Genomic DNA, 115,343 nt, shown 5'->3' with positions numbered 1-115,343 from the left:
AGAAGGTTTTGGAGGTTATGGTTTCCCTGAAAGTCATGCGGCAAGTTTTGCTTTGCTGGTGTATGTTTCTAGCTATATCAAATGTTTTTACCCTGATGTGTTTGCCGCTGCTTTGCTTAACAGTATGCCTATGGGCTTTTACCAGCCTGCACAAATTGTAATTGATGCTAAAAACCACGGCGTAACGGTTTTACCAATAGATATTAACTATTCTGAATGGGATAATACTTTAGAAGATAAAGTTGGAAAATTCCATGCGTTGAGATTAGGTTTCAGACAAGCAAAAAGTTTATCTGAAGAAGAAATGAATGTATTGGTGGCACATCGAACAACAAAATATAACAATTTATCCAGCTTACGCGATATAGGCATTGCCCAAAACACTTTAGAAAAACTGGCAGATGCAGATGCTTTTAGAAGTATGAACATGGATAGAAGAACCGCACTTTGGCAAATTAGCGCATTGCACGATAGGCCTATCGCATTATTTGAAGGCAAAGCCGATAACAGTCAGCACGAAACACAGATTGAACTGCCGCTAATGGCAAAATCAGAACACGTAGTACACGATTACGCCCATACCGGACTTTCTCTAAAAGCACATCCTGTAAGTTTTGTTCGCGAACAGTTAAGCTTAATGCGTATTTCTAGCACTAAAACAGCCAATGAGTTAACAGATGGTGCAAGTGTAAAAGTTGCAGGACTGATTTTAGTTCGCCAACGGCCGGGAACGGCTAGCGGAATTTGCTTCATCACCATTGAAGATGAAACAGGGGTTGCCAATTTAGTGGTTTATCAAAGCTTGTTCGATACTTTCAGAAAAGAAATTTTAGGTTCTAAATTATTGATGATAGAAGGCAAGGTACAACGCGAAGGACAAGTAGTGCACATTGTAATGCAACGATGTTATAACTACAACGGTTTGTTACAGCAATTACACGGCGCAAAAACAAGGAACATCCCTGCCACCATGGGCGAAAAAGCATTTCACGATGGAAGGAATTTTAAATAGAAACACAAAATTTTGTGTCTAAATCATAAAGATGCAAAATGATAGAGATTAAAAGTGTTTTTTAATCGTATCTAAAATTTCTTGCGTAATCAATCCATTGGTTGCAACAATTTCTCTAGCCTTTAAATATTCGTCTCCGCCAGAAAAGTTGAGCAACGTACCGCCAGCTTGCTGCACTAAAAACGCACCAGCCGCCACATCGTAAGAATTTAAATTATACTCAAAATAAGCATCGAACCTGCCACAAGCCACGTAAGCTAAATCTACCGCAGCCGAACCAATTCTGCGCAAGCCGTGGCATTTCTGCATCATTTCGGTAAACAGTTTAATGTATTGCGGCTGCTTATCAAACTGGTAATATGGAAATCCGGTAGCCAACAAACACTGCGATAAATCTGTAGCTCTAGACACCCTGATCTCCTTATTGTTCAAATAAGCTGGAGCACCTTTGTAAGAATAGAACATTTCTCCCCTATTGATTTCGTAAACCACGCCCAACACTGGTTCGGCACCTTCGTACAAAGCAATACTGATAGAAAAAGTTGGGATACCGTGAATAAAATTCGTAGTACCATCTAACGGATCAATAATCCAAGTAAAAGGCTTGTCGTAAGTATTTTCAGTTTCGTCTTCCTCGGTAATAAAGCCCGCTTCTGGCAATACTTTTTTTAAGTTTTTAACCAATTGGCGTTCAGCGGTCTTATCAACATAAGAAACCAAATCATTTAAACCTTTATATTCAATAGCACTGCTATCAAACCCTAAAGCTTCCTTTCTAATAAAATTACCTGTAAGCCGAGCAATGGCAATTACCTTACTGCATAACAATTCGTAGTTCATTGGCTAGTATTTTGCAAGCTTTTCTTTGTTTTTAGATGCGTACCAAACCATATAGGCTCCAGTAAGAAACAATATCGAAGAAATTAGCTCTGCTTGCGTAAAAGAAATTCCCGCAACAGTATATTTAGAATTCACCCTAATTAGTTCAACAAAGAAACGCTCTAAACCGTTAAACATTAAATAAATGCCAAACATCATTCCTGGAATTTTGATTTTCGTTCTAATTTTCCATAAGAACCAGAAAATCAGCAATGCGGCAATAACCTCGTAAATTGGCGTCGGATAAACTGGATTAGGCAATTCGTTACAATACCTACCCACACATCCTGCTATCGGATTTCCCTCTCCCGCAACGTTATTTGGATAAGTATATGCCCACAACCAATCTGGCAACCAAGCAAATGGTTTAGGGTTGGCGTTAACAATGCCCCAATCGCCATCGCCAGATAAATGACAGCCAATACGACCAACGCCGTAAGCCAACATCATACCCGGGCCACCAACATCTAACATGTGCAAAGGCTTAATACCATTTTTATGAGCAATGTAAAGCACCGCAGCACCACCGCAAATTAAACCACCATAAAAGGTTAGGCCACTAAATGAAAGCAAACCACCAATTGGATCCTGTATAAATGTATCCCAATGCTCTAAGTTGTCGAATATCTTAGCGCCTAAAAAGCCCCATACAGCAGCCCAAACTACCATGTTGCTCATTAGTTCATGCGGGCGAACGGTTACTTCTACTTTTTTGGGAGCAGGTAATTTTGCCTTCTCCTTTTCTTTGTAAGACCAGTACACAAAAAGTGCAGCTAAGCCTAAGCCGCCAAATATATTCCCTTTGGTAGATAATAAAACAGACTGGGAATCGGCTACAAAAAGTTTATAGTTTACCAAGGCATAAATTAGTTTATAGCCTATTAAAAAACCAAACAAAGCATTAGAAACCAATTCGCCTACAGATGCAGGCTCGCCAATAACAGTAGTATGCTTTACAGGTTTTAAAATACCCAGCGCTTCTTTACGTTTCAGTTCTTTGGTAAACGCCCAATAACCAGCCAAAAATGCCAAAGCCACAAATACGCCAAAGGTATTAAATGGAAGAGGCACCTCTATGCCAAATAAATATGATATAAAATGGGATACGGTTGGAAACATACATTAAAAGTTTAGGCGAATATATAAAATTTGCCACTTCTTTCGCTTTTTTAAAAGCTTTTTACGCTAACAACAGTACGATGAAAATTAGAAAAGCAAGGTTCTGTTCTCATGGCCTCGTATCGTCCCGCTATCCGCTTTACTTCTCCCGATGAAAAATCGGGATACGTGTTCGCTTCTATCGGGTTTAGGTGGCAATTGTATTGCACAGGTTTTCGTTAATTAAACCCGACTGGTGTGAAAATACTTTTTGTTTTTTTCCCATCCCGTCATACCGAAAAGAGGAACGATTGAGGTATCTGTTTGTATAGAGCAACCATCCCACAGATTTCTCTCTGCATTCGAAATGACGGAAAACAAAAAGATTGTAGCGAAGGCGGGACTAGCATTAATATATAAGCTGGAATTGCTTTTCTAAAAGATAATTATCACTTAATTACAACGCTTTGCAAAACAATCGTAATTCGTAAATCTAAAATCGTAAATTCTAGTGGTGTGCGTAAACAGTTTCAAGCTCGGCTACTTCCACTTCGCCATCTGCAGTAAGCTCAACTAACTTTACGTTCTTAAGCTCGTTCACCATCAAAGGATCGTACTTAGCTTTCACCTTCACATAGTTTTTAGTAAAACCGTGCATAAAGCCGTTTTTTTGATCGTCTTCGAAAAGTACTTGTCCTTCATTACCAATTTGAGATTGGTAGAAAGCCCTACGTTTTTTATCTGAAAGGATGTGGAGCATTTTATTACGTTCGAAACGAGTACTACCCGCCACTTTGCCTTTCATTACCGCAGCTTCCGTTTGCTCACGCTCCGAGTAGGTAAATACGTGCAGATAGGAAATATCTAAACCGTTCAAGAATTCGTAGGTATCTAAAAAATCTTCTTGTGTTTCGCCTGGAAAACCAACTATTACATCTACACCTATACAGCAATTAGGCATTAACTCTTTAATTTTCGCTACTCTATCTACGTATAATTCACGCTGATAGCGGCGTTTCATTAAGCCCAATATCTTGTTAGAACCTGATTGCAATGGAATATGAAAATGCGGTACAAAACGCTTAGATGTTGCTACAAACTCGATAATATCGTTACTCAACAAATTTGGTTCGATAGACGAAATACGAATTCTTTCGATACCTTCTACCTCATCTAAAGCCTTTACCAAATCGAAAAAGCGGTCTTCACGTTGCCCTTCTCTAATACCGAAATCGCCAAGATTTACACCAGTAAGTACAATCTCTTTAACGCCACTAGCTGCTATTTGTTGGGCTTTTTGTAATACATTTTCTATGGTATCGCTACGGCTACCCCCACGAGCTAGAGGAATAGTGCAATAAGTACATGGATAATCGCAGCCATCTTGCACTTTTAAGAAAGTACGGGTTCTATCGCCAATGGAATAGGCAGCGATAAAATTATGATTAACTTTCTCGATATCTTGCTGATGAACAACAGCTTTTGGTTGCTTTGTTAAATCGGTAATAAACTCTACAATTCGGAATTTCTCTGCGGCACCTAAAACCATATCCACGCCTTCAATATCTGCAATTTCTTGTGGTTTTAATTGTGCATAGCAACCAACAATGGTTACGTAAGCATTTGGAGAATATTTAAGTGCTTCTTTAACTACCTTTCGGCATTTCTTATCTGCGTGGTCGGTTACAGAACAGGTATTGATTACGTAAACGTCGGCCGCATCTGTAAATTCTACCACGCTGTAGCCAGCATCGGTAAATAACCTACCAATTGTTGAAGTTTCAGAAAAATTCAACTTACAGCCGAGGGTATAAAAAGCTACTTTCTTCATTAGAGGCTGCAAAGATAAGAATTAGATGCGAGTATTGTAATATCACATCCGAGGCAATGGCAATCATTACAAACAGTTTACAGAAAACTGATTATATCGCAACTGCAAGATGAAAACTGTCAACTGATCAATCGTTCCAACGATAACTTTCCTTCTCCAGTCCTGCTAGGTCAATTACTCGGTCTATTACTGTTTGTGCAACTTCTTCTATTGTTTTTGGTAAGCTGTAAAAAGATGGGTTGGCGGGGCATATGATACCACCCGCCTCTGTTACCGTCTTCATGTTATTTAAATGGATCAAGCTAAAAGGCGTGTCACGCACTACTGCAATTAGCTTTCTGCGTTCCTTTAAAATTACATCTGCAGCTCTAGAAATCAGATCGTTAGAAATACCATGAGCAATTCTACCCAGCGTACCCATAGAACAAGGTGCAATAATCATGGTGTCATACTTGGCAGAGCCCGATGCGAAAGGAGCATTGAAATCCATCTTTGCGTAAAAATCGAAATCGTAATTATTGTAGTCTTCGTTACCGAGTTCGTAACGCCAAACTTCTTTTGCGTTATCAGACATTACAACACCCACTTTTTCTATCTGCGCATTTAACAAGGCCAAGTTATCTAATAGCGACTTTGCATAAATAGAACCACTGGCTCCGGTAATGGCAATTACAATTTTTCTCTTTACTTGCATAACAGCAAAGATAACAATGCAAAACAATATAGGTTTACAATATGGAACATAGATTATTAAGCAAAGGCTGTTTTTAAGTGTAGATTCGGGTTTTCATTACTCATTACGCAAATAATTCAACTCAAAATCAACACACTACACATTTACACCAATTTTTATTTGGAGGTATTTATTCATGTTTCTATATTTGCACCTCCTTAGAACGAAGAACACTTCAAAACAAGGAAGATTCCGTAGCTCAGCTGGTAGAGCATTACACTTTTAATGTAGTGGTCCTGGGTTCGAATCCCAGCGGGATCACAGGGCTAGGCCCAATTAGAGATAAGCTCCTTGAATAAGGGGCTTTTTTTCGTTTAAAATCCCACTTTCTCAAAAATTTCAGTTTAAGCTAATCCAAGTAAATGCAAACTTCTGGTGTCCTTTTCGGTGTCCTATAGGTTTTGCATAAATTAGGACACCAGCCTGCCTGTTACTGTTTGTATCAGCTTGATTTTCAGTTTAAAAAACCATGTTTCACTTTAAAAAAAATGGTTATGAAAGTAAATGAAATGCTTTCGGTGCTCTTCTATCTGAACTGCGCCAAAAGAACAAGCGATGGCCTTGTTCCCCTTTACGTAAGGATCACTATCGATGGCGAACGCAGAGAATTTGCCTCGGGAAAAAGAATGCTGCCCGAACACTGGACAGCGCAGGAACGCGCCACCAGAGACTGTCCAGACCACCTGTCGATCAACAGCTACGTCACCAAAACAACAGCCGCACTGGAAAAGTGCTACAATGTACTGGAAGCAACAGAAACCAAAGTGACGGCAACAATGGTCAAGGACAAATACATGCCCAAATCCCCTCCCAAAAGGACATTGATGGATGCTTTTAAGCTCCACAACGACGAATTTTCCGATCGCGTTGGAAAGAAAAAAGGCAAGAAGGGTACGCTATTACGCTATGAAAGACTAGAAAAGAAGGTTAGAAATTTCCTCTACCAACAATACAAAATCAGAGATATAGAACTGGAGGCAATGAAAAAATCTTTCGCACCTAATTTTTACCATCACATGCTAATGGATGATATTGGGGCAAACACCGCAATGACGTATGTCAAGACATTGAAACAAGTCATCAACCGTGCGGTAAATGAGGGCTGGGCTACCCACAATCCCTGCGGTTACTTTAAATTTTCCTATGTACAACCGGAGCGTGAATATCTTGAGAAACATGAAATCATGCAGATCTATAACAAGGTACTGACCGTACCGAGATTAGAGGAAGTCAGGGATGTGTTTATCTTCTGCTGCTTTACGGGCTATGCCTACGAAACCACCTATAACCTCACTCAGGAAAACCTTTTCAAAGGCCTGGACAGCAAAATGTGGGTGACCAAGAATAGAGAAAAAACAGGCACGGAGGAAACGGTGCCGCTGATGCCAATCCCTCTGGCCATTATCGGAAAATACAAAAACCATCCCTACTGCGTCGCCAATAACAAACTGTTGCCAGTCAACAGCAACTACAGGTACAACGCCTACTTGAAGGAAATAGCCGATCTATGTGGCATCACCAAGAAATTGACCACCCACACCGCCAGGCACACCTTTGCCACCACGGTTACTTTGGAAAATGATGTTCCTATAGAAACCGTTGGCAAGATGCTCGGACATAGGAACCTACGTACTACGCAGATCTACGCCCAGATCACCAAACGGAAGATCAGCAACAACATGAAAGAACTGCAGGAGAAACTGTTCAACGAGGACGGCACCCTCAAAACAATATCCTAATCCCGAAATGATCTAAAAATTTAATTATTAAACTAACTTTAAGAAAATCATGGAAGAAAATCAAATCATTATATACCAGTCTCCCGATGGCCAAACCAATATTGAGGTAAAACTCGAAAACGATTCCGTGTGGCTCACCCAATCCCAAATGCAAGAATTATTTAACCAAACCAAGCAGAATATAAGCTTGCACATCAATAATATTTTCAAGGAAGGTGAATTAGTTCCTATTTCAGTTGTCAAGGAATCCTTGACAACTGCTTCAGACGGAAAAAAATATAAGACTAAATACTCCTCGTTAGATGTGATCATCTCCGTGGGCTACCGTGTCAAATCGCAACACGGGTACACAGTTCCGTATATGGGCCAACAAAACACTTAAAGACTATCTGATACAGGGCTACGCCATCAACGAACGTAGACTAAAAGAACAGAGCCAACAGCTCAAACAGCTAAAGCAGACCATCGACCTTCTGGGCAATGTCATCAAGCACAAGGAACTGACCAATGACGAGGCCACAGGGCTCTTACAGGTCGTTACAGACTACAGCTATGCCCTTGATATCCTAGACCGTTACGACCACCAACAGCTTACCCTAGAAGGAACCACTGACCAGCAGCTATTTAGAGCTATCTATGAAGAGGCTATGCTTGCCATAAGGGAATTAAAAGATAAATTTGGTGGGAGCTCGCTTTTCGCCAATGAGAAAGACGATTCCTTTAAAGGCTCTATAGGTGTGATCTATCAATCATTCGGAGGAATCGATTTTTATCCCACTATCGAAGAAAAGGCAGCACACCTGCTATATTTCGTAGTGAAAAATCATTCATTTTCTGATGGCAACAAGCGTATTGCAGCCTATCTATTTGTTTGGTTCATGGAAAAGAACAAAATCCTCTACCGGACAGATGGGAACAAACGGATTGCCGACAATGCCTTGGTTGCCCTTACCCTGATGATTGCCGAAAGCAGGCCCGAGGATAGGGACATGATGGTAAAGGTGGTCGTCAACCTGATCAATCCTAAGAACTAAAAAGGAGCTTGTCACAAATTGTGACAAGCTCCTTTTTAACCAACCCATATAAGGTAATCTGTTCAAACATCAACAACAAATTAGAGAAGAAAATTTCTAATTTTAGGTAATCTTTCTTTTATTCAAATAATACAATGGTATTCCCAATAAAGCAATGATTAACCCCGGCCAAGTAAAATAGGGCTTATAAATCATCAATAAAATACAGAAACTCAAACCTAAAACAATGTAGATAGCTGGTAAAACAGGATAACCAATAGCTTTGTAAGGCCTCTCTATATCAGGCTTTTTTATTCTCAAAATGTAGATACCAAAAATGGTAAGCACGTAGAACAGTACTGCAATAAAGGTAATCATATCCAATAAATCGCCATACTTGCCACTTAAACAAAGAATTGAAGCCACTACAAATTGTAGCCAAAGCGCAAATTCTGGTACAGCGTGTTTATTTAGCTTTGCCGTCTTCTTGAAAAATAAGCCATCTTTAGCCATGCTATAATACACCCTTGCTCCTGCTAAAATCAATCCGTTATTACAACCAAAAGTAGCCACCATAATTAGCAAAGCGATAATAACAGTTCCATCTGCGCCAAAAATAGCCTGCGATGCCGCAATGCCCACCCTATCCTTTTCGGTTGTTGCGATTTCAGTTAAGGGCAATACCATGGTAAACATCAAATTAAGTAATACATAAATGAGTGTCACCAACACAGTGCCCAACAACAAGCTTAAGCCTATATTCTTTTTTGGGTTATTGATTTCTCCCGCAACAAAAGTGACATTGTTCCAAGCTTCATAGCTCATAATGGCACCAACCAATGCAGAAGCTAAGGCACCGCCAAGCGCAGGCAAGTTTTCGTAGCTCAGGAAAGAACCATCTGGCAAGATTTTCTGTAGTTGAAAAGCATCACTCCAGTTAATGCTCACCGCTTCTGATTTGAAGTAGATGAACCCGAAAATAATCAGTCCTGCAATACTGGCAATTTTAGTTAAGGTAAAAATCAACTGTATCCATTTACCTCCCTTTACCCCTTTGGTATTGATATAGGTAAGGATAAAAATAAGTCCAATAGCCAATACTTGCGCAGGTGATACCTTAAAATCCCCGACACTGAACAGCACCAAATCTTCGCTTACTTCTGGAATGAAATAGGCCAAGAATTTATAAAAGGAAACGCCAACCGCAGCAATGGTTCCCGTTTGTATCACCGCAAACAAGCTCCAACCGTACAAAAAAGCTGTTAGCGGATTGTAGGCTTCTTTCAGATAAACATATTGACCACCTGCTTTGGGATACATCCCACTTAGTTCGCCATAACTTAAAGCTGCAGTCAAAGTCATAAAACCACCAATAATCCACACCAAAATGAGCCAACCTGCCGAACCTGTATGGCGGGCAATATCGGCACTTACAATAAAAATTCCAGAACCCACCATACTACCCACTACCAAAAGCGTGGCATCTAGCAAATTCAGTTCTCGCTTAAACTGTTTAGCATTTTCTTCTTGTTGCATTTGCATATTTTATTTTAGGGATGCAGTGGTTAATGGAGTACTTGGAGTTGATTTTGGAATTCGTCCATGCAGTTCGGACAAAGAAGCATTAGGAATTTGACTAAGGATATGCTTAGCAAAAATTTCGGACTCCTCTATCAAAGGGAAACCCGAAAAAATGAAAGCACGGATACCCATATCCATGTATCGGTTCAGTTTGTTGATAATTTGATCGGGATCGCCCACTAAGCCGCCGCCGCAACCAGAAAACACCTTTCCAATGGTAGTCCACAGATGAGGTTCTATGAAACCTTCGGCATCGGCGTGTTTACGCATTTCATCTTGTCTAATTACGCCAAGCGAACGGGAGTCTTCTCCCCTTGCCCTAATTTCCGCTGCACGCTGCTCGTTAAAAAAGCTCAATAATTTCTTCGCTTGTGCTTTGGCGGCATCTTCCGTGTCCCGAACAATCACGTGGATACGCAGACCAAAGTCTATCTTCCTGCCATATTTTGCCGCACGCTGGGTCATGTCTTGCATGGTTTCGTACATGGCTTCCTCAGTTTCTGGCCACATCAAGAAGGTATCACAGTATTTGGCGCAGATTTCCCTTGCACCATCAGAGGTGCCACCGAAATACAACATCGGACCACCATTCTGTTGGTAAGGTTTTACAGGATCGGCAGCCATCTTAAACTGATACAGTTCACCTTTAAAGTCAATTTCTTCCTGTGTCCAAGCTTGTTTTAAAACCTCGATGTTCTCTGCGCAACGCAGATACCTTAGTTCTGGATCTTCCCTCGTTCCCGGTAAATCAGAATTAATGATATTGATGGTGAGCCTGCCTTGCAGCATGTGGTCTAAGCCTGCTAAGGATCTTGCCAACATCGGTGGATGATACTCGCCAGTTCTAATGGCCGTGATTAAATTGATATTTTTGGTAAATGGCGCTACTCCGGAAGCGAAAGTAAGCACCTCTTGTCCGACTGTGTAAGCCGTTGGTAGTAATATTTTGTTGTAGCCCAACCGATCTGCAGTTAGCGTAATGTCTTTACAGTGTTCGAAACTACTTCTGCGTTGCTCGTCTAAAACACCTAGGTATTCGGTATCGCCACCTATGATATCATTAAACCAAGATATTTCTGCTATTCGTTGAGTGGTTTTGATGGGTACGGTTGTGATTTGATCTAACATATTTAGTCTTTCTTATAAATGCGCTTGCCTTCTTTAAATGTTTCCAATACGATAATATCCTTAATTTTAAGAGGATCTACCGTTAAAGGATTGTCGGATAGCACAACCAAATCCGCGAATTTTCCTTTTTCGATAGACCCCTTAAATTTCTCTTCTCCATACTGATAAGCTCCATTGATGGTAATCGCTCTTAAAGCTTCAGCAGGGCTGATTTTTTCCGTTTCGCCAATGGTTTGGCCGCTACGTGAAAGTCGGTTAACCGCACTCCACAACAAGAATAACTGGTCAATTGGCGTGACAGGATAATCGGTATGATTGGTAAATACAATGTCCTTATTAATAGCCGAGCGCAATGGACTTAAGCCAAATGCTCTTTCGTTGCCTAGGTTGGTTTGATGAACATCGCCCCAAAAGAAAGCATGGTTGGTAAAGAAGGATGGCAGTAAATCTAATTTCTTGTACTCGTCCAACTGATCTTGGCGTACAAACTGCGAATGGATGACGACCGTTCTACGCCCAACACTGCTTTTACCTAATTGCTGATTGGCATTTTTTACCGCAGCAATGTATAGATCAATTGCGCCGTCGCCATTGCAATGGGTATATAAATGGATGTTGTTCTTAAAAGTTTTCAGCACCACTTCATCGAAAATATTGGTACTGATGGTGGGCATACCAGTACAATGCTCGGCACAGCCCGGCACCAGCGTTAAATAAGGCTTGGTAAAGAAAGCCGTTTTTCCCTGTGGCGAACCATCAGCCGAAAGCTTAATGCCATCTATTTTCAAACGATCGTAATAACGTTTAAACTGATAATTCGCCGTATCTGCCAGTACTTCATCCAATATACGATAAGAAGCTAAACTCACCACATCCAGATATAATTGTTTGCGTTCGGCAGCTTCCTTCAACAAATCAAGTGTAGCTTTGTCTGTGAAACCATCTTGTGCGGTAGTTACACCATGGCTTGCATATAGTTTTTGTTGCGCATTTACCCTATCCAACTGTTGTTGTAAAGTAGGTTTAATCTTACCAAGCTGTAATAGTACCAAACCCTGCGCATGCTCCTGCAATAAACCAGCTGGCTCTGTACTGCCTGATTTTCTGATGATGACCCCACCGTCTGGGTCTTTTGTCGAAGCATCAATGCCCGCTAATTTTAACGCTGCAGAATTGGCCACCAACATGTGTCCCGAAATGTGTGCTACCACTACCGGGTTATCTGGAAAAGCGGCATCTAAATCTTCTTTGGTGGGATGTCTTTTATCGGTGAGCTGGTCTTGGTCGTAGCCATAAGCGGTTATCCAATCGCCTTTTTTGATTTTTCTATCGGCAGCAAACCTTACAATTTCATCTACCAATTGCTTAATGCTACTTACCTTACCCATTGGCGGTGCAGCTACATTGGCCAAATCATTTTGCCCTAAGCCTAGAAAATGGCTGTGCCCATCTACAAAACCAGGGCTTAAAGTTTTCCCTTTTAAGTTGATGATTTCGGTTTGCTTACCCTTCAACTTTAGAATTTCTGCATTGCTACCAACCGATAGTATTTTTCCATCCTTGATAGCTACTGCCTGTGCAACTTCATTCTTTGCATTTACGGTAAGCACTTTAGCGTTATGCCAAATTTTATCAGCTATGCTAATTTGTGCTTTTGCCGTAAACGCCAATAAACTGACAGCAACAAAGGCTGCGACGTTATATTTCATTTTCATTATTTTCTTTGATAGATGGTTTTACCCTCTTTAATGGTTTGCAACACCTTGATATCTTTGATTTTTGCCACTTCTACTTTCAAAGGATTTTCGGAAAGGATAACCAAATCTGCTTTCTTGCCTACTTCTATAGAACCTTTCTCCTTCTCTTCTCCGTACTGATAAGCACCGTTAATAGTGATGGCCCTTAAACCTTCCAAAACGGTCAAGCGCTCTGCTGGGCCAATTACCTGTCCCGAACGTGACTCACGGGCAACGGAAGTCCACCATAAGAAAAGCTGACTGATTGGTGTTACCCCGAAATCGGTATGGTTGGTAAAGGTGATTTGCTTCGTTTGTGCAGACTTTAACGGACTTAAAAACCAAGCTCTGTCTTTACCTAGGTTACGTACGTGTACATCGCCCCAAAAGAAAGCGTGGTTAGTGAAGAACGATGGAACCAGACCCAAAGTTTTATAATCCTCCAACTGGTCTGGCCTTACAAACTGCGAATGGATGATAACCGGACGTAAAGCGTTGCTTTTAGCTGCAAACTGTGCATTGGCTTTTTTGATCGCTTTGATATACATATCAATCGCCGCATCACCATTGCAATGGGTAAAAGGTTGGATGTTATTGGCAAAGCAATATTGCACCGCTTCATCTAATTTATCTTGTGTAATGGTCGGGATGCCGGTACAATTATCGTGGCAACCCGGTACATCTACCTGATAAGGTTTAGTGAAAAATGCAGTCTTTCCCTGCGGTGAACCATCGGTAAAAATCTTTGTACCTTTTAACTTTAAATGGTTATCGAACTGATTAAAAGCATATTTACCATCATTAACTAAACGTGATAAAATGGCGAACGATGGTAAAGCCTCAATATCAATGTAAAGACGTTTTCTCTTTGCCGCTTCCTTTAAAAGCTCGATAGATGGCAAACTACTAGCACCATCCTGAGCAGTGGTAACTCCCTCGCTTGCATACAATTGTTGTTGTTCATCTAACAGACCTAATTGTTCATCTATACTTGGTTTTATCCTATCTCCACTGGTTTTCAGTACCGAACGAGCTCTTTCTAGAAGTAACCCTGTAGGCTGTCCGTCTTTGCCTTTTACAATCTGTCCGCCTTCTGGATCTTTGGTATTGCCATCTACCCCAGAGATTTTTAAGGCGTAAGAATTTACTACCGACATGTGCCCAGAAGTATGTCCCAATGAAACTGGATTATCAGGAAAAGCGGCATCTAAATCTTCCTTAGTGGGGTGTCTTCCTTCTTTCAGCTGGTCTGCATCGTAGCCCCTGGCATTGATCCACTCGCCAGGTTTGATACCTTTTTCTTTCTGAAAGGCTTTCAGAACCGCCACGATATCGGCAATGGTTTTTACGGCACCCACCGGTGGCGGAGAAATATCTGCGGTTTTACCACGTCCCAAGCTCATAAAATGGCTATGCCCATCTATAAAACCTGGAATAAGTGTTTTTCCTTTTAAATCGATGACCTGTGTTTGCGTACCTTTCAATTGATTGATGGTTGCGCTGTTACCGACAGCTATTATTTTCCCACCCTTAACCGCTAAGGCTTCTGCAATGGAATTGTTAGCATCTACAGTTAGGATATTGCCGTTGATATAAATTTGGTCCGCTAAATCAGCTGGTTTCTTAAATGCATTGAAAGAAATGAGGGCGACAAAGGCAAAGGATGCGAGGGTAAATGCGATGTTCTTTTTCATTTTATTTTGTTTTAGCCACAAATGCACAGATATTTTCTTTTTTGATTAAATAAAATATCTGTGTATCTGTCGCAATTATAATTTTTAAATTCCTCCGTTGGTTCCTTGCTCATCTGCAGGAATTGGCCAGATATAATTGCCCCCTGTTGGCAAAACCTGCGCTACACTTCCAATACCTCCTGTCTTTGCAGGTAATGGCTGCAAACGGCGTTGCAAATCGGCTGTTCTAAAACCTTCACCTAATAATTCTATCCTGCGTTCGGTTAAAATGGTGTTGATTAAATCCGCTTTTATTGTAACGGCAGCTGCAGGAAAAGTATAACTTGGATCCGAACGTTTCCTTACCGCATCCAACAATGCCCTTGCCGTTACCAAATCATCTGTTTCGGCTGCTGCTTCGGCATAGTTCAACAATACTTCTGCATAGCGCAGTACAGGAATATAATCTGTAAATGGACTGGCAGATTTTGGAAACTTATTCAGCACGTTCAGACCATTTTTCACGGTGATCAGACCTTTTCTGGCATCGGTAGAGGTACCACCAGATAAAGCAGAATTGGCATAAATACCAGCACTATTCAAAGAAAGAATGACTGCACCAATGTAGTTATGAGCCAATGCACTTTGCGAATCTGGACCATCTTGAGCATTAAAGGGAATGAAGAAAATAGCTTCATTTCCAGTATAACTACCGCCAAATACCGTTGCAATATTGGTTTCCAACCTATGGGTAGTAGTGCCCGAAGTATAAACAAACGGAGCCGTAGCTGTTGGTACCAGCTTCTTTGCTTCCAATACCACTTTAGGGAACTCGCCCTTGGCCAAATATACCCTTGTTTTTAAGGCAATGGCCGATGCCTTGTGCGCCCTTGAAGTATTTAAGGCATTGCTGCTATATCCGGCAGGCAAACCAGCTTCGGCCTCATCTAAATCTTTAATGATTTGATTATAGATGACTGCAACAGTAGAACGGGGCAAATTATCATTACCTGCAGAGGTTTCGGGCGTTAGTCTTAAAGGTAAACCAGCACTGGCACCTTGGTCTGTTAAGTAAGGTTTGGCATAAACCTGTACCAGAGCGAAGTAAGAAAGTGCCCTTACAAATTTAGCTTCGGCCAAGTATTGGTCTTTTAAGGCTCCGCTAACCACGGTAGAACTCCCTACCCTATCTAAGAATATGTTCGAATTGTTGATGGCCTGATAAGCCAAGCTCCACAGATTGCCCACAAAGCTATCGGTTGATAAAGCGGTGTGCTGCCAAATTAAAGCTCCTTCGGCTGCATTACCAGAGTTCTGGCTAAACTCCTCGCCTCTTTGCTCGTTAAACAAAATGTAGCGCCCACCATAGAACTGTGCTCGCTGTATTCTATAGTAAAGGTTATTTACCTGGGCTAAAATCTTATCAGGTGTGCTGTAGGCGGATAGTTCTGAGATAGAAGTTTGCGGTTCTGTATCTAAAATATCTTTGGTGCAGGATGGTGCGAGTAGAGAAATTAATCCCCCAATTAAACCAACCGCTATATATTTTTTACGTTGATATATCGTTTTCATGTGAATGGATTAAAGTTAGAATTGGAGATTTAGGCCAAAAGCAAAGGTTCTTGCATTTACCACAGCATTATGGTCTTTACCCGAGGCAATTGAATTTCCGTTGATGGAAATCTCTGGATCTGAACCGGTGTAGTTGGTAATGGTAAATAGATTGGTTGCTTGTGCATAAATCCTTAAGCTCGAAATTTTGCCATTGAACAAGTTTTGTACTGGTAGCCTATAACCCAAGGCCACATTCTTCAATTTCAAGAAAGAACCATCTTCTACCATCGCAGCATTGGTTATCGAAAAACCAGTAGACACGTTGTCAGAGAAGTACAGCTTTGGAATATCGGTTACCTGCCCCGGTGTAGTCCATCTATCTAACACGAAAGTACCATTGTTGAAATAACGTTGGTCTAGCAAATTGGCCCTGGTTCCGTTGTACAATTTGTTTCCGCCAGAGAAGATAATCCCCAGGTCTAAATCAAATCTCTTATAGCTGAAATTATTGTTCAAACCACCGTAATAGGTTGGCAATGATGGTCCTTGTATGGCACCATCCAAATAGTTGTCAATGGCTGGTGCTACAGAACCGTCTAGGTAAGTCCATTTATTGGCGGCAATATGGTTGTACTGTACCTCTCTGCCATTTCTATTAATGAAAATACGGTTACCGTTTGCTGGGTTTACACCGTTGGTTGGTACAGCCCAAATAGAACCAATCGAATAGCCTTCCCTCGTCATGTTTTGGATACCGAAATTGCTTGGTGTGTAGATGTCTGTACCGTTAGATAGTGCGGTTACCCTATTTTTTACCGTAGAGATATTAAAATTTGCATTCCATTTGAAGTTATCCCTTTGAACAACTGCAGCAGTTAAGGCCAATTCAAATCCTTTGTTGTAAAGTGAACCTACGTTGGCACTGATTACGTTGCCCGGAATGCCTTTTGATGGTGCCTGTTTTGCATCCAAAATCAGTCCATCAACTTTGTTGTTGTAATAATCTGCCTCTAATGTTAACCTATCTTTTAAGAAAGATAATACCAAACCAATATTGCTTTTTTTACTGGTTTCCCATTTCAGCTGGTCGTTACCCGCCTGAGTAAAGCCCAAAGTTGGAATACCATTGTAAGTTGCTGCGCCGTACAATCCCAATGAAGGGAAATCACCGATGTTGATGTTACCTACTTCCCCGTAACTGGCTTTGATCTTAAAGCGGTCAAAAACCGAAACAAGTGCCGAATTTTTAAAGAAATCTTCCTCAGAAAGCACCCAGCCCACAGAACCTCCATTGAAATTACCAAAACGGTTGTTTTTAGGCAATCCCGAGTAGCCATCCCTTCTAAAACTATAACTAAACAAATATTTACTTGCAAAACTGTAGTTCAAATTGGCAAAATAAGAGATAAAGCCATTTCTACTTTGCGAATTTCCACTCGGAGTGATGGTAGTAAAACCTCCCTGATAGCTATTAAAGAAAGGATCTGAAAGTCCTACACGCTGTGCGCCCCAACTATCCACGGTAGTTAAGATTTCTTCGTAACCCACCAAGGCATTTAGGCTATGCTTTTCCAGGAAAGTTTTATTGTAGTTTAAGGTATTTGCCCAATCTGTCCTATTTAACCTACGGTTGGTATTGGTGGCCGCACCATTTGCCGCACCCGCATCGCCATGAAGGCCGTTCTGAAAGCTTAAGTTTTCTATAAAAAGCTTGTTTAGACCGTAAGTGGTCTTCAACTTCAAGCCTTTCAATATTTCCCATTCTGCATAAACATCGCCCAACAAAGAGTTGCTCTCTGAGCTATATTTATCCAAATCAAGAATGAGTTGCAGGTTATAGGCATTTACGTTACCAATGTATCCAGCACTTGCCGCATTGGCATTGTTAGCGCCATAGCCCACCCGCTGTTTATCCTGTATGTTGTAAGAACCATCTTCGTTGTAAACTGCTACGTTTGGCGGCAAGATATAGGTCATGCGAGAAAGCGCATCGGTACCAATGTATTGTCCAGGTAACGAACCTGTAGCTGGCCCACGTCCCAAAGTATTGTTGTAGCCGATATGCGTGCCCAGGGTGATGTTACTAAAAAGCTTATGCTCTAGGTTAATCCGGGCTGTTTTCTGATCAAGATCATTGGTGCGCAGAATACCATTTTGCTTGCCATAAGCCAAAGAAATAAAGTAATTGGTGGCTTCTGTAGCACCAGAAAAACTCACATTGTGATTTTGGGAAACAGCATGGTGATAGGCTACATCATACCAATCCGTATTCACGGTAGAACCGTCGGAACGGGTCTGCAAAGCGAAACCTGGCTGCCTTCCCGCATTGACCATCGCTTCATTTTTGATGGTGACATATTGGGAAGCATCTAACAGTTTGGGCAAATCTGCAGGTGTACTTACGTTTACCCAAGCATCGTAGTTTACTTTGGTTCTACCGCTTCTGCCTTTTTTGGTAGTTACTACCACTACCCCATTTGCAGCTCTAGAACCATAAATGGCGGTTGCCGAAGCATCTTTCAGTACATCTATAGATTCGATATCGCCAGGGTTAAGGTTTGATAATGGGTTATTGCCCACGTTACCTCCCTGTTGCCCCGTAAAAGAAGGCACACCATCAATCACAATGAGCGGATAAATACCTGATGATATAGAGTTGATGCCCCGAATACGGAACACCGGAGCCGCATTGAGTACGCCACTTGGCTGTACAATGTTTACCCCTGCCGCTTGTCCGCCGATTAACTGATCGAAACTTTGCGCTGGTCTATTCGCGATCTGCTTTGCACTCACCCTCGCCGCAGATCCCGTAAAATCTTGCTTCTTCTGCGTATTGTAGCCGGTAACCACAATACCACTAAGCTCGTTGCTGACTTCTTTAAGCTCTACCGTAATGGGCGATCCTTTTGCAGTTACCTTTTGCTTTTCATAACCCAAATAAGAAACTACAAGATTGTAAGGAAACGATTGTCCAGTAACCAAATTGAACTTTCCATCGGCATCTGTTTGTGTCTGGTTGGTTACCCCTTCTATTTGCACTACCGCACCCGCAAGTGGTTCTTTAGTACGTGCATCTATAACCTTACCTGTAAGTTTAGAGTTAATTAATGGATTATTTTGAGCGAGAGACGAATAGGAGAGGAAAATCAGAAAGACCGAGAATAGTTTACGATATCCCGGCAAAGCCCTACCCTTTAAAAAGCGGTTGGCTTTTCCATTTTTTTGCATAATTTTACAATGGTTTTAATTAGAGAAATGAAGCAGGTTGCAACGCCAATTGAACACCTGTTTCAGTAGTTATCACCAAAGGGAAGTCTTAGGATTTCCCTTTTTTATTTAAAGTATAGTTAACACATGGGTACCTCCGGGATTTAAAAAGATAATAATTCGCTTGCCTTATTGAAATTTCGGCAGCTAATATAGAGATTAATAATTTAATCTACCAAATTAGTAGACTATTTTTTTCAATGCTTTCGTACTCATCAAAAGATATTATAGAACAAATTTTATTTACTAAAAAAACTGATCTTCAGGTTGAGCTCTAAAACGCCGTTAGTCTGTACCTACCTTACTCTGGTACTGGAGCTGCAGAACATACTATCAAAATAGCTTGGATACTCTTTCGGCAGCGAGTGTATTTCGGTAAACGTGGTTCTTCCCCACTTTTGGTGGTCACTTAGTTTTTCAACCGTTCTGATTTTGCGGATAAATAAACCTTTCCGCTATGTTATTCCGTTCCTCTGATGTATTCAAAGTTATTTCAGTGGACAATCAAACCGATCATATATGATTTTCCCTGGCGCCCGACAGCTTTCCCATCGGGCACTATCGGTCAGCCTCACCTGGCCGAGGGAGGGACCGGCCAGCAAACAAATTACAAATGGGAATGGGAGGAATTTGCGAGCGCGACGATACATTACCGCAATTTACATTTGTTGCGCATTTAAAGAACGAGCCACCGTTGAAAAGGCGTATAAACCCCTATGAATTAGGACTTGCCATAGACCTTGCCGATCGCCTGCGTGCGGCTGGTGATCTCCAGCTTATCGAAGATGTTCCTGGTATGGAACTTGATGGTATTGACCGACAGGAAGATGCGGTCGGCAATCTGGACATTGCTCAGTCCCTCGGTAATGGCCTGCAGCACCTCCACCTCACGGTCGCTGAGCCCATAGCGCCGCTGCACCTCCCCAAAGAAAGAAGCCTGCTGCCCAAGGGCGATGCGCTCCCTTTCCATTTCCCTGCGCATATAGTCCTCGATCTCCCCACGGTAATGCTGGTTCTGCCTGTCCAGGGCACGGATACGGTACATGATCGCCAAAGTAATGACCACCAGCTCGATCACACTGCCCATCTTCAGCTGCCCATAATACAAATCAAAGGTAAAGATGCCCACCTTGCGCAACAGGAAATAATCGATCGCACAGAACAGGAACAGGCCATAGCCAAACACAAAGAAACGGGCATGTACCGCACCCCTGAACTGTTTGAGCGCCAGTATCCAGAAAAAACACAAAAGCCCCAGCACCAATAGCTCTCCCAATAGGAACAACCGGTAACTATCATAGACCAGGCTCAACAGATAGGCCAATCCCCCCAGTCCCAATATCCCAAAGCACGACCGACACAGCCCAGAACGGCCCAGTCCCAAAAAACGGTGCGCAAACAGCGTGCAGGAGATGCCCATGCCCAGGTGCAGCGGTACATCGGCATGGTTCAACAGCCAGCTGCTGCTGGTCAGAAAGCTGAACAGTCCATCTGCATAGGCAATGGAAAGGGAAATAAAGACAAAGAAGATCCCATAGTACAAAAACAGCCGGTCCTTCAGGTAGAAATAAAGGAACAGGTTCAGCATCAGGAACATCATACAGGTGCCATAATAAAGTCCCAATTGGAAGAAGATCCCCGTGCTCCATCGGTTCATGTCCTCGGGCGTACGGACCATCGTCCTAAAGGATACATCCTTGCCAAAATGGGCCTGCACATAAAACGTACGTTCCCCCGCCGGCAGGCTGAAATCTGGTGCCCCGAAACGGTTGCGCAACTGCGGAAAATCGTTTCCCCTGCGCTCGACCAGCAGCAGTGAACCGCCCTGCAGCCTATAGAGGGAAACCGTATCCAGGTGCTCGTTCTCGATGAACATCACCAGTCCCCCCTGCTCCAGCACTTTATCAAAATCGATACGGAACAGATAAGTCCCCCTGTTGTCCATTACCGGAAGGTCACTGGCCTTCTCCAATGGCCGGAAGCTAAGCCCCCCGATATCCCGCAGGTCCAGCGGCCCCGGACTATGGTAAAAGGACACCCGATAGGGCAACTGCCCGGCCATGGCCAAAGTACCACTGCCACAGAGCAGCAACAGCGACCAGACCATATAAGTGAATATATTTTTCATTTTCTACTGTCACAAATCTACAAAACTACCCGAAAGTATAGGCAAATTTTAAACAAACCCTGTTAGTTTTGGCCACGATACCACTGCGTCCATCATCCCTTTTTAAACAGCCCTTACCATGAGTCCTACGCCAAAGCCTCTCTTTCCTTTCAGACCTATCATCCTTTGCTTGATCTTAACGCTATTGACCGTATCAGCCATTTCCCGCTGTACCCGGAAGGCAAGCCACTATGACCAGGGGCTCAACGGCAACTACCTTTCCATGAGCCAAAACCAACGGCCATATGCCTCCATTCCATTACCTCTCATTTTACATCAAAAAAACACCAAACACTCAAAAACTATCCAAAAGTATAGGCTTTTCCAGGTCGCTCCCGACTAGTTTTGCCACCAGAAATCAAACCAATTTCCATTTTAACCCACAGACAATTGTTATGAAGAAATGTTACGCCCTCTTGTTATTAGCCGGACTAGTTGCTCAATTGGAGCTCAAGGCCCAGGTAGGTATTGGCACGGCCACACCAGATGCCAGTGCACAACTGGAAATCATCTCCACCTCCAAAGGGTTATTGATCCCAAGATTGACCCAACAGCAGCGCAATGCCATCACCACGCCTGCCAACGGACTACTGGTCTACCAGACTGACCAGAGCGCTGGTTTCTATTTCTATGACCAGCACCAATGGAAGAAATTGGCCGGCAGCAGCGAAGTACAGGCAGGAACCCCCGGCAGCAATGGCAATACCATCTTGAGCGGGAACGCTATGCCCCAAAACGCCACCGGCAACAATGGAGATTTCTATCTCCATACGGCCACCGCTACCCTTTACGGACCAAAGGCAAACAATGTCTGGCCTTCAACCGGCATCAACCTGACCGGACCACAGGGCGAAACAGGCCCCACGGGAACCTTCAGCGGTACGCTTAGCGGCGACATTACCGGAACGGCCAGCGATACCAAGATTGCCAACGATGCCGTAGCTACACAAAAGATCAGGGATGGCGCCGTGACCAACGACAAGATCGCCACAGGCATCCATGCCTCCAAAGTTGGCCTGGGCAATGTCAACAACACCAGCGATGCCGACAAGCCTCTTTCAACAGCAACAACCAACGCCCTTGCCCAGAAAGAGAATACGGCAAACAAAGCAATAGACCTGACCGACCCAGACCACACCAAATACCCAACCACCAAAACGGTAGTAGATGCACTCATGGTTGCTTATTCGGTCTATAATGGAGGCCTGATCATGAAGGAAACTTCAGAGAATAAGGTCACCGACCTGAATGAGCCGGACCATACCAAGTTCCCGACCACCAAGGCGGTAGCCGATGCATTGGACGTAAAGGAAAACATGGCCAATAAGGCTACCAACCTGGCAAATGCAGATGATACCAAATATCCTACCACCAAAGCCGTAGCTGATGCGATAACCAGTGCCGCCACCACCAGTGCAAGCGCTATGGCACAAAAGGAGAACACCGCTAACAAAGCAACCAACCTCACCGATGCCGATGACACCAAGTTCCCCACCACCAAAGCCGTAGCTGATGCCATTACGAGTGCCGCTACCACCAGTGCAAGCGCTATGGCACAAAAGGAGAACACTGCTAACAAGGCAACCAACCTCACCGATGCGGATGATATAAAATTCCCTACCACCAAAACCGTAGCTGATGCGATAAGCAGTACATCCGGAAACCTTTGGTCGAAACAAGGTAATGCGGGCACTACCAATGCCGACTTTATTGGCACTACCGATAACCGACCACTATCCATTAAAGTGAACAACCAGAACGCCGGACATATAAGCAATATCAGCCGAAGCATTTTCTTAGGCTACCTTGCTGGAAAAGATTACAATTCGAACAGAAATACTGGCTTTGGCTACAGTGTACTTAGCCAAAACACTACAGGAGAATACAACACCGCCGTAGGTGAAAGTGCACTAGCTTCGAATACCAATGGAGTTTTAAACACAGCCATGGGCGCCGGTGCCCTATTATCAAATTCAAGTGGAAAAGGAAATAATGCTTATGGAAACGATGCAATGCGCATGAACGATTCTGGCGCCTACAACTCGGCTTTCGGCATGGGCGCTCTTCGTTCAAACACGAACGGGGTAGACAACACAGCTGTTGGGGGCGGGGCACTTTCAAACAATACCAGTGGTAAGGGTAATATAGGAATAGGTGGTGGCGCAAATGTAACTTCCGGGGGGCTTTCCAATGCCACGGTTATTGGCCACCTCGCTACAGTAGATGCCAGCAACAAGGTACAAATCGGCAATAACGATGTTACAGCCGTAAAATTGGGCGGTACTGCCGCCGTGCTGGAAACTGCACAGATCAAACTTACAAGTGGTTCTCCTGGTGCAGGCAAAGTTTTAACCTCGGATGCCAATGGACTGGCTTCTTGGAGTGCTCCAGCAGTTACTATCGCCGATTTGGGGAACAAGGAAAATACTGCCAACAAAGCGACGGACCTGACAGATGCCGACAATACCAAATTCCCAACGACCAAAGCTGTATCCGATGCACTGGCCAGTGCTGCAGCAAATGTTTGGTCGAAGCAAGGGAACGCAGGTACCACTGATACCGACTTTATCGGCACCACCGATAACAAACCGTTACTTTTTAAAATCGATAACGAAAAGGCGGGTCAGATCACAAATACCTCCCGAAACACTTTCTTGGGCTACCACGCAGGAAAGGATACCAATAGTGGCAAAAATACTGGTTTCGGCTACCTCGCACTTGGCAAAAATGCCAGCGGAGAAGAAAATGCCGCACATGGAGCCGACGCATTGGCTGCTAATACTGCCGGTAGCTGGAATACCGCTCTGGGAACCCGTTCACTTGGATCAAACCTGACCGGACACAATAATACCGCAAATGGCCGCGATGCGCTGAGTGCCAACACTTCCGGACATTACAATACCGGGATCGGGACGGCCTCACTTTCCTCCAATACAACTGGTAACGAAAATACCGGTATTGGGCCAGGCGCACTTTCCAGTAACACTTCCGGCAATGGCAATACCGCAGTGGGTATGATGGCCAATGTCGCTTTCGGAAATCTTAGCAACGCTACCGCTATTGGCTACACTGCCATTGTAAATGCCAGCAATAAAGTACAGATTGGTAACGAAGACATCACCGCTGTAAAGCTAGGTGGCAGTTCGGCCGTACTCGAAACTGCGCAGATCAAGCTGACTGGTGGTTCGCCTGGACCAAACAAGGTACTTACTTCAGATGCAGCTGGACTTGCCAGCTGGACCACACCAACAGTTACCAGTACCGATTTGGGAAATAAGGAAAACACGGCCAATAAAGTAACTGACCTCACCAATGCCGATGATACCAAGTTCCCTACGACCAAAGCGGTAGCAGATGCCATCATAACTGCCACGGCCAGTTCTTGGTCAAAGCAGGGCAATGCCGGCACCACCAATGCAGATTTCATAGGTACTACTGATAACCGCCCATTGCTCATCAAGGTAAATAATGAAAAAGCCGGCAAAATAGAACAATCCACTTCGGGAAACACTTTCTGGGGATACATGGCTGGCAATTCGACTACAAGTGTCCGAAATACAGCATCCGGTTATCAAGCTTTATTGTCTAATATTAATGGAGCCTGGAACACCGCAAATGGATATTCGGCACTTTCATCAAACATTTCAGGCAGTATCAACACTGCGGTTGGATATGCAGCACTTGCCAGCAATACTACTGGTACCCAAAACAATGCCATTGGGGCTTCCACACTGCTTACCAATACAACCGGTTCCAATAATACAGCTTTAGGAAATGACGCACTTTCTAATAATACTATTGGGAGCAAAAACACTGCTTTAGGTGGTTCTGCAAACGTTTCTTATGGTGCTACAGAGAACGCCACCGCCATTGGCTATGGTGCAATGGTAAATGCCAGCAACAAGGTACAGATAGGCAACAGCGATGTTACTGCTGTAAAATTTGGCGGCACAAATGCGGTATTGGAAACAGCACACATTAAACTAACAGGCGGTTCGCCAGGAGCTAACAAAGTGCTTACCTCTGATGCCAATGGTTTGGCAAGCTGGACCACACCAACAGTTACCCCTACAGCTTTGGCAGACGCTATCACAACTGCCACAGCTACCGTTTGGTCAAAGCAGGGCAATGCCGGTACCACCAATGCAGATTTTATCGGCACGACCGATAACCGGCCATTGCTCTTTAAGGCAAACAACAGAAATGCCGGCAAGATTGAGGTGAGTTCCTCAAACGCCAGTACCTTTTGGGGCTATATGGCAGGCGAGGCTAATTATGCAAGAAACAACACTGGAATTGGCTATGGGTCACTCTTTAAAAACACGGCTGGCATTTTCAATACCGCTACAGGCACATATTCTTTGTCATCGAACACATCTGGAGATGGCAATACCGCAAACGGAAATAGCACCTTACAGAACAACACCGAGGGATGGGGCAACAGTGCTACGGGCAATTATGCGCTAAACATGAACGTTTCAGGAGGATCCAATACCGCCAACGGCTCATATGCACTTCTATTAAATAGTACTGGAAATTACAATACAGCCATTGGCCACCTGGCATTATCCAAAAACCAGACTGGTTCCAACAATACGGGCATCGGAACGCTGGCTGATGTCACCAGCAATGACCTTTCCAATGCAACCGCGATAGGCCATAATGCCCTTGTAGATGCCAGCAATAAAGTACAGATTGGCGACACCTTCGTGACCAGTGTCAAACTTGGCGGCACTGCTGTCGTACTGGAAACCGCACAGATCAAGCTTACAGGCGGCTCGCCAGGAGCTAACAAGGTACTTACCTCTGACGTCAATGGTCTGGCCACTTGGGCTACACCACAGGCTAGTGGCTGGGGACTTACCGGAAACAGTATCGCTACAGATGGTTCCGCATTCATCGGCACCACCAATAACCAGCCGCTAATTATAAAGGCCAACAACCAGAAAGCAGGTAAGATTGATATTACCGATGCCCTGGCCAATACCTTCTGGGGCTACCAGTCGGGAAATGCCACTACCGTAGGGAAATACAATACCGCAAACGGATACAAGGCCCTAGCTGCAAATACCGGTGGCGTACATAACACCGCAACGGGATACAATGCACTTGCCTTCAGTACCGGTACCGGCAACACCGCTATAGGCTCGGAGGCGATGCTGTTGAATAATGGTGGAATCTATAACACTTCAATCGGCAGTGGCTCCCTATCCGCAAATGTCAGTGGCTATTACAATACAGCTATTGGTTTCAATGCCGATGTAGCTGAAAGCAACTTAACCAATGCCACCGCTATCGGCTACAATGCCAAGGTGGATGCCAGTAACAAAGTCCGTATCGGAAATGGCAACGTTACCATTATCCAGGGCCAAGTGGCCTTTACCAACGCCTCGGACCAACGCTTCAAAACGGCCATCACGCCAATGGACAAGGGTCTGGATTTTATCCAACGCCTAAAACCTGTCAGCTACCAGATGAAGAACAGCAGCGACAAGCGAATCAACTGGGGCTTCATTGCCCAGGACATCGAGGCACTTGTAGGCACCGAAAATGCGGTGCTGACCATCGGCAACGATGCTGAGCGCAGCCTTGGCCTGCGCTACACCGATTTCATTTCCCCGATGGTAAAGGCCATGCAAGAACTGGCACAAAAGAACATGCAGCTGGACCAGGAGAACCAACAACTGAAACAACAGTTACTGGCCATGCAACAGAAGGAAAGCGAATTCTCGGCCCGATTGGAAAAGATAGAACAAATGCTGGACAAGGGACAGCAACAGGCCACTACCGAAGAAAAGAAAAAATAGGATGCGCATTCCCAAGATCACGATGCTGCTGGCAGCCATGCTGCCGGCCATCCCTTCCCTAAAGGCACAGCTATCGGCCGGCAATGAAGCCCTTACCATCAAAAGCGGTACGACCTTCTCCAGCCAGGGCCTGGTGCTACAGCCTGCCATAGACCTCACGCTGAAGGACCAACTGCTGGAGCAAACAAACACCACCGTCCACACCAGCAGCAAAAACAGCATCACAAGGCATTACCAGCTCAACAATCCCATCAGCTTTATTGGCACGCTCGGCATCTATTACAACACCCAGGAACTGAATGGCAATGCCCAAAACCTGCTGGCCCTATACTACAGCGAACAGGGAAATACCGGCAGCTATACTACCCAAAACGGTGGAATCCAACAGCCCGCCTCCAGCTACCTTTACCAACAGTACGACCAAGCCATTATTTTTAGCCACCTGACCGCCGCAGAAAGACATAGCACTCTACCCGTAGGCCTGGCCGATTTCAGCGCCAAAGTCGAAAACAAGGGTGCCAGACTTTACTGGAAAACCCATTGGGAACGCAACAGCAGCCATTATATCATCGAACGTTCCGCCAATGGCCACGCTTTCCAGCCCTTGGGCACGGTGGCCGCCAAAGGCGATTTCAACGGCACGACCAGCTACAGTTTTTTGGACGATTCGCCCCTACAGGGCAAAAACTATTACCGTTTGACGCAGTTGGACCGGGATGGGAAGAGGCACGACCATGGCATTACGCAGGTCAGTTTCCAACTCAAGCATAACGATATCCGTCTATATCCTAATCCACTTAGCGGAAGCCTGCTTTCCGTGAACTTCATACATCCTTCGCAGCATAAGAACAACGTTGATATCCAATTAGTAGACATAAGTGGAAAAATCTACTACAGAAAGACTTTTTCTATAGCGTCTAATGGCATCTATGTTCTTCATCTCGACCAAAAGCCGCCCAGCGGCACCTACTTAGTACATATCCATAGTGGTGTAATTGATCATTGGAAAAAACTGATCGTACCCTAAATCTCGACCTAGTAGCTCGCCACGATAGATGTCTGAGTACAAAATTGCAGATGATGAATTTGTTGACGACAATACTTGACTACGACGGTACATCGCTGCAAGTCTTACCGTTCGCCGGTAACTAATCCTTTTGAAATATCTATTGACTGTGAACCTGATGTCAGCATTACCTATTTCAAAACCTTATGGACCGGAACCAAGCTTGCCTTATCATCAAACTCAACCAACTGAGCAATGATAGCCGCATGTCCAGAACCTAACAATACCATGACCCTTTCATCATTATCACCCAATGCTTTCTGTACAAATGAATACATCAATAGGTTTCTACGGTACCATTCACCTACCAAACGGCTGCCCTGAAAATCATTAGACCTGCCAGCCCTATTGAATAAGCTAATATAAGCGCTATAGTCTTCCCTGCGTGCCTCTGGGGTATTCTTCAAAAGCAGCAATTCTTGTAAAGTATATTTTTTACGATCATCGGCTTCTTTTTTAGCCATTGCAGCTATTTTTTCTTGTATTTCATCTGCCAGTTCGGCCTGCCCAGCCTCCTTAATAGCGGCCATAACTTCTGCAAAAGGAAACTCGGTTTTAATATCGATGCCGTAAAGCTGCCTATGGCCACTCTTCTTTGCCACCCTAAATGCTAACTGGAAAATTTCGCTGTTACGATAGAATTTCTGATTTGGATGACGTTCCTTCACAACATCAAAATACCTGTTGGCAAGGTACAACGTGTAGAGACTATCCAGTTCCGACTGTTTATCGAAATCCCACTCAACAAAAATTTTGGTGGGTCCAAATGCTACTATTTGGGCAGTAATGTTTTCGAGCTCGGCCTGAACTGCGTCGATATCCAGAGCCGTGGTTTTCACAAGGTCTAGGTTCGGACTATCGAAATGAAAGGTTCCCAACAATAGTATCTCTGTTTTTTTCTGTGCACTCACATCAACAGTGAGCAAAATTAAGATGATTAGATAAATAGATCTTGCGTTATACATGGTATTCTGGTTTAAAATTATTGATGGATAATCGAATCAAGTTATCAGACGAAGAATGTGAACGAGAGGTTGCACGTTGCATGAGTTTTGAGAGTACTTGACGTCCTAATTAAATTATATCCCATGAAACTTTTTACTTTATCGTTCCGAATTTTTGTTATTTCACCTTTAGTCATCGTTATCCACCATGCAGCCCATAAACCGTTTGGAAGATAGCTACTAACTCTTCGCAAAGTCATTTTCGCTCATTTTATTTTTGAACATTGAGGCTAAAAACTGGAAAGGTCGAAAGACTGTTTTGCTATTTTTACCAAACATGAATTGTTATCAATTAGCTCGTCTCTTTTCTTCTTCGGCACTTCCAGATTTACGAGTAAGTGCATGGTCGTTACCACCAAACTTGTAGGTAAAATTTAGTAGTGCAGCCCTGCTGTCCCTAAGTCGTATTCCATCAACGGCAAAGCGTTGCATCGAATTTGTCCATCTGATGTTATTGGTAAAGAAAATATCGCTCAAAATAACCCCCAATGTAGCTTTCTTCGCCATAAAACTACGCTGTACTGCTATAGCCACAGACATATTGGCCTTAAGCTCTATATTGCCATAATACTGGCTGCCATTGTAATTTCCTACTAGTTGCGCAGACCACGGACCAAATGTGAAGCTATTATTACTATTAATCATTACATGGGGGCGTGCATTAGAAACTGCCTGACCATCTATTTCACCATGGAATTTACCATAAAAACCACTTAGATTAGTACTGGAACTGAACCATTTTGTTAGTTTGAGCGGCAACGTGAGTACCACCGAATAGCTTTCGTAGCGTTTTAGGTTGGTAAAGCCCACCAGAATATTATTGGCGTTGTCCAAAATCTGGGTTTCAATGATAGGATTTGCGGATCGGAAATAATTTAAGCCTATGATATACTTGTTGTTCAGCGTGTAATTGATATCCATCGTATAATTGAGCGCAGGTAGTAGTTCAGGGTTTCCTGCCACTCTAATGGTTGGTTCAATGAAATAGAAGTATGGATTGAGCTGCGTATAGCTTGGTCTTCCTATCCTTCTGCTGAAATTGAAACCAAACCCATGTTTTTGACTAAGTTGATAACTGAAAGCTCCACTGGGAAAGAACTGAACGTATTTCCGCCCGAAAATAGTCATCCCCTTACCTTGGCCAACAGTTCTTTCGGTTCTTAATCCCAATTGTAAACTGATATTCCCCAACTTCCTACCATAATTGGCAAAGGCTGCCTGGATCTGTTCGTTGTAGCTAAATGTACCGCTAAGTTCAGTATTGGTTTGTAATTCTTGCCCAACCCTATTATAGAAATCCATATCGGTTATTGAACGGATATGACTAAACTTTCCGCCCAATTCCAATTTCCCTCTTAGAAAAGACTTTTCAAGATTTAACGCTCCCGAACGGATATCCAATCTTCCCTCAGAATTATTAAATAACGATATCGGATCTCTAGAAGGCTGATCGTTTGCATTGAGATAGCCGAAATCATAGGACTGCATATCGTCCAGGTTGAATTTAGCAAAATCCATATCGAGATTTAGAATTGCTCCCAGTGTATCTAACTGCTGTCGGAGATTAAAGTTAGCTCCATAATTTTTCCTCTCATTGATGGTATTGGTTAACATGTTACGAAAACCATTAAGCCCTGCATCTGTACCATATAGAGAAGTTACGTTATCGATATTGCGATGGATCTTTGTAAAAGCCCCAAAAAGTTCCGTTCCTACTGTTGTACGCTTTCCTAAAAGATATTCCATGCCCAATCTAGATGTATGGGCACCGAAAGTAATGTCCTGATAGAAATCCTGAAAGGAGCTTGCCACTCCATCAGATCGTTCTCCAAAAAGATGTGTAACCTCCATATCTGCAAAATCACCACGATAGGCATAGTTATAATTGGCCATAGCTGAAAAATTTCCCTTCCTATAATTGAGATTTCCACCGTTATTACTTTTTAGAAGCTTACCGTAGCCGCCATTTAAAGAAATATTACCATTACTTCCACTTGCTATGGGTTTGTGAAGTTTGATGTCAATAATGCCTGCATTACCAGCAGCGTCATAACGTGCGGATGGGTTGTTAACCAGCTCAATCTTATTGATATTATTAGCTGCAATGCCCCTTAACATTTCTGTAAGTTCGGTTCCGGATAACTGTACTAGCTTTCCGTTGACCATTACCACCGGATCAGTCTTTCCTCTCATCATCAAGTTTCCATTCTGATCTATTGAAATGCCAGGCGATTTTTCTAACACCTCCAAAGCAGAACTTCCATTGGCGGCAACATTCCGTCCTACATCAATCACTAGTTTGTCTAGCTGCTGCGTTACGGCTGGAAGTTCTGCTACTACCTTTACTTCCTTAAGATTGGACGACATAGGTTCCAACCTTATGGTAGGCAGCACTAGATTAGCACTGATTTTAAGTGTATCTGAAATATAAGGACGATAACCCATAAATCCGATACTAAGTAGATAGCGACCTGAGCTAAGAGCATTTAAAATGAACTTTCCGTCAATATCACTCATCGCATATCTTACTGGTACTGCTTTTTCAATTGCAAGCAACTGAATAGAAGCCCCTTCTAACTTATACTCGTTGCTAACGACAACCCCTTGTAGGCTAAACCTGGGTTCATTCTGTGATCTTGCAACAATACTATTGAGTAAAAGAGCGATTAACACCAACAAATGGACTATATAGAAAAAACTTTTTTTATGCAGATTTTGAGAGGAATTCCTGTTATTCATTTCTTTGTAGAATATTCTTAAATACTTTACAAAGCTGCTCTATTGGTACATCTAGTAAAAACTTTGCCCCTCTATAGCACCATTTGATCGACAAACGACAACTGATTCTATACAAGCGGTCACCAAAATTTCATATCAAGAACTATTGCATACGATTTGTCCCTACTTCAGTTATTTAAACTGACTTCTGTTTTTGCCTCAGTTATTGTGCAATTATCTTGGCAATACTACAAATTAAGTATAACTACTGATGCCATAAATACAGTAAAAACCCTATATTCTCCTTAAGGCTTGGCGTCTATTTTTGTCAAAAATTAATCAATATGACAACAAAAAAAATCCTAATCGCTTGTCTGCTCTGTGTTGCCAGTTCAATGATCGGTCTTGAAGCAAACGCACAACAGAAAAATATCCCAGCCAAGGTAAGGTCTACAGGCGAAAGCAAATCGGGGGGACAAAAGATTTTACAATGGATAAAAGATGACCTGCGAGGTTACTATGTTGCCTCTCTCGCCAATGGCTCAGTGCTTACAGTTAGTATGGATGGCAAATGGTTACAAAGCATACATCCGGTTCTCGACAAAAAATTCCCACCAATTATCTCTGCCGCTTTAAATCCTTACAGAATAAAAGGTTACGAAGTAGATAACATGGTTATAGTAGAAGATGCCACTATAGGCAAATATTATAATGCGGATGTAACTTCAGACGACGATGCGGCCACGTTATACATTGATCTTAAAGGCAAAATCTTCAAAAAAGAGAAGATATAAAAGTATTGGGGCTGTCTCAAAAGTAAAATCTGCTCCTTGAGAATCGAATATTTGAAAATGCTCTCGTAGGAGGGTACGAATAAAATCGACAAAAAAAGGGGCTGTCTCGACTTTTGAGACAGCCCCTCTTTACAAAAATGCATTATACATTTATATACATTACTTAATAGCAGCAAATGTTAGAGAAAAAATGCGCTTGTAACATATAAAGAAAAATAGTGTCTTAACTACTGATCTACAGAAACCTATCCAAAAACAACTTTATAAATATTACTACCGAAACAAATCATCGGTCGTTTTACCAAAATATACAATTGATTTACAAATAATTGAAAATACTGCTTTAGCCATATTTGTAAATGAGCTAGCATACTTTATTGCCGCCCAATACCATAGTATATTATGATCTCACACCGTTCGTTTACTATTGCCTTTTTACTAATTGCTTTTACAATTTCGGTCTATCCCCAACAACTTAAAGATTCCGTCAAAGTTTACCAGCTTATCCAAATTGCCACTGAAAAAGCTGGAGCTGGACAAAAAGACTCTGCCGATATTTATTTCAGGCAATCTGGCAAATTGGCTAAGGAAATCAAATTTGATAATGGTTTCTTGAAATACACAGGCGACTACACCAATTTCCTATATCGTGAGCTGAAGTACAAAGAGGGCTTGAAAATTGCCGAGGAACAACTACAGAAAAGTATCGAAATAGGCAATAAAAGAACAGAGGCTAATGCCTATAATAATATCGGGCTTCTATATTATTCACTATCCATGATGACTAAGGCCGCAGAATATTACGTTAAAGCATTAAAAATAGCGGAAAAAACAAACGATCTTTTCAATCAACGTAAATTTAACAGCAACCTCGCATCTGTTTTTATAGACTTAAAAGATTACAAAAAAGGCAGCTTTTATGCTAAACAAGGCTATGATATTGCTACAAAACTGAAGGATACCTCGGCAATGGGGAGAAGTCTAGTGAACCTAATTGTAGCAGAAGTATTTGAAAATCAACTCGAAAAAGCTAGGCAACATTCGGTCACACTACTGGCAATTGCCAATAAAACAGCTGATGTTGACCTTTTGCTTACAGGCTATATCAATCTCGGGGATATCTATCATAGACAGCATAAATTCAGCGAGAGCATAGAAACCCTAAAATTAGCAGAATTGAAACTTGAAAGAGCTGATCCAGGCTATGACACCTACGTGTATCAAGGATTGGCAAATGCCCATAAAAGTTTGGGAAATTATGGACCTGCAAACCATTATTTCGAAAAGTGTGTATCCAATGCTGCAGATATCATGGTAATGGCCGACCTAAAACAGGTATATCTATTAGGTGCCGAATTGAAAGAGCAAGGTAAAAGCTTTGAATTGGCTCTTGCATACAGAAAGAAGTATGAAAAACTAAATGATTCACTAATCAGTAAAACCAATCATGAAATTATCCAAGAGATAGAAACAAAATACCAAACCACTGTTAAGGAACAGCAACTGACAAAACAAAAGCTACAGATTGCGAACCATACCAATGAAATAAATAGCAAGAACAATCTTATTCTTATTACCTCAATTGTTATTTTATTTTTACTTGCAATAGGCGCTATTGCATTTATTGTAGATAAACAAAAAACAAAAGCAATGACCATGCAGCAGGAAGTAAAGCTGTTAGCTGCACTATTGGCAGGAGAAGAAAGAGAGCGTAATAGAACAGCAAAAGAATTGCACGATGCTGTAGCCAGTACGCTATCCGCAGCTAAAATGCAACTTAATAGGATAAGCGAAACCAATAACACCGAATGCACAGCGAGTAAAGAAAAAACCTTAGCCCTTATTGATGCAGCAGCAAGGGAAGTACGCAGCATCTCGCACAATATGGCTCCTAATATACTTTTGGAAGAGGGCCTCACCCATGCTATAGAAAGTTTCTGCCATAAGGCCTCAAGTAGTAACCTACAAATCACCACTTACTTTTTTGGAGATACTACATCATTAGATGCTGAATATGCGCTAATTATCTATAGGATAGTACAAGAAGCAGTGAACAATATCATCAAACACGCCAATGCCTCTGAAGCTTTGGTACAACTAAACGTTAGCGACATGCAATTAGACATTACCATCGAAGATAATGGGAAGGGATTTGATGTAAACGGTATCAAGAAAAATGGTTTAGGCATCTCCAACCTTATCAATCGGATACAATTGCTTAACGGTAGCCATGAAATTAGCTCCACCATTAACGAAGGCACCAATATCTACATCAATATCCCTTTGGGCACCTCAGTAAAACGCGCTACTCAAAAGTCTTTAGTGCCTTCCTAAATTCTCTTAGGTCCTTATTGGTAATGCCCCAGCCATCGGTAATCTTCCACGCCATTTCGTTGATATGGTCATATATTTTCATCCATTCGGGTAGTACATAATCTGGCTCATGTGCCTCAATGGGGTCCCAATGTTGGGCTACCCTTAGCTTTGGTTTGTTCTTTACCTCTTCCAGCAACCTTAACAAATTTGGATTGGTAGTTACCACAAATTGTTCGTAGTTGTTCCTGGATATTGGAAAACGCTGTTCTTCCTCGTCATTGTCGTACCAAGGCATTGACCGAGTTTTGTTAAGACACAACATACCTACATAAATTGTGGTGGTATCTCGTCCACCCCCAATGCGTTCGGTAGGAGGCACTGGAATAATATATTTTTCAATAGAAAGGCCATTCTGCTTATCATGATCCATACTTACCCCAATCAGTCCTGGTGGAAATTCTACGTACACAGGTGGAGTTCCGGGCATACGATCATTCACCAAATTAATATCTACATAAAAAGTATTTACATGGGCATAAAGTTTCTCCATACTAGGATCGAACCTTTTGTGTGGTCTTTTCACTATCCGTATGCCCTGAGGCAGTGTTAATATATTACCTAAGGGCACATCATCATTATCGCCCAATCCCGGACCATTCTTTGAAGCTGGTATCGCAATTTTATCATCGTCTCCCTGCGGAAAAATGATATCATTGTCATCTTTTTTACATGCTGCCAGAAAAAGTAGACATATAACGGTGTATCTAAAAAACGCTGCTCTCATTATCTGTTATATTCTATCTTAAAACAATTGTCACACTGTCCATCAATTCGGGGTTCAAAATCAAGCACCAAGCTAGTTTCAAAAGCGTTGTCTGTGTTCCATCTACGTAATGTAAGCGGATTGGCATTGTATCTGGCCGTTACCCTATATCTGCCCATTGGCAAGTCTTTCAACTGGTGGCCATCCAGCGCTTTCGCTATAAAGGTTGTTCCGTTACTTCCATCTATCAATTCACCCTGCGGCGTAAAGGTAAATTCAATATCTTCAGCATTTACATTAAACTCTGGATGGTTATCTATGGTAACCAAGCCACCATAATAACCTGATAACGGGTAAGCCTTCTCTCCAGTAAGTTGCCATTTAAAGTTGCGCACCGCACCCTCTCCCCCAAAACCGACATCACTATCTGGATGAAGGTAAAAGTTGTACTTTTTGCCGTGGTAAGTCTTTTCATAAAGCGCAAATGCGTACCACGAACCGGTAGGAATTTTTACACTATATTTTCCAGCGCCATCTGTTGTTGCAGTAAGATTAGCATTAAACAAAACACTATTGTCTACAATTATTCTTACGCCTACCAAGGGCGTTCCCTGTGAGTCTGTAGCTATACCGCTAACCACACCATTATCTTCCTGTTTTTCTTTGCTGCACGACATTATTGTCGCCAACAGCATCATCATTAAAACTATTCTCATCTTGCAAAGCTATAGAGAGATCAGTACCAGTTTGAGAGCACATCTACGCAAACGAAAACTACCGTAGTTCTACTTAAAATAGATACTACTGCTTTTGCTTAGCTTGCGTTATTAACTTATATTTGATAAAATGATAAAAATAGCTATCGCTGATGACCACCAGCTTATTTTAAATGGACTTAAAGCTATCTTAAACGAAAGTACAGAGATTGATATTATCTTTACCGTGACTAACGGACAACAACTCTTACAACAACTAGAAATTGAGGTCCCAAAGTTACTCTTACTGGATATAGAACTTCCGGATAGTAATGGGATTGATTTGTGCAAGGCTGTTAAAGACAAATATCCCGACATCAAAATTATTGCACTTACCAACCACGAGGAAACAGTATATGTTAGAAAGATGATGAAAAGTGGTGCAGATGGCTACCTGCTAAAGGGAACAGATCAGGTTACGCTTATCAAAGCCATTACCACAGTGGCTAAGGGCGAACAGTTCATAGATGAATCCATTAAAAAAAATATCCTACAAGAAACAATTTCTGGAAAAAAATCTGCCTCTCTACTTAAACTTACTAAAAGGGAGAATGAAATACTCAGCCTAATTGCCAATGAGTATTCTAATCAGGAAATTGCCGACAAGTTGTTTCTGAGCATCCGCACCGTTGAGTCCCATAGGTTGAGTCTAAGTCAAAAACTCAATGTTAAAAATACAGTAGGATTGGTTAAAGAAGCCTATCTACGTGGCCTGATCAAATAGTACAAGTTTAAAAACACTAAACTGTATAAAAAAGCCGACCCGCAAATAGCGAAGTCGGCTACACATTACATAAACTACTAAGTTTAAACCTAAAAGGTGCTTTTGTTAAAAAGTATACTTGATACCTATACCACCATTTTCTGATCCAAAACCTCCCCCATTCAGATTGATAGCTGGCATCCAATCTGCACTTATGGCGATAGGCATCCCATCAAATTTGTATTCCAGACCTGCCACACCGGCAATTCCAAAATAAAATGAGCCGGTGCCATCCCTATATTCGGCTGGTAGTATCGAATTCTTTATAGAAGAATTCCCAAAATATGCACCTCCGCCAAGCATCCAATATAGTCCGCTAACATCGGCTATTGGTCGCTGGTACTGATAAAGTGCAGTCACTGTAATATCATTCACTATTCCGCCCAAACTCCGGTAGCGGAAAATTGCTTCTATAGCATGTTTATCCTTAAAAAAATATTTTCCAGTTGCTGAAATTCCCCATAAAAATTTCACCCCGACTGCAGCCTTAAACGGACTTTCCGTGTTCGTTGATTGACTGGCAAGCCCAGCTTCGGCAGCCGGCATCTTCTTGTCAGCATTAGTGGCGCCCACACTAAGCGAATCTCGATCGGCAGTATTAATCTTTTCAGGAACTTTTGTTCCAAGAGGATTACTTGGTGCGCCACTACTTATCGAAGTTACGTTTCCAGTTATAGCCTGCTTTTTTAATTGAGCGTTTGCATTTAAGATCGCCAATACTGGCGCAAAGAATAAAATAGTCTTTAAATGTTTCATTATATGATTTTATGATGTTATGTTTTATTTCATACCTAGTGGCGAACTTCAAACAGACAACCGCTGTCATCCACCCTATAGATAGTACTTCGCAAAAGTACCATGCGAGCTATTGTATTTTTTGCGTACTGATACGTTGCTTCCTTTTTGGGTAGTACTACTGAACAGATTTAAACCCCTCTAAATCGGACTACCTTTTTTAAAAATATAATAGTCGAAAAAATCTGATTAACAACACCAAAAACCAGATAAAGAAAGTGTTAAACCACTGATGATAAAACACTAGAAAATGATAAAAACACTAAAATAGTCTAGGCACAACGATGCTAATGTAAGAAATACGAAAACGGTGACCATTAAAAATACGTGGTCACCGTTTGGAATAGATATTAGCTATTAAATACTAATTTTAATGGTCGTGCCCTCCCGTATTGCTTAATTTGGCATTGATAAAAAAAGCTCCTTTGGTAACAATCTTTGTATTTTTGGGTATATACCCCATTGGCGTAATTGCCGTGTAGCCAAGTTCTGAAACTCCCTTTGCTACTTCCATTTTTTCAAAATTCTTATTAGCAACGTGATCTTTTGTAGCTACGTTTTCATGTTTTTCGCCTTCTTTGTGCGTATGTTCCTTTTCCCCACTTTTTTCAACCGCCTTTTTATCGGTTTGCATAAAGATATAGAATTTACCGTCAGCCTCTACAATAGCATCATTTGGAACGGCTTCAGTCAATGCTTTGTTTACGCTCACCATTCCGGTGATGTTCATGCCATCAATTAAACCAGCTTTATTTCCGGTAACGGTACAATGAATAGCGATTGTTTTACTCTCATTCTCGAAAGACGAACCGATATTAAAAACTTTAGCCGTATAAGTAATTTGTGGATTATTAGTTACCGTAAAATTTACCAACTGCCCTATTTTTATGAAGGGTAGATCCTTCTCAAAAACCTGTAAATCTAGGTGGATTAAGCTATTGTCTACAATTTCTACCACGGGCGAAGAAACATCTACATAACTACCAATCTTGGCAAATTCGGCACTTACCGTACCACTTACCGGACTAGTTACCGAAAGTGCAGCAGTTAAGGTAGCCGCAGTAATGGAAGCAGGATTGATGCCCATCAACTGCACTTGCTTGTGCAACGATGACTTTCTAGCTCTTAACGAATTGAGTTCTGAAGTGGCATTCTGTAGGTTTTTCAGAGCGCCAGCATTACCTGCATTCAATTCACGTTGGCGTTGCAATTCTTGTTCGGCTAAAGTAATTCTGCTACCGATAGTTAAATATTCTTCCTGCAATTGTACAAACTGCGGATTTTCGATCGTAGCAATTACCTGTCCTTTGCGAACGTAATCACCCATTTGAACCCTTAAACTTTTCACAACGCCGCCATATAGCGATGTTGCATTAGCTTTATTGTTATTAGGTACTCGTAATGCACCATTTGCTTTAATAGCAGCGGTAAGGCTTTTCTGTTCTATGGTTCCCAAAGTGATACCTACAGATTTAATTTGTTCTTCGCTGAGCGATGCAATGGTAGCTGTTTCTTCGTGATTTCTCTCTTTAGCTGTCTCAGATTTTTTGGCTTCGTGACCATGGTTATCTCCATCACCTTCTGTATGTTTTTCTCCGCAACTGTTAAGCGTAACAACGGTTAAAGCGAAGAATAATATGTTAAAAACAAGTTTCATCTTATTTATTATTGTAGTAATTAAATTGGATAGCTGAATGATTGTATTGGTTCAAGACATCTAGATAGCTCTGTCTAATACCGATGGCTTGGCTCAAAAACTGTCCTAGTTCGGCAAAGCTGATTTCGCCAGATTTATAGCTCAATGTAGCAGCAGCAATAATTTGTTCCGCCTGTTTCAATCCAGCAGTTTCATAATATTCTAATAACGATTGGTTTTTCTCTAAATCTGCAACGGCCGACTTTCGCTGTGTTTGCAATTGTTGTATTTGATAGGCAAGTGTTTTTTCCTGCACTTCTTTTTCTGCAGTTGCCACTTTTATTTTGTTACGATAAGTGCCTCCACCAAATAACGGAATAGCTGCAGTAACTGAAAAACCAGTAAATGGATCATTTGCGCCCCACAATCGTTGCGAAAAGAACCTACCCGAAAACTCAGGTCTGTTGGTGTTTTTTTGTACGGCAATGTTTGATGATGAAATATTCACGTTCTGCTCTTGCAATGCCAAAATAGGATGAGTTCCGCTAACATCTGTATTTGCAGCACTTACTTTTACTAACGGCGAAGCCAAAGGTAACAACCATTCATTTTGGTTCAACAACATCATCAGCTGTTGCTGTTGAATAGTTATTTCCTTACTATTCTGAACCATGAACGCTTGCAGTTCTCTCATTTTCGCTTCCGCAGCAACTTTATCCAAGTTAGCTACGTCACCGGTTTTCACTCGCAGTTCAGTAGTTTTGAACAACATGGTGTAAATACTATCCAAACGTTTATAAAGCAATTGCTTGTCTTGCAGATACCAGAGCTCATAATAAGCAGTCTTCACATCTCTCTTAATCGTAGCATTAAGCAAATCAGTATTTAATTCTGCATATTTTAGCTGCGCATTCAAATAGTTTTTTCGAGCGGCATACAAACCTGGCCAAGCAATAGCCTGCGAAACGCCGATCTTCAAAATACCTACCCTATCAGATGGGCGGTAGTCTTCATTTTCTGCAAAAACACCGGTTTTGGGTATTTCAAATGCAGTTTTGGTATTCAGTTTTGCACTTTTCACTTCAGCTTCGTTTATATCCAGCTGCTGATTGCTTTTCAATGCAACTTCAACTGCATTTTCTACCGAAATACGTTTTTGTGCCGTGGCAGACGAAAATCCTACTAACACCAAAACTACTGTTGCCACAACGGTTTTGCCTCCAAACCTACCTTTTAATTTAATCGCTCCATCAAAAATGATGTACAGCAAAGGCAGTACAAATAGCGTAAGGAAAGTTGCTGTAATTAACCCTCCAATTACTACGGTAGCTAAAGGCCGTTGTACTTCTGCACCTGCGCTTGTGCTAATAGCCATTGGCAAAAATCCTAAAGATGCTACCGTAGCGGTCATCAACACAGGACGCAAACGGGTAACTGCACCTTCCCTTACCCTCTTCAAAATATCATTCATACCTTCTTTTTTTAATTGATTAAATGTGCCTATAAGCACGATGCCGTTGAGCACAGCAACCCCAAAAAGGGCAATAAAGCCTATGCCAGCACTGATACTGAATGGCATACCACGTAACATTAGTGCAAACACACCACCAATAGCACTCATTGGAATAGCGGTAAAAATTAAAATGGCTTGTTTAAAAGAACGGAAAGTAAAATAGAGCAAACCAAAAATTAACAACAGTGAAACCGGAACAGCTATCATTAAACGGGAACTCGCTTTTTGCAGGTTTTCAAACTGTCCACCGTAGGTGAAATAATAACCGGATGGGAGCTTGATTTTTTCATTTAACTGCTGTTGAATATCTGTAACTACACTTTGTACATCACGACCAGCAACGTTGAAACCTACAACAATACGTCGCTTTCCAGCTTCTCTACTAATTTGTGCAGGCCCCAATTTGTAAGCAACCGTAGCAACTTGCGACAATGGAATTTGAAGCCCTTTGTCGGTCGGGATCATCAAGTTACTTACATCGTCCATACTACTTCTGTGAGTACTATCCAAACGCACTACCAAATCAAAACGTCGTTCGTTTTCGTATACTTGGCCGGCGCTTTTACCTGCAAAAGCGGTACTCACCACGTCATTTACATCTTGTATAGTTAAACCGTAATTAGCAATACGAGATCTATCATACTCGATATTAATTTGTGGCAAACCACTTACACGCTCTACCTGCGGAGCTGTTGCACCCTCCACGTTTTGTATCACCTCACTTACTTCATTTGCATAATTAGCTAAGGTATCTATGTTCTCTCCGAAAATTTTTACAGCTACATCTTGTCTAATACCAGTCATTAATTCGTTGAAACGCATTTGTATAGGTTGATTTTTCTCAAAGAAAACTCCCGGAATTACCTCCAGCTTTTCAATCATTGCATCGGCCAATTCTTCATAACTTTTCTTCGTTTTCCATTCCTTCATCGGTTTCAGCACTATCATCAAATCCGTAGCTTCTGGCGGCATTGGGTCTGTAGGTACCTCGGCCGCACCAGTTTTCCCTACTACCATTTTCACTTCATCAAATTGTTTAATTAGTCGTGAAGCTTGCATCGAAGTCTCGATACTTTGGTTCAAAGAACTTCCCTGCGGAAGGATACAGTGAAAAGCAAAATCGCCCTCTTGTAACTGCGGGATAAACTCGCCTCCCATCCTACTGAAAAAGAAAATCGAAATAGAGAACAATAATACCGTTGCCGTAACCACATAATATTTGATTTTGATTACTTTTTCTAGCCATGGCAGATAGATCCCCTGTAGTTTTTCCATCATCTTATCGCTGAAATTCTTTTTAAGAACTGGCTTTTTCGAAAGGAAAAGTGCACACATCATCGGGATGTAGGTCATCGATAAAATTAGCGCACCAAAAATGGCAAAGCCCACTGTTTGCGCCATTGGACCAAACATTTTTCCTTCCACACCAACCAGCGTTAATATTGGTATGTATACAATCAAAATGATGATTTCGCCGAAAGCAGCACTTGTACGAATTTTCGAAGCTGAGGTAAATACCTCTTCATCCATTTCACCCTGCGTTAACTTATTTATAGATTTTCGCAAACCCAGATGGTGCATGGTTGCCTCTACTACAATTACCGCTCCATCTACAATTAAACCGAAATCTATAGCACCCAAGCTCATTAAATTGGCACTTACACCGAAAACATTCATCATGCCCAAAGCAAAAAGTAGTGCCAATGGAATAGCAGAAGCGACAATAAGCCCTGCTCTTAAATTCCCGAGAAAAATGACCAAAACGAAAATCACTATCAATGCGCCTTCAATCAAGTTTTTTTCTACAGTGGCAATTGCTCTACCAACCAAATCTGTACGATCTAAGTAAGGCTCAATAATTACATCATCGGGTAATGAGGCTTGTATAGTTGGCAGTTTTTCTTTAATACGTTTCACCACTTCATTACTATTCTCGCTCTTTAGCATCAGTACCACACCACCCACAGCATCTACTTCACCATTATAGGTTAAAGCACCATATCTCACTGCACTCCCGAACCTTACCTCCGCTACATCATTAATATAAATAGGTACTGCTCCAGAATTTTTAACTACAATTTTCTTGATATCTTCTAAAGAACTCACCAAGCCAATACCTCTAATAAAGTAAGCATTAGGCTTTTTGTCGATATAAGCACCACCAGTATTTTGGTTGTTCTTCTCTAAAGCCGTAAATATTTCTGGGATACTTATCCCCATTGCCCTCAACCTATCGGGATTAACGGCGACCTCATACTGCTTTAATTGTCCGCCGAAACTGTTTACCTCGGCGATACCTGCGGTACCGTACAACTGTCTGGCAACAATCCAATCTTGCATACTGCGCAAATCTTTGGCATTGTATTTATTTTCACTTCCTTTTTTAGGGTGGATGATGTATTGATATACCTCTCCCAAACCAGTACTAACGGGCGCCATTTCTGGCGTGCCTACACCTTGCGGGATTTTATCAACGGCTTCTTTCAAGCGCTCATTGATGAGTTGACGGGCGAAATAGATGTCTACCTTTTCATCAAACACTACCGTAATTACCGACAGACCGAAACGGGAAATACTACGTATCTCTTCAATTTTGGGCACATTGGCAATACTTTGCTCTATGGGAAAGGTAACTAACTGCTCCACTTCCTGACCGGCAAGCGTTGGGCAACTGGTAAATATTTGTACCTGATTGTTTGTAATGTCTGGTACGGCATCAATGGGCAATTTGGTTGCACTCCAAACGCCCCAAATGATAAGAACAAAGGTCATTAAACCAATAAATAACTTGTTCTTTATGCTGAAATAAATAATTTTATCTAACATTTTTCATGGATGATTAAACAATAAATTATAATGATGGTTGCCGGCAGAAAATAGCCATATAGCAACGAGTGCTTAATGAAAACATTAAACACAAATCATCGAAAAATTAAAGATTAACCATTCAGTTTCGGCGGCTGCCAAATGCTTCCGTAGTAGTTAGAAACGAAACGTTGATTGGTAAAAAGATATTTTTTTTCTGTAAGGATAGCTTTCGGCTCTTCTTCTTTTTTAGCTAAAAATTTATTGTCTATTGTGGTATGACAACAGCTGCAATTACAAAAAGGACTACAGTTATCGTTTGCATCAGTCCCGTGACTATGTTCAGTAGAGGATTTAACTTTAGATTGTAGATTTTGCTCTGGCCTACATTCATTATAGGCGTCACTACATGGCAGCATCATCATACCCATGAGATAAAATACCAATATCAAAGCCTTGTACTTCATTGTCCGCAAATCTAAACATTATTTTAAAAGCAAACAGTATAAAATGTCATTTCTAGTTGACATAAAAGTACGCAAATTCATACGTTTAATTTTAAAGGATATCTGCAAGTTAAGGTAAATAAGCGATCTTTATTGCTACTATTCCAAACGAGATTAACCTAGTCTATCGAGTATATCATGCTAGACTATGATTTTTTGTTAAATTAATCATTATCTCCCAACATTCTGCTCATCAAATTGTTCATGATAACAGAAATAAAAAAAGCAATGTCATAGCATAGAGATTAAATTCGAATGAAAACAGATCAATTTCCCATCAACGGCAACGAACACGCCAGTTTTAACTTGTTGAAGTCTGCATTAGACTCATCCATAACTGGCATTATTATTACCGACAACAACCTTCCCGATAACCCAATCATTTATTGCAACAAAGCTTTTGAGAAATTGTCTGGCTACCATCGGAGTGAACTTATAGGAAGAAACTGCCGTTTTTTACAAGGCAGAGAGCGTGACCAAAAAGCTAGAAAAGACCTTCGTGAAGCAATTTCTAAGGGAGAATCGATTGTAACCGAAATTAGAAATTATAAAAGAAATGGAGAACTTTTCTGGAACGAACTACATATTTCGCCTATTAAAGACGATGCCGGAATTGTCTCACATTTTGTTGGCGTGCAAAATGACGTTACTCGTAGAAAGAATGCTGAAGAAAATCTGATTTTCGAAAGAAATGCTGTTGAACAGAAAGTAAAGGCAAGAACAGAAGAGCTAAAAGCAAATCAAGAATATCTTGATGGAATTGTACAAACTGTTAGACAAGGATTATTGGTGCTCGATCCGCAGCTTAATGTGATTTCTGCCAACGATTTTTTCTTTAGAACTTTTAAGGTTGAAAACAGAGATACTATAGGCAAGAAACTCTATAAATTAGGTAATGGCCAATGGGATATTGTTGGACTAAAGGTATTACTTGAGCAATTGCTACCAACCAATAACCCAGTACTTGATTTTGAAGTAGAACATGATTTTCCACATATTGGAAAGAAATTAATGTTACTCAATGCACATAGGATTGAACTAAACGGGAAATATAAAGACAGAATATTATTGGCTATCGAAGACATTACAGAATATAGAGCAGCCGAGGTAAGAAAAGATGAATTCCTATCTGTATCTAGTCATGAGCTTAAAACGCCATTAACCACTATTAAAGGATACTACCAAACACTAAATAAACTGATTGGGAAAGATTTATCACCAAAAGCTCTTAATATCTTCGAAAAAACTGGTCAACAAATTGAGCGCCTTCAACGAATTATTAGCGATTTGTTAGATATGTCTCGGATAGAAACTGGAAATTTAGAGCTTCATAAAGAAAGTCTTGATTTTGACCAGCTAATTTCTGAAGTTGTAACCGAAAGTCGTAATCTTTTCCCTTCACATCAAATTTTGGTGCAGGGTAAATTGGGCAAAACTGTCCTAGGTGATGAATCGCAATTGGTTCAGGTATTGCACAATTTAATTTCCAACGCCATTAAATATTCGCCTAACGAACAAAAAATCAGCATACATTTATCAGAAGTTTCCAACTTTGCTAAATTATCTGTTACAGATTATGGTTTGGGTATTGCCATGGAAGACCAAAAGCGCATTTTTGATCGTTTCTATCGTGCTTCCGACATTCAGAAACATTTTCCCGGCATGGGTGTCGGTTTATATATCAGCGAGCAGATTATTCTTCACCACGGAGGCACACTTTGGGTAGACAGCGAACCTGGCAAGGGCGCAACTTTTAGCTTTACTTTGCCAATTGCTACTAGAAAGGTTAACCATGAATAAAAAATTAATGATTTGTGATGATGACATTGCTATTTTAGAAATGGTAGAAATTATTATGGAAGACACTTCTTTTGTGGTAAGTACCGAGGTTGACAGCCGGAAGTTAGTAAAGAGGCTACACGAAGAAAACATTGAACTTTTACTCCTAGACCTATGGATGCCTGTGCTCTCTGGTGAGGATATTTTGAAGACGATACGTACTGATCCTGCATTAAACAAGCTAAAAGTTATGGTCATGTCGGCAGGTAGAGATGCACAAACTGTTGCAATGGATGCTGGAGCTAACAATTTCATTGCTAAACCTTTTGATATAGAAGATTTAATAGAACAACTAGAACATTTATAAGTGAATAATATAATTCTTTAAAATGTTAATTCCAGCTAAGATGATCTGGAAGCTGTATAAAACTTATCGAAAAATTACCATCAGTCCGAACTCGTCGAAGACTATTTACTGAAATGTTTCGATAATCTGTCACAAAACTTCGTGAAGCTAATCTATATTATATGAAAAGAATTTTAAATGGCTTTTAACCATTCAAAAAACACAAAACCAAGCTTAATGCCCTTATTATTTACATCCTATTAGTAAAAAAACCGTATTATAAGGAAGTAACCTTATACTTAGGCTTGGCAAAATTCATCAAAATACTCAGTAAAATTACCACAGATACACCATAACAAGTGTAAACTATAGCTTTAGCATCGGCTGATTGATTTGAAGCAATTGCTAATAGCGCCCAAATACCAACCAGACCATAAGCACGCATATTACGCTGCGTTACCATATAAACATTAACCAGCCCTGCAATTACAATCATAATCATAGCCCAATTAGAAGTGCTTAACCCAAAACCATCCCATTGGATCTTAGTTAAATATGCCGCAATATTAGCAATGATTGCTACAGATATCCACCCTACGTATAAAGTAAAAGGTATAGAGATAAAAAGGTAGTCTTTGATATTTTCCTCCACTAAACTAATGTGTAGGTTCAAAATAATTTTTAATAGTGATATCAATATCATCGCCATTAAGCCAACACTTAATAAAGTATAATTATATAACCAAGCGGCTACCCAAAACGAATTGCATAGGCATGAGATTAAAAACCACCATCCAATTTTATCAACTACTGGATGTGGCTCTTGCTTGTTAAACAAACTTCTACCCGTATAAATGGCAAATGAAAACAAACCAAGATAAATCAATCCCCAAATGGAAAAAGCGTAACCTGCCGGCGTAAAAAGATTAAAATAACGGTCGGAAACCGTTTTCATTGTATTTCCATTAAAAGCTCCAGAGTTTGATAAGTAGTTTACGAAAACGGTACTAACAAGTGCAACGCCGTTTACTATTGGAAATATCTTTTTCATCCGTATGTAATTTGATATGACTAAGAAACCAATAATCCTTGAAAAAGTTCTATTTAAATTCTTTTACCGAAATCACTGATATGAGGTTCTTTTCCCAAAATCAGGAAAACTATTTACTTACACAAGTTATTAATTAACGTGAATTATGGGTCTTAATCCGTCATTGCGAGGCACGAAGCAATCTTACAACTATGGCAGGGGCATAAACTTATTGCTTTAGGATTGCTTCGTGCCTCGCAATGACGGCATTTTTAAATTTTATAACATTTAATATGTTGATAGCCAAATAAAAACATCCATAATTCACGTTAATGAGCAACAACAAGATCAGCTATTAATTGTTATTTATTCCTAGAGAAGAAATTTTTATGAGAAAACGACATTTAGTATTCATCATTACCTCTACGGCATTTTATTGGTGCGGCTGTAATAGTGGCACCTCAGCTGAAGAAGGTCACCTAGCCGATTCAGTTATTGCAGACAGACCTCAAATGGATTCTACTACCAATAATGGAGATATGATAATAGATAGTCCAGCATTAGGAACTGATAACATTAGAATGGATTCGATGAACAATAGCAATAGATAAATAAAATGGCAAAGAAAGAAGAAAAAACAGATCAGAAGATTAAACCTAGAGATGGTTATGACAACACTGGAACGCAAGGCTATGATTCATTAACGGATGATGCCTATACAGGCTCTTCTGACAAACCAAATCAATATCCAAATGAAGATCAAAGTAGAACTGGTAGTTCATCGGAAGACTTTCCTGGCGACTTAGATGAGAAGAAAGATACTGAAGAATAACTATTGGTACTAAATAAACCTCTATAGACTTGAAATCCATAGTTTTTATGGCGGACTGAAAGTCCAAAAAATCATCGTCATCTCGACGAAGCTAGGAGGAGAGATCTAGCGATAAGGAAAAGATATAGTTTTTAGATCTCTCCTCGTGCCTCGTCGAGATGACGTAAAATTGATTAAACATTTATAGAAACTAAAGTAGCTGCAATAAAATTGCAGGGTTTTAACCTTTAACTAGATAATAAAAATGTCATACAAATTTGCATGACATTCTCGGCTTAATATTTATTTCACCAGCCCTAGCGAAGAACCTACATGTTGTAAGCGCTCTACGGTAGGAGCTTCTGTTAAGCCTTTCTCATCTCGTTGTTTTTGAAACGCAACAAAACTAGGCGTATTTAAAACTTCTTGTTGTACCTCTTCATTTTGATACATAGAAACATGTACAAACGTTAGTCCATCCTCTTTCACAAAAACATGGTATAAGAACTTGCTATTGCGTAATTCTTTAAAATCGTTCAGAAAGGCAGCGATATTACGTTCATTCTCCTCTACAAAATTGGCGTTAATTTTATAAGTAACTTGTACTGCAATCATCTCCTTTTATCTGTTAAGTATGTAAAATACTCTTTTTTCTTTGGTTAAGGTATAAAAAAAGACCTTGTAAAACAACAAGGTCTTTCATAATTACGTTGAGCGTTTTATTATTTTGCGCTATTTTTTTTCTCTGTAACTTCAGTACGAATTTCTTGAGCTAAACCTTTAAGATCTTGCATCGCTTTACGCACTCTTGTACCTGCAGCTGAATTACCTGCATTATAAAATTTTTCTACGTCTGCTTCGATAGCAGCTACTACTTCTTTAACTTTTGCAAATTTTTCCATTGTTATAATTTTAATTTATTGGTCAAATATATCATTTAAACGGAATAAACAAGCAAATCTTTATTTTTTTGATATTCTTTTTTAGAGTTATTTTTTAACAATTCACATTCTTTCGATGTGTTTTTATTTAATAACGGTTAATAAACAAACGCAATCGGCGTGTGCTGATGCTTGAAAAGAGCGCTCATGATGATAGTTAATTAACTGACCTACTGAAAGATACTCTTCTTTACCGTTAGCTAAAAAACTTATACTGCCTTCTATTACATACAAACTCATTAGCAAATGTTGCTCTTCTATACCAGATTGAATTTTTTCACCATTTTTTAGCGCTACCAATGTCGTGGTGGCATGTTCCGACTTAAAAACAGTTATTGCATTCTTACCATTTTCATGATAAGCTGCTTCACTTTTAATTTCTGTGATATACCTTGGCAGGTCTACAGAAACCAACTGACCATCTAAAGCCCTATGCCCCGATGGTCGCTGCGGCGTGGCGTTATTGTATTTTTCTTCCATGGTTTTTTCTTTTAAAAACAGTAATCAAATGGCTATGTTTTTCCAATTTACGAAATAACCATATTTCAAAAAGAACAAATACAGATAAAGTTAACATGGCTATTCTATATGACCATTAAAAAACATAATATCTACCATATAAATGTTTAAAATTTATTAATCAGAAACGCATTAAAATTCTCGACCTTTGTGATGAATGTCATTATATATTACTTCACTTAATACAGGCAGCAACGGCAATTGTTTCTACGTTGGAAACGATGAAGATGCGGTGCTTATAGATGCAGGTTTAAGCTGCAAAGAAACTGAGGCACGACTCGCTAGACTCGGGCTAAGTATGCAAAAAGTAAAAGCTATTTTCATTAGTCACGAACATTCTGACCATATTAGAGGCTTGCCAGTACTAGCAAAGAAATATCAGTTACCAATTTACATTACTACCAAAACACATATAAGTGGCAAGCAAATGTTACCGCAGCATTTGATTTATGGTTTTTCCGGCACCTCAACCATCAACATCGGAAATTTAGAAGTAACTACCTTTCCAAAATTGCACGATGCAGCCGAACCACACAGCTTTACGGTAACTTATAAAGATATCAAGATTGGTATTTTTACAGATATTGGCGACCACTGCGAGAACTTGATCCATCATTTTAAACAATGCCACGCAGCATTTCTAGAAGCTAATTACTGTGATGAAATGCTACAGAACGGCAACTATCCATATTTCTTAAAGAGAAGAATTAGTGGTGGAAATGGTCACTTGTCTAATAAAAAAGCTTTGGATTTGTTTACCAACCATCGCTCCAATTTCATGAGCCACCTTTTCCTATCTCACTTAAGCAGGGAAAATAATTGTCCAGATTTGGTGCAAAGATTATTTAACGAAGTAGCTAACGGTGTAGAAATCATAGTAGCTTCCCGCTTGCAGGAAACGCCCATTTACCACATTGGTGTAGCGCAAACTAAGCTAGCTCTTGTAGAATAGTACCTTGCTCACCAACCGTTAATTTATGTTTTACGCCACATTTTAAGGCATAGTTAGCTTTTTGGTGCCCAACAGGAAAATCAAAACACACCGGATAACCAAACTCTTTCACCTTATCCATTACAATCTGTTCCAAAGTTCTGCCAAAACCATCATTATCATCATCTTTCTTCACTCTAAAACCACCCACAACTAAACCTTTTAATTTCTTTAGCTTCCCTGCTCGTTTCAGATTATAAAACATTCTATCTATACTATATAGGTATTCACCAACATCCTCCACAAACAAAATTTTGCCATCCGTTTTAATTTCCGATGCACTTCCAGCTAAGTTTTCGATGCAGCGTAAATTACCGCCAATCAATTCTCCTTCTGCCTCCCCAACCCTATTATTGCTTTGATAGGCAGCTTCATATCTCATCAACTCCTCTCCTTTCAAAGCTTTCTCAATAGATTTAATGGTATCAATTTGTATCGGCTCTGCCTTGCTCCAATCAGACGGAAAACTATTGCACATTTTAGAATGAATACTTGCAAAACGATAATTACTATTTAAATGGCAATGCAAAATGGTGATATCACTAAAACCAATTAGCCATTTAGGCGATATTTTAAATATGCTAAAATCCAACTGATCAACAATTCTTACCGCTCCGTAACCGCCACGAGCACACATAATAGCCTTGATACTGGTGTCGTTCAACATTTCTTGCAGATCGGCTAAACGCTCTTGGTCGGTACCGCCAAAAGTAAAATCTCTAGCACCAACCGTTTTGCCTTTTACCACCTTAAATCCCCAACTTTCCATTTGCTGTATGGCGGGTTCAACTTCTTCGTGGGTAATAAATCCCGCCGGACAAGTTATCCCTATCAAATCTCCTGGCTTTAAATACGGCGGTCTTTTATGTTTTGCAGCCGTTTCGGTGGTCAATACGTTAGTGGCGGCATTACTTTTAAAAGCGTATAACATAGCCGAAGCTGGCAATAATGAAGATAGGAATAGTTTACGGTTCATGATATGGCAATTTAGCAATAAGCCCAGAGTATGCAAAACCTTTTAAAATAAGAAGAGCGAAAACATTACGTCTTCGCTCTCTTCAATCCTGCCTGCCCAGTATCTTTCATCGGAGCTATTCGCTTTACTCCGGGCAAACACATAGGTTTGCCGCTACGTGCTCGCTACTATCGGGTCTAGATTTTAATGTCGCTATTTCTTGGCTACACCTCTAATTTCCCCTCCACCGAATCATCCATCGTTTTGCCTGTAATGATAGAAGCCGCCATTTTAATAAACGCTATGGCTTCACCGTGTTTAGTATCCCAATAATAAACATCAGTTGGTTCTACCTTAATTACACTTATTTTATCATCTTCTTTGCCATCTTGAAACCAAACCTTAAGCAGTGGGTTCCAAAGTTCTTCTATTTTCTTTCTGTCTTCAATAATTTCGCTGATACCATATATATTCAAGAAACCAGAATTTTTGTGGTGCTGAAAAAACAAATGCGTAAACGGATCTGCTTCTATTTCTTTATTTTTCGCACTGTCAACTTGGCTCATAAACCAGAGGTTTCCGTTATCATCCACATCTAACACAGACATTGGCCTTACCGAAAGCGGCAAACCCGTTTTAATACTAGTACAGAAAAAACAGTTTTCGGCACCTTTGGCCAATTCCTGTAATTTTTCTACCGCCTCTTTTCCTTCTAAAGATTTAATATGATCTGCGGTATTTTGTGTATTGTTAGAGCTATCTCTACTCATATTTGATTGTTCCATGTTATATTTGATTTTTAAGGTTTTAAAATTGTTTTAAGTGCAAAAGCGGTAACCAAAGCTCCGAAAAGATAGTAGCCAACAGTCATCACTTGTTTTTGTGTAGTTGCAGTTACCGGTGTTGGGTCTAAGCCCAAAGGTTGTGGAAGTTTCAATGCGCCAATGCCCGCACTTAATCCCATTGCAATAGCTTTAGGCCAAATGTATTTTCCGTTGCCACCTATTGCGCTATAATAGGCCGCATTTGCAATAAGATCCAATTCAAGCGTTACCTTGTGCAAATCATCTGGGTTTTGTATTGGCCTACCGTATTGGCTTAATGTTTTATTTACGGCTTCTGCACCAATCAAATTTATCTTTGGTGCATTGCTCATATTTTTTCTTATTACTTCGTGCAGTATGTTTAACGCAACAGAGCCCATTAGGCCTGCAGCCATATTTCTAATCCATCTCATAACTATTCAGATTTTATTTTTAACCAAGAAATTGCTTCGTCTAGTTGGGCGATGGGAAAGCCTTTAAATTCTCCGGGAGCGATGTAACTAAATGCATCTGTAAATTTCTCTACCGCTTTTTCATCGGTAACTACGGCAGCTTTTTCCCATTTGGTGAAGTGCTTTAATCCGGCAATCATATCTTGAAACCAAGCACCTACCGTAAAGTTTTCTACTGGTGTTTCTAGTACAAGTAAATAGTAAATTTCGCCATATTTTTGTGTGAGCACCTCTAATCCAGGCAGCAGCACACTTTTTAGATCTTCCGCCGTGACTTGTCCTGTGGCTCTAATGCCAAATACGTGTGGTGGTGTTTCTCTTATAATGCTTAACATAATTTCGTTTTTTATTAAGCATAACAAGATTTTCAAAAGGAAAGTTTCTCCTATTTATGAATTTAAACCAATATCAAAAACATATCTTTCGACTGTATCCGATTTAAATACATAAAACACTGAGGTGTTTTGGCTAAAGCCATGGATGTGAATATCAAATAAACCGTTTGCTAAAGCCAACGGCAATGAATTACAAATTGTTGCACCGCTTGTTGTAGAAACACTTAGCGTGAAGTGTGATCAAAGAATAGCTCTGATTAATTGTTAGAAGACATGTTTGATACCATCAATTATTAGTAGCCAACAAAGTTAAATACTACCTTTTCCCCATCGGTGTAAACGTTCGTATAAATATCCCGTAGGGATTTACCTATGGTAGCGCAAGCATTTTACAAATCAGAAAGTCCCGTAGGGCAATGTCATTAAGTTAAGCGTTGGCGGGGACGCCAACACTGGAGTATTCTTATGTTGGCGTCCCCGCCAACGTTATAAATAATCCTTAACTTAATGACATGCCCGTAGGGATGACCGTATAATGGATTTGTCTGGTGTAAATATGATTTAAGGTCGCACCGCTGGTGCTGTCTATGCATAATGCACAAATATTACCAAAATACAGCTCCTCTGGAGCCTTCAGTATTAGGTTATGTAAGGCGGTGGTATTCAATTTAGCCCACAATTTAAATCGTGGCTGTATGAATTCTTCAACCATTTTAATATTATACCTAAACAGCAGCAGGAGCAGCTAATTGCTTAGATATAGCAGCGCCATCGGTCAGCAATTCTTGCGTAATGCTACGGGTATAATCAATAATTTCTGCTTTAAAATCTTGCACAGAAGCACCAGAGCGGATTTCCTCCAAACGTTTTTCCCAAGCACCTGTCAATTCTGCTTGTGCAATACGTTTTTCCCTTACAACTTCGTAAACTGCCAAGCCTTTTGTAGTTGGCACTAAATTACGTTTTTCACGAACAATATATTCCCTCGTTAATAAAGTTTCAATAATTGCGGCACGAGTTGCAGGCGTACCTAAACCACTATCTTTCATAGCGTAACGCAATTCTTCGTCTTCTATCTCCTTACCACAAGTTTCTAGCGCTTTTAACAAAGACGCTTCGTTATACATCGCCTTTGGCTTAGTTTGTTTTTCTAACAAAGCTTTATTTACAATTGGTAAAGCCTCACCTTTTTTTACTTTTGGCAAAGCCGGATTGTCTTCATCCTTTTTATCGTCTTCTACATCGTTAAATACAGAACGCCATCCCGCAGAGCGGATCACCGTACCATTGGCAACAAAAGTAATTTCAGACTGAATAGTAATTTTGGTTACTTCTTTCACACATTCTTGATGGAAGGCCTCTAACATTCTGCCTGCTACCAAATCGTAAACGGCCTGATGATCTTTACTTAACGAACCAGGTTTAATTCCTGTAGTTAAAACAGCGTGATGGTCGGTTACTTTCTTGGCATTTACACTTCTTTTGTTTAGGGTCATTTCGCCCAAAGCAACAGCTTGTTTAGCAAAAATTGGATGATCGGTTAAGCTTGCAATTAACGAAGGAACGGTAGCAAAAATATCATCGCCAATGTAACGGCTACCCGTACGTGGGTAAGTCACCAACTTGCTTTCGTACAAGTTTTGCAACAAACCTAAAGTTTGATCTGCCGTAAAACCGTTACGTTTGTTTGCTTCCTGCTGCAAAGAACTTAAATCGTGCAAAAGTGGAGGCGGTTCTTTTCTAGGTTTCGCTTCTACCGCAGTAATATTTCCACCGTTACTAAAGCCCGATGCCACATCTTCTACCTTGGAAAAAACAGCTTCACCTTCTTCCTTCGTATCAAAACTTTCTACAGAAATGGCTTTAAACAGTTGCCCGTCTTTATCTAATTGAATACCAATTTGGAAGTAAATTTTTGGAACGAAGTTTTTGATCTCCAAATAACGAGCACAAATCATTGCCAGTGTAGGCGTTTGCACTCTACCTAACGACAAAACACTTCTATTGCCCGCCGAGATACTTAAAGCTTGTGTTGCATTCATGCCCACTAACCAATCTGAAACAGAACGGCAGTGCGCAGAACTAAATAAAGTATCGTATTCTTCGCCTGGTTTTAAGTTTCTGAAACCGTTTTTAATTGCTTCATCAGTTTGTGAGGAAATCCAAAGTCGTTTGAATGGTTTCTTACACTTAAGATAAGAATAGATGTATCTGAAAATCAATTCACCTTCACGCCCAGCATCCGTAGCTACAATAATTTCGGTGCATTCGTCAAACAGCTTTTGTATAATATCTAGCTGTTTCCTCACCCCGGGATCTTCTACCATACCATCCTTAGTTTTAACTTTACGGATAGAAAGCTTGAATTTCTGTGGCAACATTGGCAAATGCTCTTTACGCCAGCCATAAAAACCATATTCTTGCGGGGGTGCCAATTGCAGCAAATGCCCAAAAGCCCAAGTAAACGAATAGCCTTTGCCTTCTATATAACCATCTTTACGAGTAGTAGCCCCAAAAACTTTGGCTAACTCACGTCCTACAGATGGTTTCTCGGCAATTACTAACTTCATATTCAAACAAAATGGGATTAATCACATAGCGAAATCATAACTTCTCCAACAATACTATCCAAAAAGTCGGTCGTCATTTCGATACGAAACAAAGTGAAGTGAGAAATCTAGCATCCATTTAGCTTTTTGTTAGATTTCTCCTCCTATCGTCGTCGAAATGACGGCAAGAATTACCTTTTGTATTCACTTCAACATACCTCGTCTGTACTTCAAACATCTCCTTTTAGAGAGAGAACCACAGCCTACAAAGTAAATTAAAGTGGGAAGAATTTTAATTCGTCACTTGTAATCTGGCTTTAAATATCTGCAAATTTAAATACTTATGCCCTTTCATTTTATCAACATCCATTTTATTAACTGAATGTTAAGCAGATATAGATTTATTGCTGCTGTTGTTGTTGCTGCATTTCGATAAACTTTTGATAAGAATTGATAACCATAATTGGCTCTTCTACTTCCTTAACATAAGCATCATTAGCTAACACTGGCTCTTCTTCTAACTTGATTTTTTCGTTGGTAATAATTACAGCTACCGCTAGTGTATGTGCCGAAGAACCTTTGTAAGTTCCCTTTACTGGAGTACAATCGTTAAAATTTCTGCCAAACGCAATGCGGATGTGCCTATCGCCTACCAAGCAATTGTTTGTAGGATCAATTCCCATCCAACCGTAATCTGGTATGTAGGCTTCTACCCAAGCGTGTGTTGCACCAATCCCTCTCAATTCGTTTCCGGCAGGGCAGATATAACCGCTTACGTACCGAGATGGTACTTTATACAAACGCAGCATATCGATTAATAAATGTGCGAAATCTTGGCAAACGCCCGCTTTCAGCTCCCAAATTTGGTCAATATCAGTTTCCACATTAGTAACCCCTTTTTGGTAAGTAAGCAAATTATACACATAAGAAGATAGTTGGTTCACCATTTGAAAAACAGTCATATCGCAACTTACCAACTTGTCTATCTCAAGTTTAATCTGTTTTAAGGATTGGGAAGTTCCTGCCTTAATAAAATCTAGAAAATCAATGTGGCTACCCAACGAAGCTATATTTTCCCACTGGTTTTTAGCTGGCCAAAAATCGTTAGGTGGGGGAATATTTTTTGTCACCACCTCTGCTTCTACCACTATAGAAAGATCGGTATGTGGTGGCACTATGGTAAAAACGCCAACTTTATTGCCAAAATAATCGTAGAAACTATCAATAGAAGTAGTAGGTTCTATTTTAATTTCATGGTGAACGATATCCTGATAAGGTGTTGTAGGCGGACTTAAAATAATTTGATTGGCGCTATCCGTAACCGTAGCAGGATAGTTATATTTTGTAACGTGTTTAACGTGATATGTAGGCATGTTTTAATGTTAAATGATAGAAGGATTAAATGATTGAATGACCAGTTTCCCAATAAACTAGTGAACTAATGAACATCTTAGTGAACTAACGAACCAAAATAATACTCGTTAAATACCTGAACAACATTTAGTAGATTGGTTTCTATAGATTGTAAAAGAGCTAGTTGTGCTTCACTATCCGAACCCGGACTATTGTACTTTAAAATTGCCGCAGCTTTACCTATAGAGAATTCTAGCTTATCAAAACTTTCTTCCAAACTTTCGGGTTTTAAGCGCTGTGCATATCTATTTAATTGCCCTATACTATAAACTATAGAATGTGGAAAGTGCATTTCGTATAATACTTGTTTAAAAATCAAGGCTGGATTTACCGTTCCAGAATGCGATTTGAGGTAGTATTCGTAACCAGAAATCGACACCAAGAAATAACGCCAGCTCACAATATCCATACTGTCTTTAATTTCGCCATTGGTTCTAATTATTTGCATATTTAGGGAGCTGATGCTCTGCAGCAAACGTTCTATATACTTACCGGTATTCAGGTAATTAAAACCTTCGCTCCTAAACATAGAGATATCGACTATGCCATAGTAAAGCATGCACTGCTTAATTAATTGGTCTAACATACTTACCGGGTCTCCATGGTTAAGCTGTCGCTGTAAATTTTTATCCCTAATGAAATGATAATAGTCATTTAGGCATTGCCAAAGCTCTTTGGTGATGTGGTCTTGCGCACTGCGGGCATTTTCCCTTGCTCTAAAAATATTGTTTACCACCGAGCTTTCGTTATCTCTATCGAAAAGTATGAAGTTGAGTACCTGATTGGCGCTCATGCTTCTTTCTGCGGGCATACCCTGATTGTGATGTCTAAAAACTTCATCCCACTTTACAAAGGGCACGCCATCTTGCGACGCAATGTAATACGTTCTTAGTATCCTTAACTGAATGTTGGTGCGCTCCATGTAGCGACTCATCCAAAATATATTTTCTGCAACTCTACTGAGCATAATTTTATCCCCAACCCCTAAAGCGGAGTTTAAATTGTTTTTATTGATAGATTGTTTTATTTCTCCCCATCCCGTCAACTAAAGTTGACGGCAATGAATTGAATGTATTGTTTGAACTAAAGACTAATTCCTAACAACTGGCACCTAGTTCCTAACCACTAATCAACTACCCAAGTATCTTTACTGCCACCCCCTTGTGATGAATTTACCACAATGGAACCTTCTTTAAGTGCCACACGTGTTAATCCGCCGGGTACTATCTCTACCCCATCGGGGCCGCTCAAGGCGAAAGGTCTTAAATCTACCCGTCGAGGCTGCAACTTACCATCTATATAACAAGGTGCAGACGAAAGGCTAATGATGGGCTGTGCAATAAACTGTCGTGGCGATTTCTGTATTTCCTCTGCAAACTCCTTCAGCTCTTTTTCATCGGCTGTATTTCCAATCAACATTCCGTAACCACCACTTTCGTTGGTACGTTTTACTACCATATTGTGTAGGTTTTTTAAGGCATGTTCCCGTTCGTCTGTATTTTCCATCCTTAAAGTAGGTACATTTTTAAGGATTGGCTCTTCGTTTAAATAGTATTTGATCATATCGGGCACGTACGCATATACGGCCTTGTCATCGGCTACGCCATTACCCATGGCATTAATAATAGCGACATTCCCCTTTCTGTAGGCATGGTAAATTCCCGGAACGCCTAGCATACTATCTGGCCTAAAAATCAATGGATCTAAAAACTCATCATCAACCCTACGATAAATTACATCTACCCTTTTTAATCCCTTGGTAGTGCGCATATAAACTTTGTGATTATCAACTACCAAATCTCTTCCCTCTACCAATTCTATCCCCATTAAACGAGCTAACGTAGTATGTTCAAAATAAGCAGAATTATAAATGCCCGGCGTTAATAGCACTACTGTTGGCCTACTCGTGTGCCTATTACCCAATGCCAAAAGGTTCTTCATTAATAAATCTGGATAATCACTTACCGGACGAACCTTATTCTCAGGAATTTGATTGGGGAACAAACGATAACTGATACTTCTGTTTTCGAGCATATAACTTACGCCAGAGGGTGTACGCAGGTTATCTTCAAGTACGTAGTAAGAACCGTCGTGATCTCGTATTAAATCTATACCACTAATATGAGTGTAGATATTAAAAGGAACGTCCACGTTCATCATTTCTCGTAAATAATTGGGGCACGAGTAAATTAAGGAAGCCGGAATAATACCATCTTTGATAATAAATTGATGGCTATAAACATCTTTCAAAAAAATATTTAATGCTTTTAGGCGCTGCTTAATTCCATTTTCTATAAATTCCCATTCGGCTGCCTGAATAATACGTGGGTAAATATCAAAAGGAAAGATTTTTTCAATGCCTTCGCCACTACTATAAACTGTAAAAGTAATACCTTGGGTAAGAAAAAGCTTTTTTGCTAATTCGTCTTTAACGGCCATTTCATCAGCATTCACTCCCTGAAAAGCCGACATAAACAAATCATAATGCTTCCTAACCCCATCAACACCCTTCATTTCATCAAAAACACCCGAAATTGTTTGATAATTTTTAAAGTATTCTTCTAAAAACATAAAAATATAAGCAGATTTTAAAAATATTAATACATATATAACAAAAACAACCAACAAAAAATAATAAAAACACAAAAATTTAAATAAAAAAACAATAAAAACTAAAAAATATACAAAAAATAAACACAAAAATCAAATAACACGAAAAACAAAAGAAACTACCTTTTTAAACAATTAACTCTATCTTTATACCTAATTCAAAATGAGCAACATTACCTTACGCGACATATCTAAAGCTTTGAATATTTCGGTTTCTACCGTTTCGAGAGCACTTACCGATAGCCACGAAATTGGAGAAGAGACCAAAAAATTAGTATTGGCCTATGCTAAAGAGCACAACTATGTACCTAACAGAATGGCCCGAAGCCTTAAAGTTGGTAAAACACGTTCTATCGGGGTGGTGATTTGTTCTATCGACAATAATTTTGTGGCGCAAATGCTTGATGGGATTGACCAAATTTGCACCGAGAGTGGTTACCAAATCATCATCATGCAAAGCAAGGAGTCGTATGAACAAGAAAAGGCCTGCATCAATCTATTATATGCTAGCGGTGTAGATGGCATCATGATTTCCCCATCGCTACAAACTACAGATTTTACACACCTGAAAGAATTACAATCGCAGGGCTTTCCTATCGTACTTTTTGACAGAACTACCGAGGAGCTTACGGCACACAAAATTACCGCTAACAATATAAAAGGTGCTTATCAAGCTACTACGCATTTGATCCTATCTGGCTGTACAAGAATTGCACATTTAAACAGCAAATCTACCTTAGCTATTACCCGCGAACGTTTTGAAGGGTACAAACAAGCACTTGTAGAGCATCAAATAGCTTACGAGGAAGATTTAGTGAAGTTTTGCAACACTTCAATCAACGAAAACACAGACGAAAACGTAGCTACGGCCATGGAAGAACTGCTTAAACAAAAACCTCAAGCTATCTTCACTGCTACAGATTTATTAAGCACCAAAGCGCTTGCCTACTTAAACAAACATGGTTACAAAGTACCTGACGACCTATCTTTAATAGGTTTCAGTAATTCAGACTTGGCACCAATCCTTAATCCGCCGCTAAGCACTGTTAGGCAACCTTCACGACAAATTGGCGAACTAGCAGCGCAAACCATCATCAATTTGGTAAAGGGAAAAGACATCGGCCCTGCCGAAACAGTTTTATTAGATACAGAATTGCAGATTAGAAAATCGAGCAGCAGGTAACTTTGTTTGCCACAGATGCACAGATGTTTACTTTTGATAAAATAGCATCGCTTTAGAGTTCATATCATATACATTTTTTTTGGTCTGTGCATCTGTGGCAAGCACTTCTTTTTACATTGTCACGACCTCAGCTATCTACACTATTAAACTAATTCCGTAATTTTGCAACCTTATTTACAACAATGAGCAAACACGGTAGAATTTTAGTAGCCATGAGTGGCGGGGTAGATAGTTCTGTAGCATCGGTGATGTTGCACGAGCAGGGGTACGAAGTAATTGGCCTAACCATGAAAACTTGGGATTACGCCACATCGGGCACTAACAGCAAGGAAACCGGATGTTGTAGCTTAGACAGCATCAACGATGCCCGTACATTGGCTGTAAATTATGGCTTCCCCCACTACATTTTAGATATTAGAAATGAGTTTGGTGATTTCGTTATCGACAATTTTGTGGATGAATACCTAGCGGGAAGAACGCCAAACCCTTGCGTACTTTGCAATACCTATATCAAATGGGAAGCTTTGTTAAAACGTGCCGACAAATTAGATTGTGAGTTTATTGCAACTGGACATTATGCCAACATTCGCCAACAAGACAGCGGGCGCTATGTAATTTCTAAAGGAAAAGACGAAAACAAGGACCAATCTTATGTTTTATGGGGCGTTTCGCAAGAAAATTTAGCAAGAACTAAGTTCCCCTTGGGTAGTTTTACCAAAGCTGAAATTAGGCAAATGGCTTTAGATATGGGGCAGGAAGAATTGGCAAAGAAAAGCGAAAGCTATGAAATCTGCTTTGTTCCAGACAACGATTATCGTGCTTTCTTGAAACACAAAGTGGAAGATTTGGAAGAGCGTGTAGCTGGCGGCAACTTCGTAAACAGCCAAGGAATGGTGATTGGACAGCACAAAGGCTATCCTTTTTACACCATCGGTCAGCGTAAAGGTTTAGGCGTGGCGTTTGGTGAGCCAATGTTTGTAACCCAAATTTTGCCAGAAAGCAATACAGTAGTTTTAGGCAGGGCCGATGAATTGGAACGTCGTGAAGCCATGGTTAAAAACGTAAATCTGATTAAATACGCTAATATTAACGAACCTTTAGATAACGTAGTTACCAAAATTCGTTACAAAGACGCAGGCACCTTAAGCACCATTGTACAAGAAAAAGAAAATATGCGTGTGGTTTTTGACCATGCTGTTTCAGCTATTGCTCCTGGTCAGTCGGCGGTTTTTTACGAAGGCAACGATTTATTGGGCGGCGGATTTTTGATGTAGTTTGTTGGTTAATTGGTTAACTGTTTAATCCGTTAACTGCTACTCAAAATCATCCCTCAATCATTCTTCTGTGGTAATTAATCTGCCCTAAATGGTAGTTTAAATGACCAAATAAATGCACTAGAAAAAATTCAGTTGTAGTTTCAGCATCTAAAACTACCAAAGGGTATTTATTGCTTAGGTCTTCTGCTGTTAAATTTGTCAACGATTTTTTAACAACATTCAAAGTGTTTTTAACCTGCGCTATCAAGTTTGTTCTTGGTACATCTTTCTGCGAAAATTCTAATTCCCTATTTCTTACATAGTCGGTTTTGCCTATTTCTTTACCAATATAAGTGTTCAAATTTCCAATAAGGTGAAGCACTAAGTTGCCAGCCGAATTAGCAATACCATTTTCTACCTTCCATATATTCATCTCGCTTTTGTAAAGCTCCAACTCTTGAACTACCTTAGTTAAGTCCCTTTCAAAAAGTTCAATTAATGTATTATTAAGCATGGAATTTAAATTTGTATAGAAAAGCAAGTTAATGGAAAGATCTTGAATTTGCAAGAAGCCCAATAAATAACCATTATTGATAACGAAAACCACTTTGCAACTAATTATACGGAGCTTACAGATTCACTAATGAACCACCGGCAATTAACAAACTATTCTATATCTTTGCCGCTCATAAAAAACAAGACATTGATCGACGTAAATAATATCTCCGTATCATTTGGTGGTACTACGCTTTTTAGTGATGTATCTTTTTCTATCAACGAAAATGACAAAATAGCCCTTATGGGCAAAAATGGGGCTGGAAAATCTACCCTATTAAAAATTATTGCAGGTGCTGGTAAAGCAACTTCAGGCCACATTTCAGGCCCTAAAGATGCCGTTATTGCTTACTTGCCACAACACTTACTTACACAAGATAACGTTACGGTATTCGAAGAAACTTCTAAGGCTTTTAGCCAGGTTTACGAAATGCGTGACGAACTCGAAAACCTTAACGAACAACTAAATACCCGTACCGACTACGACAGTGATGATTACATGAAGCTGATTGAAAGGGTATCGGAATTGAGCGAAAAATTCTATTCTATAGAGGAAGTTAACTACGATGCAGAAGTAGAAAAGGTATTGAAAGGTTTAGGCTTTTTGCGTAGCGATTTTACCCGTCAAACTTCAGAATTTTCTGGCGGATGGCGTATGCGTATAGAACTGGCGAAGATTTTATTGAAGAAACCAGACCTTATCCTACTAGATGAGCCTACTAACCATATGGATATTGAAAGTATCGAATGGCTTGAAGATTTCTTGATTAACTCGGCAAAAGCGGTAATTGTTATCTCTCACGACCGTGCCTTTGTAGACAACATCACCAACCGTACCATTGAAGTAACCATGGGACGTATTTACGATTACAAAGCAAAATACACCCATTATTTGCAGTTGCGTAAAGAACGTCGCGAACATCAAATAAAAGCTTACGAAGAGCAACAACGTTTCATTGCAGATAATCAGGAATTTATCGATCGTTTTAAAGGCACCTACTCTAAAACTTTGCAGGTACAATCGAGGGTGAAAATGTTGGAAAAATTGGAAGTTATTGAGATTGATGAGGTTGATAATTCTGCACTACGTTTAAGGTTTCCTCCTTCGCCACGTTCGGGCAGCTACCCGGTAATGGTGGAAGAATTGACCAAAGCTTACGGTGATCATGTGGTTTTCCAAAAAGCAAACATGGTGATAGAGCGTGGGCAGAAAGTTGCTTTCGTAGGTAAAAATGGTGAAGGTAAATCTACCATGATTAAAGCCATAATGGGCGAAATTGATTTTGATGGCGAACTGAAAGTTGGCCACAATGTGAAAATTGGCTACTTCGCTCAAAATCAGGCAGCTCTTTTAGATGGAGAATTAACGGTTTTTGATACCATTGACCAAATTGCCGTTGGCGATGTACGTGTAAAAATTAAGGATTTGCTGGGCGCATTTATGTTTAGCGGCGATGATACTACCAAAAAAGTGAAAGTGTTATCAGGCGGTGAAAAAACACGTTTGGCAATGATTAAGCTTTTGTTAGAACCTGTAAATGTGCTGATTCTAGATGAGCCTACCAACCACTTAGATATGAAAACTAAGGATATCATTAAAGATGCACTGAAAGATTTCGACGGCACTTTAATCTTGGTATCCCACGATAGAGATTTCTTAGATGGATTAGCAGAGAAAGTATTTGAATTTGGCAATAAACGTGTCCGAGAACACTTTGAAGACATTAAAGGTTTCTTGGCGCACAAGAAGATGGACAGCTTAAAGGAGATTGAGAAATAGTTCAGTTAGCAGTTTTTAGTTAGCAGCGACCATTAATAACCGTTAATCGGCCTCCTATTTTTTCGGATAGCAGTAATTTGCCTTTACAGTTCTATTGTAGAAAAAATAGGCAGCCTAGATTTTTGCTTCTTTTCATCAATGGAAAAGAAGACCTATTGAATTAACAGCACTATTGTACGTTAAAACACCTTAAATCAAAACTTGCTTTTATTCTTAAACTGCGAACATCACACGAGGCTAAAACACCTTTTCTAAGTCTTTTCCGAAGACAAGATTAGCCTTACAACTGCTGCCCAAAAATCTTACTCAAACTATCATACAAAGCTGGATGCTTATCCTTCATGCGCTCAGGGTTTTCAAAGAAATACTCTGAAGTAACGGCAAAAAACTCAGCTTCATTGGTCATAGCATAAGGGTTAATGTCCGATTTGTTGTCTTCAATCTTCTGGATCTCCTTATGCATCATCTTCACCCACGGAATGGTATAGTCATGCTTCATAAAATACTGAGGAACACCATCTGTAGCCCCGTCAGATTTATCTAGCAAATGAACAAACTCATGGATACCGGTATTTTCACTACCAGCACTTTTAGAGAACCCATGTCTTAAAGCCGATTGTGATAAAATCATTTGCCCATTCATATAGCCATCACCAACCATGCCCATAATATTTCTATCCCCTTCGGCAAATTGGAAATCTTTATTAAACGTATCAGGATAAAGTACTACAGTTCCTAAGTTTCGATATTCCCAGTCCTTAAAACCAAGAATTGGTATTACAGCACTTGCTCCTACCAAAATTCTATCCAGAGGAGAAACTTCAACACCAATACCTTCAATTTTCGTTCTTCCTAAAAAGTGAACTAGTTTTTCTTCAAAGATGGATTTCTTTTCGGCATTAAGTTCAGCGTAAAATTCTACGTGATTTAGTAGCAAATCTTTATCAGTATTACTTAATTTAGCTACAACAACTTTCTTTTTCCGAAAAATAAAGTAGAGTGCCAAAGCAAAGAAAACCAGAAGTATGAAATAAGGATACAAATTCATATAAGCTTACAAAAAAAGGAACGATGAAAACCGTTAAAATTTAACAGATTCCTCGTTCCTCGGAATGACAAAACAACAATATGGCTAAAAATTCTTTACAATCTGCTCATCTAAAGGTTTTACAGCAGAGCGGTAACGATGTACCAATTGACCTTTTTCATTGATCAAGAATTTTTCAAAATTCCATTTAATATCGCCTGTAAAATCTGGATTTGCTTGTGAGGTAAGATATTGGAACAATGGTGTAATTGCTTCACCTTTTACATCGCTTTTCTCAGCAATTAAAAAAGTAGTTGCAAATTTACTAGAGCAAAACTCTTTGATTTCTGCATTAGAACCTAACTCCTGTCCGCCAAAATTTGCAGATGGAAAACCGATAAGCACTACATCCTTGCCATATTGTTTGTGCAGCTTTTCTAAATCTTCATACTGTTTGGTGTATCCGCATTTAGAAGCAGTATTTACAATTAAAATCTTCTTCCCTTTAAATTTCGACAGTTTTACCTCTTTACCATCTAGTGTTTTGAACGAAAAACCATAAACATCTTTTGGTGGATTTGGAGCTACAAACAAGCCGAATAATATTAATAATGTACTGATCATGATAATTAATTTATTTGATAACGAATATACAAAGAAAACGTTTTACTCAATTTAATGCGTCAATCTAAAAATCATCCATTTATCATTTTACGGACACAACTTGCAGCTCTAACAAATAAATGAGTTCATTTTTTATAGTTTAGCAGCTTCTCAATCAAATGTATGAACTTAACGAACTCAAATTTTTCTGACTTAAGACTGCTAATTAATCACGAGAGTGAAAAAGCAGATCATAATGTAATCTATTCCCTTACCAACCAAAAAGGCATCATTTTATATGCGAACGATAAATTCTGTGAAGTTTCAGGCTATACCAAAGAAGAATTAGTTGGCGCTAACCACAACATTGTTAACTCGGGTTTACATTCAAAAGATTTCTTTAAAAAGATGTGGCTTACCGTGGGGAAAGGCAATATTTGGCAAGGAGAAATTAGAAACAAGAAGAAAAATGGGGATTTCTATTGGGTAGATACTGTCATATTCCCAGTTTATGAACATCAGCAAAAACAGAAGCAGTATTTCTCTATTAGAACCTTGATTGATGACAAGAAAGAAGCCGAGCATAAAAAGCTACAGCGAATAGAAGAACTCCAATCACTTCTTTTCGAGGTTTCGCACGGGCTTAGGCAGCCAGTTACGCAGTTAATGGGCATGACAGAACTCTTATCGCAAACGTCCGAATCGTTAAATAGCATTGCCCAAATTGTTGAGTATATGAAAACATCAACCACCATGCTAGATAACTATACCAGAGAACTTACACAGCACATTGAACATATCGCTAAAAAAGAAAATACAGCAAAATAAATAGCCACGTATCTTGGTTTACCATATCAATCATTTTCCTATATTTGAGATTATGAAATCTCGTTTCTATCTACTTATTTCACTAAGTTGTCTAGGTCTATTAGGATGTAACAAATCTGAAAATGCACCTAAACCTGATATGGCGCTGAACTATTTCCCGTTAAAGGAAACCCACGTGGTAATATATAATGTAGATTCTACCGTTTACAACAACTTTAATAATACCATTACCAATTACCTCTTTCAGTTAAAAGATACAGTTACTAATAAGTTTACAGATGTTCAGGGTAATGAAACCTACAGAATTGAACGTTATAAGAAAACAGCTACGCAAGACTGGTTTTTCCAAAAAGTGATTACCAAAAAGATCATCAATAACAGAGCAGAAGAATTTATCGATAACAAAAGATATGTAAGACTAGTGTTCCCTCCTACCTTACAGTCTACCTGGAATGGCAATGTATATAATGATCTGGGAGAATGGCGCCACGAAGTAAAGGATCTTGATGTACCATTAACAATCGGTACTCACCAACTCGATTCTACTATTTCTATCCATCAGTACAACGAAGTAAACCTGATTAGGGAAGATATTTACGATGAAACTTATGCCAAAAACATTGGTTTGGTAGTTAAGGAGGTAAAAGCAGTAGATAAAAATATCAGTACTGGCGTAATCACCAAAGGGTTTAAGTATAAAATGCAACTAGATAGCTGGAAGTAATTTTTCAGTTGGCAGTAAATACTTAGTTGCACTGTAAATGAAAAAATAATTGATGTCTTGGAAAAGCTTTGTAGTACTGCTATGTAAGTGTAGTCCCGCCACAAAGCTCATACGCCTGCAGGCCTTAGCCACCGGGCCGGTATCCGCTAGTGTCGGGTTTAGTATGCAGGTGCCGTGCACAAGTTTAAGTTAGCTAAACCCGGTAGCAGCGGCATCTCCCGATAGCTATCCTATCGTTTGGACACATCTCATTCCCTCCCGAACACTCGTAATTAAATATCAGCAAATCCCGTAGAGCCTGCTCCGACATTTCGGAGGATGAACTTATGGTAGAAGATGGTAAAACATGGGCAAGTCACTTCGGACAATGTAATTAAATTAAGCGTTGGCGGGGACGCCAACACTGGAGTATTCTTATGTTGGCGTCCCCGCCAACGTTATAAATAATCCTTAACTTAATGACATTGCCCCATCGGGGTCGAACGGCTAAAATAATGCTTTTCTATAAATATTAGACCCCCGCTGGGGTCTGCTACACACTTAACTTAATGACATTGCCCGTCGGGACGACCATTTGGTTGATTTAGATCTAAAGGTCGCACCTACGGCGCTTTGCCGATATACTGCATAAGTTTACCAAATGTGAGCTCCCACGGAGCTATTTGCGAATTATAGTAGAAATTGCGATTAAATACTACGAATGTTCGGAAGATCTAAGATGATTGGATAGATTGCTTCCCGCTTATCCTTACGCTTCAGTTCGTATTCGTATGACGCACGTATTTTCGTCATTGCTACGATGTGTCCACACGATAGGATTTATCGGGAATATAGCGGATAACAGGACAACCGTTTCCCACGAGCGCTAACATTTGATTTTCTTATTTCAGTTTCGCTTTTCAATTGTGCCTAAAATTTTGCGGCAACCAAGTTTTATTGACTAATTTAAACACCTTACCAATAACGTAACAATTCAGCAATTTAACAGTATAATGGTAGTTGCTCGCTAACCTGCCTTTTACTTTTCTGCAAAAAAAATACTCCCAATTTTGATATTCGGGGATATTATAGTTTTATTTGCACAAAAACCCGAGTTAATGGCAAAAAATTTATTGATAGTTGAGTCTCCCGCAAAAGCGAAAACCATAGAAGGATATTTAGGAAAAGATTTTTTAGTAAAATCTAGCTATGGCCATATTCGTGATTTGGTAAAGGGCGACATGGGAATTGATGTAGAAAAGGATTTTTTGCAGACTTACGAAGTACCTGCCGATAAAAAACAGGTAGTATCTGAATTAAAAAAGTTAGCTAAGGGTGCCGAAACGGTATGGTTAGCATCCGATGAGGACCGTGAAGGAGAGGCTATTTCTTGGCACTTATTTGAAACTTTAGGCTTAAAGAAAGAGAATACCAAACGCATTGTTTTTCATGAAATTACAAAACCGGCCATTTTAAAAGCCATCGAAACCCCTAGAGGAATTGATTACAATTTAGTTTATGCACAACAAGCTCGTAGGGTTTTAGATCGCTTGGTGGGTTTCGAGCTTTCTCCCGTACTTTGGAAAAAAGTAAAACCTTCTTTATCTGCCGGTCGTGTACAATCAGTTGCGGTACGCCTAATTGTAGATAGAGAAAGGGAAGTAAATAAATTTAATGCCACTGCAGCATTTAAAATCACAGCTCAATTTACTACTGGAAACGGTAGGGAGATTGTAAAAGCAGAACTACCACAGCGTTTCGAAAAAGCAGAAGAAGCAGAAAAGTTTCTTCAAGACTGTATTGGTGCCAACTTTAAGGTGAACAACTTAGAGGTTAAGCCTGCAAAAAGAAATCCGGCTGCACCTTTTACCACTTCTACATTACAACAAGAAGCTTCCAGAAAACTGGGATATTCTGTAGCGAGAACTATGCAAATTGCGCAAAGGTTGTACGAAAATGGTAAAATCACCTATATGCGTACCGATTCGGTTAACTTATCGGAAACGGCGGTTGCTGCCGCTGCCGCTGAGATTAAATCGGCTTATGGCAACCAATACCACCAGCCAAGAGTTTACAAAACGAAATCTGCAGGTGCACAAGAAGCTCACGAGGCTATCCGTCCTACTTATTTCGACCAACATACCACCAATGGCGATGCTGCCGAAAAACGCTTATACGAGTTAATTTGGAAACGTGCTATTGCCTCGCAAATGAGCGAAGCTGTTTTCGAAAAAACTACGGTTGATATCGGCGTAAGCACAAGAAAAGAAACGCTAGGTGCAGAAGGTGAAGTATTGAAATTTGATGGTTTCTTAAAGGTATATCTAGAATCTACTGATGATGAGGATGACGAGAACGAAAACAACTTATTGCCTCCTTTAACCGTTGGTCAATCGTTAGAATTAAAAGAGATGCTGGCCACAGAGCGTTTTTCTCGTCCGCCAGCACGTTATACGGAGGCAAGTTTGGTAAAGAAATTAGAAGAGTTGGGCATTGGCCGACCTTCTACTTATGCACCAACTATTTCTACCATACAAAACAGGGGTTACGTTGTAAAAGAAGATAGAGATGGTAAAAAAAGAGATTTCCTTGCTTTCTCATTAGCTGATGGTAAAATAAGTAAACAGAAAAAATCTGAAATTACAGGTGCAGAGAAATCAAAACTTTTCCCTACTGATATTGGTGAAGTAGTTAACGATTTCTTAGTAGAACATTTCAAAGGCATTGTAGATTTCAATTTTACTGCAAAAGTAGAAAAACAGTTTGATGAGATTGCACAAGGGTTGCAAGAATGGACAGCCATGCTACACTCTTTCTACAAACCTTTCCACAATGAGGTTGAAAACACCATAGAAAATGCGGAAAGAGCCACAGGTGAGCGTTTATTAGGCACAGATCCGGCAACTGGCAAAAATGTATATACCAAAGTTGGTAGATTTGGCCCTTTGGTTCAAATTGGAGAAATTAGCGACAATGAAGAAGAAAAACCTCGCTATGCCAGCTTAACCAAAACCCAATCGGTAGGTACCATAACTTTAGAAGAAGCTTTAGATTTATTCAAACTACCTTTCCAACTGGAAGATTACCAAGGTAAAGAAGTTTCTGTAGGTTTGGGTCGTTTTGGACCTTATGTTAAATGGGGCGACACTTTTATTTCTATCCCAAAAAACGTAGATCCTTTAACCGTTGATTACGATAGAGCTGTAGCGATAATTGGAGAGAAAATAGATGCAGATGCTCCTGTTGCACATTACCAAAACCTGCCGGTTACGAAAGGCAAAGGCCGTTTCGGGCCGTTCATTAAGTGGAACGATTTGTTCATCAACGTTCCGAAGGCTTATAATTTCGATAACCTTTCGCAGAACGATATCAACGAGCTTATTAGTAAGAAAATAGAGAAAGAGAACAATCGTTTTATCCAACAGTGGGAAGAACATAAAATTGCTATCGAAAATGGTAGATGGGGACCTTTTATCCGTTTCGGCAAAGACATGCTAAAATTGGGTAACAACCCTGCCACCAAACAAAAATACACTGCAGAGGAACTAGCTAGCATCTCTTTAGATGATGTGAAAGCCTTAATTGTAGCACAAAAACCTGATGCTTTTGAAGCAAAAAAGAAAGCACCAGCGAAGAAAAAAGCTGTAGCGAAGAAGAAGTAGACAGTTTACAGTTTTGAGTTCCCAGTTTTGGATTCATAGCTGCAAACAGTTAACCAATTAACCAGTTTAAACAGTTAAACAACTTTGAAAAAAGACTTACCTAAAAATATTGTAGAAGACGTTGCCATTGCCGTGGTTTTAATGAGCGAAACACCAGAAGTAAAAAATTGGACGGTTTATCTCGTGAACTTTAAAAACGAACCTCTTACCAATGTGTTAATCACATCTAAGGGTTACGGAGAAAAAGATGGCAAACAGGTTAAAACATCATTGTTAAGACATTTTATAGGTGATGTTGCAGCGCAAGGTTCTGCAGGCGTAGAAGCTATTGACCCTGCTGTTTTCGGCTTAACCAATGAATATTGGTTGAGTTATTATATTGGCAGCACCATTTACGATAAGAAGTTTATTTTCTTACCAGAAAGCATTGTAGATACCAACTTGATTAGAATTCCTGTGTTGAATAAACCAGGGGTGATGATAAAATAGTTCATTGGTTTATTAGCTCACCGGTTCAATGGTTCATTTCATAATCAATTCGTCAATACGTAAACCCAAAAACTAAAAGTGGAAAACTGTTCCAAATTCGACGATTTTACATCTTTAAACAATATTTCTCTACTCCCAACAAATCACTAGTTTTTTCGTTATCTTCATATCTAAAGTCTATTTAGCGTATGAACCAACAAATTCCTAATAATAACGCTCCCAAACGACCTAATATTAAGGTAATCGTTATCGGTGCTCTTGTTCTAGTTGCAGTTATTGCAGGCTATTTTCTACTTAAAAAGGATAAAAAACAAGACCACACTCAATTTGCAAAATATATTGATGCTTATACTTCGGGCATTATTTCAAAAAAGAGCAACATTCGGGTGCATTTAGCAAATTCTGTGAGTAACACTACCGATCTCGGCGAAACCGACCAGAAATTGTTCGACTTCTCTCCTAGTATCAAAGGAAAAACCTACTGGATAGATGCGCAAACTATAGAGTTCCGTCCGGAAGAGAACTTAAAGCCAGACCAAAAATATGAAGCCAGCTTAAATTTGGCTAAAATCCTTCCAGTAGAAGAAAACTTAGAAGAATTTGAATTCGATTTTAAGGTCATCAAACCGGGGCTTGCTTTCACAGAAAATGGTCTAATTTCGCAGAACAATACTTCGTTAAACTTAATGAAGTTAACCGGCGAAGTAAGCACTGCAGATGCAGAAGATACCGAAAAAATCGAAAAAACATTATCGCTCAACTCTCCGCAGAAATTAAAAATCAAATGGAGCCATAATCCACAGAAACAAACCTCTACGTTTACGATAGATAGCATTCAAAAAAACAACGCCAACTTGTCGTTAAATTGGGATGGTGATGCCATTGGCGCTGATGATGACAAGGGCGAAACCTCATTAGAAATACCTGCCAAAAACGTTTTCAAAGTATTGGCAATTAAAGCAATACAACAACAAGAAGATTATGTACTCATTCAATGCTCTGAACCTATAAGCGTTACACAAGATTTAGCCGGATTGATTAATGTGGGCAGCTTAAGCGATCTAAGATTTACCATCGACGGCAGTCAAATTAAAGTGTATGCACCAGATGCTTTAGAAGGAAATTACAACGTTGTTATCAGCAATGCTATCACCAATATCAACGGTAAAAATTTAGAGGCTGCTAAAAGTGCAAACCTCATTTTCGAAAATAAAAAACCTGCGGTAACTATTGCTGGCGCTGGTACTATCCTGCCTAATTCTGGCAAATTGGTATTGCCTTTCGAAGCGGTAAACCTAAAAGCAGTAGATGTCACCATCATCAAAATTTTCCAAGATAACATCCCTCAATTCTTTCAAGTAAATAATTACAAAGAGGGAAATGAATTGCGCCGTGTCGCTAAGCCAATTCTGCAAAAAACCATTCATTTAAGTGAAGATAAGTCTTTAGATCTTCGTAAGAAGAACCGATTTACACTTGACTTAGACAAACTGATTAAGACCGAACCGGGCGCTATGTACCGTGTAAGCATCATGTTTAAGCAATCCTACGCCTTATACAACTGCGCACAGTCGAGTGATAAAGCGAGCACAGAAGCAGGTGAAGACGGTGAGTACGAGGGCTACGAGGGTTATGAGTACGGCGAAAAAATAGATGAAGACGATGATTTTTGGAACAATTACCAGAACTACTACCCTCGTGGCTACCGTTGGAACGACAGAGAAGACCCTTGTACGCCATCCTATTATACCAGCGAAAGATGGGCGCACCGAAACCTACTATCTTCGAACATTGGTCTAATTGCAAAGCGTGGAAACGATGAAAGTATGCTCGTGGTAGCTACAGATTTATTAACCGCTAAACCTTTAAGTGGCGTAAGCATAGATTTGTTAGACTATCAAAAACAAGTGCTTACCTCGGTAAAAACTGATGGCGATGGTATGGCAAACTTCGCCCTAAAAAGAAAACCTTTCCTATTGGTTGCTAAAAATGGAAATGAACGCGGTTATTTAAAACTTGATGACGGTAATTCGCTTCCCCTATCAAGATTTGATGTGGGTGGAGAAATAGTTCAGAACGGCATTAAAGGTTTTATTTACGGCGAACGTGGCGTTTGGCGACCAGGCGATAGTATCTATTTATCATTCATTTTAGAAGATAAGCTGAAGAAACTGCCACCTAACTATCCTGTAGTTTTCGAGCTTTACAATCCAAAAGGGCAATTGGTTAAAAAGCAAAGCAACACCAAACCTTTAAATGGTTTTTACACCTTTAAAACGGCGACAGAAAATACTTCGCCAACTGGCGGATGGCAAGCGAAATTTAAAGCTGGTGGTGCTACTTTCACCAAAAACCTAAAAATTGAAACCGTTACACCAAATCGCATCAAAATTAACTTTGATTTGGGCGGTAAGAAATATCTCGGCAACGGACGAGTTTCTGCGGCTACCCTATCTGCGAAATGGCTGTTCGGTACACCTGCGCAAAACCTAAAAGCGAAGGTAGATATCAATTTGAGTAAAGGCGAAACATCCTTCCCTAACTTTAAAGATTATGCTTTCGATAATCCGATTGTTCAATTTGATAATCAGTTAAAAACAGTATTTGAAGGTACTTTAAATGAAGCTGGCGTTGCTACTGTGAATACCAATTTGAATGACCAGATGGCTGCTCCTGGGATTTTAAGGGCGAACATCACCACCAAAGTTTTTGAACCTGGAGGTAATTTTAGTATCGATAACTCCAGCATCCCTTACCATGTTTACGATAACTATTTTGGTATTAAAGCACCTCAAGGCGATAAAATGACTGGAATGTTGGTAACTGGAAAAAACCACCAAGTAGATATTGTAAACGTGAACAGAGATGGTGCCTTGCTGAATGCCAATAAAACGGTTACTGTAGCGCTTTACAAAGTACAATGGCGTTGGTGGTGGGAGCAAAACAACCAAGAGAATTACGCCAATTTTACGCAAAATGAGTACAACAAGCTCATCAGATCGGAACAGGTAGAAATGCGTAACGGTAAAGCCAAATGGGATCTTAGAATTGATGAACCTGAATGGGGACGTTATTTAATTGTAGTGGGAAATGCGTACGGCGGTGGTCATTTTGCAGCCAGAGAAGTTTACATCGATTGGCCGGGATGGGCGCAACGCGAACAAGGCAATAATCCAACCGAAGCCGCAATGCTATCTTTCACAGCTAACAAAGCTAAGTACAATGTTGGCGATGAAATTACCTTAACCGTTCCATCGCCAGAAAACGGAAGGGCTTTAGTGTCTATTGAAAACGGCAGTAGAGTAGTTAAAACATTTTGGGCAGATACGAAGAAAGGTCAAACGCAAATTAGCTTTAAGGCAGAGAAGAACATGACGCCTAATGTTTTTGCCAATGTGACTTTGCTGCAGCCGCACAGCCAAACGGTTAATGATATGCCAATTAGGATGTACGGTGCTATTCCTCTAAACATAGAAAACCCTGAAACGATTTTAAAACCTCAAATTACAATAGCGAAAGAACTACGACCAGAAACAGAAAGTAGTTTGGCGGTTAGCGAAGCAAATGGTAAAGCAATGACTTATACCATCGCCATTGTTGACGAAGGTTTGTTAGATCTTACCCGTTTCAAAACTCCTGATCCTCACGCATCATTTTATGCCAGAGAAGGCTTAGGTGTTAAAACTTGGGATTTATTTGATCAGGTACTCGGTGCATGGGGTGGCAATTTGGAAAGAATTTTAAGCATTGGCGGTGATGGTGCGCTCAACAAAAACATTAACCCTGCTAAAGCAAACCGATTTAAACCGGTAGTGAAATTTATGGGACCTTTCCAATTGGGTAAAGGCGAAAAGAAAACGCATAAATTTAAGCTGCCACAGTACATTGGTTCGGTAAAAGTAATGGTTGTTGCCGCTAATGATGGTGCTTACGGAAACGCTGAAAAAGCAGTAGAAGTTAAAAAACCAATCATGTTGTTGGCCTCTGTACCGAGAGTAATTGGTCCGGGCGAAACATTTACATTACCGGTAAACGTTTTTGCTACCAATAATAACATCAGAAATGTTTCAGTAAGCTTGCAGACTAGCAATTTGCGCATTAACCAAACCAATAAGCAAAATTTAAGCTTTGCTAAAGCTGGCGATCAATTGACTTATTTTAATGTGACTGCGCCAAACAATACGGGCATTGCCAAAATTAAGATTATTGCGCAAAGCGGAGCTGAAAAAACAATTACCGATGTAGAATTGGACATCAGAAATCCAAATCCGATGGTAACGAACGTGATTTCTGCGGTAATACAACCTAACCAATCTTGGAGCAGTGATTATGCAGCTATCGGTACCGCGGGAACGAACAGTGGTAGTTTGGAAGTTTCTTCTATCCCTCCTATCAATTTAGAAAAAAGATTGGGCTACTTAATCCAGTATCCGCATGGTTGCGTAGAGCAAACTACATCTGGCATTTTCCCTCAATTGTATTTAGATAGGCTTTCGGCTTTAAGCGAACAGAAAAAAACACAAATAGAACGCAACATTAAAGCTGGAATTAACAAACTGAAAGGCTTCCAAACTACAGATGGTGGCTTAGCTTACTGGCCGGGCAACCCAACTGCCGATGAATGGGGAACCAATTATGCGGCCCATTTCTTAATTGAAGCGCAGGAAAGTGGTTATACCTTACCTGTTGGTTTATTTGATGGACTAGTTCGTTTCTTGAAAAACAAAGCAAACAATTGGACACCTAACGCAAATAATTTCTATGGTGGCGATTTAAATCAGGCTTACCGCTTGTATGTATTGGCATTGGCGAAAAAGCCAGAAATGGCTGCAATGAACAGACTTAGAGCTTTCGAGTATTTAACTGATGCCGCAAAATGGCGATTGGCAGCAGCCTATCAACTAGCAGGACAAACAGGTGCTGCAAATAGTTTAATTAGAGGTTTAGCCACGCAGGTAGAAGCTTACCAACAATTAGGTGGCACTTACGGATCGGATTTAAGAGACCAAGCAATGATAATGGAAACGTTGACCTTGATGGGACAGAAAAACCGAGCACAACAAGTAATGACTAAAGTTGCAGCTAGATTAGGCGAAGACCAATGGTACAGCACCCAAACTACTGCTTATAGTTTGCTGGCAATTGCGAAGTTCTGCGGCGAGCAAAAATCGGCTCGCAAATTGAACTTCCAATACGTATTAGATGGTGCTAAAGGTTCGGTAAACAACAATCAGTATTACAGTTCTACATCAATTAATTTTAAAGGGAATAAAGCTACTATCACCAACAAAAGCAGCGGCGTACTTTTTGCAAGGCTCATTGTTCAAGGTCGCCCAGCTACCGGACAGAATGATTTCTTGCCAAATAATCCAGATTTATTGGTGATGGATGTGAGTTACAAAAACATGAAGGGACAGGTATTAAATCCAGCGCAGCTGACACAAGGACAAGATTTTTATGCGGAGGTAACCGTGAAAAATACTGGCAGACAAGGCTTGTACGAACAGATGGCATTAACGCAAATCTTCCCTTCGGGCTGGGAAATTATTAATACGAGGCTGCACGATAATGAAGGTGCATTTACAGCATCTGCTTATGATTACCAAGACATTAGGGATGACAGGGTATTGACTTATTTCAACCTGAGGGAAAACGAGACCAAAACATTTAGGGTTTTACTCAATGCTTCTTACTTGGGTAGGTTTTATCTGTCTAATGTGCAGTGCGAAGCCATGTACGACAATAAAATTGCCGCAGCAAAAGCTGGATTTTGGGTTGAGGTGGTGAAATAATTCAGTTTAGCGATAGGCGTTTGGCGTAATAACACTAAACGCTTATCGCCTTACGCACAACCTCACTTTAAATCCTTGGCCAAACATTAGTCATTATAAACCTTACAAAACCTGCAGAAAATTTGATTAAAGTAACTATTTTTTCCATGTTCTTACCTCCTTTGGTTGTATATCAAGGGAAGAAAGAAATTGTTACCTGTGAGTTTTCAGCATTACCGTTCCCAAGTCGTCATTCCGAATTTATTTCGGAATCGTAATGCAATAAACCTATCATCGCTTTAAGATTCCCGACTATCCCGAATGGTCGGGACAAGCTGCGGGAATGACGAGAAAGAGCTTAAAAAAATGAAAAAACAACTCAAAGTAATTATTTACGTAGATATTCTATTTGCAGTATTGCTTTTGTTCTTCTGGTTTTCGTTACCTAAACCTCTTTTCATTACCCCAACTTCGTATGTATTAGAAGCTAGTAATGGCGAATTATTAAGTGCATCTATTGCAAAAGATGGCCAATGGCGTTTTCCATTAGCCGATAGTGTACCCGAAAAATTCAAGCATTGTATCATCACTTTTGAGGATAAACGATTTTACAATCATTTAGGGGTTGATTTTATTGCAGTTGTTAGAGCTATCCGTCAAAATATGCAGGCTAAATCTGTAGCCAGTGGTGCTAGTACTTTGAGTATGCAGGTGATTAGGCTATCCAGAAAAAAGCAACGTACCATTTTCCAAAAACTAGCGGAGATGTGGATGGCTGTACGATTTGAGGTAAGCTATTCGAAAGAAGAAATTTTAACTTTGTACGCGGCTAATGCTCCTTTTGGCAGCAACGTGGTTGGTTTGGAAGCTGCTAGTTGGCGATATTATGGTAGGCCCGCAGAAAACCTATCTTGGGGCGAAATGGCTACGCTAGCAGTCTTGCCTAACAGTCCTTCCCTAGTTCGTCCAGGTAAAAATGCAAGTAGGTTAATCATCAAAAGAAATAACCTGCTAGATAAATTAGTGGAGGAAAAAATTATAGATAGAGCGACTGCACAGCTTTCAAAAGCAGAACCAATACCTAGCGCTCCACTCCCATTACCACAAAATGCGCCGCATCTTTTAAACAGGTTTAAGGATGAAATGAAAGCCTTGAAGGTGAATACTACCCGAATTACTTCTACTATCGATGAGAATCTGCAAAAGGAACTCAATCGTTTAACGGCACAATACCATCAAAAATTTGCTGCTAACGGCATCAATAATTTAGCCGCTTTGGTAATCAACATTAAGAACGGCAGCGTAGTTGCTTACGTGGGTAACTGCTATCTTCCACAACAAAAAGAAATGGAAAGCCATGTGGATATGATTAGCGCTAGGCGAAGTCCGGGAAGTACATTGAAACCACTATTGTACGCAAGTATGTTAAATGACGGTTTCATTTTGCCGCAAACGTTGATTTCTGATGTTCCTACACAAATTGGCGGTTACTCGCCTCAAAACTTCGATTTGGGTTACGATGGCGCCATTCCAGCCGACAGAGCTTTAAGTCGTTCGTTGAACATTCCAGCGGTAAAAATGCTGCAACAATATAAGTATGAACGTTTTTACGATAAACTCAAGAAATTCAATTTCAGCACTTTAAACAAACCAGCCGACCATTATGGTCTGTCGTTAATTTTGGGCGGCAGCGAGGTAACTATGTGGGATTTGAGTAACGCTTATTTGGGGATGGCTAGAACTTTAAACCACTACAATGATTATCAAGGCAAGTACAATAATGCTGATTACGGTTCTGCTTATTACGTCAAAGATCAAGAAAAACCAGAAGAAGTAATAGAACCGACCTCGCTTTTAGATCACGGCACTATTTGGTCAACATTTAATGCTATGGAGGAAGTAATGCGCCCTGGAGATGAAGGTTTATGGCAACAATTCTCTTCTTCGCAACGCATTGCATGGAAAACCGGCACCAGTTTTGGTTTTAGGGATGCTTGGTCGGTGGGTTTAACGCCTAATTATGTGGTTTGCGTTTGGGTGGGTAATGCCGATGGCGAAGGCAGACCCGGTTTAACTGGCATTGAAGCCGCTGCACCTTTTATGTTTGATGTTTTCAGACTACTCCCGAGTTCTAAATGGTTCGAAATGCCTAAAACTAAATTAAAAAGAATTGCAGTTTGTAAACAAAGTGGTTACAAAGCATCTCCTATTTGCGAAACGAAACTAGTGCAATGGGTACCGCCAGTTGGCGAAAAAACAGCGTTATGTCCTTACCACAAGCTCATTCATTTAGATGCAGCTGAAACTTATCAAGTTACCAACCAATGCTATAGTGTAACTCAGATGAAACATAAAAGTTGGTTTGTTTTACCACCAACAATGGAGTATTACTACAAAACAAAAAATGCCGAATATCGAATTTTACCACTTTTTATGGAGGGTTGCCAACAAGAACAAACTGCTGTAATGGAGATGATTTATCCAAAAGCTAACGCATCCATTTACATCCCACTAGAGATTGATGGCAACCGAGGGAAAGCAGTTTTTAATGTCGCACATCGAAACAACAATGCCACCATCCATTGGCATATCGACGAAGAGTACGTAGGGACTACCAAAAACTTCCATCAAATTGCATTAAGTCCAAAACCTGGCAAGCACACATTGACGTTGACAGACCAAAATGGAGAACGATTGGTACAAGTTTTTACGGTATTGGATAAGGAGAAGTAGGCAGTTTTCAGTTGGACAACTCTCATTTTTCAGTGGGCAATTTACAGTTAACCAATTAACCAATTTAAACAATTAACCTTTGATCAATTAACCACATCAACCCATCAATTCTTCTTCACATACTTTCTTTCCACCGTTCCCATTGTAATTAGAAATTGTGCCGCCATATAAGTAGACATTACCAACAGGTCGCCAATTTCCATCCGCTCCACAAACTTATTATACGCCAAGATAGAATCAGAAACAATGAAGAAAATAGCACCCATCAATATCCAAGTAAAGCTTTTAAAATTGGTTTTGCCATATCGTAGAGCCGCCATTATTCCCATCATCGTTATTACAAAAGAATAAACCAATACTGGCACATTCATATCGCCAAGATAAGGACGTAATAGGTAGTAATAAGCTAGACAGAAAAACCCAAACACCAAAAAAATCGGGAGTACGTATCTTCTCTCAACTTCCATTTTATTGGTACTATCTAAATAAAAGGCAGCGATATAAAAAAGATGGGCAATTAAGAATGCTCCTAAACCCATCATAAAGAATAATTGATTGGTGTGCACAAACATTAAAAAAATATCGCCCAACAAAGAAAAAAACAAACCAATAATGACCTTCTTCGTAAACCTACTTTCACGTTTGATAGCAAAATAGAGGAACAACATCAACGAAATTGTAATTATCGGTTTCGTAAACAACCTAACTACTGCTAAATTATTCGTTACCGCTATCAGCTCGGCAAAAAAGATAATAGCGAAAGCAAAGGTAAACTGAGGATATTTTTTAAGCATTTCGATACTTTGATTTAATGAGAAAAAAATAGATCATCATAGAAAGATGTACGACAAGCGAACCCAAAAGCCAGATCAGTTCAAAATCTAAACGGTATAGAAAGTATAAGGTTGCTAAGCCTAATAAATACCGTAAATATTCCGCACCTACAAACCACCGCTTCTTTTCCAATAAAGCACCGCAGGTTAGCATACTTAAAACCGTAAACGAAGCAATTAGGATATTGGTTAACAAAGTTAATTTATCGAAATAAAAAAGCTGATATGAACCTAAAGCCAGTGCTACTAGAAATAACAGCACAGCATAAATCATTACCTTAAGGGTGGTTTCTGTGTGAAATTTACGATAGTTGACTACGTCAATTTCGGGAGCATATTGAAAACCTCCTAATTTTTCGGGAAACCAACCTGGAGGTTTTACAAATACTCTTATTTTATCACTAATGTTATCCGATTTTTTTGCAGTTTCAATCAAATCTTTCCAATAATGAAGGTTCGCCCAAACAGGGTTCCAACTTGCTAGAGGTTTGGTAATGCCGTAGTAAACCTCTTCTTCTTCTTTCTGAAAAGTGCCAAACAACCTATCCCAAATAATTAAAGTGCCTGCATGGTTTTTATCGATATATTTAGGATTAGAACCATGATGCACTCTATGGTGCGAGGGTGTATTAAGGACGTACTCCAAAAAACCCATACTCTTGATGGTACGGGTGTGTATCCAAAACTGATAAAGCGTATTGAACGAACTTAGGGTTAAGAAGATAATTGGATCGAAACCTATTAATGCTAGCGGCAGGTAGAAAACCCAAGAAAACCATCCCTGAAACCACGATTGCCTTAAAGCTACCGTTAAATTGTACTCCTCAGATTGATGGTGCACAATATGAGCCGCCCACAAGGCATTAATTTGATGGCTCATTCTATGGAACCAATAGTAGAAAAAATCGACCCCAATGAAAAGCACAATCCAAGTCCAGATGGTATTTGGAATTTCGAACAGCCGCCAATGCTCAAAAATGTACAGATATCCTAAAAAAAGTACCGACTTACCAAACAGCCCAACCAATTGCGAACCAATACCTTGATGGAGATTAGCTATCGAATCATTTAAACGATAATATTTGAGTTTTTTGTAGAAGGTGTAGGCCAACTCAATCCCAATAAGGATAAAGAAAATTGGCACCGACAAGGCTATATAATTGGTTTTCATTACCCTAATTTAATTATTTCCTAGAAAATTAAGGTATTAAATGAAATATAGGATTTACTTACTATTTGTCAGTAGCTTCAATAATTTTATTGCTGGCGCATTGGTAATATATGCTGTAACGTTCGGATGGGTGCAGTTTTCTAACTCGTTGATTGTGCTTAGCGTAACCTCATCAAAATCCATACTCCAATTTTTGAAATACCGCTTTTCTACCGTACCCGTTGTAACAACTTTTGTAGCAATTAGTCGCTTATCAACCTTTATAGAAGCATAAATATCTAGCACATTTTTCTCAGTACCTTCTAGCACTTGAATAAAAGTTCCCTCACAATAAATCAATTTACCAGTAACTGCTAAACTTTCGTTTCTTTCCCTAGCCTGCTTCAACAATTCATCAAAATCATTTTGATTAAACTTAAAGCTTTCTACACCGTAGTACAACAAATAAAAAATCATATACTCACAAATAACGCCGCAAATTAATGTTTTTTTATATTAAAAAGTTGAAATTACGATAGCATTGTTACGCTTTAAGTTACCCTTAAAATACTGATTGCCTTAACCCACTTATCCTTTTTACAGCACCTACACATTTGTTTTGGAGCTGGCTCAGATAATTGGGTAAGTCCGCAAAAACTGCAAGAATAATAGTCTCTGTATTTAATTTCTTGTGCCTTATTGCAAAATAAAGCTGGCAGAATTGGCAAACCATATTTCACATCATCATCTTTATAATAAAATACAGATATACTCCCATTAGTTTCTAAAATAGCTAATTTTACTTGCCCCAAATGTGAAATACCTTTCAACCTTAGCTCTGCGAAGAATTCATCTTGAGCTAAATTCTCCTTCTCAAAATTTTCAATCGCAAACCTTCCATTTTCAATTACACAAGTGCATTTCCCCTCCAGCAAAACCTCAAGTTTCTTATTTTTATTAACGAAATGAGCCGTGGCTCTATAAGCAATTATGACCACCGTAAAAACTGCAATTGCAGATACCACTCCAACTTCCTTGTAAAACATTGGATCTCCTGCGGCAGAACCTAAGCTAATAATGACAACCAATTCGAAAATGGAAAGTTGCCTTACTCCCCGCTTACCCAATACCCTTAAACCAACCAATACAACTAAGTACATGATTAAGGTACGAAACATGATTTCTGGTATAAAACTCCAGTCCTCTTCGCCTAATAAAATTTTTTCGAAATTTTTAAAGCCATCTGCCATTATACATTTTTTGGTATAAAACGCAGAAGCAGATGTTTTGTTTAAAGCGCTTTATCGCTGAGATATTTCTTCAGCAATGTTTTACTTGTTCTTTGTTTCCAAGCGGTTATCAGCAGCTCTTTCAAATCGTTTGGCGCTACGCCATCTAAATTAACCAGCATATATTTATACTTTAAAAAATGTGGTGTAATAAAGAATATATTAGAATCTTTCTGCATCCATTTTTCTCTCTCTTCGGTATAAATGACGAAATTTTCTTCGTCTTCTTTTAAACGAGCAAAGATGTTTTTGCCAGCGTAAAATGCTGGGGTATCAAAAAGCAGCCGTTCTTCTGCCTGAGGTAAATCAGCTACCACGTTTCTGATAAAAGTTAATGCCAAAATAGTTTTCTCTTCCATCAGCTATCCTCTTGCAGCCATTTTAACCATTCTACTAGACAGATCTTTACCCAAATATTTATCGATAATAGCATGAACTACATACAAAATAGGTGTCATTAGCAATGCTACGATAAACTTGTATGTATATCCTACCAAGCCAATGGCTGCTACCATTTGCCAGCTCCAGTGGTAAGCCGGATTTAAATAGAAAGCGATGAAAATCACTACGAAACTGTCAATCAATTGAGAAACTACAGTTGATCCTGTGGCTCGCAACCAAAGCGCTTTTTCTCCAGTGAACTTCTTAATACGATGGAAAATCAGTACATCTACCATCTGTCCAATTAAAAACGCAGTAATAGATCCAACAATAATCCACATCCCCTGACCAAAAATTGCATTAAAAGCATTAGGCATACTCAGTTGTTGCCCATTTACTTCTTGGGTTAACCAAAAATCTGCAGGTTCTAGTTTTATGGCCATCCAAACCACAAAAAATGCAAAGCTGATTAAAATAGCAGTTAATATGGAGAGAAAGCGTACCTGTTTTACACCAAAATACTCATTGATAATATCTGTCATGATGAAAACGATGGGCCAAGTAAGCACACCTGCAGACATATTGTAAGATAGATTAGGCACACCAAACAAATCGATATCGAACTTTTTTATCCCCAGCATACCTTCTACCGAAAATATCTTTACGCCAATAAACTCCGACATTAAGGTATTTGCAACAAAAAATGAACCTAATATCAATAGCAGTCTGCTTTCTTTGGTTTTGAATGTCATAAGAAACTAAAATAGCAAAAATAATTCAGCCACAAATGCACAGATATTCTGTTACGATAATTTATCATTTTTATCTGTGTATCTGTGGCTAATCTAAAGCTATATTTTCTTATTTTCGTATCAGATGATTACTATTAATTCTAAACTACCTACCGTAGGCACTACTATTTTTTCGGTAATGTCTAAACTTGCCGCAGACCACCAAGCCACCAATTTATCACAAGGCTTTCCAGACTATGGTACAGATGAAAAACTAACCTCTGCCATTAACCAAGCCATGAAAGATGGTTTTAACCAGTATGCTCCTATGGCTGGTTACCTTCCGTTGCGAGAAAAAATTGCAGAAAAGATGGAAAGTTTTTACAATGCAAAATACCATCCTGAAACCGAAATTACCATAACTGCTGGCGGTACACAAGCAATTTTCACAGCAATCAATACCTTCATTACCGCTGGCGACGAGGTTATTATTTTCGAGCCAGCTTATGATTGTTACGGTCCAACCATCAAATTATTAGGTGGTTTGGTAAAGCCTTTCGAACTTCAAGCTCCAGATTATAAAATTGATTGGGAGATGGTGAAAAAGCTTTTCAGTGCCAATACCAAAATGATTATCATCAATTCGCCGCATAACCCAACCGGAAGTATTTTGCGAAAAGAAGATATCGATGCCTTAATTAAACTCACAAAAGAAACCGATATCATTATTTTGAGTGATGAAGTTTACGAGCATATTATTTTCGATGGCGAGCAACATCAAAGTGTAGCTTTATATCCAGAATTAGCAGAAAGAAGCTTCATTGTAGCGTCTTTTGGAAAACTTTTACATACTACGGGGTGGAAAGTTGGCTACTGTCTAGCTCCAGCTAAACTGATGACAGAATTTAGGAAAGTACACCAATTTAATGTTTTCAGCGTTAATACTCCTATGCAAGTAGGCATTAGCAATTATTTAAAATCGAGCAACATCTATCATGAAATACCTGTCTTTTTTCAGCAGAAAAGAGATTTTTTCCAACAACTACTTAGCGAAACTAAATTTGAACTCTTGCCATGCAAGGGGTCTTATTTCCAATGTGTAAGCTACCGAAACATCAGTACCGAAAAAGACACCGAATTTGCAGAAAAATTAGTTACTGAATATGGCGTAGCAACCATTCCAGTTTCTGCTTTTTATAGTAAAAACATCGACAATAAAATTTTACGTTTCTGTTTTGCGAAAGAGAATAGCACATTAGAAAAAGCGGTAGAAAAATTAACAAAATTATAGATAGATATATCACTCGCTCATGGAACCACATTACCTCAACATCCAAAACCTAAAAGTCACCGTTTTTCAGGCCTACCTATTCTGGGAGAACATAGAAAAGAACTTGCAAAATATTGGCTTAAGATTATCGGGCGGAGTTCGAGAAAAAACCGATTTAATTGTATTGCCAGAAATGTTTAACACTGGTTTTACCATGAGGGCCGAAGATTTGGCGGAAGATATGGATGGCAGAACCATGCAGTGGATTAAAAAAACGGCAAAAGATTACGATTGTGTAGTTACGGGAAGCTTAATTATTAAAGAAGACGGCAAATACTACAACAGAATGGTTTGGGTAAAACCCGATGGGGATTGCCAACATTACGACAAGCACCATCTTTTTGGTTTAGGCGACGAAGACAAACACTTTGCTCCTGGCACCGAACCTGTAATAGTAGAATTAAAAGGTTGGAAAATTAGATTAGCTATTTGTTACGATTTACGTTTCCCTGTATGGTTGCGCAATAAAAACGCAGCTTACGATATCCTTCTATTGGTTGCTAGCTGGCCAGATAAACGTTCTTCGCACTGGAGAACTTTAATTCATGCTAGAGCAATTGAAAACCAAAGCTACGTAATTGGCGTAAACCGTGTAGGGCACGATGGCAACCAAATTTATCACAGTGGTCACTCAATGTGTATTGATCCATTAGGCAATACTATTTATTATAAACCTGAGGATGAAGACCTTTACACTTTCAGCATAAATTATCCTGAGTTAGAAAAAATTAGACGACAATTTCCATTTTTAAAAGATTCTGACGATTTTGACATCAACTAACTTAGTCGATGTATAATAGAAGGAAATTTATCCAAACCACTGCGCTATCTGCGGCGGCTGTAGCATTAAGCAAAGCCTGCACCACTAAAAGCGGCAGCGTAAACCAACCTATCGTTATCTCTACATGGGATTTTGGCGTTGCAGCAAACGCCGATGCTTGGAAAGTATTAAGCACAAATGGCAAAGCATTAGATGCTGTAGAAAATGGCGTTAAAGTAGCAGAGGCTGATGTTAAAAATCAATCTGTAGGTTACGGTGGTTTACCTGATAGAGATGGCATTGTTACCTTAGATGCCTGCATTATGGACCATTTGAGCAATTGCGGTGCTGTGCTAGCTTTAGAGCAAATTAAACACCCAATTTCTGTAGCTCGTTTAGTGATGGAGAAAACGCCACACGTAATGCTTGCTGGAGATGGAGCATTACAATTTGCATTAGAGCAAGGATTTAAAAAAGAAAATCTACTCACAGAAAGCAGTAAGAAAGCTTGGGAAAAATGGTTAAAAACTGCCAAATATTCACCAACTAGCAATATCGAAAATAAATTATACGACAACGCTCTCAAGGCTGCGCCAGAAAAACTCCCTGGCAATCAATACAACCATGATACTATCGGCATGTTGGCTTTAGATAGCCATGGAAATTTAGCTGGAGCTTGTACCACAAGCGGAATGGCATATAAATTACACGGCCGTATTGGCGATAGTCCAATTATTGGCGCTGGTTTGTACATCGATAATGAAGTTGGTGGTGCTACTGCGACTGGCGTTGGCGAAGAAGTGGTGCGCAACGTAGGATCATTCTTGGTTGTAGAGCTAATGCGACAAGGCTACTCGCCAGAAGAAGCTTGTAAAGAAGCAGTAATGCGCATCATCAAAAAGAAAAAAAATAGCACTAAAGATTTACAAGTCGGCTTTTTAGCACTCAATAAAAATGGCGAATATGGTGCTTATGCTATTCAAAAAGGCTTTTCATTTGCCGTTTGCGATAACCAAAAACAAGATTTAATTGTTAAAGGTAAAAGTCATTATTAACTCAATCCTCTAAAATCTCTTAAAAAGCACTTACGAGTATACTACAAATATATACGATAGAAATGAGAAGTCCCCTTTAGGGGATTTAGGGGTTATATCTACCTAAAAAAGAAAAACATATGGGATTATTATCTAAAATTTTCGGCAAGAAAAAAGTTGTCGACCGCGAAGGCGAGCCAAGTATGGTTTACATCGAGAACGAAGACGAAAGAATGAATTGGGCTATAGAAAAGGCCAATTTAACATTGTGGTATTTTGAGGAAAGCTTGAAAAATCCGCAACCTTACCAAGTATACTTCTCTATAAAAGTCTGCATTATGGATGGCGAAACTGGAGAACACATTTGGTTAACAGAACCTCATTTTGATGAAGATGGAAACTTATTTGGAACAGTTGGCAATGAACCCGTTGATGTAAAAACAGTTAAACTGGACCAAAAAATAGGTATCGATAGAGATTTTATTTCCGATTGGATGATTATTGAAGGCAGAAGATTGGTTGGTGGTTATACACTTAGAGCTATTAGAGATGGTATTCCTGATGATAAAAAGCATGAATTTGACCAAAGTGTAGGAATGTACATAGACGAGGGAATTGATTATTTCAAAGCTAATTTTGAAACTCCGGAAGGGGCAATACTTTCCTTAGAAAATGCTTACGATGAGCAAAATATAGACAAGGCTATAGCTTGCAAAGATTTTTATATAGAAGCAAAGCTGATGCTATCGATTTTGGATAACGATATCATCGATGAGGATATTATTAAACAAACTGCAGAAGTTTTAGAACTAAGTTTTATCAAACATACTGCAGAAGGCGAATGGCCAAATTTTAGCGATGTAAAACGTGCTTTTCCCAATAGAGAGAAAGTGAATGAAAATTACTGGATAATTACGGAGGTTTGTTGGTTTCCTGATGGAGGAAAATCTGTGCAGCGTTTAGGCACTTCTAAAACTGCTGATGGTTGGAGAGTTCTTGGTTTAGTTGATGATGCAGAATAAAATTTTGCTAATGACGGAATATGGAGCGTAACAATAAAAGCCCCTTTAGGGGTTTGGGGTTAGAAATTTGCGCTAACTCTGTAGCATCTGCCATTGCAGCAGAAAAAGGTGGCGCACATAGAATTGAGCTCTGCACTAACTTAGCTGAAGGTGGTACTACACCAAGTTACGGACAAATTAAATGGTGTGTAGAAAATTTACAGTTAGAAATTTGGCCTTTAATCCGTCCACGAGGTGGGGATTTTTTATACAGTGATGCTGAATTTGAAAGCATTTTAGAAGATATAGCTTTCTGTAAGCAGATTGGGTGTGATGGTATTGTTACCGGAGTTTTGCTAACAAACGGCAGAATAGATAAGCTACGTTGTGCTAAAATTATTGAAGCCGCCTCTCCTATGCCAGTAGCTTTTCACAGAGCTTTTGATATGAGCAATGATTTGAGTAAATCTTTGGAAACTCTCATCGATTTAGGCTTTGTTAGGGTTTTAACTTCGGGCGGAAAAGAGAACGCTTTTGTTGGTGCAAGTGAATTGGCAAAGCTAGTTTTACAAGCCGAAGAACGGATTGAAATTATGCCAGGTGCTGGTGTAAATGCTACAAATATTGCTGAAATTGCTCGAATTACAGGTGCTAAAAGTTTTCATACTACGGCTAAATCGGTTGTAGCGAGTAAAATGCAATTTAGAAACGAAGTAAGTAAAATGGGTGGCAGTGACACAGATGAGTTTAGCCATGAACAAACTGATGTTGATAAGGTAAGGGAACTATCAGAATTATTGAAAGGATTATGAAAAAGACGCTTTTAATTTCGGCGGCTACGCTACTGGTAGTAGCTAGTAATTTCGCTTTCGAGTTTCACGACACTTATTACATAGTTGATTATGCAAGTCTATTGAGAGGCATTGCGATGCTACTCGTAGTTGTTTGGCTAATATTATTCTTCACTAAACTTAAACAATAATGAGATTACTTTTGATATTTCTATTATTTCCAATTGCCGCTTGGTCGCAAAAAAATGCGCCTAGCTTTGCCAAAGGCGATTTTGCTGATGATTATGGTATCAAGTATACCATCAACGATACGCTTTGGATACAGCATCCGAATATCAAATACCATATCATTAAGTGGAATGAGAAAGAGCAATACCTAATTGCTAAAAATGGCAGCGGTCACAAAGCTGACGAAAACAAATATACCCGTATAGATTTCATGACTTTTGAAGGAATGGCACCTTGGCATTGGGGATTTTGTTTAACTTCTTATAAAGCACTGACCGATAAGGAAGCTGAACAAACTGCCGCTGCCGATAGAAAAAATCCAAGAAAAGGGTGTAATGGTTATCCGTTTTCGAGGATGAAAGTAGTAGAATAAAACCGTCGAAACGGTTGGCAAAAGACATTATTCATTAGCCTACGGTTTTAATTCAATCGTTTGGACACATCTCATTCCTCCCCCTTTAATCCCCCTCCAAAGGGGGACACGTACAGCCTAGACATTTTGCATATCCCCCTCTTCGAGGAGGCAGGGGGATGAAAACGACATTTATTGGTTTTAACCATTTCTTTAAGCGAGGTTTAATCAACCGTAAATAGTAGCAAAGGTTTTTGTGCAATAAACCGGATTGAAGTGGTTATACTTTTTGGTGCTATTGCGTTGTAGAAACTTCGTAAGTTTTAAAAACTTACGAAGTTTTTCTTGTACCGTAGACAAAAAGATAATAACGAAAAGCCGGACTTTCGTTCCAGAAGAACCACAAAACTGCTTTTCTAATTATTCGATTGATGCAAAAGCTTCAGAACCTTATACTCATTGTGCGCCATGATAATGTTGTAACCGAGCAATGCGATAACCAAAGGATTAAAATCATCAACAAACTTTAAACCCATAATTGCTGAAGGTATAAATATTAAAACTACGGTACCTATTAAGACAAAGAAAGTTGTTTTGATAGAATTAAACAGCACACGAAGTCGGAGCATGTTGCTTTTGCGAAATTGTGTTGGATTACGAAATAGCTGCACTAAATTATTAAAAAGGTAAAAGAAAATCAGAAAAATAGCAAGACCAGAAGACAGGCTGTCGTTTAGATTGGGGAGTGTGATAAACTTGTTGTAAACGAAGTAAAAGACGATAGCAATACAAGCGATAATCTTTACCAAACGCAAGTTGTTGCCTTCTGCAAACCAGTTTAAAATTGGGTTATCGATGGTGGTAGATAAACTTTGTAATTTTTCGGCAGTTTCTAGTCGCAGTTTCGTAAACGGACTGATTAAACCAATAATTACCAACAACAGTGTAGAATAAAACTGAAACGAAATGTCGTTGATAAGAATGTCTACCCTTTCTTCGCTGAGTAAATTGTACGAAAACAAGGTTGTTACCACAAGTAAGGCAATAACTACATGAAAAACAAATGGAAGATAATTTGGCAGTGCCTTTGCATTTCTTACTTCGGAAAGCGTAGTGATTGAAGTATCTTTTTCGACGTAGCTATTGGCTTTGCTGACAAAGAAAATAATGAAGAATATGAAAAACATTTCTGTGAAATTTCGATAAGTAGATAAGCTCAAAGATATATTTTTATGGGAAACAGAAAGAAATACGGAGGCTATTTTCAAGCAATTTTTTTCGCTTAAAAAACATATCTTTGCACAAAGATGAAGAATATACGTAATTTCTGCATAATTGCACATATTGACCACGGTAAAAGCACTTTGGCTGACCGTTTATTAGAATATACCAACACTATTTCGCAGCGTGAAGCACAGGCGCAATTGTTGGACAACATGGATTTGGAGCGTGAGCGTGGCATTACTATTAAAAGTCATGCGATACAAATGAACTATAAAGTTGGTAATGAAGAGTTTGTATTTAACCTAATTGATACGCCGGGACACGTAGATTTTTCTTACGAAGTTTCGCGTTCTATTGCTGCCTGCGAGGGTGCTTTGCTAATTGTAGATGCTTCGCAAGGTATACAGGCACAAACCATTTCTAACCTTTATTTGGCTTTAGAGCACGATTTAGAGATTATTCCAATCTTAAATAAAATGGATTTACCTGGTGCAATGCCAGAGGAAGTGAAAGACCAAATCATTGATTTAATTGGCTGCAAACGTGAAGATATTATCCCTGCGTCTGGTAAAACAGGCATGGGTATTCCTGATATTTTGCAAGCTATTGTAGATAGAGTACCTGCACCAGTTGGCGAGCCTGAAGCGCCTTTACAAGCTCTGATTTTTGATAGCGTTTTTAACTCTTTTAGAGGAATTATCGCCTATTTTAAAGTTGTACACGGCGAAATTAAAAAAGGCGATAAAGTTAAGTTCATCAACACTGGTAAAGAATATTTAGCTGATGAGGTTGGTATTTTGAAATTGGATATGTCGCCACGAACTTCGGTTAAAACTGGTGATGTAGGCTATATCATTTCAGGTATTAAAGAAGCTCGTGAGGTAAAAGTTGGTGATACGATTACCACTGTTGCTAGGCCTGCTTTAGAGGCAATTCAAGGTTTTGAAGAGGTAAAACCGATGGTATTTGCGGGTATTTATCCAGTGGATACTGACGAATATGAAGAACTAAGAGAGGCAATGCACAAACTGCAATTGAACGATGCTTCGATTGTTTTTGAGCCAGAAAGTTCTGCAGCTTTAGGTTTTGGTTTCCGTTGCGGTTTCTTAGGGATGCTGCACATGGAGATTATCCAAGAGCGTTTAGAGCGTGAGTTCGATATGACGGTAATTACTACGGTTCCCAACGTATCTTACAAAGCTTATACCACTAAAAGTGATGAAATCATTGTAAACAACCCATCAGATTTACCAGACCCAAGTAAGTTAGACAGAGTTGAAGAGCCGTTTATTAAAGCGAATATCATTACCAAGGCAGAATTTGTTGGTCCGGTAATGTCGCTTTGTATTCAAAAGAGAGGTATCATCGTTAACCAATCTTATTTAACCTCTGACAGAGTTGAGCTGATTTTCGAAATGCCAATGGGCGAAATTGTATTTGATTTCTACGATAAATTGAAGACCATTTCTAAAGGATATGCTTCTTTCGATTACCACCAAACTGGTTACAGAAAATCTGATTTGGTACGTTTAGATATGCTTTTAAACGAAGAGCCTGTTGATGCTTTATCATCATTAATCCACCGTAGTAACGCTTACGATTTTGGCAAAAAGATTTGCGAAAAGTTGAGAGAGCTAATCCCTCGTCAACAATTTGAAATTAAAATACAGGCTTCTATTGGTGCTAAAGTTATCGCTAGAGAAACTTTAAGTGCTTTACGTAAAGATGTAACTGCCAAGTGTTACGGCGGTGATATTTCTCGTAAACGTAAATTATTAGAGAAACAGAAAAAAGGTAAAAAACGTATGCGTCAGGTGGGTAACGTAGAAATTCCACAGACGGCGTTTATGGCTGTTTTAAAATTAGATTAACCTAGTATTGCGTATTGCGATAAGCGTATTGCGATTTGCAATAAGCCGTTATGTCTCAATACCCAATACGCTATACTCAATACTAAATGCAATTACTAGACGGAAAATACGTATCAGAACAAGTTAAAGTACAAATAGCGGAAGAAGCAGCTCAATTTTTAGCAGAAACAGGTAGAAAACCTCATTTGGTTGCCATTTTAGTTGGTAATGATGGTGGCAGCGAAACCTACGTGGCTAGCAAGATGAAGAACTGCGAGAAAGTTGGCTTTAAATCTTCTTTATATCGTTATGATAACTCTGTAACCGAAGCCGAGCTTTTAGAAAAGGTTAGAGAAATTAACGCTGATGCAGATGTGGATGGTCTAATTGTGCAATTGCCTTTACCTAAACACATCGACCCAGAGAAAGTAACTGAAGCAATTGACCCGAAGAAAGATGTTGATGGCTTCCACCCTATTAACTTGGGCAGAATGATGCGTAATTTGCCTTGTTACATTCCAGCTACTCCTTACGGTATTTTGCTAATGTTACAAGCTTACAATATTGATACTACTGGAATGCATTGCGTGGTAGTTGGTAGAAGTAATATCGTAGGTGGTCCGATGAGCGTTTTGATGGCTCGCAATGCTAATCCGGGGAACTGTACTGTAACTTTAACCCACAGTAGAACTAAAGATTTAAAGGAACAAGTTTTGCAAGGTGATATCATCATTGCAGCTATCGGCAAGAAGAACTTCATTACTGCCGATATGGTTAAAACTGGCGCTATTGTAATTGATGTGGGTATCAACAGAGAAACTTCTACTGAAACTAAATCTGGTTTTAAGCTTTATGGCGATGTAGATTTCGACAATGTAGCTCCGAAATCTTCTTATATCACTCCTGTTCCGGGTGGCGTAGGTTTAATGACTATTGTGGGTTTGTTGAAGAATACTTTAGCGTCGGCTAGAAAAGAGATTTATTAAGCCTCCAGCCCCTAAAGGGGAGTTTTTTTTTGCACGGTCGTCATTTCGACTGGAGTGCAATCCCGTATGTACGGGAGAGAAATCTTTGAATATGTTCGTTTAGATATTTTGCTCCAAATACAGAGATTTTCGATGATTTTTAACCACCTAAGACACCTTAGTACATTTTAGTTTCCAATTGCATCCTTAGGTAAACTAAGGCTTCCTAGGTGGTTATTTACAAAAATTCCTTATTCGTTCCAGGAATAAAACACGTATAACTATTTTTATTTACACGTATTAAATTTATCTTTGTTTTATAATTAGAAACGGAGGTAAATATGGACACCAAACTAACTTTAAGTTTTAATCAGGATGTTGTAGAAAAGGCAAAGAAATATGCTGCTGCAAATAACATTAGTTTATCTCGTTTAATTGAGTATTTACTTACGCAAGTTACCTCCAAGCAATATAAATCACTAGAAGATTTTCCGATAAGTGATTGGGTAAGTATGGTTGCCGAAGGCGAAGTAGAATACAAGCGCACACCAAAAACATCAAGAAAAGATTTAAAAAACGAGTTCTTTGGCTCTAAAAAATCTAAATAATGACGAGGATTTTCTTAGATGCCAATGTATTGGTTTCTGTTTTGAATAAGGAGTTTCCTTTGTTCAATTATTCATCGAGGATACTAAGCTTGGCTAGCCATCCAAAATTTGAAGTTTACACCTCTCCTATGTGCCTAGCTATTGCCTTTTATTTTGCAGAAAAGAAGAATAAAACTACCGCCAAAGAAAAAATTTCCATTTTATGCCAGCACATAAAAATTGCAGATAATGTAAGCGATGGCGTTACTTCTACCCTTTCTAACAAGAAAATTAATGATTTCGAGGATGGATTAGAATACTATGCTGCAAAATCAGTGCGGTGCAATTGCATCGTGACAGAAGATATTGAAGACTTTTACTTTTCAGAAATTGAAGTGCTTTCTTGCAAAAACTTCTTTGATAAGCATCTGCTTAACTAATATGATTTAATGGCGAAAGATTGAGTTATTTGCTAGCGATAGTGCTTCAAATCTTCGTTCAGCTAATCTTCAGTCTCTTATTTTTCGGATTGCACGAATCAGCCAAAGCACAATCTTTAAAAGAAAAATAAGCAACCGAGAGTTTATCAGCAAAGCTGATGAGCTCCGTAAACTCCGGTTTTGTTACTTTTTGCGGTCAAACCTGAGCGTTAGCGAAAGCTTGAAGACCGACAGCTAATAAAACAAACCTGAAAAAAGTAAGAGCCCAGCGGCGGTGAGCTTAAAAATATATTTTTAGATATTTGGGCTTATTTCAGAAATAGGTTACCCAAACTCAAGTCAACTAAACAATCGTTTCCAAAATCCCTCTGGTAAGCCAACATACACACCGTCTTCTCTCTCCTCTATTGGATAAACATCTACATAATCGTTTTGACCTGCCAAACCTTTACCTGTTTCCAAATTGTATTCGTAACGATGAAGCGGGCAAATAATATGTCCATTTTTACACCAGCCGCCACTTAAAATACCACCAGCATGTGGACAGCTATTTTGCAGTGCATGAAGTTTATTTTGATGCCTAACCAGACATAATTTCTTCCCATCTACCTTAATCATCTTAACGAAATCATCTTCAGGCAATTCTACATCTAATTTTATCCACTTCATATTGCTGTCATATTAATCTAGGCAAGATACACAGATTACCATATTCTGCCATAATTAATTAACTTTGCGACCTCAAAATTTATGGCACATCAAATTCCAGAAGACGGCACTTTACTTCCTTTAATGGAAGAATTTTATACCATTCAAGGCGAAGGCTATAACACAGGTAAAGCTGCTTATTTCATTCGTTTAGGAGGTTGTGATGTGGGCTGCCATTGGTGTGATGTTAAAGAAAGTTGGGATGCAGAGCTTCATCCGTTAACGCTAAGTGATGATATTGTAGCAAAAGCAACAACATTTCCCGGAAAAGCGGTAGTAGTTACTGGCGGCGAGCCCTTAATTTACAACCTCGATTACCTCACCAAAGAACTTCAAAATAAAGATATCCTAACTTTCATTGAAACTTCTGGCGCTTATCCCCTTTCGGGTTCTTGGGATTGGATTTGCCTTTCTCCAAAGAAATTTAAAGCTCCACGCCCCGACATTGCTCCTTTCGCAAACGAATTGAAAGTTATTGTCTTTAACAAAAGTGACTTTGAATGGGCAGAAAAATACGCAGAGATGGTGGGACCTAACTGCAAATTATATCTACAGCCAGAATGGTCGAAGGCACAAACAATTACGCCTTTAATTATCGACTACGTAATGGCCAATCCAAAATGGGAAATTTCCTTGCAAACGCACAAATACTTAAACATTCCTTAGTTTAATTGTTAGATTGATAAATTGTTTTATTGTTGTTAACTTGTAGTGCCCCATAATTTATCATCAATATAAACTATCAACTTTTTATATGCGCAGTTACCTCTTTCTATTATTATTTTGCTTCAGCAATCTTGTCTATAGTCAATCTACAATTAAAAAAGCGCAAAATAGTTTTGAAGATGCCCAGCAGTATGTAAGACAGAACGTTTTTGATGAAGCAATTAAGCATCTTACTGAGGCCATAAAAGCCGATCCTAAATTTCAAAATGCTTACTTACAACTGGGCGATATTTACAAAAGGCTAAGAAACACACAAAAAGCTAAAGAAAACTATAGGTTGGCCGTAAATTCTGCTCCAATAGAAAACCCTAACACTTATTTTATTCTAGCAGAGACAGAACTTCAAACTGGCGATTACGTACAAGCTAAACAGAACTTTGAGAACTTTTTAAGTAAAGCTACTAACGTAGATCCAAAATTTACCGATAAGGCAAAGAAGTACATTTTAGATTGTAATTTTTCCATAGACGCCATAAAAAAACCGGTTCCGTATGAACCCTTTAACATGGGGTTTTATGTGAACAGCGAATACCGCGATTACTTCCCTGCTTTAACTGCCGATGGACAGACCATTATTTTCACCAGAAATGTAAAAGGAAATGAAGATTTCTACACTTCAGTAAAAAAAAATGGAGAATGGCAGCAAGCGAAATCGTTGAGTGATAATATCAATACGGTGAACTTTAATGAAGGCGCACAATCGATATCGCCCGATGGCAGATATTTATTCTTTACCGGCTGTAACCGACCTGATGGCTTGGGAAGATGTGATATTTATGTTTGTAGAAGAGAGGGAAACGACTGGAGCAAACCAATCAATTTAGGGCAAACTATTAATACAGGTGAATGGGAATCACAACCTTCTATTAGTGCCGATGGAAGTACTCTTTACTTTTTGAGCAACCGACCTGGAGGCTTTGGCGGTTATGACATTTGGAAATCGACAATGGACGATGAAGGTTACTGGACCACTCCAACCAATTTAGGACCTAATGTGAACACACCTTATGACGAAGCTACCCCATTTATCCACCCAGACGGGAAAACATTGTACTTTTCTTCTGATGGTTGGCCAGGGTTGGGACAAAAGGACATTTTCTACAGTAAGTTACAAAGTGATGGAACTTTTTCAAAAGCTACGAACTTAGGCTACCCCATCAATACTTTTAATGATGAATTTGGCTTTATTGTGAGTGCGGATGGCAAGGAAGGTCTGTTTTCGTCTGATTTGGATGGTGGTTTTGGTGACGTAGACATCTATCGCTTCAAACTTCCTGAAAAACTTAAACCTGAACTGGTAACCTATGTAAAAGGAATTGTAAGAGATAGTGAAACTAAGGAAACCTTGGAAGCTTCTGTGCTAGTAATCAATTTAAAAAACAACGCAGCAGCTTACAACGAGATAACAGATAAAGTAACTGGAGATTTTATGGCAGTGATGCCGGCAAACGAAAGCTATTCTTTTAGTGCATTTGCTGATGGATACTTACTTTATTCTAAACATTTTGATATTAAACCTACTGATGCGAATAAACCGTTTGAGCTAGAAATTCTACTAGATAAAATTAAAGTGGGCAGTAAGGTTTTACTTAACAACATATTTTTCGACACCAATAAATTTGATTTGCTTCCCACATCTTTAGTAGAACTCAACATCCTTTCAGATCTTTTGAAGAGCAATCCCAATATGGTGATTGAAATTCAAGGTCATACAGACAATGTTGGCGAGGTAAAAGCAAACCAAAAACTATCTGAAAATAGAGCAAAAGCAGTTTACGATTATTTGGTTAGCAACGGTATCGATAAAAAACAGCTCAACTATAAAGGTTATGGAGAAACTCAACCTGCTTTTGACAATGCAACCGACGAAGGAAAGCAAAAAAATAGAAGAACTGAGTTTTTGGTAGTGAAAATAAATTAACCTCTAATCTTCTTACCTTTCAACACATTTATTGGCGAACCTTCTGCAAGCATTACAGAAACAGGATTTTCATTAGTTAGAAATGCGAAGTCTTTACCGTAATTCGCTCCAAAATCAACATCTATTTCGTATTCCTTAACAGGATAAACTTCCCAGCGGGGATGTTGCACTTCATATTCTGATGTAAGATTGGGTCCTAATTTGGTATAACCCCAAAAGTGCTCAGTAATAAACTCTTCTTCGCTGCCTATTGCCATCATCTCTGAAGTCGAATTTGCTGTCACAGAAAATTTATTCCAGTTTTTAGTCTTCCATAGATACTCTATCAACAAGCCATTATCGTTAAGTTCCCATTTATGTTTCATGGGCAAAGTTTGATAATTCTCTTTGTAAACGGTATTGGCCACAAAAGTGATGGCAGGTTTAGGTACGATTTCTTTGACGAAAACCACTCCCCTTTTCCAAGTTCCAGCTTCGTTATATTTCACATAAAAACGCAAATTAACTTCTTCGAAATTGATATGAAACGGAATACCGAAACCACGAAGTTTAGTATCCATAAACATAAATCCTACTAAACTTACATAGTATTTGCCCTGCCAATCATCTAACTCAGTAAATGGGGGCAAATATTTTAGCAGTATTTCTTTATCAACTTCGTAATTGGCAAGTGCTAGTTTTCGCCACTCGGCAGATAAAAAAGTAGGACTGTTAAGCATATTTAGATTTATACATCAATAGGACTAATTCCCTAATTCGCTCATAAATTTGATACGCATCAACTGAATTTCCTCCCTCGTATAATCTGTTTCTCCAAGATCTTTAATTGCGGTGTCTATAGAATCAGTATCGGCAGCTTGAAAATAATCAAAAACCTCGTCTTGCCTATCTTCATCAATCATCTCGTCGATGTAATAAGTCAAATTCAACTTGGTACCCGAATTTACAATGGCCTCAACCTCTTTAAGCACATCTGTATAAGTGATACCTTTAGAACGGGCAATATCTTCCAGACCAATCTGCCTATCAATATTTTGGATAATCGACACTTTTAAAGCAGATTTATTAGCCTGCGTTTTAATCACCATATCTACAGGTCTATCGATATCGTTATCTTCAACGTACTTTTTAATCAGTTCAATAAACGGACCACCAAATTTTAGCGCTTTACCATTACCAACACCCGAAATCTGTTTCAGTTCGTCATTAGTAATTGGATAATGTGTACACATTTCTTCTAACGACGGATCTTGGAAAACCACAAACGGAGGCACGTTTTTCTGCTTTGCAATCTTCTTCCTCAAATCCTTCAATAATTGAAGCAGTTGTGTGTCTAATGCCCCTGTTCCCTGTTTTACTTCCTCGTCGTCCTCATCGCTAGCATCTTCCAACACTTCGTTTATGATAAATTTTAAGCTATAAGGATTTTCAATAAAGTCTCTACCTATCTTGGTTAACTTCAGCAGACCATAATTATCTATATCTTTTGCCAAGAAATTATTCAGTACGGCTTGTCTTAATAACGATTTCCAAAGTATTTCGCCATCAGTTTTACCAGAACCAAACTCTGGCAACTTATTTTGCTCGTAAGCAATAGTTTGCGCAGTTTCGTAGCCCATAAACACATTAATCAAATGGGCATCATCAAACTTTTCACCAGTACTTTCTACCAATTTTAACAAGGTAAGCAACTGCTCTTCAGCATCAAATTGTTGCTTAGGCTTCTTACAGTTATCGCACATACAGTTACAGCCTGTTTCATTGAAGTTTTCGCCAAAATAGTGTAAAATCTGTTTCCTTCTGCAAACCGAAGATTCGGCGTAATCTATAACCTCTTTTAATATCTGCGTACCTATTTCTCGCTCAGAAACAGGTTTGTCTTTCATAAATTTAGCTAACTTTTCTACATCCTTTTGCGAGTAAAAAGCTACACAAACACCTTCGCCACCATCACGACCGGCCCTGCCCGTTTCCTGATAATATCCTTCCATACTTTTCGGGATATCATGATGAATTACGAAACGAACATCTGGCTTATCTATCCCCATACCAAAAGCAATGGTTGCCACAATCACTTCTACGTCTTCCATGAGGAATTTATCTTGCGTTTCGGCCCTAACTTTTGGCTCTAAACCAGCATGATAAGGGAGCGCCTTAATGCCATTGATATTCAAGGTTTCTGCTACTTCCTCTACCTTTTTACGGCTCAAACAGTAAATAATACCAGATTTGCCTGGATTATATTTTACATACCTAATAATTTCTTTAGTAATGTTCTTCTTCGGTCGAATTTCATAGAAAAGGTTAGGCCTATTAAACGACGATTTGAACAAAGTCGCATCTGTCATGCCTAAATTCTTGATGATATCCTGCTGAACTTTAGGTGTAGCCGTTGCTGTTAACGCTATGATTGGAATATGTTCTCCCAAACCAGCAATCACTTGTCTAATTTTGCGATATTCTGGTCTGAAATCGTGTCCCCACTCGGAAATACAATGCGCCTCATCTACCGCCACAAACGAAATCTTAAGTAAACGCAAAAACTCTATATTCTCTGCCTTTGCTAAAGATTCTGGCGCAACATATAACAATTTAGTCTGTCCGCTTAGCAAATCGGTTTTTACCTGTGTAATTTCCGATTTATTCAAAGAAGAATTTAAGAAATGAGCTACGCTATCACTTCCCCCAAAAGCCCTAATCTGATCAACTTGGTTCTTCATCAGCGCTATTAGCGGAGAAATTACAATTGCTGTTCCTTCGCTCATTAAAGCTGGCAACTGATAACAGATAGACTTTCCGCCACCTGTTGGCATAATCACGAAAGTGTTCTTCCCCTCTAATATGTTGGTAATAATCGATTCTTGATCACCTTTAAAATTATCGAAACCGAAAAACGTTTGAAGGTTATCAAATAAAGATTTCTTTACATCCATTTCCTGTACTAAATATTGTGTGCTATTATTGCTCAAAATAACATAATTTTACAGTAATTAAAGCATCAATTTACTAATAAATTCTCTTAGAAAAGTAAAAAATATAGAATAGATTTTATGTGTACGAAATCATACTTGAAGCGCAAAGCTACTTTTACGCCTAAAGGCTGCAAAAATGTACTTATTTAACAGCTTTTCTTAGACAGTAAATTTAACTAGCAAACAGACTGCCTTTCCTATGCCATGAAGACAAATAATCACCTTCATTATTACCTAATTACGACAAAGTAATGCTTAAATTCTTTAAACGCTCAAACTGTTTGCAAACTGTTTTGTTAATCATAACAACCACAATTAAGTCATTGTACCTACAAAGAACCTTTTAAGGAAAGGTATCATATAAAAGTATATATTTGCTCTACGCATGGACAAAAACAGATACGCATTAATTATGGCAGGCGGCGTTGGAAGTCGCTTTTGGCCAGTAAGTAGAACAGAATTTCCTAAGCAGTTTATCGATTTTTTTGGTATTGGAAAAACGCTTATCCAAAGTACTTACGAACGTTTCTTGCAAATCTGTCTTCCCGAAAATATTTTCATTGTTACTAACGAGAGTTATGTAGACCTAATTAAGGAACAACTTCCAGAATTAGGAGATAACCAGATCTTGGCAGAACCTTTAATGCGTAATACCGCTCCATGTATAGCTTACGGTGCAGCAAAAATTGCTGAGCTGAATGCTGATGCGGTAATTGTAGTTGCACCATCAGACCATACTATTGGCAACCAGAAGGCTTTTATAGCTGCGATAGATCAAGCTATGATGGCGGCAACTAATTGCGATTGCTTAATCACATTGGGAATTAAACCCAACAGACCTGATACAGGCTATGGTTACATCCAATATAATGATGAAATACTTGGCGAACACCAAGATATCCATAAGGTTAAAACGTTTACAGAAAAGCCAAATCTAGAACTGGCTAAATCGTTTCTACAAAGTGGCGATTTCCTTTGGAATGCTGGAATTTTCATTTGGTCGGCTGGAGCGATAAATAAAGCTTTACAAAAACACTTGCCAGATATCTACGATATTTTTGCTGGAGGACGTTCTGCTTTTAACACAGCTAACGAGAAAACTTTTATAGCGAGTGCTTATCAGCTTTGCACCAATATTTCTATCGATTTTGGTATTATGGAAAAGGCCGATAATGTTTATGTATTACCTTCCGATTTTGGTTGGTCTGACTTGGGTACATGGGCTTCAATTTACGAAATGGCTGAAAAAGATTATGTTGGCAATGCAGTAATTCCATCAGAGCAAGTCATGATGTTCGATTCTTCGAACTGCATGGTAAATGTACCAGAGGAAAAATTGGTAATTCTACAAGGCTTACACGATTATATTGTTGTTGAAGCGAATAACACCTTACTAATTTGCCCTAGAGCAGAAGAACAAAACGTAAAACACATTGTAGCCGATGTGAAAGCTAAATTTGGAGGGAAGTTTATTTAATTAAAAACCAATTCTTACACCCATAGTAAAATTAACTCCAGAGATATTACCGATTTCATTACTGTAATCGTAAATGTTTGGGTGACGTGACCTCATAAAACGTACCCTCAAATTAGGATCATTATTTAATATCGTTTTTTTGTTTCTTATCCCTAAACCAGATATTAAGTCGAAGTACATCTTGCCTTTTTTAAATTGATAACCAAACTTAGCAGAATAATTAACTACTCGTTTATTAAAAAGAAAAATATCATTTTCGTAATGTCTTTCGTAATAATCCTTCTCTACATCATTATCTAAAGAGTAACTCAGCTCTTTAGTATATTTTGTTTTAAAATAATCTATTTCGAAACCTACGTATGTACCGTTAAAAACAATATTCCTTAAGTATTTTCTTTGCTCAATTGAAAAACGAAAATTTTGATAGTCATTAGCATTTGGAAGCAAACCATCAAAACCGTATCCTATATAAAAATTGGTACTAAAAGATGAATTGTTTTTAACCTCTGCCCCTACCATCATTGAAGGATTTGTGAAGTTTGTAACCATGTTTAGTGGAGCAATTTTTAATAAGAACTTATTCTTTTCGGGAAGTTCAATATTATCAGGTCTTGCATAAACGAATTTCAGTTTCTCATTGTCAAAAAATTGATATTCAGGATAAGAAAACATTTTAGGCTTATTATAATCGATAAAACCTCCAATTAAACCATACGCTATCAAAAAATTCAGATAAAATGTTTTTGAAATATTTGAATTTATCGTAGTTGTTTTTAAAAGTGTGTCATTCCTTAAAACATTAACAACCAATGGCTTTTTATTTCTTTCTACCAAAAACTCACGAATATTATTTACAGAACTGTCTGTAGCTACAACGAACCGAGTTGCCTTATCTCCAACCAATGTAATATTGGTATGCTTGGTGTTAAAAATTGTTGCACATGAACAGAGTGAACTTACAGCAGTCAGTATTAGTATTTTAAGGAACGTTAATTTCATAGGTGATTACATTAAGAACGCTGCCGCACTGCCTCATACAAGATAACCCCAGCAGCAACCGAAACATTTAAAGATTCTATCTTTCCGGCCATTGGTATTTTTGCTAGATGATCGGCAACCCTCAGCAACTCGTTCGAAATGCCTTCGTCTTCAGAACCCATTACAATAGCGGTAGGCAAAGAATAATCAGGTTTGTAAATCAAATCATCTGTTTTCTCTGTACACGCTACAATTTGCAAACCACTATCTTGTAGAAACAAACAAGTTTTATGCAAATTAGCATGTCTGCACACAGGAATAGAGAATAAAGCACCAGCTGATGTTTTAATAGCATCGGCATTTACTTGTGCCGCATTTTTTAATGGAACCACAATGGCGTGAACACCAACACAAGCAGCTGTACGGGCAATAGCTCCCATATTGCGCACATCAGTCACGCTGTCTAAAACTAAAATTAATGGTGTCTCTCCTTTTTCGTAAATAGCAGGAACAATATCTTCTATGTTTTGGTAAGTAATTGGAGAAATAACCGCAATAACACCTTGGTGATTTTTTTGTGTCATCCTATTTAACTTCTCAATAGGAACAACACTCAATGGAATAAGGGACCCAGATAGTAAAGATTTTAATTCTAAAAATAGGTCGCCAGATAAGCCACGCTGAACGTAAATCGTTTCAATGTCTCTGGCAGCCTTAATCGCTTCAATTACAGCCCTAATACCAAAAACAAATTCATTATTTTCTTTAACACGATCTCTGCTTCGATCTTGGCGTTGCGGCCTTCTAAAATTATCCATGCACAAAAGTAAGAAAATGATTGAATGAGGGGGGAATGAATGAGTAAATGATTAAGTGACTGAATGAGAGAATGACTGAATGATTAGCAGCAACTCGACGATGTAACAATACATCCCCTTATCCACATCGAATTGTTTAGAACTTTATAAATTATAAAATATACTAAAAAATTCATCAATTTCAGAATCAACTTGTTGACAAACACCTAATAACTTGAGCAAACAAAAACCTCTATTTTTAGTTACTTTTGCTTCATGAGCATGGATAACGAACAAAAAGGTCAGGGGAAATTTTCACTTTCAGCACGCAAAAGCCGACTAGCCAACACGATAACCACAGTTGACAAAATACAACCGCAGGCTACCGATTTGGAAGAAGCAGTTTTAGGTGCACTAATGTTAGAAAAAGACGCTCTTTCTGCCGTTATCGATGTATTAAAACCTGAACTTTTTTACGACGAAAGACACAAAAGGATTTTCGAAGCTATCCAAGCTTTATTTCAAAAATCAAAGCCTGTAGATATTTTAACCGTTACTTCCGAGTTACGTACCTCTGGCAATTTAGAGATGATTGGCGGCGCTTATTTTGTTACTTATTTAACTAACAGAGTAACTTCTGCTGCTAATATCGAGTACCATGCTCGTATCATTTCACAAAAATATATTCAGCGTGAGTTAATCAGAATTTCTACGGATATCATTAAAAACGCTTACGAAGACACCACAGATATTTTCGACCTTTTAGATATGGCTGAGAAGAACCTGTTTGATATTGCCCAAAATAACTTACGTAGAGATACGCAGAAAATGGATGATATCATCAAGCAATCTTTGGCTTCGTTAGAAGAATTAAGAACAAAAACAGATGGTTTAACAGGTGTTCCTTCTGGATTTACAGATTTAGATCGTATTACTGGCGGATGGCAAAAATCCGATTTGGTAATTATTGCTGCTCGTCCGGCGATGGGTAAAACAGCATTTGTACTGACAGCGGCACGTAACGCAGCGGTAGATTTTAACAAACCAACGGTAGTATTCTCACTAGAGATGTCTTCTGTTCAGTTGGTAAATCGTTTGATTTCTGGAGAGGCTGAAATTGAGCAAGAGAAAATTAGAAAAGGTAATCTTGCTGAGTGGGAATGGCAACAACTGCACAGTAAAATAGGCAGACTTTCTGAAGCTACTTTACTGATTGACGATACCCCTGCCTTAAACATTTTCGAGTTCAGAGCGAAATGCCGTCGTTTAAAATCGCAGTACGATATTCAAATGATCATCATCGATTACTTGCAGTTAATGCATGGTAAAGGCGAAGGTGGCGGTAACCGTGAGCAAGAAATTGGTAGTATTTCTAGAGCGTTGAAATCGGTAGCTAAGGAATTAGAAGTTCCCGTTTTAGCACTTTCGCAATTAAGTCGTGCGGTAGAGAGCAGACCAGGACAAAACGGTAAAAGGCCAATGCTATCCGATCTACGTGAATCTGGTTCTATTGAGCAAGATGCAGACATGGTACTATTCTTATACCGTCCAGAATATTACGGCATTATGGAAGATGAAAGCGGTCGTTCTAACGCTGGTGTTGGTGAGGTAATTATAGGTAAAAACCGTCACGGTGAAACGGGAATTGTGCCATTAAGATTTATCGGCAAGTATGTGAAGTTTGGCGATTTGGAAGATAGTTTTATGCCGCCTTCTAGCTTCTCGGCAGGTAGTGATAGTGCCATGATGCCATCAGAAAACTTCGGTAATCCGGGCAATATTATCATCAGACCATCGAGTATGAATGATATGATGGATGATGATCCACCGTTTTAATCCCTCTCTGCCCGTTGGGCATCTCTCCCAAAGGGAGAGAATAGCGAAATGTCTACAACTCTGAAATTTCTCTCCCTTTGGGAGAAATGGCGTAGCCAGAGAGGGTAGAAATGATTTTATTTTTAGAGCATAATAGGGGCTTAAACTAACTCGCCTTCGCATTCGGCTTTTCCTCTCCAAAAATCCACCAAGCTTTTTTAGGAGATTGCGTCTTAAATATCGCAGCGTCGTCTTTATATTTTCTAATGTGAGCTACTACTTCATTAACATCATCAGTAAACAGCAACAAATCCATGTCTTCTGGACTAATTGTTTTTTGTTCCATCATCAACTGTACATGTTCGTAAATATGTTGATGAAACTCCTTACCCATTATCACAATCGGAAATTTTTCTACTTTACCTGTCTGAATTAGCGTTAGCGTTTCGAAAAACTCATCTAAGGTTCCAAATCCCCCAGGTAAGACCACAAATGCGTACGAGTACTTTCTTAGCAATTCTTTCCTAACGAAGAAATATTCGATATTCACAAAGGTGTCTAAATAAGGATTTTCATGTTGCTCGTGCGGTAAAACAATGTTACATCCTACCGATAAGCCTCCGGCATCTTTAGCCCCCCTATTTCCCGCTTCCATAATGCCAGGCCCGCCACCAGTCATAATTGCAAAACCTAATTTGGAAATTTCAGCAGAAACTTTTCTCGCCATTTCATAGTATGGATGATCTTCCTTAAACCTAGCAGAACCGAAAACCGTAACACAAGGACCAATAAAATGCAGTTTTCTAAATCCTTTATAAAATTGATAGATTACCCCTAAAACATATTTTAACTCTTGCCAACGAGTTCTTGCACCTTTTAAAAAACTTACTTCTTCCCTAACAAACTTATTCATCTTAAAAATTTAAATGTTTTCACCACATAGGCACAAGATCATTTAACTCTTCTTTAATCTATGTGTCTATGTGGTTCACTTTTCACTAAACTATATAACCTAAAACAACACCTGCAACAATTACTAAAGCAGGGCTGATTTTTGTAAAATTCAATATCAAAAAGGTCGCTAAAACGATACCTAAAAAAATCCAGTTTAAACCAACCGGAGCTATCAACATCAAAAAGGCGGCAATAATAAAACCAACACTTACCGCATTTATCCCCGAAAGCGAATATTTAATTCTGCTTATCTTTTTTAAATCGTTCCAAAAAGGCACAATAAAAAGCACCAAAATTAATCCCGGCAGGTTGATACCTAAAACAGCTAAAAAGCCACCTATTGCCTGCCCTAAAACACCATAACCTCCATATTTCATACCTAAAGCGCCAATATAGCTTGTAAATGAAAATGTAGGTCCGGGTAAAACCTGTTGAAAAGCAAACCCAGACATAAAATCAGATTGGCTTAGGTATTGTTTTACCTGCACAAACTCCGTCAGCATCATGGGCACTAAAACCTGCCCACCGCCAAAAATGAAAATGCCGTTACGGTAAAAATTCTCGAACAACCTAATTGGCAAACTAAATGGCGATGTTCTATTAATCAACGCACCCAACATAGCCATAAACAACAGTACACCAATAAAATAACCTAATTTTTTTGGGTTGATATTAGCGAAAAGCCGAACCCTTAATTCCGTTTCTTCTGTAGGTGTACCAATTGCGGAAGATACCATTCCACCAATTAATATAGCTAGAGGAAAAACGTAGGCTTCTTTTAAAACTAAAGTCCCAACCAAAGCGCCAACGGCCAAAAAAACAGAAACCTGATTAGTCAAAACCCTTCGTCCTAGCTTAAAAGCTCCATAAGCTACAATTCCCAAAACTATAGGGTGCACATATTCTAAAACCGAAGCTAGTTGATCTTTCTGTCCTAAAACTGAGTACCAAATGGCAGCCAATGTCATGATAGCGGCTGATGGCAAAATCCAGATCAGGAAGGTGATAATAGCCAGCTTTAAACCACCCACTTTATAGGCAATTCCAACTAGCGTTTGCGTAGATGCCGGCCCAGGCAGAACCTGTGCTAGTGCATTTAACTCCAGCAATTCTTCTTCGCTAACAAAGTTGATATTAGTAACAAAATAGCGCAACAATAACGACAAATGTGCCTGCGCCCCACCAAAGGCGGTGAAGGTGAAATAAATCACATTTCTGATAAAGAAAATTTGTCGTTTAGCGATCAATTAGGTTAATTGTTAAATTGCTGTATTGTTAAATTGTTATAGTATCCAATGGCCCTGTAAACTGTGAATTGCAAACTGTTAACTAAAAACTGCTAGTCGTCTTCATAATCCAGGCCAGCGGCACTGTTATAAGCCCCTTGCAATTCCGAAAATGCGTGCATATCTCTCTTAGCTCTTGCTGCCTGCATCCCTATTTGATAGGTTTTAATTCCATCTTCTTTTTGCCCCAATTTTTCGTACAACTTGCCCAAATGATAGTAAGTTCCTACATAATCTGGATGTTTTTCTGTTAGCTGAAGGTAATATTTCAGTGCATTCTCCACATCGTTCTGTGCGTTATATTCGGTGGCAATGGCGTACAGTATAAAACTGTCATTTGGGTCGGTTTCCAAAAATTCAAACAATTTGGCTAATCGCTGGTTTTGCATTTTTAATCCCTGCTTTTTTAATTAAGTTTGTGTAATTTATTTAAACGCATAATAATAAAATTGCACGCAACTAAGTGATTTACGACACTTATTTATATAAATTCTAAATTATTCTATGAAAAAAGATTTAGAATATATATCATTGTAATATATTATGCAAGCATAACAATTTTTAACTTAAAAAGTCATTATGAAAATATTAGTTTGTATCAGTAACGTTCCAGACACGACGACAAAAATAACTTTTACAGCCGATAATACCCAATTCAATACTGCGGGTGTTCAGTATATTGTAAATCCTTACGATGAGATTGCACTTTCTCGTGCTATTGAGCTTTGCGAAGGAGGAAAAGGCACAGTTACTGTTATTAATGTTGGCGAAGCTGCTACCGAACCTACCATAAGAAAAGCATTGGCTATTGGCGCAGATGATGCAGTGAGAATTAATGCTGCAGCGAGAGACGCATATTTTGTTGCTACTCAAATTGCTGAATATGCTAAAGCAAATGATTTCGATATCATTTTATGCGGAAGAGAATCTATCGATTACAATGGTTCGCAAGTAGCTGCAATGGTTGGCGAATTGTTAGACATCCCTTCAATTTCTATCATCAAAAAACTAGACTACGATGGTTCTAACGCAACTATTGAGCGTGAAATTGAAGGTGGTAAAGAAGTAGTAAGTGTAAGCGGAAAATTTGTAGCCAGCTGTGCTGAAGGTACTGCAGAAGCAAAAATCCCTAACATGAGAGGTATCATGTCGGCCAGAACTAAGCCATTGCAAGTAGTTGAAGCTGTAGAGGTAGAAGAAGTTGGAAAAATCAGCAAGTTTGAAACTCCTGCCCCACGTGGTTCGGTGAAGTTAGTTCCTGCAGAGAGTGCAGAAGAGTTGATTGGCTTATTGCATAGCGAAGCGAAAGTGATATAACCCCCTAAATCCCCTAAAGGGGACTTTTTACAATTCATTAATTAGATTATTAAAAACATATCTCCGTTAGGAGATTTCAAATAGATTAATATGTCAGTATTAGTATATGTAGAGCAAGTTGAAGGTAAGTTCAAAAAATCAGTTTTTGAAGCGGTATCTTATGCAAAGGCAATTGCCGACCAGCAAGGCACAAGTTTAAGCGCTATCTCAATTGGCAATGTGGCTGATAGCGAGTTGAACGAACTTGGAAAATATGGTGCAAGTAAGGTTTTAAAAGTAGAGGCAGATCAACTTAAAAACTTCGTAAATCAAGCTTATGCCTCTGTTATTGCAGAAGCAGCGAAAAAAGAAGATGCAAGTATCGTAGTGCTTTCTAACTCTTTCTCTGGAAAAGGTTTGGCGCCTCGTATTGCCGTAAAACTTAAAGCAGGTTTAGTAGATGGTGCCGTAGATTTGCCAAGTAACGAGGGTGGTTTTTCGGTAAAGAAAACAGCTTTTTCAGGCAAAGCATTTGCCATTGCCACCTTAACCTCAGCAAATAAAGTGATTGCTTTAAACCCAAACTCTTTTGGTGTTAAAGAAAATTCGGGCAATGTAGCTATTGAGGCTTTCAGCCCTGAAGTAAAATCTAGCGACTTAACGGCGATTGTAAAAGAAATTGTTCGTGCAACCAATAAAGTATCCTTACCAGATGCAGAAATTGTAGTTTCTGGTGGTAGAGGCTTAAAAGGTCCAGAAAACTGGGGAATGGTAGAAGAATTGGCCGACCTGCTTGGCGCTGCCACAGCTTGTTCAAAACCAGTATCAGACGCAGATTGGAGACCACATTCTGAGCACGTTGGTCAAACTGGCATTGCTATCAGTCCAAACTTATACATTGCCATTGGCATTTCTGGAGCTATCCAACACTTAGCTGGTGTAAGTTCATCAAAAGTAATTGTGGTAATTAACAAAGATGCCGAAGCTCCTTTCTTTAAAGTTGCCGATTACGGCATTGTTGGCGATGCTTTTGAAGTAGTTCCGAAAATAATTAGTGCATTAAAGGCACATAAAGCGTAACTTTGTACAAGAACCCTTATCGCTCACAAAACGATAAGGGTTAATTTTGTGTATGAAGAAAGTAAAACTCGATATTGTCGGATTATCATATAGCCAAACCCAATCTGGCGCTTACGCCTTAGTACTTGGCGAAGTTAACGGAAGAAGAAGGTTACCTATTATTATTGGAGCATTCGAAGCGCAAGCCATTGCCATCGAAATTGAGAAAATGTCTCCTACCCGACCGCTTACTCACGATTTGTTCAAATCATTTGCCCAAGCCTATCAGGTAGAAATTACCGAAGTGCTCATTTACAATCTTGTTGACGGTGTTTTCTTTGCAAAACTGATGTGCAGTAAAGATGGCGAACAAGTTGAAATTGATGCTCGCACTTCTGACGCCATTGCAATTGCCGTAAGATTTAATGCTACAATTTATACTTACGAATTTATTCTTTCATCTGCAGGCATTGTCATTGAAGGTAACGATTTCCTTTTCTTAGAGAATATGGAAAGCCTAACCAGCAATACCTCTACGCCCGAAGAAGTACACAAAACTCCACAAACCACTTCCGGCTTTCAAACCTTTTCGGTAGAAGAATTACAGGAAAAACTAGAAAAAGCCTTAGCTGAAGAAGCTTATGAAAAAGCAGCTCGGATTAGGGATGAAATCAATAGAAGAAATGCAGGTAAATAGCCTGCATTTTTAGTATTTTAATACATATCTTATTTTTAATTTCGATTCAATTAATAGTTAATTGAACCTCGTTAATTTTTTAAATTGCTTTTGGAAAACAATTTTAAAAAAAATCCTATCTTCAAACCTTTCAAAACAAACTAAACAAAAGATAAAATACTTATGAATATTAAGCTACGCTTAACCATAATGAGTTTCATGCAGTTTTTTGTATGGGGCGCCTGGCTAATTACCATTGCTAACTATTGGTTTGGCACTAAGCAATGGGACGGAACCCAATTTGGAGCTATATTCGCAACTATGGGCTTCGCATCTCTGTTGATGCCAACCATCACAGGGATTATTGCCGACAAGTGGATTAACGCAGAAAAGTTGTATGCACTTTTGCATATCCTCTATGCTGTAGTACTGTTCTACATTCCGCAAGTAGCTACGCCAAATGCCTTCTTTTGGACCATGTTGTTAGCCATGTGTTTTTACATGCCTACCATATCTTTAAGTAACTCTATTTCATATACTACTTTAAAATCGAGTAATCTGGATGTAGTTAAAGACTTCCCCCCTATTCGTGTTTGGGGAACTGTAGGTTTTATTGCTGCAATGTGGGTTACCAACTTAACAGGAAGTAAAGCATCTGCATACCAATTCTACATTGCCGGAGCTGGTGCTTTAGCTCTAGGCTTGTATTCATTTACGCTGCCTGCGTGTAGGCCATCTAAATTAATTTCGGAAAAGGCAAGTTTGGTAGATACTTTAGGATTAAGTGCTTTTAAATTATTTGCCACCTACAAAATGGCATTATTTTTCATTTTCTCGATGTTTTTAGGCGGTGCATTACAATTAACCAATGCGTATGGAGACGTATTCTTAGATGAATTTAAGCATTTCCCTAAGTATGCGGAATCATTTGTAGTAAAGTATTCTACTATCATCATGTCTATTTCCCAAGTTTCCGAGACACTTTTTATCCTAGCTATTCCATTCTTTTTGAAACGTTTTGGCATTAAGAAGGTGATGATTATTGCAATGTTAGCCTGGGTATTTAGATTTGGATTGTTTGCTTACGGTGACCCATCTGGCAATTTATGGATGATCGTTATGTCTTGCGTTGTTTACGGAATGGCTTTCGACTTTTTTAATATTTCTGGATCATTATTCGTAGAAACCTCTACTACACCAAAAACACGTTCGTCTGCCCAAGGTCTTTTCATGATGATGACCAATGGTTTTGGTGCTGTATTTGGAAGTTTGGTATCGGGATGGATGATCGACAAATATTTTACTAATTCGTTTAACAGTGTTTCTGCAGTTGCTGTTCACGTAGATTCTACTACGGATAACTCGCATCTACTGTCATTTGTTAAAAGTCAAGGTATTAATATATTAGCCGATGGTAGTTTCGACAAAGTTCTTTTCATGAAAGATTGGCAAAACATTTGGCTTTCATTCACTATATACGCTTTAATAATTACCGTGCTTTTTGCTTTAATGTTTAAGCACAAACATACCAGAGCCGAAGTAGAAGCTATCAATAAAATCAGTCACTAATTCATTTAATTTCCGATGTCGTCCGTAAAGCTTAGAAAAGAGAAAAACTGTTTAAACTGTGGTCACCATGTAGAAGAAACTTACTGCCCGCATTGTGGACAGGAAAATATAGAATTGAAGGAAGATGCCTGGCACATGATTACCCATGCCATTGCAGATTATTTTCACTTTGAGCACAAGTTTTTTGGCACCATTAAACCTTTACTTTTTAAGCCGGGCAAACTAACGGTTGAATATGTAGCAGGCAAAAGAGCATCATTCCTACACCCCATTAAGCTCTATATTTTCATTAGTATTGTATTTTTCATTACTATTTTTAGTGGCAATAAGAAGAAAGAAAAAGCAGCAGAGCCTACGGCGGAAATTACAGAGAAACTTAAGAACGATACGATAACTTCCAAATCTTTAAAAGAGGCCAAGCAAATCTTAGATTACATACCGCTTAGCAAAAGCAAAAAAGACAGTATTTTAAAAGAAGTTGAAAAGGACATTAAGGAAAATGGCACTGCAACTGTTAATATTGGCTCTTCTAGAAAAAGTAAAAAAAGATATAACAAGCTGATGTCTGACGAGAAATCAGTTGAAGAATACGAAAAGAACCAGAGGGCACTGCCTAAAGAAGAAAGAGATAATTTCATTGTAAATTATTTCACGAAGAAAGGCATCGAGTTTAATAAGTATCCGGATCCATCGGCTAAGATTGGCGAGGATATGATTAAATACATCCCAAAAATGATGTTTCTGCTCCTACCACTTTTTGCACTCATATTAAAGCTTGTCTATATCAGAAAACATAGATATTATTATGAACATCTTATTTATTCATTCCACACGCATTCTGCTATTTTCTTGAGTTTTATCTTAGTTAAAGGCCTAAGCTGGTTAACCGGCTTTGTAGTAGATCTAAGTGGATGGATATCATTTGCTGGGTTAATTTATCTCGTTTGGTATATCTATAGATCGTTAAGAACCTTCTACGGAAGTTCAAGGTGGGTTACAGTGTTAAAGTTCTTTTTCTTAAACTTCTGTTACAGTATATTGCTAACCATTTGTTTCTTAATTATCATAGCTATTAGTTTTATTGGTGGCTAATTCATTTGTTCATTGGGTTAACTGTTGGTTAATTGGTTAATTGAAAACGGGATACGCCAATTCAAATTGATTAGTCAAATCTAAGTTGTAAATGTTAATACAAATACAACTATACCTAATTCGAACAAATAACGTTCTGTTGCAGGTCTAGGTTAAACAAAATTAGTGAGCTTCAAAAAATCTTACCCTTCGATTATACGAACAAATAATGTTCTGTTACAGATTCAGATTAACCAAACTTAGTGAGTATCAGCGATCTCACCCTGCGGCTATG

92 protein-coding genes and 1 tRNA gene (1 of these 93 running past the window's edge) are annotated in these 115,343 nt (G+C 39.3%); 44 read left to right on the top strand and 49 right to left on the bottom strand.

Annotation, left to right across the window (positions count from 1 at the left end):
- On the top strand, positions 1-1,012 hold the 3' end of the coding sequence (locus REI64_RS01700) for an error-prone DNA polymerase (RefSeq protein WP_308848349.1). It extends 2,201 nt beyond the left edge of the window; the window shows 1,012 of its 3,213 coding nt (coding positions 2,202-3,213); its start codon lies off the left edge, out of view; the stop codon is at positions 1,010-1,012.
- 48 nt (positions 1,013-1,060) lie between these two features.
- Here REI64_RS01700 and REI64_RS01695 read toward each other — a convergent pair whose 3' ends face one another.
- The 4 genes from REI64_RS01695 to REI64_RS01680 all read right to left on the bottom strand — a co-directional run bounded on the left by REI64_RS01695 (position 1,061) and on the right by REI64_RS01680 (position 5,514).
- Complete coding sequence (locus tag REI64_RS01695; RefSeq protein WP_308848348.1) at positions 1,061-1,852, bottom strand: inositol monophosphatase family protein; 792 nt, start codon at positions 1,850-1,852, stop codon at positions 1,061-1,063.
- 3 nt (positions 1,853-1,855) lie between these two features.
- Positions 1,856-3,010 (bottom strand): prolipoprotein diacylglyceryl transferase family protein, encoded by a 1,155-nt coding sequence (locus tag REI64_RS01690; RefSeq protein ID WP_308848347.1) that lies wholly within the window; start codon positions 3,008-3,010, stop codon positions 1,856-1,858.
- Between the two features lie 487 nt (positions 3,011-3,497).
- Positions 3,498-4,820, bottom strand: a complete 1,323-nt coding sequence (mtaB, locus tag REI64_RS01685) for a tRNA (N(6)-L-threonylcarbamoyladenosine(37)-C(2))-methylthiotransferase MtaB (RefSeq protein ID WP_308848346.1) — start codon at positions 4,818-4,820, stop codon at positions 3,498-3,500.
- A gap of 127 nt (positions 4,821-4,947) precedes the next feature.
- A complete protein-coding gene (locus REI64_RS01680) occupies positions 4,948-5,514 on the bottom strand; it encodes a UbiX family flavin prenyltransferase (RefSeq protein ID WP_308848345.1) in 567 nt (188 codons plus the stop codon).
- A gap of 227 nt (positions 5,515-5,741) precedes the next feature.
- Here REI64_RS01680 and REI64_RS01675 point away from each other — a divergent pair.
- From REI64_RS01675 to rhuM, 4 genes are all read left to right on the top strand, one after another.
- A tRNA-Lys gene (locus tag REI64_RS01675) sits at positions 5,742-5,814 on the top strand.
- A 233-nt stretch (positions 5,815-6,047) separates the two neighbouring features.
- Entirely contained in the window at positions 6,048-7,292 is a 1,245-nt protein-coding gene (locus tag REI64_RS01670; protein ID WP_308848344.1) for a tyrosine-type recombinase/integrase, read from the top strand.
- A gap of 49 nt (positions 7,293-7,341) precedes the next feature.
- On the top strand, positions 7,342-7,674 hold the full coding sequence (locus REI64_RS01665; RefSeq protein ID WP_308848343.1) for a hypothetical protein: 333 nt from the start codon (positions 7,342-7,344) through the stop codon (positions 7,672-7,674).
- Positions 7,619-8,326 (top strand): RhuM family protein, encoded by a 708-nt coding sequence (rhuM, locus tag REI64_RS01660; protein ID WP_308848342.1) that lies wholly within the window; start codon positions 7,619-7,621, stop codon positions 8,324-8,326. The genes REI64_RS01665 and rhuM overlap by 56 nt, the downstream gene beginning before the upstream one ends.
- Positions 8,327-8,428: 102 nt before the next feature.
- On the opposite strand, the gene REI64_RS01655 is transcribed toward rhuM, so the two are convergent.
- The 7 genes from REI64_RS01655 to REI64_RS01625 all read right to left on the bottom strand — a co-directional run bounded on the left by REI64_RS01655 (position 8,429) and on the right by REI64_RS01625 (position 21,372).
- A complete protein-coding gene (locus tag REI64_RS01655; protein ID WP_375141986.1) occupies positions 8,429-9,841 on the bottom strand; it encodes an APC family permease in 1,413 nt (470 codons plus the stop codon).
- A 9-nt stretch (positions 9,842-9,850) separates the two neighbouring features.
- A complete protein-coding gene (locus REI64_RS01650) occupies positions 9,851-11,014 on the bottom strand; it encodes an LLM class flavin-dependent oxidoreductase (protein WP_308848340.1) in 1,164 nt (387 codons plus the stop codon).
- Positions 11,015-11,016: 2 nt separating this feature from the next.
- Positions 11,017-12,723: an amidohydrolase gene (locus REI64_RS01645; RefSeq protein ID WP_308848339.1), complete on the bottom strand. Its 1,707-nt coding sequence runs from the start codon at positions 12,721-12,723 to the stop codon at positions 11,017-11,019.
- 5 nt (positions 12,724-12,728) lie between these two features.
- Positions 12,729-14,444, bottom strand: a complete 1,716-nt coding sequence (locus REI64_RS01640; protein WP_308848338.1) for an amidohydrolase — start codon at positions 14,442-14,444, stop codon at positions 12,729-12,731.
- An 84-nt stretch (positions 14,445-14,528) separates the two neighbouring features.
- Positions 14,529-15,995, bottom strand: a complete 1,467-nt coding sequence (locus REI64_RS01635; RefSeq protein WP_308848337.1) for a RagB/SusD family nutrient uptake outer membrane protein — start codon at positions 15,993-15,995, stop codon at positions 14,529-14,531.
- A gap of 15 nt (positions 15,996-16,010) precedes the next feature.
- A complete protein-coding gene (locus REI64_RS01630) occupies positions 16,011-19,205 on the bottom strand; it encodes a SusC/RagA family TonB-linked outer membrane protein (RefSeq protein WP_308848336.1) in 3,195 nt (1,064 codons plus the stop codon).
- Positions 19,206-19,965: 760 nt separating this feature from the next.
- Entirely contained in the window at positions 19,966-21,372 is a 1,407-nt protein-coding gene (locus REI64_RS01625; protein ID WP_308848335.1) for a 7TM diverse intracellular signaling domain-containing protein, read from the bottom strand.
- A 581-nt stretch (positions 21,373-21,953) separates the two neighbouring features.
- Between REI64_RS01625 and REI64_RS01620 the strand changes: the two genes are divergently transcribed.
- Positions 21,954-27,218, top strand: coding sequence for a tail fiber domain-containing protein (locus REI64_RS01620; protein WP_308848334.1), 5,265 nt, complete (start codon positions 21,954-21,956; stop codon positions 27,216-27,218).
- Between the two features lies 1 nt (position 27,219).
- On the top strand, positions 27,220-28,245 hold the full coding sequence (locus REI64_RS01615) for a T9SS type A sorting domain-containing protein (RefSeq protein WP_308848333.1): 1,026 nt from the start codon (positions 27,220-27,222) through the stop codon (positions 28,243-28,245).
- A 170-nt stretch (positions 28,246-28,415) separates the two neighbouring features.
- On the opposite strand, the gene REI64_RS01610 is transcribed toward REI64_RS01615, so the two are convergent.
- Together REI64_RS01610 and REI64_RS01605 are read right to left on the bottom strand one after the other, a co-directional pair.
- A complete protein-coding gene (locus tag REI64_RS01610; RefSeq protein WP_308848332.1) occupies positions 28,416-29,249 on the bottom strand; it encodes a DUF5694 domain-containing protein in 834 nt (277 codons plus the stop codon).
- Between the two features lie 327 nt (positions 29,250-29,576).
- Positions 29,577-31,844 (bottom strand): outer membrane beta-barrel protein, encoded by a 2,268-nt coding sequence (locus REI64_RS01605; RefSeq protein WP_308848331.1) that lies wholly within the window; start codon positions 31,842-31,844, stop codon positions 29,577-29,579.
- A gap of 506 nt (positions 31,845-32,350) precedes the next feature.
- On the opposite strand from REI64_RS01605, the gene REI64_RS01600 reads away from it, so the two are divergent.
- Both REI64_RS01600 and REI64_RS01595 read left to right on the top strand, forming a co-directional pair.
- A complete protein-coding gene (locus REI64_RS01600) occupies positions 32,351-32,800 on the top strand; it encodes a hypothetical protein (protein ID WP_308848330.1) in 450 nt (149 codons plus the stop codon).
- 402 nt (positions 32,801-33,202) lie between these two features.
- The gene (locus REI64_RS01595) at positions 33,203-35,134 is read left to right on the top strand and encodes an ATP-binding protein (RefSeq protein WP_308848329.1); all 1,932 of its coding nucleotides are present in this window, start codon (positions 33,203-33,205) and stop codon (positions 35,132-35,134) included.
- On the opposite strand, the gene REI64_RS01590 is transcribed toward REI64_RS01595, so the two are convergent.
- Positions 35,106-35,900 (bottom strand): hypothetical protein, encoded by a 795-nt coding sequence (locus tag REI64_RS01590; protein WP_308848328.1) that lies wholly within the window; start codon positions 35,898-35,900, stop codon positions 35,106-35,108. The two genes, REI64_RS01595 and REI64_RS01590, sit on opposite strands and share 29 nt — an antisense overlap.
- A complete protein-coding gene (locus REI64_RS01585; protein WP_308848327.1) occupies positions 35,900-36,595 on the bottom strand; it encodes a carboxypeptidase-like regulatory domain-containing protein in 696 nt (231 codons plus the stop codon). Before REI64_RS01585 ends, REI64_RS01590 begins: the two co-directional genes overlap by 1 nt.
- A 130-nt stretch (positions 36,596-36,725) precedes the next feature.
- On the opposite strand from REI64_RS01585, the gene REI64_RS01580 reads away from it, so the two are divergent.
- Positions 36,726-37,358 (top strand): response regulator transcription factor, encoded by a 633-nt coding sequence (locus REI64_RS01580; protein ID WP_308848326.1) that lies wholly within the window; start codon positions 36,726-36,728, stop codon positions 37,356-37,358.
- A gap of 105 nt (positions 37,359-37,463) precedes the next feature.
- On the opposite strand, the gene REI64_RS01575 is transcribed toward REI64_RS01580, so the two are convergent.
- The 4 genes from REI64_RS01575 to REI64_RS01560 all read right to left on the bottom strand — a co-directional run bounded on the left by REI64_RS01575 (position 37,464) and on the right by REI64_RS01560 (position 44,613).
- Positions 37,464-38,153, bottom strand: coding sequence for a hypothetical protein (locus REI64_RS01575; RefSeq protein ID WP_308848325.1), 690 nt, complete (start codon positions 38,151-38,153; stop codon positions 37,464-37,466).
- 409 nt (positions 38,154-38,562) lie between these two features.
- On the bottom strand, positions 38,563-39,849 hold the full coding sequence (locus REI64_RS01570; protein WP_308848324.1) for an efflux RND transporter periplasmic adaptor subunit: 1,287 nt from the start codon (positions 39,847-39,849) through the stop codon (positions 38,563-38,565).
- Position 39,850: 1 nt separating this feature from the next.
- Positions 39,851-44,167, bottom strand: coding sequence for a CusA/CzcA family heavy metal efflux RND transporter (locus REI64_RS01565; protein WP_308848323.1), 4,317 nt, complete (start codon positions 44,165-44,167; stop codon positions 39,851-39,853).
- A 113-nt stretch (positions 44,168-44,280) separates the two neighbouring features.
- A complete protein-coding gene (locus tag REI64_RS01560; RefSeq protein ID WP_308848322.1) occupies positions 44,281-44,613 on the bottom strand; it encodes a DUF6660 family protein in 333 nt (110 codons plus the stop codon).
- Between the two features lie 294 nt (positions 44,614-44,907).
- Here REI64_RS01560 and REI64_RS01555 point away from each other — a divergent pair, with 294 nt between their 5' ends.
- A complete protein-coding gene (locus REI64_RS01555; RefSeq protein WP_308848321.1) occupies positions 44,908-46,452 on the top strand; it encodes an ATP-binding protein in 1,545 nt (514 codons plus the stop codon).
- Positions 46,445-46,798 carry a response regulator gene (locus REI64_RS01550; protein WP_308848320.1) on the top strand — a complete coding sequence of 118 codons (354 nt, stop codon included), beginning with the start codon at positions 46,445-46,447 and terminating at the stop codon, positions 46,796-46,798. Before REI64_RS01555 ends, REI64_RS01550 begins: the two co-directional genes overlap by 8 nt.
- 256 nt (positions 46,799-47,054) lie before the next feature.
- Here the strand turns inward: REI64_RS01550 and REI64_RS01545 are convergent, their stop codons facing one another.
- A complete protein-coding gene (locus tag REI64_RS01545; RefSeq protein WP_308848319.1) occupies positions 47,055-47,828 on the bottom strand; it encodes a hypothetical protein in 774 nt (257 codons plus the stop codon).
- Between the two features lie 368 nt (positions 47,829-48,196).
- Between REI64_RS01545 and REI64_RS01540 the strand changes: the two genes are divergently transcribed.
- Both REI64_RS01540 and REI64_RS01535 read left to right on the top strand, forming a co-directional pair.
- On the top strand, positions 48,197-48,418 hold the full coding sequence (locus tag REI64_RS01540) for a hypothetical protein (protein WP_308848318.1): 222 nt from the start codon (positions 48,197-48,199) through the stop codon (positions 48,416-48,418).
- Between the two features lie 5 nt (positions 48,419-48,423).
- Complete coding sequence (locus REI64_RS01535) at positions 48,424-48,639, top strand: hypothetical protein (RefSeq protein WP_308848317.1); 216 nt, start codon at positions 48,424-48,426, stop codon at positions 48,637-48,639.
- A 282-nt stretch (positions 48,640-48,921) separates the two neighbouring features.
- Here REI64_RS01535 and REI64_RS01530 read toward each other — a convergent pair whose 3' ends face one another.
- From REI64_RS01530 to REI64_RS01520, 3 genes are all read right to left on the bottom strand, one after another.
- A complete protein-coding gene (locus tag REI64_RS01530; protein ID WP_308848316.1) occupies positions 48,922-49,233 on the bottom strand; it encodes a hypothetical protein in 312 nt (103 codons plus the stop codon).
- 107 nt (positions 49,234-49,340) lie between these two features.
- Positions 49,341-49,520, bottom strand: coding sequence for a histone H1 (locus tag REI64_RS01525; RefSeq protein ID WP_113635034.1), 180 nt, complete (start codon positions 49,518-49,520; stop codon positions 49,341-49,343).
- 123 nt (positions 49,521-49,643) lie between these two features.
- A complete protein-coding gene (locus tag REI64_RS01520) occupies positions 49,644-50,039 on the bottom strand; it encodes a hypothetical protein (protein ID WP_308848315.1) in 396 nt (131 codons plus the stop codon).
- Positions 50,040-50,235: 196 nt separating this feature from the next.
- On the opposite strand from REI64_RS01520, the gene REI64_RS01515 reads away from it, so the two are divergent.
- A complete protein-coding gene (locus REI64_RS01515; protein ID WP_308848314.1) occupies positions 50,236-51,030 on the top strand; it encodes an MBL fold metallo-hydrolase in 795 nt (264 codons plus the stop codon).
- Here the strand turns inward: REI64_RS01515 and REI64_RS01510 are convergent.
- The 8 genes from REI64_RS01510 to REI64_RS01475 all read right to left on the bottom strand — a co-directional run bounded on the left by REI64_RS01510 (position 51,008) and on the right by REI64_RS01475 (position 60,168).
- Positions 51,008-52,045, bottom strand: coding sequence for an LD-carboxypeptidase (locus REI64_RS01510; protein WP_308848313.1), 1,038 nt, complete (start codon positions 52,043-52,045; stop codon positions 51,008-51,010). The two genes, REI64_RS01515 and REI64_RS01510, sit on opposite strands and share 23 nt — an antisense overlap.
- 203 nt (positions 52,046-52,248) lie before the next feature.
- Positions 52,249-52,809, bottom strand: a complete 561-nt coding sequence (locus tag REI64_RS01505) for a pyridoxamine 5'-phosphate oxidase family protein (RefSeq protein ID WP_308848312.1) — start codon at positions 52,807-52,809, stop codon at positions 52,249-52,251.
- Positions 52,810-52,823: 14 nt separating this feature from the next.
- Positions 52,824-53,261 (bottom strand): hypothetical protein, encoded by a 438-nt coding sequence (locus tag REI64_RS01500; RefSeq protein WP_308848311.1) that lies wholly within the window; start codon positions 53,259-53,261, stop codon positions 52,824-52,826.
- A gap of 2 nt (positions 53,262-53,263) precedes the next feature.
- Positions 53,264-53,635 (bottom strand): STAS/SEC14 domain-containing protein, encoded by a 372-nt coding sequence (locus REI64_RS01495; RefSeq protein WP_308848310.1) that lies wholly within the window; start codon positions 53,633-53,635, stop codon positions 53,264-53,266.
- 725 nt (positions 53,636-54,360) lie between these two features.
- On the bottom strand, positions 54,361-56,205 hold the full coding sequence (topB, locus tag REI64_RS01490; RefSeq protein WP_308848309.1) for a DNA topoisomerase III: 1,845 nt from the start codon (positions 56,203-56,205) through the stop codon (positions 54,361-54,363).
- Between the two features lie 380 nt (positions 56,206-56,585).
- Positions 56,586-57,557: a transglutaminase family protein gene (locus REI64_RS01485; RefSeq protein WP_308848308.1), complete on the bottom strand. Its 972-nt coding sequence runs from the start codon at positions 57,555-57,557 to the stop codon at positions 56,586-56,588.
- A gap of 77 nt (positions 57,558-57,634) precedes the next feature.
- Entirely contained in the window at positions 57,635-58,564 is a 930-nt protein-coding gene (locus tag REI64_RS01480; RefSeq protein ID WP_308848307.1) for an alpha-E domain-containing protein, read from the bottom strand.
- A gap of 158 nt (positions 58,565-58,722) precedes the next feature.
- Positions 58,723-60,168, bottom strand: a complete 1,446-nt coding sequence (locus tag REI64_RS01475) for a circularly permuted type 2 ATP-grasp protein (RefSeq protein WP_308848306.1) — start codon at positions 60,166-60,168, stop codon at positions 58,723-58,725.
- Between the two features lie 202 nt (positions 60,169-60,370).
- Between REI64_RS01475 and REI64_RS01470 the strand changes: the two genes are divergently transcribed.
- Both REI64_RS01470 and mnmA read left to right on the top strand, forming a co-directional pair.
- Complete coding sequence (locus tag REI64_RS01470) at positions 60,371-61,390, top strand: LacI family DNA-binding transcriptional regulator (protein WP_308848305.1); 1,020 nt, start codon at positions 60,371-60,373, stop codon at positions 61,388-61,390.
- A 182-nt stretch (positions 61,391-61,572) separates the two neighbouring features.
- Positions 61,573-62,664, top strand: a complete 1,092-nt coding sequence (mnmA, locus tag REI64_RS01465) for a tRNA 2-thiouridine(34) synthase MnmA (protein WP_308848304.1) — start codon at positions 61,573-61,575, stop codon at positions 62,662-62,664.
- 49 nt (positions 62,665-62,713) lie between these two features.
- Here mnmA and REI64_RS01460 read toward each other — a convergent pair whose 3' ends face one another.
- Positions 62,714-63,160: a DUF1572 family protein gene (locus REI64_RS01460; protein ID WP_308848303.1), complete on the bottom strand. Its 447-nt coding sequence runs from the start codon at positions 63,158-63,160 to the stop codon at positions 62,714-62,716.
- 189 nt (positions 63,161-63,349) lie between these two features.
- Between REI64_RS01460 and REI64_RS01455 the strand changes: the two genes are divergently transcribed.
- A complete protein-coding gene (locus REI64_RS01455) occupies positions 63,350-64,981 on the top strand; it encodes an ABC-F family ATP-binding cassette domain-containing protein (protein WP_308848463.1) in 1,632 nt (543 codons plus the stop codon).
- Between the two features lie 280 nt (positions 64,982-65,261).
- Here REI64_RS01455 and REI64_RS01450 read toward each other — a convergent pair whose 3' ends face one another.
- Both REI64_RS01450 and REI64_RS01445 read right to left on the bottom strand, forming a co-directional pair.
- Complete coding sequence (locus REI64_RS01450; protein WP_308848302.1) at positions 65,262-66,029, bottom strand: zinc-dependent peptidase; 768 nt, start codon at positions 66,027-66,029, stop codon at positions 65,262-65,264.
- Positions 66,030-66,113: 84 nt separating this feature from the next.
- Complete coding sequence (locus REI64_RS01445) at positions 66,114-66,632, bottom strand: glutathione peroxidase (RefSeq protein ID WP_308848301.1); 519 nt, start codon at positions 66,630-66,632, stop codon at positions 66,114-66,116.
- 162 nt (positions 66,633-66,794) lie between these two features.
- Between REI64_RS01445 and REI64_RS01440 the strand changes: the two genes are divergently transcribed.
- From REI64_RS01440 to pbpC, 6 genes are all read left to right on the top strand, one after another.
- Positions 66,795-67,439 carry a PAS domain S-box protein gene (locus tag REI64_RS01440; protein ID WP_308848300.1) on the top strand — a complete coding sequence of 215 codons (645 nt, stop codon included), beginning with the start codon at positions 66,795-66,797 and terminating at the stop codon, positions 67,437-67,439.
- A 52-nt stretch (positions 67,440-67,491) separates the two neighbouring features.
- Positions 67,492-68,163: a hypothetical protein gene (locus tag REI64_RS01435; RefSeq protein ID WP_308848299.1), complete on the top strand. Its 672-nt coding sequence runs from the start codon at positions 67,492-67,494 to the stop codon at positions 68,161-68,163.
- A gap of 1,097 nt (positions 68,164-69,260) precedes the next feature.
- Complete coding sequence (gene topA, locus REI64_RS01430) at positions 69,261-71,804, top strand: type I DNA topoisomerase (protein ID WP_308848298.1); 2,544 nt, start codon at positions 69,261-69,263, stop codon at positions 71,802-71,804.
- 84 nt (positions 71,805-71,888) lie between these two features.
- Entirely contained in the window at positions 71,889-72,293 is a 405-nt protein-coding gene (locus tag REI64_RS01425; RefSeq protein ID WP_308848297.1) for a hypothetical protein, read from the top strand.
- Between the two features lie 188 nt (positions 72,294-72,481).
- Complete coding sequence (locus tag REI64_RS01420; protein ID WP_308848296.1) at positions 72,482-78,085, top strand: MG2 domain-containing protein; 5,604 nt, start codon at positions 72,482-72,484, stop codon at positions 78,083-78,085.
- A 345-nt stretch (positions 78,086-78,430) separates the two neighbouring features.
- The gene (pbpC, locus tag REI64_RS01415; RefSeq protein WP_308848295.1) at positions 78,431-80,797 is read left to right on the top strand and encodes a penicillin-binding protein 1C; all 2,367 of its coding nucleotides are present in this window, start codon (positions 78,431-78,433) and stop codon (positions 80,795-80,797) included.
- 104 nt (positions 80,798-80,901) lie between these two features.
- Here pbpC and REI64_RS01410 read toward each other — a convergent pair whose 3' ends face one another.
- From REI64_RS01410 to REI64_RS01385, 6 genes are all read right to left on the bottom strand, one after another.
- A complete protein-coding gene (locus REI64_RS01410) occupies positions 80,902-81,591 on the bottom strand; it encodes a lysoplasmalogenase (RefSeq protein WP_308848294.1) in 690 nt (229 codons plus the stop codon).
- Entirely contained in the window at positions 81,584-82,801 is a 1,218-nt protein-coding gene (locus REI64_RS01405; protein WP_308848293.1) for a sterol desaturase family protein, read from the bottom strand. The genes REI64_RS01410 and REI64_RS01405 overlap by 8 nt, the downstream gene beginning before the upstream one ends.
- Positions 82,802-82,855: 54 nt before the next feature.
- Positions 82,856-83,257 carry a BLUF domain-containing protein gene (locus REI64_RS01400; protein ID WP_308848292.1) on the bottom strand — a complete coding sequence of 134 codons (402 nt, stop codon included), beginning with the start codon at positions 83,255-83,257 and terminating at the stop codon, positions 82,856-82,858.
- Positions 83,258-83,331: 74 nt separating this feature from the next.
- A complete protein-coding gene (locus tag REI64_RS01395; RefSeq protein WP_308848291.1) occupies positions 83,332-84,030 on the bottom strand; it encodes a YetF domain-containing protein in 699 nt (232 codons plus the stop codon).
- Positions 84,031-84,071: 41 nt separating this feature from the next.
- Positions 84,072-84,428: an MmcQ/YjbR family DNA-binding protein gene (locus REI64_RS01390; protein ID WP_308848290.1), complete on the bottom strand. Its 357-nt coding sequence runs from the start codon at positions 84,426-84,428 to the stop codon at positions 84,072-84,074.
- Between the two features lie 3 nt (positions 84,429-84,431).
- A complete protein-coding gene (locus tag REI64_RS01385; protein WP_308848289.1) occupies positions 84,432-85,202 on the bottom strand; it encodes a queuosine precursor transporter in 771 nt (256 codons plus the stop codon).
- A 124-nt stretch (positions 85,203-85,326) separates the two neighbouring features.
- Between REI64_RS01385 and REI64_RS01380 the strand changes: the two genes are divergently transcribed.
- The 7 genes from REI64_RS01380 to REI64_RS01350 all read left to right on the top strand — a co-directional run bounded on the left by REI64_RS01380 (position 85,327) and on the right by REI64_RS01350 (position 90,698).
- Complete coding sequence (locus REI64_RS01380) at positions 85,327-86,472, top strand: methionine aminotransferase (RefSeq protein WP_308848288.1); 1,146 nt, start codon at positions 85,327-85,329, stop codon at positions 86,470-86,472.
- Positions 86,473-86,491: 19 nt separating this feature from the next.
- On the top strand, positions 86,492-87,292 hold the full coding sequence (locus REI64_RS01375; protein WP_308848287.1) for a nitrilase family protein: 801 nt from the start codon (positions 86,492-86,494) through the stop codon (positions 87,290-87,292).
- 8 nt (positions 87,293-87,300) lie between these two features.
- A complete protein-coding gene (locus tag REI64_RS01370; RefSeq protein ID WP_308848286.1) occupies positions 87,301-88,326 on the top strand; it encodes a N(4)-(beta-N-acetylglucosaminyl)-L-asparaginase in 1,026 nt (341 codons plus the stop codon).
- 119 nt (positions 88,327-88,445) lie between these two features.
- Positions 88,446-89,327 carry a DUF2314 domain-containing protein gene (locus tag REI64_RS01365; protein ID WP_308848285.1) on the top strand — a complete coding sequence of 294 codons (882 nt, stop codon included), beginning with the start codon at positions 88,446-88,448 and terminating at the stop codon, positions 89,325-89,327.
- A 20-nt stretch (positions 89,328-89,347) separates the two neighbouring features.
- Positions 89,348-90,118, top strand: a complete 771-nt coding sequence (locus REI64_RS01360) for a copper homeostasis protein CutC (protein ID WP_308848284.1) — start codon at positions 89,348-89,350, stop codon at positions 90,116-90,118.
- Entirely contained in the window at positions 90,115-90,288 is a 174-nt protein-coding gene (locus tag REI64_RS01355; RefSeq protein ID WP_308848283.1) for a hypothetical protein, read from the top strand. The genes REI64_RS01360 and REI64_RS01355 overlap by 4 nt, the downstream gene beginning before the upstream one ends.
- Complete coding sequence (locus tag REI64_RS01350; protein ID WP_308848282.1) at positions 90,288-90,698, top strand: hypothetical protein; 411 nt, start codon at positions 90,288-90,290, stop codon at positions 90,696-90,698. The genes REI64_RS01355 and REI64_RS01350 overlap by 1 nt, the downstream gene beginning before the upstream one ends.
- A 395-nt stretch (positions 90,699-91,093) precedes the next feature.
- Here the strand turns inward: REI64_RS01350 and REI64_RS01345 are convergent, their stop codons facing one another.
- Positions 91,094-91,864: a hypothetical protein gene (locus REI64_RS01345; protein WP_308848281.1), complete on the bottom strand. Its 771-nt coding sequence runs from the start codon at positions 91,862-91,864 to the stop codon at positions 91,094-91,096.
- Between the two features lie 120 nt (positions 91,865-91,984).
- Between REI64_RS01345 and lepA the strand changes: the two genes are divergently transcribed.
- The 4 genes from lepA to REI64_RS01325 all read left to right on the top strand — a co-directional run bounded on the left by lepA (position 91,985) and on the right by REI64_RS01325 (position 95,743).
- Positions 91,985-93,772 carry a translation elongation factor 4 gene (lepA, locus tag REI64_RS01340; protein WP_308848280.1) on the top strand — a complete coding sequence of 596 codons (1,788 nt, stop codon included), beginning with the start codon at positions 91,985-91,987 and terminating at the stop codon, positions 93,770-93,772.
- 86 nt (positions 93,773-93,858) lie between these two features.
- Positions 93,859-94,737, top strand: coding sequence for a tetrahydrofolate dehydrogenase/cyclohydrolase catalytic domain-containing protein (locus REI64_RS01335; protein ID WP_308848279.1), 879 nt, complete (start codon positions 93,859-93,861; stop codon positions 94,735-94,737).
- Positions 94,738-95,057: 320 nt separating this feature from the next.
- Entirely contained in the window at positions 95,058-95,324 is a 267-nt protein-coding gene (locus REI64_RS01330) for a DUF6364 family protein (protein WP_308848278.1), read from the top strand.
- Positions 95,324-95,743 (top strand): PIN domain-containing protein, encoded by a 420-nt coding sequence (locus REI64_RS01325; RefSeq protein WP_308848277.1) that lies wholly within the window; start codon positions 95,324-95,326, stop codon positions 95,741-95,743. The genes REI64_RS01330 and REI64_RS01325 overlap by 1 nt, the downstream gene beginning before the upstream one ends.
- 339 nt (positions 95,744-96,082) lie before the next feature.
- Here REI64_RS01325 and REI64_RS01320 read toward each other — a convergent pair whose 3' ends face one another.
- Positions 96,083-96,412: a Rieske (2Fe-2S) protein gene (locus tag REI64_RS01320; protein WP_308848276.1), complete on the bottom strand. Its 330-nt coding sequence runs from the start codon at positions 96,410-96,412 to the stop codon at positions 96,083-96,085.
- An 81-nt stretch (positions 96,413-96,493) separates the two neighbouring features.
- On the opposite strand from REI64_RS01320, the gene REI64_RS01315 reads away from it, so the two are divergent.
- On the top strand, positions 96,494-97,117 hold the full coding sequence (locus REI64_RS01315) for a 7-carboxy-7-deazaguanine synthase QueE (RefSeq protein WP_308848275.1): 624 nt from the start codon (positions 96,494-96,496) through the stop codon (positions 97,115-97,117).
- Between the two features lie 88 nt (positions 97,118-97,205).
- The gene (locus REI64_RS01310; RefSeq protein WP_308848274.1) at positions 97,206-99,098 is read left to right on the top strand and encodes an OmpA family protein; all 1,893 of its coding nucleotides are present in this window, start codon (positions 97,206-97,208) and stop codon (positions 99,096-99,098) included.
- Here the strand turns inward: REI64_RS01310 and REI64_RS01305 are convergent.
- A complete protein-coding gene (locus REI64_RS01305) occupies positions 99,095-99,817 on the bottom strand; it encodes a DUF2071 domain-containing protein (protein ID WP_308848273.1) in 723 nt (240 codons plus the stop codon). The two genes, REI64_RS01310 and REI64_RS01305, sit on opposite strands and share 4 nt — an antisense overlap.
- Positions 99,818-99,841: 24 nt before the next feature.
- On the bottom strand, positions 99,842-102,031 hold the full coding sequence (gene recQ / locus REI64_RS01300) for a DNA helicase RecQ (RefSeq protein ID WP_308848462.1): 2,190 nt from the start codon (positions 102,029-102,031) through the stop codon (positions 99,842-99,844).
- A 424-nt stretch (positions 102,032-102,455) separates the two neighbouring features.
- Between recQ and REI64_RS01295 the strand changes: the two genes are divergently transcribed.
- Entirely contained in the window at positions 102,456-103,547 is a 1,092-nt protein-coding gene (locus REI64_RS01295; protein ID WP_308848272.1) for a mannose-1-phosphate guanylyltransferase, read from the top strand.
- Here REI64_RS01295 and REI64_RS01290 read toward each other — a convergent pair whose 3' ends face one another.
- Both REI64_RS01290 and rlmB read right to left on the bottom strand, forming a co-directional pair.
- Positions 103,548-104,546 carry a hypothetical protein gene (locus REI64_RS01290; protein ID WP_308848271.1) on the bottom strand — a complete coding sequence of 333 codons (999 nt, stop codon included), beginning with the start codon at positions 104,544-104,546 and terminating at the stop codon, positions 103,548-103,550.
- Positions 104,547-104,557: 11 nt separating this feature from the next.
- Positions 104,558-105,343, bottom strand: coding sequence for a 23S rRNA (guanosine(2251)-2'-O)-methyltransferase RlmB (gene rlmB, locus REI64_RS01285; protein ID WP_308848270.1), 786 nt, complete (start codon positions 105,341-105,343; stop codon positions 104,558-104,560).
- Between the two features lie 261 nt (positions 105,344-105,604).
- Between rlmB and dnaB the strand changes: the two genes are divergently transcribed.
- Complete coding sequence (dnaB, locus tag REI64_RS01280) at positions 105,605-107,158, top strand: replicative DNA helicase (protein ID WP_308848269.1); 1,554 nt, start codon at positions 105,605-105,607, stop codon at positions 107,156-107,158.
- Positions 107,159-107,303: 145 nt separating this feature from the next.
- Here dnaB and REI64_RS01275 read toward each other — a convergent pair whose 3' ends face one another.
- The 3 genes from REI64_RS01275 to REI64_RS01265 form a co-directional block, all read right to left on the bottom strand.
- Entirely contained in the window at positions 107,304-108,050 is a 747-nt protein-coding gene (locus tag REI64_RS01275) for a TIGR00730 family Rossman fold protein (protein ID WP_308848268.1), read from the bottom strand.
- An 85-nt stretch (positions 108,051-108,135) separates the two neighbouring features.
- Complete coding sequence (gene chrA / locus REI64_RS01270) at positions 108,136-109,335, bottom strand: chromate efflux transporter (RefSeq protein WP_375141988.1); 1,200 nt, start codon at positions 109,333-109,335, stop codon at positions 108,136-108,138.
- 95 nt (positions 109,336-109,430) lie between these two features.
- Positions 109,431-109,766 (bottom strand): tetratricopeptide repeat protein, encoded by a 336-nt coding sequence (locus REI64_RS01265; protein WP_308848266.1) that lies wholly within the window; start codon positions 109,764-109,766, stop codon positions 109,431-109,433.
- A 190-nt stretch (positions 109,767-109,956) separates the two neighbouring features.
- On the opposite strand from REI64_RS01265, the gene REI64_RS01260 reads away from it, so the two are divergent.
- The 5 genes from REI64_RS01260 to REI64_RS01240 all read left to right on the top strand — a co-directional run bounded on the left by REI64_RS01260 (position 109,957) and on the right by REI64_RS01240 (position 115,069).
- Positions 109,957-110,694: an electron transfer flavoprotein subunit beta/FixA family protein gene (locus REI64_RS01260; protein WP_308848265.1), complete on the top strand. Its 738-nt coding sequence runs from the start codon at positions 109,957-109,959 to the stop codon at positions 110,692-110,694.
- Between the two features lie 90 nt (positions 110,695-110,784).
- The gene (locus REI64_RS01255) at positions 110,785-111,753 is read left to right on the top strand and encodes an electron transfer flavoprotein subunit alpha/FixB family protein (protein ID WP_308848264.1); all 969 of its coding nucleotides are present in this window, start codon (positions 110,785-110,787) and stop codon (positions 111,751-111,753) included.
- 52 nt (positions 111,754-111,805) lie between these two features.
- Complete coding sequence (locus tag REI64_RS01250) at positions 111,806-112,429, top strand: bifunctional nuclease family protein (RefSeq protein WP_308848263.1); 624 nt, start codon at positions 111,806-111,808, stop codon at positions 112,427-112,429.
- Between the two features lie 162 nt (positions 112,430-112,591).
- A complete protein-coding gene (locus tag REI64_RS01245) occupies positions 112,592-113,977 on the top strand; it encodes a nucleoside permease (RefSeq protein ID WP_308848262.1) in 1,386 nt (461 codons plus the stop codon).
- A 15-nt stretch (positions 113,978-113,992) separates the two neighbouring features.
- Complete coding sequence (locus tag REI64_RS01240) at positions 113,993-115,069, top strand: DUF3667 domain-containing protein (RefSeq protein ID WP_308848261.1); 1,077 nt, start codon at positions 113,993-113,995, stop codon at positions 115,067-115,069.
- Positions 115,070-115,343: the final 274 nt, after the last annotated feature.

The organism is Pedobacter sp., from assembly GCF_031119335.1.
In the GTDB taxonomy this organism is placed as follows: Bacteria; Bacteroidota; Bacteroidia; order Sphingobacteriales; family Sphingobacteriaceae; genus Pedobacter.
The sequence above is the reverse complement of the archived record's forward strand: the minus strand, read 5'-3'. Positions and strand labels throughout refer to the sequence as shown.

Excerpts from the sequence above, each read along its gene's own strand:
- REI64_RS01245 (WP_308848262.1), top strand. The coding sequence starts at position 112,592 with ATGAATATTAAGCTACGCTTAACCATAATGAGTTTCATGCAGTTTTTT.
- REI64_RS01630 (WP_308848336.1), bottom strand. The coding sequence starts at position 19,205 with ATGCAAAAAAATGGAAAAGCCAACCGCTTTTTAAAGGGTAGGGCTTTG.
- pbpC (WP_308848295.1), top strand. The coding sequence starts at position 78,431 with ATGAAAAAACAACTCAAAGTAATTATTTACGTAGATATTCTATTTGCA.
- REI64_RS01290 (WP_308848271.1), bottom strand. The coding sequence starts at position 104,546 with ATGAAATTAACGTTCCTTAAAATACTAATACTGACTGCTGTAAGTTCA.
- REI64_RS01545 (WP_308848319.1), bottom strand. The coding sequence starts at position 47,828 with ATGAAAAAGATATTTCCAATAGTAAACGGCGTTGCACTTGTTAGTACC.
- REI64_RS01485 (WP_308848308.1), bottom strand. The coding sequence starts at position 57,557 with ATGCCTACATATCACGTTAAACACGTTACAAAATATAACTATCCTGCT.
- REI64_RS01525 (WP_113635034.1), bottom strand. The coding sequence starts at position 49,520 with ATGGAAAAATTTGCAAAAGTTAAAGAAGTAGTAGCTGCTATCGAAGCA.
- REI64_RS01615 (WP_308848333.1), top strand. The coding sequence starts at position 27,220 with ATGCGCATTCCCAAGATCACGATGCTGCTGGCAGCCATGCTGCCGGCC.
- lepA (WP_308848280.1), top strand. The coding sequence starts at position 91,985 with ATGAAGAATATACGTAATTTCTGCATAATTGCACATATTGACCACGGT.
- REI64_RS01265 (WP_308848266.1), bottom strand. The coding sequence starts at position 109,766 with ATGCAAAACCAGCGATTAGCCAAATTGTTTGAATTTTTGGAAACCGAC.
- dnaB (WP_308848269.1), top strand. The coding sequence starts at position 105,605 with ATGGATAACGAACAAAAAGGTCAGGGGAAATTTTCACTTTCAGCACGC.
- REI64_RS01335 (WP_308848279.1), top strand. The coding sequence starts at position 93,859 with ATGCAATTACTAGACGGAAAATACGTATCAGAACAAGTTAAAGTACAA.
- REI64_RS01475 (WP_308848306.1), bottom strand. The coding sequence starts at position 60,168 with ATGTTTTTAGAAGAATACTTTAAAAATTATCAAACAATTTCGGGTGTT.
- REI64_RS01350 (WP_308848282.1), top strand. The coding sequence starts at position 90,288 with ATGAGATTACTTTTGATATTTCTATTATTTCCAATTGCCGCTTGGTCG.
- REI64_RS01575 (WP_308848325.1), bottom strand. The coding sequence starts at position 38,153 with ATGAAACATTTAAAGACTATTTTATTCTTTGCGCCAGTATTGGCGATC.
- REI64_RS01420 (WP_308848296.1), top strand. The coding sequence starts at position 72,482 with ATGAACCAACAAATTCCTAATAATAACGCTCCCAAACGACCTAATATT.
- REI64_RS01650 (WP_308848340.1), bottom strand. The coding sequence starts at position 11,014 with ATGTTAGATCAAATCACAACCGTACCCATCAAAACCACTCAACGAATA.
- REI64_RS01320 (WP_308848276.1), bottom strand. The coding sequence starts at position 96,412 with ATGAAGTGGATAAAATTAGATGTAGAATTGCCTGAAGATGATTTCGTT.
- REI64_RS01355 (WP_308848283.1), top strand. The coding sequence starts at position 90,115 with ATGAAAAAGACGCTTTTAATTTCGGCGGCTACGCTACTGGTAGTAGCT.
- REI64_RS01600 (WP_308848330.1), top strand. The coding sequence starts at position 32,351 with ATGACAACAAAAAAAATCCTAATCGCTTGTCTGCTCTGTGTTGCCAGT.
- REI64_RS01445 (WP_308848301.1), bottom strand. The coding sequence starts at position 66,632 with ATGATCAGTACATTATTAATATTATTCGGCTTGTTTGTAGCTCCAAAT.
- REI64_RS01275 (WP_308848268.1), bottom strand. The coding sequence starts at position 108,050 with ATGAATAAGTTTGTTAGGGAAGAAGTAAGTTTTTTAAAAGGTGCAAGA.
- REI64_RS01385 (WP_308848289.1), bottom strand. The coding sequence starts at position 85,202 with ATGACATTCAAAACCAAAGAAAGCAGACTGCTATTGATATTAGGTTCA.
- REI64_RS01330 (WP_308848278.1), top strand. The coding sequence starts at position 95,058 with ATGGACACCAAACTAACTTTAAGTTTTAATCAGGATGTTGTAGAAAAG.
- REI64_RS01260 (WP_308848265.1), top strand. The coding sequence starts at position 109,957 with ATGAAAATATTAGTTTGTATCAGTAACGTTCCAGACACGACGACAAAA.
- REI64_RS01375 (WP_308848287.1), top strand. The coding sequence starts at position 86,492 with ATGGAACCACATTACCTCAACATCCAAAACCTAAAAGTCACCGTTTTT.
- REI64_RS01535 (WP_308848317.1), top strand. The coding sequence starts at position 48,424 with ATGGCAAAGAAAGAAGAAAAAACAGATCAGAAGATTAAACCTAGAGAT.
- topA (WP_308848298.1), top strand. The coding sequence starts at position 69,261 with ATGGCAAAAAATTTATTGATAGTTGAGTCTCCCGCAAAAGCGAAAACC.
- REI64_RS01530 (WP_308848316.1), bottom strand. The coding sequence starts at position 49,233 with ATGATTGCAGTACAAGTTACTTATAAAATTAACGCCAATTTTGTAGAG.
- REI64_RS01555 (WP_308848321.1), top strand. The coding sequence starts at position 44,908 with ATGAAAACAGATCAATTTCCCATCAACGGCAACGAACACGCCAGTTTT.
- REI64_RS01360 (WP_308848284.1), top strand. The coding sequence starts at position 89,348 with ATGGAGCGTAACAATAAAAGCCCCTTTAGGGGTTTGGGGTTAGAAATT.
- REI64_RS01505 (WP_308848312.1), bottom strand. The coding sequence starts at position 52,809 with ATGGAACAATCAAATATGAGTAGAGATAGCTCTAACAATACACAAAAT.
- REI64_RS01440 (WP_308848300.1), top strand. The coding sequence starts at position 66,795 with ATGAACTTAACGAACTCAAATTTTTCTGACTTAAGACTGCTAATTAAT.
- REI64_RS01380 (WP_308848288.1), top strand. The coding sequence starts at position 85,327 with ATGATTACTATTAATTCTAAACTACCTACCGTAGGCACTACTATTTTT.
- REI64_RS01640 (WP_308848338.1), bottom strand. The coding sequence starts at position 14,444 with ATGAAAAAGAACATCGCATTTACCCTCGCATCCTTTGCCTTTGTCGCC.
- REI64_RS01370 (WP_308848286.1), top strand. The coding sequence starts at position 87,301 with ATGTATAATAGAAGGAAATTTATCCAAACCACTGCGCTATCTGCGGCG.
- REI64_RS01305 (WP_308848273.1), bottom strand. The coding sequence starts at position 99,817 with ATGCTTAACAGTCCTACTTTTTTATCTGCCGAGTGGCGAAAACTAGCA.
- REI64_RS01590 (WP_308848328.1), bottom strand. The coding sequence starts at position 35,900 with ATGAGAGCAGCGTTTTTTAGATACACCGTTATATGTCTACTTTTTCTG.
- recQ (WP_308848462.1), bottom strand. The coding sequence starts at position 102,031 with ATGGATGTAAAGAAATCTTTATTTGATAACCTTCAAACGTTTTTCGGT.
- REI64_RS01540 (WP_308848318.1), top strand. The coding sequence starts at position 48,197 with ATGAGAAAACGACATTTAGTATTCATCATTACCTCTACGGCATTTTAT.
- REI64_RS01450 (WP_308848302.1), bottom strand. The coding sequence starts at position 66,029 with ATGAATTTGTATCCTTATTTCATACTTCTGGTTTTCTTTGCTTTGGCA.
- REI64_RS01470 (WP_308848305.1), top strand. The coding sequence starts at position 60,371 with ATGAGCAACATTACCTTACGCGACATATCTAAAGCTTTGAATATTTCG.
- REI64_RS01295 (WP_308848272.1), top strand. The coding sequence starts at position 102,456 with ATGGACAAAAACAGATACGCATTAATTATGGCAGGCGGCGTTGGAAGT.
- REI64_RS01250 (WP_308848263.1), top strand. The coding sequence starts at position 111,806 with ATGAAGAAAGTAAAACTCGATATTGTCGGATTATCATATAGCCAAACC.
- REI64_RS01665 (WP_308848343.1), top strand. The coding sequence starts at position 7,342 with ATGGAAGAAAATCAAATCATTATATACCAGTCTCCCGATGGCCAAACC.
- REI64_RS01435 (WP_308848299.1), top strand. The coding sequence starts at position 67,492 with ATGAAATCTCGTTTCTATCTACTTATTTCACTAAGTTGTCTAGGTCTA.
- REI64_RS01365 (WP_308848285.1), top strand. The coding sequence starts at position 88,446 with ATGGGATTATTATCTAAAATTTTCGGCAAGAAAAAAGTTGTCGACCGC.
- REI64_RS01580 (WP_308848326.1), top strand. The coding sequence starts at position 36,726 with ATGATAAAAATAGCTATCGCTGATGACCACCAGCTTATTTTAAATGGA.
- REI64_RS01680 (WP_308848345.1), bottom strand. The coding sequence starts at position 5,514 with ATGCAAGTAAAGAGAAAAATTGTAATTGCCATTACCGGAGCCAGTGGT.
- REI64_RS01595 (WP_308848329.1), top strand. The coding sequence starts at position 33,203 with ATGATCTCACACCGTTCGTTTACTATTGCCTTTTTACTAATTGCTTTT.
- REI64_RS01400 (WP_308848292.1), bottom strand. The coding sequence starts at position 83,257 with ATGATTTTTTATTTGTTGTACTACGGTGTAGAAAGCTTTAAGTTTAAT.
- REI64_RS01670 (WP_308848344.1), top strand. The coding sequence starts at position 6,048 with ATGAAAGTAAATGAAATGCTTTCGGTGCTCTTCTATCTGAACTGCGCC.
- REI64_RS01520 (WP_308848315.1), bottom strand. The coding sequence starts at position 50,039 with ATGGAAGAAAAATACAATAACGCCACGCCGCAGCGACCATCGGGGCAT.
- REI64_RS01390 (WP_308848290.1), bottom strand. The coding sequence starts at position 84,428 with ATGGAAGAGAAAACTATTTTGGCATTAACTTTTATCAGAAACGTGGTA.
- REI64_RS01570 (WP_308848324.1), bottom strand. The coding sequence starts at position 39,849 with ATGAAACTTGTTTTTAACATATTATTCTTCGCTTTAACCGTTGTTACG.
- REI64_RS01395 (WP_308848291.1), bottom strand. The coding sequence starts at position 84,030 with ATGGCAGATGGCTTTAAAAATTTCGAAAAAATTTTATTAGGCGAAGAG.
- REI64_RS01460 (WP_308848303.1), bottom strand. The coding sequence starts at position 63,160 with ATGCTTAATAATACATTAATTGAACTTTTTGAAAGGGACTTAACTAAG.
- mnmA (WP_308848304.1), top strand. The coding sequence starts at position 61,573 with ATGAGCAAACACGGTAGAATTTTAGTAGCCATGAGTGGCGGGGTAGAT.
- REI64_RS01310 (WP_308848274.1), top strand. The coding sequence starts at position 97,206 with ATGCGCAGTTACCTCTTTCTATTATTATTTTGCTTCAGCAATCTTGTC.
- REI64_RS01550 (WP_308848320.1), top strand. The coding sequence starts at position 46,445 with ATGAATAAAAAATTAATGATTTGTGATGATGACATTGCTATTTTAGAA.
- REI64_RS01325 (WP_308848277.1), top strand. The coding sequence starts at position 95,324 with ATGACGAGGATTTTCTTAGATGCCAATGTATTGGTTTCTGTTTTGAAT.
- REI64_RS01625 (WP_308848335.1), bottom strand. The coding sequence starts at position 21,372 with ATGAAAAATATATTCACTTATATGGTCTGGTCGCTGTTGCTGCTCTGT.
- REI64_RS01690 (WP_308848347.1), bottom strand. The coding sequence starts at position 3,010 with ATGTTTCCAACCGTATCCCATTTTATATCATATTTATTTGGCATAGAG.
- topB (WP_308848309.1), bottom strand. The coding sequence starts at position 56,205 with ATGAAGTTAGTAATTGCCGAGAAACCATCTGTAGGACGTGAGTTAGCC.
- REI64_RS01565 (WP_308848323.1), bottom strand. The coding sequence starts at position 44,167 with ATGTTAGATAAAATTATTTATTTCAGCATAAAGAACAAGTTATTTATT.
- REI64_RS01515 (WP_308848314.1), top strand. The coding sequence starts at position 50,236 with ATGTCATTATATATTACTTCACTTAATACAGGCAGCAACGGCAATTGT.
- REI64_RS01315 (WP_308848275.1), top strand. The coding sequence starts at position 96,494 with ATGGCACATCAAATTCCAGAAGACGGCACTTTACTTCCTTTAATGGAA.
- REI64_RS01635 (WP_308848337.1), bottom strand. The coding sequence starts at position 15,995 with ATGAAAACGATATATCAACGTAAAAAATATATAGCGGTTGGTTTAATT.
- REI64_RS01480 (WP_308848307.1), bottom strand. The coding sequence starts at position 58,564 with ATGCTCAGTAGAGTTGCAGAAAATATATTTTGGATGAGTCGCTACATG.
- REI64_RS01655 (WP_375141986.1), bottom strand. The coding sequence starts at position 9,841 with ATGCAACAAGAAGAAAATGCTAAACAGTTTAAGCGAGAACTGAATTTG.
- REI64_RS01560 (WP_308848322.1), bottom strand. The coding sequence starts at position 44,613 with ATGAAGTACAAGGCTTTGATATTGGTATTTTATCTCATGGGTATGATG.
- REI64_RS01500 (WP_308848311.1), bottom strand. The coding sequence starts at position 53,261 with ATGAGATGGATTAGAAATATGGCTGCAGGCCTAATGGGCTCTGTTGCG.
- REI64_RS01645 (WP_308848339.1), bottom strand. The coding sequence starts at position 12,723 with ATGAAATATAACGTCGCAGCCTTTGTTGCTGTCAGTTTATTGGCGTTT.
- REI64_RS01410 (WP_308848294.1), bottom strand. The coding sequence starts at position 81,591 with ATGCTTAAAAAATATCCTCAGTTTACCTTTGCTTTCGCTATTATCTTT.
- REI64_RS01695 (WP_308848348.1), bottom strand. The coding sequence starts at position 1,852 with ATGAACTACGAATTGTTATGCAGTAAGGTAATTGCCATTGCTCGGCTT.
- REI64_RS01495 (WP_308848310.1), bottom strand. The coding sequence starts at position 53,635 with ATGTTAAGCATTATAAGAGAAACACCACCACACGTATTTGGCATTAGA.
- REI64_RS01610 (WP_308848332.1), bottom strand. The coding sequence starts at position 29,249 with ATGTATAACGCAAGATCTATTTATCTAATCATCTTAATTTTGCTCACT.
- rlmB (WP_308848270.1), bottom strand. The coding sequence starts at position 105,343 with ATGGATAATTTTAGAAGGCCGCAACGCCAAGATCGAAGCAGAGATCGT.
- REI64_RS01255 (WP_308848264.1), top strand. The coding sequence starts at position 110,785 with ATGTCAGTATTAGTATATGTAGAGCAAGTTGAAGGTAAGTTCAAAAAA.
- REI64_RS01345 (WP_308848281.1), bottom strand. The coding sequence starts at position 91,864 with ATGTTTTTCATATTCTTCATTATTTTCTTTGTCAGCAAAGCCAATAGC.
- REI64_RS01510 (WP_308848313.1), bottom strand. The coding sequence starts at position 52,045 with ATGAACCGTAAACTATTCCTATCTTCATTATTGCCAGCTTCGGCTATG.
- REI64_RS01405 (WP_308848293.1), bottom strand. The coding sequence starts at position 82,801 with ATGAAAACCAATTATATAGCCTTGTCGGTGCCAATTTTCTTTATCCTT.
- REI64_RS01240 (WP_308848261.1), top strand. The coding sequence starts at position 113,993 with ATGTCGTCCGTAAAGCTTAGAAAAGAGAAAAACTGTTTAAACTGTGGT.
- mtaB (WP_308848346.1), bottom strand. The coding sequence starts at position 4,820 with ATGAAGAAAGTAGCTTTTTATACCCTCGGCTGTAAGTTGAATTTTTCT.
- REI64_RS01585 (WP_308848327.1), bottom strand. The coding sequence starts at position 36,595 with ATGAGAATAGTTTTAATGATGATGCTGTTGGCGACAATAATGTCGTGC.